The sequence below is a fragment of the Erythrobacter sp. NE805 genome (genome assembly GCF_046452355.1).
Lineage (GTDB): Bacteria > Pseudomonadota > Alphaproteobacteria > Sphingomonadales > Sphingomonadaceae > Erythrobacter.
Window position 1 is genome coordinate 559,329 of sequence record NZ_JBKFDI010000001.1, and the last position, 114,174, is coordinate 673,502.

Annotated in this window: 97 protein-coding genes, 1 tRNA gene, 2 pseudogenes and 2 riboswitches (1 of these 102 cut by a window edge); of the genes and pseudogenes, 38 read left to right on the top strand and 62 right to left on the bottom strand. The window is 68.5% G+C overall.

The window, feature by feature from the left end:
* Positions 1–44: 44 nt before the first annotated feature.
* Together ACLBKU_RS02540 and thiC are read right to left on the bottom strand one after the other, a co-directional pair.
* Positions 45–533, bottom strand: coding sequence for a Rid family hydrolase (locus tag ACLBKU_RS02540; RefSeq protein ID WP_410177964.1), 489 nt, complete (start codon positions 531–533; stop codon positions 45–47).
* A gap of 139 nt (positions 534–672) precedes the next feature.
* Positions 673–2,544 (bottom strand): phosphomethylpyrimidine synthase ThiC, encoded by a 1,872-nt coding sequence (thiC, locus tag ACLBKU_RS02545; protein WP_410177965.1) that lies wholly within the window; start codon positions 2,542–2,544, stop codon positions 673–675.
* Positions 2,545–2,583: 39 nt separating this feature from the next.
* A riboswitch (TPP riboswitch) is annotated at positions 2,584–2,691 on the bottom strand.
* A gap of 94 nt (positions 2,692–2,785) precedes the next feature.
* Between thiC and ACLBKU_RS02550 the strand changes: the two genes are divergently transcribed.
* A complete protein-coding gene (locus ACLBKU_RS02550) occupies positions 2,786–4,621 on the top strand; it encodes a patatin-like phospholipase family protein (RefSeq protein WP_410177966.1) in 1,836 nt (611 codons plus the stop codon).
* Here ACLBKU_RS02550 and ACLBKU_RS02555 read toward each other — a convergent pair.
* Entirely contained in the window at positions 4,604–5,701 is a 1,098-nt protein-coding gene (locus ACLBKU_RS02555) for an acyltransferase family protein (RefSeq protein WP_410177967.1), read from the bottom strand. The genes ACLBKU_RS02550 and ACLBKU_RS02555 overlap by 18 nt on opposite strands.
* 32 nt (positions 5,702–5,733) lie before the next feature.
* A complete protein-coding gene (locus tag ACLBKU_RS02560) occupies positions 5,734–7,011 on the bottom strand; it encodes an amidohydrolase family protein (protein WP_410177968.1) in 1,278 nt (425 codons plus the stop codon).
* 163 nt (positions 7,012–7,174) lie between these two features.
* On the opposite strand from ACLBKU_RS02560, the gene ACLBKU_RS02565 reads away from it, so the two are divergent.
* The gene (locus ACLBKU_RS02565; RefSeq protein ID WP_410177969.1) at positions 7,175–7,951 is read left to right on the top strand and encodes a DUF2059 domain-containing protein; all 777 of its coding nucleotides are present in this window, start codon (positions 7,175–7,177) and stop codon (positions 7,949–7,951) included.
* Between the two features lie 25 nt (positions 7,952–7,976).
* Here ACLBKU_RS02565 and ACLBKU_RS02570 read toward each other — a convergent pair whose 3' ends face one another.
* Entirely contained in the window at positions 7,977–8,921 is a 945-nt protein-coding gene (locus ACLBKU_RS02570) for a MipA/OmpV family protein (RefSeq protein WP_410177970.1), read from the bottom strand.
* A 138-nt stretch (positions 8,922–9,059) separates the two neighbouring features.
* Between ACLBKU_RS02570 and crtY the strand changes: the two genes are divergently transcribed.
* The 9 genes from crtY (at position 9,060) to ACLBKU_RS02615 (ending at position 19,170) form a co-directional block, all read left to right on the top strand.
* Positions 9,060–10,307, top strand: coding sequence for a lycopene beta-cyclase CrtY (gene crtY, locus ACLBKU_RS02575; RefSeq protein ID WP_410177971.1), 1,248 nt, complete (start codon positions 9,060–9,062; stop codon positions 10,305–10,307).
* Entirely contained in the window at positions 10,304–11,878 is a 1,575-nt protein-coding gene (locus ACLBKU_RS02580) for a phytoene desaturase (RefSeq protein WP_410177972.1), read from the top strand. Before crtY ends, ACLBKU_RS02580 begins: the two co-directional genes overlap by 4 nt.
* Entirely contained in the window at positions 11,878–12,291 is a 414-nt protein-coding gene (locus ACLBKU_RS02585; RefSeq protein ID WP_410177973.1) for a hypothetical protein, read from the top strand. The genes ACLBKU_RS02580 and ACLBKU_RS02585 overlap by 1 nt, the downstream gene beginning before the upstream one ends.
* Positions 12,288–12,869 carry a TIGR00730 family Rossman fold protein gene (locus ACLBKU_RS02590; RefSeq protein ID WP_410177974.1) on the top strand — a complete coding sequence of 194 codons (582 nt, stop codon included), beginning with the start codon at positions 12,288–12,290 and terminating at the stop codon, positions 12,867–12,869. Before ACLBKU_RS02585 ends, ACLBKU_RS02590 begins: the two co-directional genes overlap by 4 nt.
* Before the next feature lie 9 nt (positions 12,870–12,878).
* Entirely contained in the window at positions 12,879–13,853 is a 975-nt protein-coding gene (locus ACLBKU_RS02595) for a phytoene/squalene synthase family protein (protein WP_410177975.1), read from the top strand.
* A gap of 116 nt (positions 13,854–13,969) precedes the next feature.
* Positions 13,970–14,473, top strand: coding sequence for a hypothetical protein (locus tag ACLBKU_RS02600; RefSeq protein WP_410177976.1), 504 nt, complete (start codon positions 13,970–13,972; stop codon positions 14,471–14,473).
* Entirely contained in the window at positions 14,470–16,401 is a 1,932-nt protein-coding gene (locus tag ACLBKU_RS02605; RefSeq protein WP_410177977.1) for an acetyl/propionyl/methylcrotonyl-CoA carboxylase subunit alpha, read from the top strand. Before ACLBKU_RS02600 ends, ACLBKU_RS02605 begins: the two co-directional genes overlap by 4 nt.
* Before the next feature lie 253 nt (positions 16,402–16,654).
* The gene (locus ACLBKU_RS02610; RefSeq protein WP_410177978.1) at positions 16,655–17,617 is read left to right on the top strand and encodes an NAD-dependent epimerase/dehydratase family protein; all 963 of its coding nucleotides are present in this window, start codon (positions 16,655–16,657) and stop codon (positions 17,615–17,617) included.
* A complete protein-coding gene (locus tag ACLBKU_RS02615; protein WP_410177979.1) occupies positions 17,617–19,170 on the top strand; it encodes an acyl-CoA carboxylase subunit beta in 1,554 nt (517 codons plus the stop codon). The genes ACLBKU_RS02610 and ACLBKU_RS02615 overlap by 1 nt, the downstream gene beginning before the upstream one ends.
* A 96-nt stretch (positions 19,171–19,266) precedes the next feature.
* Here the strand turns inward: ACLBKU_RS02615 and ACLBKU_RS02620 are convergent, their stop codons facing one another.
* On the bottom strand, positions 19,267–20,523 hold the full coding sequence (locus ACLBKU_RS02620; RefSeq protein WP_410177980.1) for an MFS transporter: 1,257 nt from the start codon (positions 20,521–20,523) through the stop codon (positions 19,267–19,269).
* Positions 20,524–20,650: 127 nt separating this feature from the next.
* Here ACLBKU_RS02620 and dinB point away from each other — a divergent pair, with 127 nt between their 5' ends.
* Entirely contained in the window at positions 20,651–21,793 is a 1,143-nt protein-coding gene (dinB, locus tag ACLBKU_RS02625) for a DNA polymerase IV (protein ID WP_410177981.1), read from the top strand.
* A gap of 39 nt (positions 21,794–21,832) precedes the next feature.
* Here dinB and ACLBKU_RS02630 read toward each other — a convergent pair whose 3' ends face one another.
* The 6 genes from ACLBKU_RS02630 to ACLBKU_RS02655 all read right to left on the bottom strand — a co-directional run bounded on the left by ACLBKU_RS02630 (position 21,833) and on the right by ACLBKU_RS02655 (position 26,575).
* Positions 21,833–22,306, bottom strand: coding sequence for an NUDIX hydrolase (locus ACLBKU_RS02630; RefSeq protein WP_410177982.1), 474 nt, complete (start codon positions 22,304–22,306; stop codon positions 21,833–21,835).
* A gap of 4 nt (positions 22,307–22,310) precedes the next feature.
* Entirely contained in the window at positions 22,311–22,931 is a 621-nt protein-coding gene (locus ACLBKU_RS02635; protein WP_410177983.1) for a 6-phosphogluconolactonase, read from the bottom strand.
* A gap of 57 nt (positions 22,932–22,988) precedes the next feature.
* Positions 22,989–23,468 (bottom strand): Dps family protein, encoded by a 480-nt coding sequence (locus tag ACLBKU_RS02640; protein ID WP_410177984.1) that lies wholly within the window; start codon positions 23,466–23,468, stop codon positions 22,989–22,991.
* Positions 23,469–23,594: 126 nt separating this feature from the next.
* Complete coding sequence (locus ACLBKU_RS02645) at positions 23,595–24,158, bottom strand: hypothetical protein (protein WP_410177985.1); 564 nt, start codon at positions 24,156–24,158, stop codon at positions 23,595–23,597.
* Between the two features lie 13 nt (positions 24,159–24,171).
* Positions 24,172–25,527: an alkaline phosphatase PhoX gene (locus ACLBKU_RS02650; protein WP_410177986.1), complete on the bottom strand. Its 1,356-nt coding sequence runs from the start codon at positions 25,525–25,527 to the stop codon at positions 24,172–24,174.
* Positions 25,528–25,537: 10 nt separating this feature from the next.
* The gene (locus ACLBKU_RS02655) at positions 25,538–26,575 is read right to left on the bottom strand and encodes a phytase (protein WP_410177987.1); all 1,038 of its coding nucleotides are present in this window, start codon (positions 26,573–26,575) and stop codon (positions 25,538–25,540) included.
* Positions 26,576–26,732: 157 nt separating this feature from the next.
* On the opposite strand from ACLBKU_RS02655, the gene ACLBKU_RS02660 reads away from it, so the two are divergent.
* The 5 genes from ACLBKU_RS02660 (at position 26,733) to ACLBKU_RS02680 (ending at position 32,913) form a co-directional block, all read left to right on the top strand.
* A complete protein-coding gene (locus tag ACLBKU_RS02660) occupies positions 26,733–27,527 on the top strand; it encodes an SDR family oxidoreductase (protein WP_410177988.1) in 795 nt (264 codons plus the stop codon).
* Between the two features lie 11 nt (positions 27,528–27,538).
* Positions 27,539–28,609, top strand: coding sequence for an NAD(P)-dependent alcohol dehydrogenase (locus tag ACLBKU_RS02665; RefSeq protein ID WP_410178985.1), 1,071 nt, complete (start codon positions 27,539–27,541; stop codon positions 28,607–28,609).
* Between the two features lie 209 nt (positions 28,610–28,818).
* Positions 28,819–29,802, top strand: coding sequence for a TorF family putative porin (locus ACLBKU_RS02670; RefSeq protein WP_410177989.1), 984 nt, complete (start codon positions 28,819–28,821; stop codon positions 29,800–29,802).
* A 124-nt stretch (positions 29,803–29,926) separates the two neighbouring features.
* Complete coding sequence (locus ACLBKU_RS02675; RefSeq protein ID WP_410177990.1) at positions 29,927–32,200, top strand: penicillin acylase family protein; 2,274 nt, start codon at positions 29,927–29,929, stop codon at positions 32,198–32,200.
* A complete protein-coding gene (locus ACLBKU_RS02680; protein WP_410177991.1) occupies positions 32,197–32,913 on the top strand; it encodes a haloacid dehalogenase type II in 717 nt (238 codons plus the stop codon). Before ACLBKU_RS02675 ends, ACLBKU_RS02680 begins: the two co-directional genes overlap by 4 nt.
* Before the next feature lie 107 nt (positions 32,914–33,020).
* On the opposite strand, the gene ACLBKU_RS02685 is transcribed toward ACLBKU_RS02680, so the two are convergent.
* The 3 genes from ACLBKU_RS02685 to ACLBKU_RS02695 all read right to left on the bottom strand — a co-directional run bounded on the left by ACLBKU_RS02685 (position 33,021) and on the right by ACLBKU_RS02695 (position 34,513).
* Positions 33,021–33,094, bottom strand: a tRNA-Gly gene (locus ACLBKU_RS02685).
* Between the two features lie 19 nt (positions 33,095–33,113).
* Positions 33,114–34,241, bottom strand: a complete 1,128-nt coding sequence (locus ACLBKU_RS02690; RefSeq protein ID WP_410177992.1) for a tyrosine-type recombinase/integrase — start codon at positions 34,239–34,241, stop codon at positions 33,114–33,116.
* Positions 34,238–34,513 carry a hypothetical protein gene (locus tag ACLBKU_RS02695; RefSeq protein ID WP_410177993.1) on the bottom strand — a complete coding sequence of 92 codons (276 nt, stop codon included), beginning with the start codon at positions 34,511–34,513 and terminating at the stop codon, positions 34,238–34,240. Before ACLBKU_RS02695 ends, ACLBKU_RS02690 begins: the two co-directional genes overlap by 4 nt.
* A 5-nt stretch (positions 34,514–34,518) precedes the next feature.
* On the opposite strand from ACLBKU_RS02695, the gene ACLBKU_RS02700 reads away from it, so the two are divergent.
* Together ACLBKU_RS02700 and ACLBKU_RS02705 are read left to right on the top strand one after the other, a co-directional pair.
* Entirely contained in the window at positions 34,519–35,073 is a 555-nt protein-coding gene (locus ACLBKU_RS02700) for a hypothetical protein (protein WP_410177994.1), read from the top strand.
* A gap of 792 nt (positions 35,074–35,865) precedes the next feature.
* Complete coding sequence (locus tag ACLBKU_RS02705) at positions 35,866–36,276, top strand: hypothetical protein (protein WP_410177995.1); 411 nt, start codon at positions 35,866–35,868, stop codon at positions 36,274–36,276.
* A gap of 335 nt (positions 36,277–36,611) precedes the next feature.
* Here the strand turns inward: ACLBKU_RS02705 and ACLBKU_RS02710 are convergent, their stop codons facing one another.
* Entirely contained in the window at positions 36,612–37,361 is a 750-nt protein-coding gene (locus tag ACLBKU_RS02710) for a MauE/DoxX family redox-associated membrane protein (RefSeq protein WP_410177996.1), read from the bottom strand.
* A 72-nt stretch (positions 37,362–37,433) separates the two neighbouring features.
* Between ACLBKU_RS02710 and ACLBKU_RS02715 the strand changes: the two genes are divergently transcribed.
* The 5 genes from ACLBKU_RS02715 to ACLBKU_RS02735 all read left to right on the top strand — a co-directional run bounded on the left by ACLBKU_RS02715 (position 37,434) and on the right by ACLBKU_RS02735 (position 41,501).
* Entirely contained in the window at positions 37,434–37,862 is a 429-nt protein-coding gene (locus ACLBKU_RS02715; RefSeq protein ID WP_410177997.1) for a MerR family transcriptional regulator, read from the top strand.
* A gap of 5 nt (positions 37,863–37,867) precedes the next feature.
* Entirely contained in the window at positions 37,868–39,574 is a 1,707-nt protein-coding gene (locus tag ACLBKU_RS02720; RefSeq protein ID WP_410177998.1) for a copper resistance system multicopper oxidase, read from the top strand.
* Between the two features lie 74 nt (positions 39,575–39,648).
* A complete protein-coding gene (locus tag ACLBKU_RS02725; protein WP_410177999.1) occupies positions 39,649–40,470 on the top strand; it encodes a copper resistance protein B in 822 nt (273 codons plus the stop codon).
* A 22-nt stretch (positions 40,471–40,492) separates the two neighbouring features.
* Complete coding sequence (locus ACLBKU_RS02730) at positions 40,493–40,873, top strand: copper resistance protein CopC (protein WP_410178000.1); 381 nt, start codon at positions 40,493–40,495, stop codon at positions 40,871–40,873.
* 94 nt (positions 40,874–40,967) lie between these two features.
* Positions 40,968–41,501, top strand: a complete 534-nt coding sequence (locus ACLBKU_RS02735) for a hypothetical protein (protein WP_410178001.1) — start codon at positions 40,968–40,970, stop codon at positions 41,499–41,501.
* Between the two features lie 346 nt (positions 41,502–41,847).
* Here ACLBKU_RS02735 and ACLBKU_RS02740 read toward each other — a convergent pair whose 3' ends face one another.
* Genes ACLBKU_RS02740 through ACLBKU_RS02750 form a run of 3 tightly spaced genes read right to left on the bottom strand, consistent with a single transcriptional unit; the run spans position 41,848 to position 43,614 of the window.
* Positions 41,848–42,339: a tautomerase family protein gene (locus ACLBKU_RS02740; RefSeq protein ID WP_410178002.1), complete on the bottom strand. Its 492-nt coding sequence runs from the start codon at positions 42,337–42,339 to the stop codon at positions 41,848–41,850.
* Positions 42,340–42,388: 49 nt separating this feature from the next.
* A complete protein-coding gene (locus tag ACLBKU_RS02745; RefSeq protein ID WP_410178003.1) occupies positions 42,389–43,162 on the bottom strand; it encodes a crotonase/enoyl-CoA hydratase family protein in 774 nt (257 codons plus the stop codon).
* The gene (locus tag ACLBKU_RS02750) at positions 43,159–43,614 is read right to left on the bottom strand and encodes a PaaI family thioesterase (RefSeq protein WP_410178004.1); all 456 of its coding nucleotides are present in this window, start codon (positions 43,612–43,614) and stop codon (positions 43,159–43,161) included. Before ACLBKU_RS02750 ends, ACLBKU_RS02745 begins: the two co-directional genes overlap by 4 nt.
* 93 nt (positions 43,615–43,707) lie before the next feature.
* Between ACLBKU_RS02750 and ACLBKU_RS02755 the strand changes: the two genes are divergently transcribed.
* The gene (locus tag ACLBKU_RS02755; RefSeq protein ID WP_410178005.1) at positions 43,708–44,670 is read left to right on the top strand and encodes a LysR substrate-binding domain-containing protein; all 963 of its coding nucleotides are present in this window, start codon (positions 43,708–43,710) and stop codon (positions 44,668–44,670) included.
* Here ACLBKU_RS02755 and ACLBKU_RS02760 read toward each other — a convergent pair.
* From ACLBKU_RS02760 to ACLBKU_RS02770, 3 genes are all read right to left on the bottom strand, one after another.
* Complete coding sequence (locus tag ACLBKU_RS02760) at positions 44,613–45,203, bottom strand: hypothetical protein (RefSeq protein WP_410178006.1); 591 nt, start codon at positions 45,201–45,203, stop codon at positions 44,613–44,615. The genes ACLBKU_RS02755 and ACLBKU_RS02760 overlap by 58 nt on opposite strands.
* Positions 45,204–45,291: 88 nt before the next feature.
* Entirely contained in the window at positions 45,292–49,410 is a 4,119-nt protein-coding gene (locus ACLBKU_RS02765) for an Eco57I restriction-modification methylase domain-containing protein (RefSeq protein WP_410178007.1), read from the bottom strand.
* Between the two features lie 121 nt (positions 49,411–49,531).
* Positions 49,532–49,924, bottom strand: a complete 393-nt coding sequence (locus ACLBKU_RS02770) for a YidH family protein (protein ID WP_410178008.1) — start codon at positions 49,922–49,924, stop codon at positions 49,532–49,534.
* 343 nt (positions 49,925–50,267) lie between these two features.
* On the opposite strand from ACLBKU_RS02770, the pseudogene ACLBKU_RS02775 reads away from it, so the two are divergent.
* Together ACLBKU_RS02775 and ACLBKU_RS02780 are read left to right on the top strand one after the other, a co-directional pair.
* A pseudogene (locus ACLBKU_RS02775) lies at positions 50,268–52,061 on the top strand (cation:proton antiporter); the annotation flags it as partial.
* 213 nt (positions 52,062–52,274) lie between these two features.
* A pseudogene (locus ACLBKU_RS02780) lies at positions 52,275–52,652 on the top strand (OmpA family protein); the annotation flags it as partial.
* A 10-nt stretch (positions 52,653–52,662) separates the two neighbouring features.
* On the opposite strand, the gene ACLBKU_RS02785 reads toward ACLBKU_RS02780, so the two are convergent.
* The 14 genes from ACLBKU_RS02785 to ACLBKU_RS02850 all read right to left on the bottom strand — a co-directional run bounded on the left by ACLBKU_RS02785 (position 52,663) and on the right by ACLBKU_RS02850 (position 69,390).
* Positions 52,663–53,172, bottom strand: coding sequence for a DUF421 domain-containing protein (locus tag ACLBKU_RS02785; protein ID WP_410178009.1), 510 nt, complete (start codon positions 53,170–53,172; stop codon positions 52,663–52,665).
* Positions 53,169–54,365 (bottom strand): cation:proton antiporter, encoded by a 1,197-nt coding sequence (locus ACLBKU_RS02790; RefSeq protein WP_410178010.1) that lies wholly within the window; start codon positions 54,363–54,365, stop codon positions 53,169–53,171. The genes ACLBKU_RS02785 and ACLBKU_RS02790 overlap by 4 nt, the downstream gene beginning before the upstream one ends.
* A complete protein-coding gene (cyoD, locus tag ACLBKU_RS02795) occupies positions 54,362–54,757 on the bottom strand; it encodes a cytochrome o ubiquinol oxidase subunit IV (protein ID WP_410178011.1) in 396 nt (131 codons plus the stop codon). The genes ACLBKU_RS02790 and cyoD overlap by 4 nt, the downstream gene beginning before the upstream one ends.
* A complete protein-coding gene (gene cyoC / locus ACLBKU_RS02800; RefSeq protein WP_410178012.1) occupies positions 54,754–55,422 on the bottom strand; it encodes a cytochrome o ubiquinol oxidase subunit III in 669 nt (222 codons plus the stop codon). Before cyoC ends, cyoD begins: the two co-directional genes overlap by 4 nt.
* On the bottom strand, positions 55,419–57,401 hold the full coding sequence (locus ACLBKU_RS02805) for a cbb3-type cytochrome c oxidase subunit I (RefSeq protein ID WP_410178013.1): 1,983 nt from the start codon (positions 57,399–57,401) through the stop codon (positions 55,419–55,421). Before ACLBKU_RS02805 ends, cyoC begins: the two co-directional genes overlap by 4 nt.
* Positions 57,398–58,273, bottom strand: a complete 876-nt coding sequence (cyoA, locus tag ACLBKU_RS02810; protein WP_410178014.1) for a ubiquinol oxidase subunit II — start codon at positions 58,271–58,273, stop codon at positions 57,398–57,400. Before cyoA ends, ACLBKU_RS02805 begins: the two co-directional genes overlap by 4 nt.
* On the bottom strand, positions 58,270–59,220 hold the full coding sequence (locus ACLBKU_RS02815) for a cation diffusion facilitator family transporter (RefSeq protein ID WP_410178015.1): 951 nt from the start codon (positions 59,218–59,220) through the stop codon (positions 58,270–58,272). The genes cyoA and ACLBKU_RS02815 overlap by 4 nt, the downstream gene beginning before the upstream one ends.
* 22 nt (positions 59,221–59,242) lie before the next feature.
* Complete coding sequence (locus tag ACLBKU_RS02820; protein WP_410178016.1) at positions 59,243–61,627, bottom strand: membrane-bound PQQ-dependent dehydrogenase, glucose/quinate/shikimate family; 2,385 nt, start codon at positions 61,625–61,627, stop codon at positions 59,243–59,245.
* Between the two features lie 204 nt (positions 61,628–61,831).
* Positions 61,832–62,491, bottom strand: a complete 660-nt coding sequence (locus ACLBKU_RS02825; protein ID WP_410178017.1) for a potassium channel family protein — start codon at positions 62,489–62,491, stop codon at positions 61,832–61,834.
* Positions 62,481–63,809: a TrkH family potassium uptake protein gene (locus tag ACLBKU_RS02830; protein ID WP_410178018.1), complete on the bottom strand. Its 1,329-nt coding sequence runs from the start codon at positions 63,807–63,809 to the stop codon at positions 62,481–62,483. The genes ACLBKU_RS02825 and ACLBKU_RS02830 overlap by 11 nt, the downstream gene beginning before the upstream one ends.
* Before the next feature lie 33 nt (positions 63,810–63,842).
* Positions 63,843–65,243 carry a trehalose-6-phosphate synthase gene (locus tag ACLBKU_RS02835; RefSeq protein ID WP_410178019.1) on the bottom strand — a complete coding sequence of 467 codons (1,401 nt, stop codon included), beginning with the start codon at positions 65,241–65,243 and terminating at the stop codon, positions 63,843–63,845.
* A complete protein-coding gene (locus tag ACLBKU_RS02840) occupies positions 65,240–67,036 on the bottom strand; it encodes a glycoside hydrolase family 15 protein (protein WP_410178020.1) in 1,797 nt (598 codons plus the stop codon). Before ACLBKU_RS02840 ends, ACLBKU_RS02835 begins: the two co-directional genes overlap by 4 nt.
* On the bottom strand, positions 67,021–67,764 hold the full coding sequence (otsB, locus tag ACLBKU_RS02845) for a trehalose-phosphatase (protein WP_410178021.1): 744 nt from the start codon (positions 67,762–67,764) through the stop codon (positions 67,021–67,023). The genes ACLBKU_RS02840 and otsB overlap by 16 nt, the downstream gene beginning before the upstream one ends.
* Positions 67,765–69,390 carry a mechanosensitive ion channel family protein gene (locus ACLBKU_RS02850; RefSeq protein WP_410178022.1) on the bottom strand — a complete coding sequence of 542 codons (1,626 nt, stop codon included), beginning with the start codon at positions 69,388–69,390 and terminating at the stop codon, positions 67,765–67,767.
* A 483-nt stretch (positions 69,391–69,873) separates the two neighbouring features.
* Between ACLBKU_RS02850 and ACLBKU_RS02855 the strand changes: the two genes are divergently transcribed.
* Positions 69,874–70,911: a phosphoribosylglycinamide synthetase gene (locus ACLBKU_RS02855; RefSeq protein WP_410178023.1), complete on the top strand. Its 1,038-nt coding sequence runs from the start codon at positions 69,874–69,876 to the stop codon at positions 70,909–70,911.
* A gap of 10 nt (positions 70,912–70,921) precedes the next feature.
* On the opposite strand, the gene ACLBKU_RS02860 is transcribed toward ACLBKU_RS02855, so the two are convergent.
* The 11 genes from ACLBKU_RS02860 to ACLBKU_RS02910 form a co-directional block, all read right to left on the bottom strand.
* Positions 70,922–72,007 carry a hypothetical protein gene (locus ACLBKU_RS02860; RefSeq protein WP_410178024.1) on the bottom strand — a complete coding sequence of 362 codons (1,086 nt, stop codon included), beginning with the start codon at positions 72,005–72,007 and terminating at the stop codon, positions 70,922–70,924.
* 4 nt (positions 72,008–72,011) lie between these two features.
* The gene (locus tag ACLBKU_RS02865; protein ID WP_410178025.1) at positions 72,012–73,055 is read right to left on the bottom strand and encodes a phosphotransferase; all 1,044 of its coding nucleotides are present in this window, start codon (positions 73,053–73,055) and stop codon (positions 72,012–72,014) included.
* Positions 73,056–73,129: 74 nt separating this feature from the next.
* On the bottom strand, positions 73,130–74,107 hold the full coding sequence (locus tag ACLBKU_RS02870) for a zinc transporter ZntB (RefSeq protein ID WP_410178026.1): 978 nt from the start codon (positions 74,105–74,107) through the stop codon (positions 73,130–73,132).
* Between the two features lie 49 nt (positions 74,108–74,156).
* Positions 74,157–75,278, bottom strand: coding sequence for a cobalamin-independent methionine synthase II family protein (locus ACLBKU_RS02875; RefSeq protein WP_410178027.1), 1,122 nt, complete (start codon positions 75,276–75,278; stop codon positions 74,157–74,159).
* Positions 75,275–76,297 carry a 5-methyltetrahydropteroyltriglutamate--homocysteine methyltransferase gene (locus ACLBKU_RS02880; RefSeq protein WP_410178028.1) on the bottom strand — a complete coding sequence of 341 codons (1,023 nt, stop codon included), beginning with the start codon at positions 76,295–76,297 and terminating at the stop codon, positions 75,275–75,277. The genes ACLBKU_RS02875 and ACLBKU_RS02880 overlap by 4 nt, the downstream gene beginning before the upstream one ends.
* A gap of 24 nt (positions 76,298–76,321) precedes the next feature.
* Positions 76,322–77,089, bottom strand: a complete 768-nt coding sequence (locus ACLBKU_RS02885; protein ID WP_410178029.1) for an alpha/beta fold hydrolase — start codon at positions 77,087–77,089, stop codon at positions 76,322–76,324.
* Between the two features lie 83 nt (positions 77,090–77,172).
* On the bottom strand, positions 77,173–77,718 hold the full coding sequence (locus ACLBKU_RS02890) for a VOC family protein (RefSeq protein WP_410178030.1): 546 nt from the start codon (positions 77,716–77,718) through the stop codon (positions 77,173–77,175).
* A 20-nt stretch (positions 77,719–77,738) separates the two neighbouring features.
* Complete coding sequence (gene wrbA / locus ACLBKU_RS02895; protein ID WP_410178031.1) at positions 77,739–78,341, bottom strand: NAD(P)H:quinone oxidoreductase; 603 nt, start codon at positions 78,339–78,341, stop codon at positions 77,739–77,741.
* Positions 78,342–78,353: 12 nt separating this feature from the next.
* A complete protein-coding gene (locus ACLBKU_RS02900) occupies positions 78,354–80,519 on the bottom strand; it encodes a TonB-dependent receptor (protein WP_410178032.1) in 2,166 nt (721 codons plus the stop codon).
* 373 nt (positions 80,520–80,892) lie between these two features.
* A complete protein-coding gene (locus tag ACLBKU_RS02905) occupies positions 80,893–81,723 on the bottom strand; it encodes an IclR family transcriptional regulator C-terminal domain-containing protein (RefSeq protein WP_410178033.1) in 831 nt (276 codons plus the stop codon).
* Positions 81,704–82,864: a CaiB/BaiF CoA transferase family protein gene (locus ACLBKU_RS02910; RefSeq protein ID WP_410178034.1), complete on the bottom strand. Its 1,161-nt coding sequence runs from the start codon at positions 82,862–82,864 to the stop codon at positions 81,704–81,706. The genes ACLBKU_RS02905 and ACLBKU_RS02910 overlap by 20 nt, the downstream gene beginning before the upstream one ends.
* A gap of 94 nt (positions 82,865–82,958) precedes the next feature.
* Here ACLBKU_RS02910 and ACLBKU_RS02915 point away from each other — a divergent pair, with 94 nt between their 5' ends.
* The 6 genes from ACLBKU_RS02915 (at position 82,959) to ACLBKU_RS02940 (ending at position 89,218) form a co-directional block, all read left to right on the top strand.
* Positions 82,959–83,741, top strand: coding sequence for a citryl-CoA lyase (locus ACLBKU_RS02915; protein WP_410178035.1), 783 nt, complete (start codon positions 82,959–82,961; stop codon positions 83,739–83,741).
* Between the two features lie 187 nt (positions 83,742–83,928).
* On the top strand, positions 83,929–85,281 hold the full coding sequence (locus ACLBKU_RS02920) for a M24 family metallopeptidase (RefSeq protein WP_410178036.1): 1,353 nt from the start codon (positions 83,929–83,931) through the stop codon (positions 85,279–85,281).
* 65 nt (positions 85,282–85,346) lie between these two features.
* Positions 85,347–85,658: a zf-TFIIB domain-containing protein gene (locus ACLBKU_RS02925; protein WP_410178037.1), complete on the top strand. Its 312-nt coding sequence runs from the start codon at positions 85,347–85,349 to the stop codon at positions 85,656–85,658.
* A gap of 109 nt (positions 85,659–85,767) precedes the next feature.
* On the top strand, positions 85,768–87,273 hold the full coding sequence (locus ACLBKU_RS02930) for a CoA-acylating methylmalonate-semialdehyde dehydrogenase (protein ID WP_410178038.1): 1,506 nt from the start codon (positions 85,768–85,770) through the stop codon (positions 87,271–87,273).
* 6 nt (positions 87,274–87,279) lie between these two features.
* Positions 87,280–87,765: a hypothetical protein gene (locus ACLBKU_RS02935; RefSeq protein WP_410178039.1), complete on the top strand. Its 486-nt coding sequence runs from the start codon at positions 87,280–87,282 to the stop codon at positions 87,763–87,765.
* Between the two features lie 145 nt (positions 87,766–87,910).
* Complete coding sequence (locus ACLBKU_RS02940) at positions 87,911–89,218, top strand: lipopolysaccharide biosynthesis protein (protein WP_410178040.1); 1,308 nt, start codon at positions 87,911–87,913, stop codon at positions 89,216–89,218.
* Positions 89,219–89,221: 3 nt separating this feature from the next.
* On the opposite strand, the gene gcvPB is transcribed toward ACLBKU_RS02940, so the two are convergent.
* Genes gcvPB through gcvT form a run of 4 tightly spaced genes read right to left on the bottom strand, consistent with a single transcriptional unit; the run spans position 89,222 to position 93,702 of the window.
* The gene (gcvPB, locus tag ACLBKU_RS02945) at positions 89,222–90,778 is read right to left on the bottom strand and encodes an aminomethyl-transferring glycine dehydrogenase subunit GcvPB (protein WP_410178041.1); all 1,557 of its coding nucleotides are present in this window, start codon (positions 90,776–90,778) and stop codon (positions 89,222–89,224) included.
* A complete protein-coding gene (gene gcvPA / locus ACLBKU_RS02950; RefSeq protein WP_410178042.1) occupies positions 90,775–92,151 on the bottom strand; it encodes an aminomethyl-transferring glycine dehydrogenase subunit GcvPA in 1,377 nt (458 codons plus the stop codon). The genes gcvPB and gcvPA overlap by 4 nt, the downstream gene beginning before the upstream one ends.
* 39 nt (positions 92,152–92,190) lie before the next feature.
* On the bottom strand, positions 92,191–92,559 hold the full coding sequence (gcvH, locus tag ACLBKU_RS02955; RefSeq protein ID WP_410178043.1) for a glycine cleavage system protein GcvH: 369 nt from the start codon (positions 92,557–92,559) through the stop codon (positions 92,191–92,193).
* A 3-nt stretch (positions 92,560–92,562) separates the two neighbouring features.
* Positions 92,563–93,702 carry a glycine cleavage system aminomethyltransferase GcvT gene (gcvT, locus tag ACLBKU_RS02960; protein ID WP_410178044.1) on the bottom strand — a complete coding sequence of 380 codons (1,140 nt, stop codon included), beginning with the start codon at positions 93,700–93,702 and terminating at the stop codon, positions 92,563–92,565.
* Between the two features lie 59 nt (positions 93,703–93,761).
* Positions 93,762–93,874, bottom strand: a riboswitch (glycine riboswitch).
* Between the two features lie 239 nt (positions 93,875–94,113).
* Here gcvT and ACLBKU_RS02965 point away from each other — a divergent pair.
* Positions 94,114–95,313 (top strand): cation:proton antiporter, encoded by a 1,200-nt coding sequence (locus ACLBKU_RS02965; protein ID WP_410178045.1) that lies wholly within the window; start codon positions 94,114–94,116, stop codon positions 95,311–95,313.
* A gap of 112 nt (positions 95,314–95,425) precedes the next feature.
* On the opposite strand, the gene ACLBKU_RS02970 is transcribed toward ACLBKU_RS02965, so the two are convergent.
* The 9 genes from ACLBKU_RS02970 to ACLBKU_RS03010 all read right to left on the bottom strand — a co-directional run bounded on the left by ACLBKU_RS02970 (position 95,426) and on the right by ACLBKU_RS03010 (position 107,005).
* Positions 95,426–96,607, bottom strand: a complete 1,182-nt coding sequence (locus tag ACLBKU_RS02970) for a serine hydrolase domain-containing protein (protein ID WP_410178046.1) — start codon at positions 96,605–96,607, stop codon at positions 95,426–95,428.
* Positions 96,608–96,648: 41 nt separating this feature from the next.
* Positions 96,649–97,413, bottom strand: a complete 765-nt coding sequence (locus tag ACLBKU_RS02975) for an FkbM family methyltransferase (protein ID WP_410178047.1) — start codon at positions 97,411–97,413, stop codon at positions 96,649–96,651.
* A 10-nt stretch (positions 97,414–97,423) separates the two neighbouring features.
* Entirely contained in the window at positions 97,424–100,120 is a 2,697-nt protein-coding gene (gene metH, locus ACLBKU_RS02980; protein ID WP_410178048.1) for a methionine synthase, read from the bottom strand.
* A gap of 117 nt (positions 100,121–100,237) precedes the next feature.
* On the bottom strand, positions 100,238–101,281 hold the full coding sequence (locus ACLBKU_RS02985) for a homocysteine S-methyltransferase family protein (protein ID WP_410178049.1): 1,044 nt from the start codon (positions 101,279–101,281) through the stop codon (positions 100,238–100,240).
* A complete protein-coding gene (gene metF / locus ACLBKU_RS02990; RefSeq protein ID WP_410178050.1) occupies positions 101,278–102,210 on the bottom strand; it encodes a methylenetetrahydrofolate reductase [NAD(P)H] in 933 nt (310 codons plus the stop codon). The genes ACLBKU_RS02985 and metF overlap by 4 nt, the downstream gene beginning before the upstream one ends.
* Positions 102,207–103,190: an ArsR/SmtB family transcription factor gene (locus ACLBKU_RS02995; RefSeq protein ID WP_410178986.1), complete on the bottom strand. Its 984-nt coding sequence runs from the start codon at positions 103,188–103,190 to the stop codon at positions 102,207–102,209. Before ACLBKU_RS02995 ends, metF begins: the two co-directional genes overlap by 4 nt.
* 100 nt (positions 103,191–103,290) lie before the next feature.
* Complete coding sequence (gene galK, locus ACLBKU_RS03000; RefSeq protein WP_410178051.1) at positions 103,291–104,478, bottom strand: galactokinase; 1,188 nt, start codon at positions 104,476–104,478, stop codon at positions 103,291–103,293.
* A gap of 20 nt (positions 104,479–104,498) precedes the next feature.
* Positions 104,499–105,524, bottom strand: a complete 1,026-nt coding sequence (locus ACLBKU_RS03005; protein WP_410178052.1) for a UDP-glucose--hexose-1-phosphate uridylyltransferase — start codon at positions 105,522–105,524, stop codon at positions 104,499–104,501.
* A complete protein-coding gene (locus tag ACLBKU_RS03010) occupies positions 105,521–107,005 on the bottom strand; it encodes a sodium:solute symporter family transporter (RefSeq protein WP_410178053.1) in 1,485 nt (494 codons plus the stop codon). The genes ACLBKU_RS03005 and ACLBKU_RS03010 overlap by 4 nt, the downstream gene beginning before the upstream one ends.
* A 103-nt stretch (positions 107,006–107,108) precedes the next feature.
* Here ACLBKU_RS03010 and ACLBKU_RS03015 point away from each other — a divergent pair, with 103 nt between their 5' ends.
* Both ACLBKU_RS03015 and ACLBKU_RS03020 read left to right on the top strand, forming a co-directional pair.
* Entirely contained in the window at positions 107,109–109,196 is a 2,088-nt protein-coding gene (locus tag ACLBKU_RS03015) for an alpha-galactosidase (protein WP_410178054.1), read from the top strand.
* Complete coding sequence (locus ACLBKU_RS03020; protein WP_410178055.1) at positions 109,193–111,097, top strand: beta-galactosidase; 1,905 nt, start codon at positions 109,193–109,195, stop codon at positions 111,095–111,097. The genes ACLBKU_RS03015 and ACLBKU_RS03020 overlap by 4 nt, the downstream gene beginning before the upstream one ends.
* 28 nt (positions 111,098–111,125) lie before the next feature.
* Here ACLBKU_RS03020 and ACLBKU_RS03025 read toward each other — a convergent pair whose 3' ends face one another.
* On the bottom strand, positions 111,126–112,022 hold the full coding sequence (locus tag ACLBKU_RS03025) for an NAD(P)H-binding protein (RefSeq protein ID WP_410178056.1): 897 nt from the start codon (positions 112,020–112,022) through the stop codon (positions 111,126–111,128).
* Positions 112,023–112,132: 110 nt separating this feature from the next.
* On the opposite strand from ACLBKU_RS03025, the gene ACLBKU_RS03030 reads away from it, so the two are divergent.
* Complete coding sequence (locus ACLBKU_RS03030) at positions 112,133–113,857, top strand: N-acyl-D-amino-acid deacylase family protein (protein ID WP_410178057.1); 1,725 nt, start codon at positions 112,133–112,135, stop codon at positions 113,855–113,857.
* Here the strand turns inward: ACLBKU_RS03030 and ACLBKU_RS03035 are convergent.
* A protein-coding gene (locus ACLBKU_RS03035) for an SDR family oxidoreductase (RefSeq protein ID WP_410178058.1) crosses the window boundary here: on the bottom strand, positions 113,854–114,174 show its 3' end. The gene runs 468 nt beyond the window's last position; the window shows 321 of its 789 coding nt (coding positions 469–789); its start codon lies beyond the right edge, outside the window — the gene reads right to left on this strand; it ends in the stop codon at positions 113,854–113,856. The genes ACLBKU_RS03030 and ACLBKU_RS03035 overlap by 4 nt on opposite strands.

Here is a 114,174-nt window from a genome sequence, read left to right on the forward strand (position 1 = left end):
GCGGGAAAGCCGCCGCGGATCAATAGGCCTCTTCGGCGCTGGCGTCAGCGCCGGCCACCGGCAGGGGAGACCCTGCGCACCGTCAGCTTGATCTCGGTCACGGCAGTTGGCTCGTAGAGCTCGGTGACGCCCACCGCCGTCCACGCCGGGAAGGGGGCCTTGATGTAGCGGTTCTTGACCGGGACCAGTGCGTCCAGCTGTTTCGCCATGTTGGTGCCGGCGTGGAAAGTGTCGAACACCAGCACGTCGTCCCACGTGGCGCCGAGGCGCTTCAGGATCGCGTCGAGCCGCGCGAAGGCGCGTTCGTAGGCGGGGCCGAGGTCGGTCTCGCCCTCGCGCGGGGCGGCGACCACGCCCGAGAGGTAGATGGTGTCGCCATGCACCACCGCATCCGAGAACCCCACCGCCTCCTGGAAGGCGCGGGCCTCGGGGTTCTCGGGCATGATGGTGGTCTTGGGCTCGCCGGCCTGCGCGGCGGTGGCGACGGTGAGCGCGAGTGCGAGCGCGGCGGCGCGGATGATGGTGCGGTGCATGGTGGTTCCCTCCCCCTTCGGATGGAGAAGGAGTACCCACCCCCGACCCCTCCCGCAAGCGGGAGGGGAGAGGAACGGAAAAGCCCCTCCCGCTTGCCCCCGGCTTGCGCCGGGGCGGTTATCGGGGTTGGGGTGGGCCTCAATCGTGCTCGCGGTCCCCCGCGCCCACGTAGAGCTGGCGCCCCACCTCGTGGTACCTGGCGCTCATTTCCGCCATGCCCCTCTCGGCCTCCTCCTCGCCCGCGACGAAGGTCTCGATCCCGGCGTTCTGCTTCGCGGCGAAGTCGCGCACTTCCTGCGTGATCTTCATCGAGCAGAACTTCGGCCCGCACATCGAGCAGAAATGCGCCGACTTGGCGCCTTCCGCAGGGAGCGTCTGGTCGTGGTATTGCTCGGCGGTTTCGGGGTCGAGGCTGAGGTTGAACTGGTCGCGCCAGCGGAACTCGAAGCGGGCCTTGGAGAGCGCATCGTCGCGCACCTGCGCCGCGGGATGCCCCTTGGCGAGGTCGGCGGCGTGGGCGGCGAGCTTGTAGGTCACCACGCCCACCTTCACATCGTCCCGGTCGGGCAGGCCCAAGTGCTCCTTGGGGGTGACGTAGCAGAGCATCGCGGTGCCGTACCACCCGATCTGTGCAGCCCCGATGCCGCTGGTGATGTGGTCGTAGCCCGGCGCGATGTCGGTGACGAGCGGGCCCAAGGTGTAGAACGGCGCCTCGCCGCAGGCCTCGAGTTGCTTTTCCATGTTCTGCTTGATCTTGTGCATGGGCACGTGGCCGGGGCCTTCGATCATCACCTGCACGTCCTGCTCCCAGGCGCGCTTGGTGAGTTCGCCCAGCGTGTAGAGCTCGGCGAATTGCGCCTCGTCGTTGGCGTCGCGGATCGAGCCGGGGCGCAACCCGTCGCCGAGCGAATAGGCGATGTCATAGGCCTTCATGATTGCGGTGATCTCGTCGAAGTGCTCGTAGAGGAAGCTCTCCTTGTGGTGCGCGAGGCACCACTTGGCCATGATCGAGCCGCCACGGCTGACGATCCCGGTGACGCGCTTGGCGGTGAGCGGGATGTAGGGGAGGCGCACCCCGGCGTGGATCGTGAAGTAGTCGACGCCCTGCTCGGCCTGCTCGATCAGCGTGTCGCGGAAGATTTCCCAGGTCAGCTCCTCGGCGATGCCGCCGACCTTTTCGAGCGCCTGGTAGATGGGGACGGTGCCGACGGGCACGGCGGAATTGCGGATGATCCATTCGCGGGTGTCGTGGATGTTGCGGCCCGTCGAGAGGTCCATGATCGTGTCCGCGCCCCAGCGGGTCGCCCAGACCATCTTGTCGACCTCCTGCGCGACGTCGCTCGCCACGGCGGAGTTGCCGATATTGGCGTTGATCTTGACGAGGAAGTTGCGCCCGATCGCCATCGGCTCGGATTCAGGGTGGTTGATGTTGGAGGGGATGATCGCCCGGCCCCTTGCCACCTCCGACCTGACGAATTCGGGGGTGATGACGTCCGGGATTTCCGCGCCCCAGCTCTCGCCGTCGCGGATCAGATCCCTGGCGATTTCGCGCCCCAAATTCTCGCGCTCGGCGACATATTCCATCTCGGGGGTGATGATGCCGCGGCGGGCGTAGTGCATTTGCGTCACGTTCATCCCCGCCTTGGCCCGGAGGGGCCGCTTCACGGTGTTCGGGAACTGCGCGACACCGCCCGAGCGGTCGGGGCCGAGGCGGCCGTTGTCCTCCGGCTTCACCTCTCGTCCGTCATAGGCCTCGACATCGCCGCGGGCGAGGATCCAATCGCGGCGCAGCGGGGCGAGGCCAGCGCTGATGTCGATGACCGCTTGCGGATCGGTGTAGGGGCCCGAGGTGTCGTAGACACGCACCGGGGGCTCGCCGCCCTCGAGGTCGATCTCGCGCATCGCGACGCGGATGCCGCTGCCGGTGCGCGCGCCGACGTAGACCTTGCGGCTGCCGCGGATCGGCCCGGTGGTGACGCCGATTTCGACGGGGGAATTGATGTCGGCCATGTGCGTGTCTCTCTCCAACGGGCGGAAAGGGGGCGCACGTGGCGACGCCAGCCCGCTCCCTCCGCCGATGCTAATCGGTTCAGGTTCAACGGGTCGGGCGATGCTAACCGCCCCTCTCAGCCTGAGCAGGCTCCCCGGGGATGGGGAGGCAATAGCCGCCCGCCACCGCGAAATCCATTTGTTTTGCGACGCCCCGGCGTTGGGCTAGGCTCGCGCGTTCAGGGGAGTCGCGGGAGCGAGGGTGAGCGCAGGGGTGAACGAGGCGGGGGACAGCACGGGCGCGGGCACCGATCCGCTCGCCAAGGTCGAGGCCTTCGCCGGGCTCTCGCCCGAGGTGCGCGCGGCGCTCGCCGCCCGCGCGCGGCTCGTGGCGGTGCGCGGAGGCGAGTGCCTCGTGCGCCACGGCGAGGCGGCCGACACGCTCTACATCGTCGCCACCGGGCGCTTCCACGTGATCCTGCCCGGTGGGCGCGTCGTCGCCGAGATCGAGGCGGGCGAGCCGGTCGGCGAGCTCGCCTTCTTCGCCGGGGGCACCCGCACCGCCGACGTGCGCGCGGCGCGCGACAGCTCGGTCTATGCCCTGACCCGCGAGGCATGGCGCGCGGTCACCGACGATCACCGCGAGATTGCCGACCGGGTGCTCGCCGCAATCGCCCGGCGGCTGGCGCGCACCACCGCGCACTCGGCGGCGATCCCCGCGCGGCCGGGGCGCGTCGTCGCGCTGCTCGCCGCGGGCGCGAGCCGCATCCCCGAGGGCCTGCCGCAGCGCCTTGCCGCGGCGCTCGCGGCCCACGAGGACGCGCGGCTGATCGGCCCCGCCGACCGCCCGCGCGGCCTCGCCCCCGACGGCGAGGCCTTCGGGCGTTGGATCGCGGGGCTCGAAGCGAGCGGGGCGCGCATCCTGCTCGCAGGGGACGGGGACGAGGACTGGAACCGCGCGATCGCCCGCAACGCCGACGACCTGCTGCTGATCGCCCCGCTCGCCGGGGCCGAGGCGGGGCTCTCGCCCCTCGAGACCGACGCCCTCGCCCGTTTCCGCCCCGAGGACCGCACGCTGGTGCTGTGGCGCGAGCGCGAGGCGGTGCCGATCGCCGGATCGGGCCGCTGGCTCGCGGGGCGCGGGGTCAAGCTCCACCACCATGTCGCGCTCGACGCAGGGCCAAGCATCGCCCGCCTCGCGCGCTTCCTCGCGGGCCGCGCCAATGGCGTGGTGCTGGCGGGGGGCGGCGCCTTGGGCTGCGCGCATCTGGGGGTGATGCAGGCGCTGATCGAGGCGGGGGTGCCGATCGACTTCTACGGCGGCACCAGCGCCGGGGCGGCGATGGCGGGCGCGCTGGCGATGGGGCTCAGTGCCGAGGAAACCCTCGCGCAGATGCAGGAGATGTTCATCGCTCAGAAGGCGATGCGGCGGGTGACCATCCCGGTGCACTCCTTCCTCGATGCGCGGGTGTTCGATGCGCAGCTGCGGCTTCGCTACGGGGAGCGCGACATCGCCGACCTGCCGTTCAACTACTTCGCGGTCTCGACCAATCTTTCGGTCAACCGCGTCCACGTCCACCGCCGCGGCCCTCTGTGGGAGGCGGTGCGCGCCTCGGGGAGCCTGCCGACGATCCTCCCGCCCTATGTCACCGCCGAGGGCGACATCCTGATCGACGGCGGGGTGCTCGACAACGTGCCGGTCGAGATCATGCGAAGCGCCAAGGCGGGGCCCAACGTGGTGGTCGCGCTCCACGCCAATGCGGGCGAGGCGTGGCGGATCGAGGCGGGCTACGGCGACGTGCGCACGCCCTTCGAGCTGCTGCGCGACATCGTCCTGCGGCGCCGGCCCGCACGGCGTTTCCCGAGCCTTGTCGAGGTGATGACCCGGGCGATGGTGGTCGCCTCCGAGGCCGCCGCCGAGGGCGCGCTCGCCAAGGCCGACGTGCTGCTGATCCCGCCGATCCCCGAAGGGATGCAGATCCTCGACTGGCACAAGGGCACCGCCGCCGCCGAGGCCGCACGGGCCTTCACCGCCGCCGCGATTGCTGAACGGCCCGAACTGGCGGCGATGCGCGCCGTGTCAGACGGAGAGGGTTGACGGGGCGCTGCGGCGCGCGCTCCACCAGCGCAGGATCGCGCGGTTGGCGGGGCGCTCGAAGGCGACGTAGGAGAGCCACCCCGCCCCGAAGCAGACTGCAAGGTAGGCGAAGAACATGGCCGGAGCTTGCCACACCTCGGGCGCGATCCCGAGCCTGTGCGCGAGCAGCAGCGCGGCAATCTGCAAGGGCACGTTCCACAGGTAGGTGCCGTAGGTGCTGTCGCCGATGAAGCGCAGGCGGCGGATCGGCGCTCCCCAGCGGCCGAGGTCGATGAGCGCCGCCCCGCCCACCAGCGCGATGGCGAGCGGCAGGACGAGGTTGCCGAGGCGCAGGCCGGGCACGAGGAGCGGCAGCGCGAGGCACGCCGCCGCCGCCGCCCCGGCAATCAGCGCGAGGTCGCGCACCGGCCGCAGGTGATGCCCGGCCACGTGGTAGAGCGCGCAGCCGATGAAGAAATACTGGACGCACTGCCAGATGCGCGGCGCGCCCGCGCCCAGCATCAGCATCGCCCCGGCAGCGGCGATGATCGCGAGCGGCCCGGCGATGCCGCCCCGCAGCAGCGGCTTCGCGACCAGCCAGAACAGCAGGTAGACGAGGATCTCGACCGACACCGACCAGATCGGTGCGTTGAACGACATCCCCCGCTCCAGCCCCCAGCCCGACGCGAGGAACAGGTTGAGGACGAAGTGCCAGGCGTCGTTGTTCCCGAAGATCAGCGGCGCGCCGAAGTCGGCGACCGCGATCGGCTGCAGGGCGGCGACGATCAGCAGCGTCACGAAATGCAGCGGATAGAGCCGCGCGAAGCGGCGCAGCACGAAGGTGCCGCCCGGCGTGTCCTTCCCGGCATAGACCTTCGCGAAGACGAAGCCGGAGATCATCCAGAACACCTGCACGGCCCAGTTGCCGTAGAGGTAGAAGGGGAACAGCCAGTCGTAGAGCGGCAGCTCCCCCGCCATGTCGCCGCCGTAGATGTCGAACACCCCGGGCGGGAACAGCATATGGCGGTAGTGATAGACGAGGATCGCGAAAGCGGCGAGCCCGCGCAGCACGTCGACCGCATGGTAGTGGTCCGGCCGCATCGGCCCGGCCGAAGGCTGCGCGGCCTCCATCGCTATTCGATCACCCGCCCGCGGACCATCACGAAGCCGACCTTCTCGAGCACGGTCACGTCCTTCAGCGGATTGCCCTCGACCGCGATGATGTCCGCCGAATAGCCCGGGGCAAGGCGGCCGATCTGGTTCTCCATGCCCAGCACCTTCGCCGCGCCGGTCGTCGCCGCGGCGAGCGCCTCGCGGTCGCTCATGCCCTGGGCGCGCATCAGCGCGAACTCCTGCGCATTGCGGCCGTGCTGGAACACGCCCGCGTCGGTGCCGAAGGCGATGGTGACGCCGTACTGCCGGGCGCGGGCGACGAGCGAGCCGATCACCGGCTGGGTCATGCGGATCTTCTCCTCGACCGTCGGGGTATAGACCCCCTTGCCGAGCCCCTCGGAGACGCCCTGAAAGGCCATCAGCGTCGGCACCAGCACCGTGCCGCGCTCGCGCATGGCCTTGGCGGCGGCCTCGTCGATGAAGGTGCCGTGCTCGATCGTGTCGATCCCGGCGCGCGCCGCCTGCTCGATCCCGCGCGCGCCGTGGGCGTGGGCCATGACCTTGAGCCCCAGCGAATGCGCGGTGTCGGCGATCGCCTTCATTTCCTCGAAAGTGAAGTGCGCTTCCAGGCCCCGGCCCTGCTGGCTGAGCACGCCGCCGGTCGCCGTGATCTTGATCACGTCCGCCCCGTTCTGGCTGGCGAGCCGCACCTTGGCGGCACATTCGACCGCGCCGGTGCAGTTGAAGCCGGTGTCGAGCAGCTCGTTGACCTCGGGGCGGAAGCCGTTGACGTCGGCATGGCCGCCGATGATCGAGAGCGCGGGGCCGGCGGCGACGATGCGTGGCCCCGGGATCAGCCCCTCGGCGGTGCCGCGGCGCAGCGAGAAGGCGGTCTCGCGCCCGCTCCCTGCCTCGCGTACCGTGGTGAAGCCGGCGAGCGCGGTGATCCGCGCGTTCTTGGCGCCGACGACCACGCCCCATTCCTCGGGCTCGGTGGTCGCTTTCCAGAAATCGCCGCCCGGATCGCCGGTGAGGTGGGTGTGGAGGTCGACGAGGCCGGGGAGCACGGTCTTGCCGCTGAGGTCGATCTCGCGATCGGCGGGAACCTCGTGGCCGGGGGTGATCGACACGATCCGGCCGCCCTCGACAAAGATCGTCGCCGGCCCGCTCGGCTCGCCCGCGGCGTCGGCGATGACGCTCCCGGCGCGGATCGCGACCGTCTCGGCCGCGAGCGGCGCGGCGATGAAGGCCCCCGCGAGCGCGGCGCCCGCGCCCAGGAGCTTGGCGAAGTGGTGCATCGGATTGTCCTCCCCTTGTCTGGATGCGGTGATGGCGCGGCTCGCTCGCCAAGGCAAGCGCTCAGCCGGGAAGGCTTTTTACGCCGCCCGCGCCGGGATTGGCTTGGCGCGGGCAGGGTTGACGCTATGGTCCTGTGCGCAGCAACAACAGGGGTTTGGCAGCTTGGCTTCTTCCTTCCCGCGTCCCGCGCTCGCGGCCGCGCTCGCATTCGCGCTGATGCCCGCCGCGGGCGAGGCCGCGCCCAACCGGCCGCCGGTCGAGGCCGCCTCCCCGGCGGCGGCGGAGGACCCCGCCTATGGCGAGCTCTTCGCGGCGATGCTCGATTCCGCGGACCAGCAGGCCGCCTATGACGGCATCGCCGCCTCGATCGCGCGCGAATATGCCAAGGTGCCCGAGATCGCCGCGCTCGAGGCCGCCAAGCCCGGGCTGATCGCCGCGATCGTCACTGGCCTGCGCCCGGCGCTGGTCTCCTACGGCGACCGGGTGCGCGCCCAATACCGCCCGCGGATGCTCGCCGCCTTCGCCCGCCACCTCAGCCCCGCCGAGGCGCGCGACATCGCCGAGCTCTACCGCTCGCCGATCGGGCGCAAGCTGATGGCCGCCATGTCGCGCAACGTGACCGCGGATTCGGTCGTCTCGGGCATCGGCACGGCGATGGCCGAGGGCAAGGACCCCAACGCGGTCGAGGTGAGCCGCAGCCAGGTCGAGGCCGACATGCGGCGCGCCACCGCCTCGGCGATGGGCGAGCTGACCCCGGCCGATTTCGAGGCGCTCGGCCAGATGGCGCGCAACAAGCCGGCGCTGTTCAAGCTCAACCTCGTGCGCGGCGACATCATGCAGCTGCGCACGGCGATGGAGAACGAGCCGCCCACGCCCGACGAGGAGAAGCGCATCGAGGCGGCGGTGATCGCCGCGATGACCGCGCACATGGGCGGCTAGGGGGGGGCGGCTAAGGCGCTTCCCCTCAGAAGGTGAAGGCGACCCCCGCGCCGAGGATGAACTGGTTCGGATCGCCGCGCAGCCGGGTGTAGGGGGTGCGCGCGCTGTCGCCGATCATCCGGCCCGCGCCCGCCACGCCGGTGAGGCTCCACCCGCCGTTGAGCGGATTGCGGTCGAGGTCGTAGGCGAGCGTCGCGGTGGTGCCGATGCGGTTCAATCCCCCGTCGGCGCGGAACTGCGGCAGGCCGGTCGCGGTCGCCTGCGCGGGGGTGACGGTGAAGTAGTAATCCGCAAAGCTCTCGTCGACGAACTCGGCGCTGACCTGCGCCTGCAAGGTGAAGGCCTTGCCGAGCAGCGCGCGGTAGCCGACCTGCGGCTCGACCACCCAGCCGCCATGCGCGCCGAGCACGTCGCGGCGCGCCTGCGCGCCGAGGGTCAGCTGGTCGAACTTGCGGAACACGCCGGGAAAGATCACCGCGACATTGCCGCCGAGCTCGAGCGCCGCGTCGAGCTTGCCGGCGCGGGCGACGACCGTGTCGGTGATGCGGTTCGCGCGGTCGTTGCGGAAGCGCAGCACCGGCCCGGCGGCAAGGCGCGGCTTCGTGCGCGGCGCGAGGGTCGGCCTGGGCGAGAACAGGTCGAGCGAGAAGCCCGGCCCGTTGGGGCTGATCCCCACCCCGCCGACGCGCCCGGCGATCAGCGGCAGCGGGAAGGCGATGTAGTCGTTCGAGCCCGCATAGCTCGGCACCAGTCCTGCGCCGAGGCCGAGCGTCGCCCAGGTCTCGTCGAACACCGGCTTGGCGAAGGCGAAGGGCGGCGCCGCCGGGGGCGCGGGCGGCGGAGCGGGTTGCTCCGCGGCGGTGCTGTCCTCGGCGGCTGCATCCTCCCCGGCGGCGAGCGCGGGGGCGGCAGCGAAGGCGGCAAGGCAGGCGGCGAGCGCGAGGGGCGCAATAACGGGGCGGGTGCTCACGGGGGTGCGATCCTTGGGAGAGGGTGGGACGATGGCGCGAACGCGCCCGGCTCTCTAATGTTTCCACGTGATGTTGCAACATCGCAAAAGCCCCTCGCGATTGCCCAATGCGAGGGTCTGCCCTAGGGCACTTCGCGCATGGTCGATTCCCCGCACAGCCCCGCCGCGTCCGAGACGGCCCCGCATGACGTCGTCATCGTCGGCGGGGGGCTCGCGGGCGGGCTGATCGCGCTCGCGCTGCACCGCCAGGTGCCGGAGTGCCGCTTCGTGCTGATCGAGGCCGGGCGGACGCTCGGCGGCCACCACCGCTGGAGCTGGTTCGAGACCGACATCCGTCCCTCGGCGCGCGAGCTGACGCGCGGCTTTCGCCTCAACGGCTGGGACGAGGGCTACGACATCGCCTTCCCGGCGCTCCAGCGCACCCTGCCGACCGCCTACCGGTCGCTCGCCAGCGCCGAGTTCCACCGCGCGCTCGCCGCGCAGCTGCCCGCGGACCGCGTGATGCTCGAGACGAAAGCCGCACACCTCGACGCCGCCGGCGTGACCCTCGCGGACGGCACGCGGATCGCCGCCAAGCGCGTGATCGACGCCCGCGCCTTCAAGCCCTCGACGGCGCTCGCCGGGGGCTGGCAGGTGTTCCTCGGCCAGCATTTCCGGTGCGACAGGCCCCACGGCCTCACCCGCCCCGTCATCATGGACGCGATGGTCGACCAGGTCGCCCCGCACGGCAACGGCGCCGCCTACCGCTTCGTCTATGTCCTGCCGCTGTCCGAGGACGAGGTGTTCATCGAGGACACCTACTATGCCGACCAGCCGAAGATGGACGCCGCGGTGCTCAAGGGCCGGGTCGCCGCCTATGCCAAGGCGCATGGCTGGGCGGGCGAGGTGATCGACCAGGAGGCGGGGATCCTTCCCGTCATCTCGGGCGGGGACTTCGACGCGGCGCTCTCGGAGGTCGCGATCCCGGGGGTCGCGCTGGCGGGCGCGCGCGGGGGCTTCTCGCATCCGCTGACGAGCTACACCCTGCCATTCGCGGTCGACAACGCGCTCGCCATCGCCGGGCTCATCGCGCGGCGGCCGCAAGTCTCGGGCGCGGAGCTCGCCGCCTTCTGCAAGCGCCGCGCGAAGCGCCACTGGCGCGCCACCGCCTATTACCGGATGCTCAGCCGGATGCTCTTCGAGGCGGCGGAACCGGGCCGGCGGGTGGTGGTGTTCGAGCATTTCTATGCATTGAAGGGCGGGCTGGTGGAGCGCTTCTACGCGGGCCGCTCGACCTGGCCCGACCGGTTGCGCATCCTCACGGGCAAGCCGCCCGTAGCTATCCCGCGCGCCATCCGCGCGCTGTTCTCTTCAGGCAAGCCCCTCAACACGGAGACCCCGGCATGAACGCCGATGCGAAGCTCAACCTCACGCCCGGCAAAGGCGTGAACCCGGCGCTGGCCGCACGCTACGAAGGCCGCACCGCCTGCGTGATCGGATCGGGCTTCGGCGGCCTCGCGCTTGCCATCCGCCTGCAATCCGCCGGCATCGCCACCACGGTGATCGAGAGCCGCGACAAGCCCGGCGGGCGCGCCTATTTCTGGGAGAAGCCCACCGAAGACGGCGTCTTCACCTTCGACGCCGGCCCGACCGTGATCACCGACCCGCCGTGCCTCGAGGAGCTCTGGCAACTCACCGGCCACGACATCGCCGAGGATGTCGAGCTGATGAAGGTCATGCCCTTCTACCGTCTCAACTGGCCCGACGGCACCAACTTCGACTATTCGAACGACGAAGCGAGCCTCAACGCCGAGATCGCCAAGCTCAACCCCGCCGATGTCGCGGGCTATGCGCGCTTCCTCGAATATTCCGAGCGGGTCTATCGCGAGGGCTACCTGAAGCTCGGCACCAAGCCGTTCCTCGACTTCAAGTCGATGCTGAAGGCCGCGCCTGCGCTCATCAAGGAGCAGGCGTGGCGGAGCGTCTACGGGATGGTCGCGAGCTACGTCGAGAACGAGAAACTGCGCGAGGCCTTGAGCTTCCACACGCTGCTGGTCGGCGGCAACCCGATGAACACCTCGTCGATCTACGCGCTGATCCACAAGCTCGAGAAGGACGGCGGCGTGTGGTGGGCGCGCGGCGGCACCAACCGGCTGATCGCGGGGATGGTGCGGCATTTCGAGCGGCTGGGCGGGACGATCCGCATCGGCGACCCGGTGGTGCAGGTGCACACCCTGGGCACCCGCGCGACCGAGGTCGAGACCAAGAGCGGCTTGCGCCAGCGTTTCGACGCGGTCGCCTCGAACGCCGACATCATGCACTCCTACAAGGACCTGCTGTCGGGCTCCGAGCGCGGGCGGCAGATGGCGAAGAGCCTCAATCGCAAGAGCTTCTCGCCGTCGCTCTTCGTGGTGCATTTCGGGCTGGAAGGCACCTGGCCCGGTATCCCGCACCACATGATCCTGTTCGCCAAGCGCTACAAAGGGCTGCTCGACGACATCTACAAGAACGGCGTCGTCCCCGAGGACTTCGCGATCTACCTCCACCACCCGACCGTCACCGACCCCTCGATGGCGCCCGCGGGAAAGAGCACCTTCTATGCGCTCGTGCCGGTCAGCCACATGGGCAAGATGCCGCTCGACTGGGACGAGGTCGCCCCGCGGCTCGAGAAAATGATCCTCGACGAGCTGGAGCGCCGCCTGATCCCCGATATCCATTCGCGGATCGTCACCAAGTTCAGCTACGCCCCCAAGGACTTCAAGGCCGACCTCAACGCCCACATGGGCAGCGCCTTCAGCCTCGAGCCGGTGCTGTGGCAGAGCGCCTGGCTGCGCGGCCACAACCGCGACGACGTGATCGAGAACTACTACCTCGTCGGCGCCGGCACCCACCCGGGCGCGGGCATCCCGGGCGTGGTGGGGAGCGCGAAGGCGACCGCGGGCCTGATGCTGGAGGATCTGGCGAGGGTGGGTGTGTGATGATGGGATGGCTGTTTCTGCTCGCTGCTGCCGCAACCGACTTCGGCGCATCGCCGCTTGTTCAGGCCGGTCATGCGCACCGCTGGGCGATCGCCCAGGAAGATGACGGGCTCACCGGCTGGATCGACGAGGCGTGGCGCGCGGAAACCGTGATCGACGGGGTCCGCTACGTCCAGGTGCTCATCCGCACCGAGGTCAATCAGGGCGACCAGATCGTCGCCGACACGATAGCCGCGGTCGACTGCAAAACCCGGCAGATCGGGATGCAGAAGGTCCGCATTATCCAATCGGTCAACGGCAGCTTCGATGTGCCGGTCGCAAAGCTCGAAATGGAAGATGCCAACCCCGAGCAGGACCCGGGCGATGGCAAGATCCTCGATCTGGCCTGCGGAACGGGATCCTGGCGCAAATGAAACGCCTCGCAGTCTATTGCGGTTCTGCCTCGCCGGAGGACCCGCGTTATGTGCAGCTCGCCTATGAGGTCGGCGCCGAGCTTGCGGCGCGCGGGATCGGGCTCGTCTATGGCGGAGGCAGGCTCGGCCTGATGGGTGCGGTCGCGCGCGGAGCGAAGGAAGCGGGCGGCCACGTCATCGGGATCATCCCCGAGGCGCTCGTCAAGGCCGAGGTCGCCAACCACGATTGCGACGAGCTCGTCACCGTCAGCGGGATGCACGAGCGCAAGCAGCGCTTCACCGACCTTTCCGACGGCTTCGTCACCATCCCGGGCGGCGTGGGCACGCAGGACGAGCTGTGGGAGGCGATCAGCTGGTCGCAATTGGGCTACCACTGCAAGCCCGTCGGCCTGCTCAATGCCTTTGGCTTCTACGACCACCTTATCGCCTTCAACGCCAAGATGGCCGAGGTCGGCTTCGTGCGGCCCCAGCACCAGAACATCCTGATCGCGGCGGAGACCATCGGCGACCTCCTCGCGAAGATGGCCGCCTACGAGCCCCACACCCCGATTTTCCGCATGAAGGCCGAGGAGCTCTAGGCGCTCGCGATGGCGGTCGATGCAGCCACCCGCGCCGCGCTGGTCGAGCACGCGCGCCTGTCGATCAAGCGCGGCTCGCAGAGCTTCTCGGCGGCCGCGCGGCTGTTCGACAAGGAAACCCGCGAGCGGGCCTGGCTGCTCTATGCCTGGTGCCGCCGCGCCGACGACATCGCCGACAATCAGGACATGGGCGGCGAGCTCGGCGACCAGTCGGACCTTGCCGAGCGGCTCGCCCACATCCGTCGCCTCACCGCCCTCGCCTTCGAAGGCCAGCCGACCGGAGACCCGGCCTTCGACGCGCTGGGCGTGGTCGCCGCCGAAGTTGGCCTCACCCCGCAGATGGCCGAGGACGTGATCGCCGGATTCCAGCTCGACGCCGAGGACTGGCGCCCGCGCACCGAGGCCGACATGCTGCGCTACTGCTACCATGTGGCGGGCGCGGTGGGCGTGATGATGGCGGTGGTGATGGGCGTCTCTTCCGACGACCGGGAGACGCTCGACCGGGCGAACGATCTCGGGCTCGCCTTCCAGCTCTCGAACATCGCGCGCGATATCGTCGAGGACGATGCGGCGGGGCGCTGCTACCTCCCCATCGAATGGCTGGTCGAACAGGACATCGAGCCCGGCCAGCACACCAAGCCGCACCACCGCAAGGAACTCGCCGAGATGGCCGCGCGGCTGGTCGCGCTCGTGGAGAAGCACGAGGCGGCGGCCCGCGTGGGCGCGGCGAAGCTCCCCTTCCGCAGCCGCTGGGCGGTGCTCTCGGCGGCGCGCATCTACGGCGCGATCGGCCGCAAGGTCCGCGCGCGCGGGGCGGAGGCTTGGAACTCGCGCACCTACGTCCCGAGAAGCGAAAAGGCGCTCTACGGCGTGCGCGCGCTCCTCTCGGCCGTGCTCAACCGCGAGAAGATGCCGGCGGGCGGGATTCATTGGGGCATCGCCGACTACCGGCCCACCTCACCCGCAACGCCTCCCCGAGCTTGACCCGGTGCCCCGCTGCTTCGGCGGTCGAAGGCGAAGCGGGGTCCCGGCGCGGTGACCGGGAAGGCGCGGTGGCGAAGCGGTTTCCTTTGCAACCAAGCCGGGCTAACCAGCCTCGCATGAAAGCCCTCATCGCCACAGCTGCCGCGCTCTTCGCCGCCGCGCCGCTCGCCGCCGCCGAACCCTCGCCCTCGCCCTCGCCGGAACAGAGCGAGGTCATCGCCGCGGTCGAGGCCTTCTTCGATGCGCTGGAGAGCCCGGACAAGACCGCGCTCGCCACCACGATGGACCCCGCCGGCACGATCTACATCCACGACCGGATGGATCCGTCAGCGCCGGAGATCACCGTCGTGCCGGTGGCGAAGCACCTCGAGAACTGGGCCAAGTCGCCCCCCGGCCTGTGGGAGCGGATGGTCTATCGAACCGTGCTGGTCGACGGCGACATGGCGCAGGTCTGGGGCCCCTACCGGTTCGTGGCGGGCGGCCGGACCACGCATTGCGGGATCGATTCGCTGAGCCTCGTCCGGCGCGCCGAGGGCTGGAAGGTCGCCAACACCAGCTTCTCGATGGTCCCGCCCGCCGACTGCGCCAAGCTCGGCGCGCCGGAGGAGCCCGCGCGATGATCGCCAAGCTCCTGATCGCCAACCGCGGCGAGATCGCCTGCCGGATCATGCGCACCGCCCGCGCGATGGGGATCGCGACCGTCGCGGTCTATTCCGACGCCGATGCCAAGGCGCTGCATGTGCGGCAGTCCGACGAGGCGGTGCATATCGGCCCCTCGCCCGCGGCCGAGAGCTATCTCGTGGGTGCGAAGATCATCGCGGCGGCGCAAGCGACCGGCGCGGATGCGATCCATCCGGGCTACGGCTTCCTCAGCGAGAACGCCGACTTCGCACAGGCCGTGATCGACGCGGGGCTCACCTGGGTCGGACCCAAGCCTTCGAGCATCCGGGCGATGGGCCTCAAGGACGCGGCCAAGCAGTTGATGCGGTCTGCGGGCGTGCCGGTGACGCCGGGCTACGACGGGTTGGACCAGTCGGTCGAGCGGCTCACCGCGGAGGCCGAAGCGATCGGCTACCCCGTCCTCATCAAGGCGGTCGCGGGCGGCGGCGGCAAGGGGATGCGCAAGGTCGATGCCTCCGCCGATTTCGCCGCCGCGCTGGAGAGCTGCCGCCGCGAGGCCAAGGCGTCCTTCGGCAACACGCAAGTGCTGCTCGAGAAGTGGATCACCTCGCCCCGCCATATCGAGGTGCAGGTGTTCGGCGATGCCCACGGCAACGTCGTCCACCTGTTCGAGCGCGACTGCTCCTTGCAGCGCCGCCACCAGAAGGTGATCGAGGAGGCCCCCGCCCCCGGCATGGACGCGGAGACCCGCGAGGCGATCTGCGCCGCCGCCGTGCGCGCCGCCAAGGCGGTCGATTACGAGGGCGCAGGCACGATCGAATTCATCGCCGATGCCTCAGAGGGCCTGCGCGCGGATCGCATCTTCTTCATGGAGATGAACACCCGGCTTCAGGTCGAACACCCCGTCACCGAGGAGATCACCGGGGTCGATCTGGTCGAATGGCAGCTGCGCGTGGCGAGCGGTGAGCCCATCCCGCTCAAGCAGGAAGACCTCGCGATCAACGGCCACGCCATCGAGGCGCGGCTCTATGCGGAAGACCCGGCGAAGGGGTTTTTGCCGAGCACGGGCAAGATTGAACTGATGCTCTTGGGCGACGGCTATTACGATGAGTCCGATCATCGGATAGATCGCGGTGTCGAACCAAAAGACACGGTTCAACCATTCTACGACCCCATGATCGCAAAAGTGATTGCGTGGGGCGAAGACCGTGAAGAAGCCATCTCCAGACTCTCCGGGACTGTCTCAAGAATTCTCGTCTGGCCGGTCAAGACCAACGCGCCGTTCATCGTGCGTGCGCTCGATCACGAGGCGTTTCGAAAGGCCGACGTGACCACAGGCTTCATCGAGCATCATACCGATGCGTTGGTGCCGGCCGATCAGCCGAGCCAAGACTTCATGCGCCAGGCCACACGCAAACTGCTGCTGGAACCTGCAATCGATGCAACCGAAGGCGCGACAAAGCCGATTCAGCTTTGGAGCATTCCTTACGGATTTCGTCTGAATGCCGACGAGAAGATTGCGGTTGCTGTTCGGGCCAATGGGGCGCGGCAGGAACTGGAACTGGAAATTCAGCCCCGCGCCGATGAAAACTGGTTCGAGCTCCTGCATGTGCAGGATCGAGTCATCGGCGTGGATGCCGGACAAACATGGTGCATCACACGCGATCGCCACGACGGCACCGGCCAAGCCTCCGCCGCCGATGGTGCCATCATTGCGCCGATGCCGGGCAAGGTCATCGCGGTCGATGTCGCCGAGGGGCAGGCGGTCACCGCCGGGCAGCGGCTCATGGTGCTCGAGGCGATGAAGATGGAACACGCCCTCACCGCGCCCTTCGATGGGGTGGTAGAGGGGCTGGCCGTCAGCGCGGGCGGGCAGGTGCAGGTTGAGGCAATGCTCTGCCGGGTGGTGCCTGCCACCTCCGAATAATCCGTCACCCCAGCGGTTGCGAAGCACAACCGAAGGTTGAACGCTGGGGCCTAGGGCGACAAGCGCTGCCCTACGAGGCCCGAGGTCCCAGCTTTCGCTGGGATGACGAATGGGGTGGATACTCCCACTTCGTTCGCCCTTAGCTTGTCGAAGGCCCCCACTTTCCTCTGGCGTGCGCGCCGCAAAGAAGTGCAGGACTGTGGCAAGCCCGGCCCGAGCGGATTCGGGACCGGGCATCGGGGAGAGCGAACGCATGATCATTTTCGTGACCGGCGCATCGGGCTTCGTCGGCGGGGCGGCCGCGCGCCATCTCGTTGCCAGGGGCCACACGGTGCGCGCCATGTCGCGCTCGGAGAAGTCCGACGCCGCGATCCGCGCCGCGGGGGCCGAGCCGGTGCGCTGCGATCTCGAGACCGTCACCGCCGCCGACCTCGCGGGATGCGACGCGGTGATTCACGCGGCCGCCCATGTCGAGGCATGGGGACCGCCCGATGCGTGGTACCGCTTCAACGTGCTCGGCACCGAGCGGATGCTCGCCGCGGCACGGGCGGCGGGGGCGTCGCGCTTCATCCACATCGGCACCGAGGCGGCGATCGTCTACGGCCAGCACATCCGCGGTGCGGACGAGACCTACCCGCTCGCGCCCAATTCGCCCTACCCCTATTGCGCGACCAAGGCGCAGGCCGAGATGGCGGTGCGCGCCGCCGACGCGCCGGGGTTCGCGACCATCGTCCTGCGCCCGCGCTTCATCTGGGGGCCCGGCGACACGACGCTGCTGCCGACCGTCGAGGCGATGGCGAAGGCCGGGAACTGGACCTGGATCGACGGCGGCAAGGCGGTGACATCGACCACCCACATCGCCAACCTGGTCCACGCCATCGAACTCGCGCTGACCGGCGGCACCCCGGGCGAGGCCTATTTCATCCTCGATGACGGCGAAGTGACGATGAAGGACATCGTCACCGGCATGGCGGCCTCGAAAGGGCTGAGCCTGCCCAACAAGTCGCTCCCGGGCTGGCTCGCTGCGCTGGCGGGCGCGGCGTGCGAATCGATCTGGCGCAACTTTCGGCTCAAGGGCGATCCCCCGCTCACCCGCCATGCGGCGATGGTGATGCGCTGCGACTGCACCCTCGTCGGCGACAAGGCGCGCAGCGGGCTGGGCTACGCGCCGGTGATAACGCGCGAGGAGGGGCTCGCCGCACTGGGTGCCGGCTGATGACCTGGACCAAGGAACTCGAGGAACTGCGCCGCCGCGAAGCCCTCGCCGAACAGATGGGCGGCGCGGACAAGGTGGCGCGGCAGCATGGCCGGGGCAAGATGGACGCCCGCGCGCGGCTTGCGGCGCTGGTGGACGAAGGCTCCTTCCGCGAGATCGGCAAGATCGCGGGCAGCGCGAAGTATGACGCCGATGGCGACCTCGCCAGCGTCACCCCCGCCCCATTCCTGTTCGGCAAGGCGCTGATCAACGGCCGGCCTGTTGTGGCCACCGCCGACGACTTCACCATCCGCGGCGGCGCGGCGGACGCTGGCATCAGCCGCAAGATGGTGCAGGCCGAGATGATGGCGCATCAGCTCAAGATGCCGATCATCCGCATGATCGACGGGACGGGCGGCGGCGGGTCGGTCAAGACATTGGAGCAGATCGGGGCGACCTACATTCCCGCCGTGCCCGGCTGGGGCGATGTGGTGACGAACCTCGACACCGTGCCGGTGGTGGCGCTGGCGCTCGGGCCGACGGCGGGGCTCGGCGCGGCGCGGACCGTCGCCAGCCACTATTCGATCATGGTCAAGGGCCTCTCGCAGATCTTCGCGGCGGGGCCTGCCGTGGTCGACGGGCTGGGCGAGGCCTACAAGGGCGGCGCGGCCAGTCACGAGGAGGCCAAGGAGGCGCTCGGCGGGAGCGCGATCCACACCCGCAACGGGGTGGTCGACGACGAGGTGGCGAGCGAGGCCGAGGCCTTCGCCCGCGCGCGGCACTTCCTCTCCTTCATGCCGGAATACGTGGGCCAGCACGCGGGCCGCATCGCAACCGGCGACCCCGCCGACCGGCGCGAGGAGGCGTTGCTTGCTCTCGTCCCGCGCGAGGAGAAGCAGGTCTATTCGATGCGCCGCTGCCTCGACATGGTCTTCGATCACGGCACCGTCTTCGAGATCGGCAAGCATTGGGGCCGCGCCGCGATCACCGCATTGGCGCGATTGGATGGCTGGCCGGTGTTCGTCATCGCCAGCGATCCCAGCTATCTCGGCGGCTCGTGGGAGGCCAAGACCAGCGAGAAGGTCGAGCGCTTCGTGCGTCTCGCCGACCAGTTCCGTCTCCCCATAGTCCACCTCGTCGACAACCCCGGCTTCATGATCGGGCGCGAGGCGGAAGTTGCGGGGACGATCCGCTACGGGGTCAATGCGATGAACGCGATCTACCGCGCGACGGTGCCGCTGGCGAGCGTGGTCCTGCGGCGCGCCTACGGGATCGCCGGGAGCGCGATGAGCAATGCGGAAGCGTTCCAATACCGCTATTGCTGGCCGAGCGGCGACTGGGGCTCGCTCCCGATCGCCGGGGGGCTGGAGGTCGCCTACAAGTCGGAGCTCGAAGCCGCGGAGGACCCCGAGGCGCTGCTCGAGGAAATCCGCGCGCGCCTCGCCAAGGTCACCTCGCCGTTCCGCTCGGCCGAGCGCTTCAACGTCGAGGACATCATCGACCCGCGCGACACGCGGCCGCTGCTGTGCGAGTTCGCCGAGCTGGCGTGGAGAAGGCTGGGGGCCGACGCCTAGAAGGGCCCACCCCTGGCCCCTCCCGCAAGCGGGAGGGGAACTCGTCGGCGCTGATCCTGCCCTCCCGCCTGCGGGAGGGGCCGGGGGTGGGCCTGCTTACCCCTCCATCTCCGCATCTGACGGCCCGAACAGCTTGCCCTGCTCGCTCCACAGCACCAGCACGAGGCAGGCCAGCCCGCTCGCCAGCAGCGCCAGCGCGAGGGGCCGGGCGGTGCCGTCATAGGCATAGCCGATCACGCTGCCGAGCAGCGCCCCGGTGGTCATGCGCGCGAAGCCGTGGGCCGAGCTCGCCGCGCCGGCGATCGCGAAGAAGGGGTTCATCGCGATCGCGCCGAAATTGCTGCCGATGAAGCCCAGGAGCGCCATGTTGATCGCCATCAGCGGGACGAAGTGCCACAGCCGCTCCTCCGGGCTGAAGGCGAACATCACCTGCGCCGCGCTGACCGCGATGAAGGCGAACAGCGCCGCGTGGCTCACCCGGCGCGCGCCGAAGCGCTCGACGATCCGCGCGTTCGACCAGCTGGCGAGCGCCATTGATCCGGCGCAGATGCCGAACACCAGCGGGAAGATGTCGCCCGCGCCGAAGGTCTCGGCGATGAGCTGCTGCGAGGAGTTGATGAAGCCGAACAGCGCGCCGAACACCAGCGCCGAGCCGATCACGTAGCCCGCGACGCTCGGCAGGGTCAGCGCGCGGCCCATGTTGGCAGCGATGGTGCGCGGGACGATCGGCTGGCGGTTCGCCTCGGTCAGGCTCTCGGGCAGGCGCAGCCACACCCAGCTGCCCATCACCACCCCGAGCACCGCCATCACGCCGAAGATCGCGCGCCAGCTGCCGAGCTGGAGGATGCCCTCGCCGATGCTCGGGGCGACTGCGGGGACCATCAGGAAGATCACGAAGATCAGGCTCATCATGCGCGCCATCTTGTCGCCGCCCACCCGGTCGCGGATGATCGCCGGGGGAAGCGCGACGATGCCCGCGGCGAAGAAGCCCTGCGCGGCGCGCACCGCGATCAGCGCATCGTAGCTCGGCGCCAGCGCGGAGAGGACCGAGAGCACGATGTAGACCGCGACCGCGCCGAGCAGGATCGGGCGCCGCCCGAAGCGGTCGGCGAGCGCGCCGGGGACCAGCGAGCCGATGCCGCCGGTCAGCAGGTAGACGCCGATCACGAACTGCCGGTCGTTCCCAGCCACCGCGAGGTCGGCCGCCAGCGCGTCGAGCGCAGGCAGAATCGCGTCGATCCCGAAGGCGTTCAGCGCCATCAGCATCGCCATCATCCACATCAGCTCGCGCTCGCCCAGCGCCTTGCGGGCGGGCGGTGCGGAGGCAGGAGCAGGGACGAGCGAAGTGGCCATCGCCGGGCCCTTGCCCATCGCTTCGCCGGATGACCAGTGTTCTTTTCGCATCTGCACAAAATGGCAGGTGTGGTGATTGGTTCCAGCAACAGTTCCTTCGGGCGATGCAAGCTTCTATTTGCAAGGCATGACCGCAGCGGCTCCGTCAGGCGAAGGGGACAGCGCGCGCCCGGACGAGCCCGTTAGCGAGCTCGGCCTGCGCAAGATCATCCATGTCGACATGGACGCCTTCTTCGCGAGCGTCGAGCAGCGCGACAACCCGGAGCTGCGCGGCAAGCCGGTCGCGGTCGGCGGCGCGGGCGGGCGCGGGGTGGTGGCGGCGGCGAGCTACGAGGCGCGGAAGTTCGGCGTCAGGAGCGCCATGCCCTCGGTCACCGCCAGGCGCCTGTGCCCCGAGCTCGTCTTCGTGCGCGCGCGCTTCGATGCCTACAAGGAGGCGAGCCGCCAGATCCGCCGGGTGTTCGAGCACTACACGCCCGTCATCGAGCCCCTGAGCCTCGACGAGGCCTATCTCGACGTCACCGAGGACCGTCTCGGGATCGGCAGCGCGACCCGCATCGCCGAGCTGATCCGCCAGGAGATCCGCGCCAAGACCCGGCTGACCGCGAGCGCCGGGGTCAGCTACAACAAGTTCCTCGCCAAGCTCGCGAGCGACCAGAACAAGCCCGACGGGTTGTGCGTCATCCGCCCCGGCGAGGGCGCGGGCTTCGTCGCCGGGCTGCCGGTGCGACGCTTCCACGGCGTCGGCCCGCGCGCGGAGGCGAAGATGCAGGCGCTCGGCATCGCCACCGGCGCCGACCTCGCGGCCAGGGACATCGCCTTCCTGCGGCAGCATTTCGGCAGCATGGGCGACTACCTGTTCCGCGCCGCGCGGGGCATCGACCTGAGGCCCGTGCGCGCGCACCGCATCCGGAAATCGGTCGGCGGCGAGCGCACCTTCTCCGAGGACATCGGCAGCGGCGCGGCCCTTCGCGAGACGCTGGAGAACATCGTCGACATCGTCTGGGAGCGGATCGAGGCCGCCGAGGCGCGGGGGCGGACGGTGACCTTGAAGCTCAAGTTCACCGACTTCCGGATCATCACCCGCGCGACCTCGCTCGACCGCCATGTCAGCGGCAAGGCCGAGTTCGCGAGCCTCGCCCGCGGGTTGCTCGAGGCGGAGCTGCCGCTGCCGAAGCCGATCCGGCTGATGGGGCTGACCCTCTCGGCGCTCGAGGGTGCGGAGGAGGACAAGCCGGCGGAGGATGCGGCGCAGCTCAGGCTGCTTTAGGTCCCTCCCCGTTCCGAAGGAATGGGGAGGGACTGGGGGCTACTCGACCCCCCGCCCCTTCCATGCCGCGATCCGCGTTCGCGTGGTGCGGCCGAGCGGCTCGGGGAGCGAGTGCGAGGGGAAGAAGCGCGCCTCGACGACCTCGCGGCCGTCGGGGCGGGGCTGGCGGTCGCAGACGCCGGCGAAGACGTGGGCGGTGTGCGGCGAGCCGGAGATCTCCTCCTCGAGCACCGCCACGGTCTCGAGCCGGGCGAGCTCGATCCCCAGTTCCTCGCGCACCTCGCGGCGGGCGGCCTCGGCGGGGTCCTCGCCCGCCTTGAGCGCGCCGCCGGGCAGGGCCCAGACCGCGGGGCCGTAGGAGTGCTTGAGCAGCAGCACGTCGCCGCCGATGTTGGTGACGACGACGCTCACCCCGGCCAGCGGCACCTTGCGCCAGCTGCGCCAGCGGTGCCGGATCCGGTGCGCGAGCGGCATCAGCGCGCGGTGGAGCGGGGCGGGGAGCAGGTTCGCCATTGGCTCAGGCGAAGACGGTGACCGGGATGCCGCGCACCCGCGCCGCGTCGAGCAGGCGGGCGACGGGGAGGTCACTCTCCCCGCGCGCGGCAGCCTCGAAGACGGCGCGCTTCTCCGCGCCGCGGATCACGAACATCAGCTCGCGGGTGGCGAGCAGGCTCGGGATCGTCAGCGTGATGCGGTCGAAGGGGGCGTGCGGCGGCAGGGGATCGGGGGTGAGGCGGCGTATCGGCTGGGAATCGTCCACCTGCGGGTCGGTGTTGGGGAACAGCGAGGCGATGTGCCCGTCCTCGCCCATGCCGAGCCAGACGAGGTCGAAATGCGGCACCGCCAGCCCCTCCGCGAGCGCCACCACCTCAGCGCCGAGCGGCTCGAGCAGCGCGCGGATCTTGCCGGTGTTCGAGGCCTCGTGATCCTCGGGCACGATCCGGTCGTCGTTGGGCCACACCGCGAGGCGCGAGGCATCGAGGCCGCGCTCTGCCAGTTCCTGGAGAATGGGAAAGGGGGTCGATCCGCCCGGCACCGAGATGGCCGCGGCCCGGCCCTCGGCGCCGCGCAGCCGTTCCTCGAGCCAGTCGGCGATGTCCGCCGCGTCGGCGTCTTCAATGATCGTGATCCCGCTCATGCGGGCTTCAATAGCAAACGGGCCGCCCCCGGCAACAGGGAGCGGCCCGCTTCAAGATCAGGCGTCGACGTGGCGCTCGTTGAGGAACGAGCTCAGCATCCACACCCGCTCCTCGGCCTCGTCGGTCCAGTCGTCGATCAGGCTGTCGGTGGCGTTGTCGCCCGCTTCGTCGGCCAGCTCCTTGAGCTTCCTGAGGCGCGCGATCACCTTCACGTTGTCGTCGCGCAGTTCCTCGATCATCGCCTCGGCCTTCAATGCGGTGCTGTCCTGGTCCGCGATCTGCGTGTACCTGCTGACCGAGCCCGCCGAGGTCAGCGTGTCGCCGCCCTGTTTGCGCACGCGCTCGCCGATGATGTCGATCTGCGCCTGGATCTGGTCGGCCTGCTCGTCGAACAGCAGGTGCAGGTCGCGGAAATGGCGGCCGATGACGTGCCAGTGGAAGTTCTTGGTCTTGATGTAGAGCGCGAAGTGATCGGCGAGGAGGCCGTTCAGTTCCTCGATCAGGGCGGTCTTCGAATTGTCGTTGGCGGTGGCCATCGGGATCTCCTTGGGTGAGGGTGTCGCCCGCGACCATGTCGCGGTGGCATCGATGCTCACTCAAATGGGAGGGTAACCGGGGTTATTCCCGCGGGAATTGTCGGCCAGTGTGAACGCCCGATGCGATCAGACCGGAGCGAAGCGCGCGTCGAGGCCGATGAACAGCGCCGCGACGAGCATTAGCGCGGCGAGGCACAGCCGGACGCCCCGCAGCGGCCAGCGGGCGAGCGTATCCGCACCCATCGACCAGCCGAGCGTCACCGCCCCCGCCCCGCCGAGCGCGCCGCCGAGGCCGGTCGCCACCGGGGCGAGGCTCCAGCAGGCGAGCGCGACGACCGCGAAGCGCGCGCCGTCGCCGATCTGGCGCGAGAGGAGGACGAGGAACAGGGCGGGCAGCGAGCGGGTCGGCTCCCTGAGCGGCGCCGTCCGCACCGGCCAGGCCAGCTCGACCGCAGCCATGCCGAGCGCAAAGGCGACCAGCATCTGGCGCGCCCGTCCGGGGAGGAGCGCGGCGAACTCGGCGCCGACGATCGCCATCGCCGCGGCGCTCACGACGGCGGCGCACAGTGCAGCGGCGAGCGGAGCGATGCTGCGGCCCGAGGCGTCCGCAAGCTGGGCGACGAGCCGCTGGTCGCGCCCGCCGCTCGCCAGCGCGAGGACGAGCAGGAAGGCGAGCAGGAAGCCGTCCACCTGCCGCCAGGCGTCAGGCCGTCCAGGGACCGGTGATCGCCAGCGTCGCGGTCGGCCCGTAGACGTTGACGAACAGCCACTTGCCGTCGGGCGAGAAGCACCCGCCGGCAAGCTCGGTCTGGGCCTTGAGGAGCGCGAGCGTGTAAGCCCGCCCGTCCGGCGTGATGCCGCGGATGTGGTTCTCCTGGACCGCGGTGTACTGGTCCTCGCAGACGATCAGGTGGCCGTTCGGCGCGACGGTGAGGTTGTCGCCGTAGTTGAACTGCGCGGTGCTCTCGCTCTCGAAGAACAGCTCGACCATGTCGGGCTTGCCCGCGAGGCCGGGGGTGAGCTTGAGGATCTGGCCGAGCTGCTTCGCCCCGCCGCTGGTCGAGCAGACGAACACCGCGTTCTCGCCCATGTGGATCCCCTCGCCGCGCGCGACCAGCGCCGCGCCCTTGGCGGCGGCGCGCTGGCGCAGGTCGTCCTTCGGGGCCTCGACCTCATCGCAATCGACCCAGCTGACCCGGTAGGGCCTGCCGACGGGCATTGCGGCTGTGTCCCAGTTGCGGGTGTCGGCGAGGCCCTCGATCACCATCGCCTGCAGGCGCCCGCCCTCGGCAAGGCGGCCCGGCACCCTGGGGACGAAGCGGTAGAGCACCGAATCGTCGCGGTCCTCGGTCTGGTAGACGATGCCGGTGGCGGGATCGACGCAGGCGGCCTCGTGGTTGAAGCGGCCGAGCGCCTTGAGGGGCACCGCATCGACCAGCCCCGGCGCGCTCGCGGGGACCTCGAAGACCCAGCCGTGGTCCTGCTCCAGCCCCTCGCCGCGCGGCTGGCCGGGGCCGGTCGGCGCCTCCTCGCAGGTCAGCCAGCTGCCCCAGGGCGTGATCCCGCCCGAGCAGTTGCGGATCGTGCCGCCGAGGCTGCGGAACTGGCGCTTCACTGCGAGGCTCTCGGCATCGAGCACGAGCGTGGTGGTGCCGCCGGGGACGAATACGCCGTCCTTCCTCCCGTAGCCCTTGGCGATGCTCCCGCCTGCGTCGTGCTGCGGCTGAAGCTCGTGGTTGCGCACCAGCGCGATCTCGCCATTGCCGAGGTCGAAGCAGCCCATCCCGTCGGCCCGGTCGGGCACGGTGCCGCCGTCGTCCATCCGGTCCCCGAGCCGCGAGAGGACGCGGTAGGAGAAGCCCTCAGGCAGGTCGAGGAAGCCCGCCGGGTCGGGGACCAGCGCGCCGTAGCCCGAAAAGCCGCTCGCCTTGACCGGCGCGCGGGCGAGGCTCTCGCTCCCTGCGCCGCTCATGCACCCGCTCGCGGCGAGCCCGGCGAAGGCGGTGGCGGTGGCGCCGAGGAAGCGGCGGCGGTCGGGGGCGATGCGGGGCAGGGTCATGGCCGCGCCGTTACTTCCGCTCGCCGAGCGCGGCAAGGACGTCCTGCCAGCGCACGAACTTGAAATTCTGCGCCTTGGGCGCGTTCATCCCGTCCTGCGCCGCGAACAGCCCGCCCGCGAAATCGGGACCGAAATCGCGGTTGTCGAGCTCGATCCCGTCGGTCTCCTCGACGCTGCCGAAGGTGCCGGCGGCGATGCGGAAGCGGCCCACCGGGGTCATGTCGGGCAGGCGGAACACGGCATAGGCATTGTCGCCTTGCGAGGAGGCGACGAGATAGCCCCCGTCCGTCCCCTCAGGCGCGATCGCGAGGCCCTCGACGTCGGCGACGAGCACCTTGTTGTCGACGCTCGCCACCTTGCGCTTGGCGCCGGAGGTCATGTCGATCGCCCAGATGCCGAAGTCCTCCTCGCCGATGTAGAGCGTGCCGGTGCGCGGGTCGGCGATGCAGCCCTCGACCTGGGTCGGGACCTGCGCGAGCACCGTTGTGGTGCCGGTGAAGCGCCCGCCCGCCTCGGTGATGATCGTCTTGTAGATCGTCCCCGCCTTGGGCGCGCTGAAGGCGACGATGCCGCCGGCGCCGGCGGGGTTGACCATGCAGATGCCGTAGCCCTCGCCCGGGCCGACGAGGATCTTGCCCGCGGGCGCGAGCCTTCCGGTCGCGGTGTCGAGCGTCGCCAGGAACAGCTGCACGTTGGCAAGGTCGCTGCGGTCGCTGGCCACCACCAGCACGCGGCCGTCCGGCAGCTCGATGAGGTCGACATTGTTCAGACCGGGCGCGGCAAGGAAGCTCTTCTGCGCGCCCGTCAGGTCATAGACATAGAGCCCGCCCTTCTTGTCGGTGCCGACGACGAGGCTCGCCGCCGGGTTCGCGGGATTGCGCCAGAAGGCCGGGTCGTCGGCGGCATCCTCGCGCGCGGTTCCGACCGGCGGGGTCTCGGCGATAGCGGTGACGGTCACGGCCGGATCGCCGGTGATCGGCGGCGTGGTAGCGCAGGCGGCGGTCAGCGCGAGCGCGGCGAGCACGAGGCCGCGGGAGGGTCGAATCATGAGCAAGGAGCCCCCTTGTTTGAGTTGCGGCCGGTTAGGCACGGCGCATGACAGAAAGGCGACAGCCAGCCTGCGGTTTTCCGCCAATTCGACAGCTAGCAAGCCGCGCGCGATGCGCCTAGCCTGCCGCCAAAAGCGAACAGGGAGAGCAATTCGCATGAAACTCGAAAGCGGCATGGCGGCGGTGGTCACCGGCGGGGCGAGCGGGCTCGGCAAGGCGAGCGCGGCGGCCTTCGCGGCCGCGGGCATGAAGGTCGCGATCTTCGACATCAACGGCGAGGCGGGCGAGGCCCACGCGCGCGACATCGGCGGGACCTTCCACCACGTCGACATCATGGACGAGGCCTCCGTCGAGGCAGGCTTCGCCGCCGCCCGCGCCGCGCACGGGCAGGAGCGCGTGACGCTCCACTGCGCGATGGCCTCCCGCCGCGGCAAGACGCTGGGATGGGACAAGGAGGCGGGGGCCTACAAGCGCCTCTCCACCGAGGACTACGCCTTCGGCGCCGAGGGCATCCTCGTCGCGAGTTACCGCGTCGCGTCGATCTCGGCGCTGGGGATGGCCAACGCCGAGCCGGTGAACGAGGACGGCGAACGCGGCTGCATCATCCTCACCGCCAGCGTCGCCGCGCAGGACGGGCAGATCGGGCAGGTGATCTACGGCAGCTGCAAGGCCGGGGTGAACGGTCTCGTCCTGCCGATGGCGCGCGACCTCATGGACCTCGGCATCCGGGTGAATTCGGTGATGCCGGGGATCTTCGCCACCCCGCTGATGCTCGGGATGAAGGACCGCAATCCGCCGATGTGGGCGCAGCTCAATGCCAGCGTCCCCTTCCCCAAGCGCCTCGGCGAGCCCGAGGAATTCGCCAGCCTCGTGCTCGAGATCGCGCGCAACAGCTACATCAACGGCCACCAGTTCCGGCTCGACGGCGCGATCCGGATGCCGCCGAAGTAAGGAGCAGAATGATGGCCACCGCAACCAACGAATACCCCACCAAGGCCTATGGTGCGACCGCGCCCGACTCCGGCGTCGGCCCGATGCAGATCACCCGGCGCGGCCTTCGCGACGACGACGTGCTGATCGAGATCACACACTGCGGCATCTGCCACTCCGACCTCCACTCGGCGCGCAACGACTGGGGGTTCACCACCTACCCGATCGTCCCCGGCCACGAGATCGTCGGCATCGTCAGCGCCGTCGGGACAAGCGTCACGCGCCACAAGGTCGGCGACCGGGTGGCGATCGGCTGCATGGTCGATTCCTGCATGGAGTGCCGCCATTGCGAGGCCGATCTCGAGCAATATTGCCTCAATGGCGGCAACACCGGGACCTACAACGGCAAGGACCGCCGCGACGGCTCGCTCACCTTCGGCGGCTATTCGGAGCGGATCGTGGCGCGCGAGGAATTCGTGCTCAAGGTGCCCGAAGGCATGCCTAGCCCCGAGGCCGCGCCGCTGCTGTGCGCAGGCATCACCTCCTACTCGCCGCTGCGTACCTGGAAGGTGGGACCGGGAAGCAAGGTCGCGGTCGCGGGACTCGGCGGCCTCGGGCACATGGGCGTCAAGCTCGCCGCGGCGATGGGCGCCGAGGTGACCGTGCTCAGCCGCTCGGAAAGCAAGCGCGCCGATGCCGAGGCGCTGGGGGCTCACGCCTTCCTGAACACCACAGACAAGGAGGCGATGCGAGGCAAGCGCGGCTACTTCGACCTCGTGCTCAACACGATTCCCGTGCGTCACGACGTCACCCCCTATCTCCACCTCCTGCGCATCGACGGAGTGCAGGTGCTGGTCGGGATGATCGACATGCTGCCCGAACTCCACACCGGGGTGCTGCTGGGGCGCAAGGTGCTCACCGGCAGCGGGATCGGCGGGCTCGCCGAGACGCAGGAGATGCTCGATTTCTGCGCCGAGAAGGGCATCCTCCCCGATATCGAGGTGATCGCGATGCAGGACATCGAGGCCGCCTACGCGCGGATGGAGGCGAGCGACGTCAAGTACCGCTTCGTGATCGACATGGAGAGCCTGCGCCGCTCCTGACCGCGTCAAGATGACACAAATGCGTGTGGTGCAATTTGGCAACGCAATAAATGGAACGAGCACCTCCCTTCGCGCAAAAGATTTGTGCGGCGCGGCAAAGTGTGTCAGGGCCATGACGGACGTGACGGGAACCCGATTCTTCGGATAGAACATCCCGCGCGCCGCAGACGCAGGTGGAACGATCCAAACCTCTTCATGGAGCGTTCCTTATGACTATCCGTTTCGCCCCGGCCATCTCGGCTGCCGCACTCGCCTGCTGCCTCGCCTCGCCCGCCTTCGCCGCCGAGACCGACGCCGCCACCGCCGCCGGCCCGGTCGACGATACGGCGATCGCCGCACCCGCCACCGCTGACGAAACCGCCGCGGCTCCCGCGAACGTGACGCGCGCCGCGCTGACGCCGGCGATCGCGCCGGTCGACCTCAAGACCGCCACCGGGCAGGAAGAAGAAACCCCTGCGATCACCGTCTCGGGCTCGGCCAGCCTTGTCTCCGACTACCGTTTCCGCGGTGTCTCGCAGAGCGACGAGGGCATGGCGGTGCAGGGCGGCTTCACCATCTCGCACTCGAGCGGCTTCTACGTCGGCACCTGGGGTTCGAACCTCGCCGGCTGGGGCACCTTCGGCGGCGCCAACATGGAGCTCGACCTCATCGCCGGCTTCAAGCTACCGGTCGGCGAGGGCACGCTCGACACCGGCCTCACCTGGTACATGTACCCGAACGGCGCCTCGGAGACCGACTTTGCCGAGCTTTACGCCAAGCTCTCGGGCACCGTCGGCCCGATCGGCCTGACCGCCACGGTCGCCTACGCGCCCAAGCAGGAAGCGCTCGGCAACTGGGACCCCGTCGGCCCCACGGTCGATCCGGGCGACAAGGAGGACAACCTCTATCTCGCCGGCGACGCGACCTATGCGATCGAAGGCGCGCCGGTCACGCTCAAGGCCCACATCGGTTACTCGGACGGCAACCCCGGCCTCGGCCCGAACGGCACCAGCGTCGCGCCGACCGGCACCTACTTCGACTGGTCGCTGGGCGTCGACGTCGTGCCGATCGAGCACCTGACGCTGTCGGCCGCCTATGTCGATACCGACATCTCGGAAGCCGAGGCGAACCTCCTTCGCCCGAACTTCGCCACGCTTGCCGGGGATTCGATCTCGGATGCGACCGTGGTGTTCTCGGTGACCGCCTCGTTCTGAGGCCCTGACCGGCACAAGCGAAAGGGCGCTCCGCCACGCGGCGGAGCGCCCTTTTCATTTGTCCCGCGCGCTCCTAGACCTGAGCCCAAGCGCCCGCGAAGGGGCGCATCGGAGAGGGAAGACCATGCGCATTCCGGCACGCGCCGCGGCCATCGCCGCGCTCGCGCTCGCATCCACGACGGGGACCCTGGCCGCCCCGCGCTTCGCGGCGAGCATCACCCGCACCACTTTCGGCATCCCGCACATCGCCGCGAAGGACTGGCGCGGCGTCGGCTACGGGGTCGCCTATGCCTATGCCGAGGACAACCTGTGCATGCTCGCCGAGGAATTCGCCACGGTGGCGGGCGAGCGCTCGCGGTTCTGGGGGCCAGAGGGCACCGCGACGCTCGGCTTCGACACGGTCGACAACCTCTCCTCCGACGTCTTCTTCCGCGCGATGATCGACGTCGCCGCGCTGCGCGCGGGCGCCGCGCAGCAGACCCCGCGGATGCAGCAGCTCGTCGAGGGCTATGTCGCGGGCTACAACCGCTTCCTCAAGGACGCAGGGCCTGAGGGCATCCCCGCCGCGTGCCGCGGCAAGCCCTGGGTGCGCGCGATCACCGCCGACGACCTGCTGCGCCTCAACGAGAAGCAGATGCTGCTCGCAAGCTCGCTCAATCTCGCGGCCCCCATCGCCAACGCCGCGCCCCCGGGCAGCCCGGCGCCCAAGGTGGCAATGGACCTCCCCGACACGCAGGAGCTCGGCGTCGGCAGCAACGGCTGGGCCTTCGGCGGCGAGACCACCGCCAACGGGCGGGGCATGGTGATCGGCAACCCGCACTTCCCGTGGAAGGGTCCGGCCCGCTTCTGGCAGCTCCACGTCACCGGCCCCGAGGGCTACGACGTCATGGGCGTCGGCATCGCCGGCACGCCGATCCCGACGCTCGGCTTCAACAAGGACGTCGCCTGGACCCACACCGTCACCGAGGCGCGGCACTTCACCCTGTTCCAGCTCGCGCTCGATCCCGCCGACCCGACCCGCTACATGGTCGACGGCGAGAGCGAGGCGATGACCCCGGTCACCGTCACCGTCCCGATGCCCGAGGGCGAGGCGCCGGTGACCCGCACGCTCTACACCACCCGCTTCGGCCCGGTCTTCGTGGTGCCGGCGCGCGGCATCACCTGGAGCGCGCAGAGCGCCTTCACCCTCAAGGATGCCAACCGCGGCAACCAGCGCGGGATCGAGGCCTGGATCCGCATCGGCGCGGCGAAGAACGTCGGCGAGATCAAGGCCGCCGTCAGCGAGACGCTCGGCATACCCTGGGTCAACACCATCGCCGCCGACCGCTTCGGCGACGCGCTCCATGCCGACGTCACCGCGGTGCCCAATGTCTCGGCCGAGAAGGCGAAGACCTGCGCCACCCCGATTGCGGGGCTGTTCGCCGAGTTCGCCGTGCTGCTCGACGGTTCGAGGTCCGCCTGCGACTGGGACGTCGCCCCCGGCACCCCCGCCCCCGGCCTGATGCCGGCGAGCGACCAGGCCGCGACCGTGACGAAGAGCTGGCTCACCAATTCGAACGACAGCTACTGGATCAGCAACCCCGCCTTCCCCCACCCGCGCCTCTCGCCGGTGCTCGGCAAGTGGGGCCAGGCGCTGTCCCTGCGCACCCGCTCGAACTTCCTCGAGACCCCGGCGGCGCTCGCGGGCGGCAAGCTCGACCATCCGCGGGCCGAGGCGCTGGCCTTCGCCAACAGGAGCCTCGCCGCCGACATGGCGACGGGGCCGATCCTCGCGCTGTGCGCTGCCGGGGAGGCGAAGACGGACGCGGTGACGCGCGGATGCACCGCGCTCGCCGGATGGGACCGCCGCTTCGAGACCACCAGCCGCGGCGCGGCGCTGTTCCGCGCCTTCTGGCCGAGGGTCGCGCGCCTGCCTGGCCTGTGGGCGGTGCCCTTCGACGCCGCCGACCCGGTGAACACCCCGCGGACCCTCGCCGTGGACAAGCTGGGCGACAAGCTCCTCCTCGCGCTCGGCGAGGCGGTGGGCGAGCTCGACACGGCCGGCATCGCGCTCGACGCGCCGTGGGGCGAGGTGCAGCGCTTCATGGCGGGCAACGCGGCGATCCCCGTCCACGGCGGCCCGGGCGGCGCCGGGGTGCTCAACGTGATGGAATCGACCCCCGCCCCCGCCGGCCTCGCCCCGCGCCACGGGACGAGCTACATCCAGGCGGTCGGCTTCGACGCGAAGGGCCCGGTCGCCGACGCGATCCTCAGCTACTCGCAATCGACCGACCCGGCCTCGCCGCACTACGCCGACCAGACCCGCGAATATGCCGCCAAGCGCTGGAACCGTCTGCCGTTCCACCCGAAGGACGTAAAGGCCGCCGCGATCGCCAAGACGAAGCGGATCGCGGAATGACGCTGCCGCGGGCGCTCGCCTTCGACGTGTTCGGCACGGTCGTCGACTGGCGCACCAGCATCGCGCGCGAATCCGCAGGCTTCCTCGCCGAGGTGGGGCTGGCGAACCGCGACCCCGCCGCCTTCGCCGACGCGTGGCGGGCGCAGTATATCGCGGCGATGGTGGGTTTCCGCAGATCGGGCCGGGACTTCGTGCCGCTCGACGTGCTCCACCGCGAGATGCTCGAGACCGCGCTTCGCGACTGGGGCGTCGACCCGGCGGGGTGCGACGAGGCCCTGCTCGCCGAGTGGACCCGCGCCTGGCACCGCCTCGACCCCTGGCCCGACGCGGTGGAGGGCCTCGCGCGGCTGAAGGCGCGCTTTCCCGTCGTCACCCTGTCGAACGGCAATGTCGCGCTCATCTTGAACATGGCGAGGGCCGCGGGGTTGGCGTGGGACGCGATCCTCGGCGCGGAGGTGAGCAGGGTCTACAAGCCCGACCCGCGCGCCTACCGGCGCACCGCCGAGCTGCTCCAGATCGAGGCCAGCGAGCTGTGCCTCGTCGCCGCCCACCACGGCGACCTCGCCGGCGCGCGGGCGGCGGGGCTGATGTGCGCCTATGTCGACCGCCCCGACGAATACGGCGGCGCCCCCGCCCCCGACGCGCATCACGAACAGGCCTGGGAATGGCGCGCGACGAGCTTCCTCGACCTCGCCGATCAGCTGGGCTGTTGAAGGAGACGCGCAGGGCGTGGAGCGGGCGGAAGCGGAGCGCGCAGCGCGGAGCTGGCCGAGCGCAGCGAGGTCGACGGAACCGGAACCCGCGTAACGACCGCAGGGCGTGGAGCGGGTGAAGGGAATCGAACCCTCGTCGTAAGCTTGGGAAGCTTCTGCTCTACCATTGAGCTACACCCGCATCGCAATGAAAAGGCTCCCTAATTTCTCGTAGCCTCTTCGCGGTTTACAGGTCGGTTTACACCGCCCTGCGAGATGCGCTCGCCCATTGCCACGACGACACGCGATTGGTCAACATAGGTTCGACGGATTCCCGACACCTGCTCGACCGACCAGCCCATCACCTCAGCGACTTCTGCGTCGTTCAAGCCGGCCAGGATCAGGCGGGTTGCGAAGGTGCCCCTGACATCGTGGAGATGCTTCTTGCGTCGCTCGCCGGTATCGGGATCGACATAGACGATGTCGCCTGCATCCCTGATCCGGTTGAACGACCCGCCGAAGCCATCACCCGACCAAGACTTGCCGTGGCTGTTGACGAGGAGAGTGCGCACACCTTCTTTGCGCTTCCGGGTCGCAAGTTCGGCGAGCAGTGCATCGAGTTCAGGAATACGGGGCATCGTCGCCGTCCGACGTTTGCCCTTGCTGACCTTCAGAGCGCGCTTGACGATGGCATGGTCATAAACGTCATCTTGCGTGACGGTCACGAGATCCTCGCGGCGCAGCCCAGTGAGGGCGCACAGCCGAAGCCCGTCCACGATGTGGATCGCCTCCGTCTTCATCGCCTCCGCGGTAAAGCGCTGGATGTCTTCTTCGGTCCAGACGATCTCGGCACGCTTGCCGCCGCGGTAGAGTGTCGGGATGCCCACCGCGACGTTGGTGAGCACCCTGCCCCGCAGCAGACCGAACTTGAGCAGCTCGCGCAGGACCATCACGCCGAGATCGGCCCCGCGCGGAGCGGCCGCCTGGCTATCGCGCCAGCTAACCACCCGCGCCTTCATGCGGGGGTCATTCCACACCGTAAGGGGCGTCGTTCCCCATTTGTCGGTGATCTTCTTGATCTGCGACCCCCATGTCTTCTTGGTGCCCTCGCCCAGTGCCTTCCACTCGGGGCTCTGCTCCCAGTCACGGATCAGCGAGCTCAAGGAGGTCTGCTCGGGGGCTTTCGCCTGCTCGATCGCGGAGATCGCCAGCTTCAACTCGGCAGCGGTGAGAACCGGCTTCCTTCCACCTTCGCGGCGGGCGATTGAAGGACCACCGCGCCAAGCGTAGACGTGCCAAACATCGCCCGCCTTGGTCTTCTTCCGCACATAGTGCAGCCCCTTGATCACAGCACGCCAAGCGCATCAAGCCGGTCGAAATCATTCGCAGGGTCGGTTGTAATCGCCCCTTGCGTCACTATCCTGATGGTCCCGTCAGGACGCATCTCGACGGCCCCGATGGCGATGCCCGCCCTCGTGCAGCTGCGGATCGCACGCTGGACGGACGGTGAGGACGGGTAGGCACAAGCGCCAGGAAGAGCGGGTTTCGACATTTGTGTCGATATACACGCACTTTGCATGAAGTCAATAGGTTGCAGGCATGCATGCGTGATGATATGCATGCGGCATGACGCGCGACATCAACCCTGGGCTGGCAGACAGCGATGCCGCGCGGATGCTCGCCGGTGGGATTGAGCGGGCTTCACGCGAACGCAGGCTGAGCGCCCGCAAGATCGCCGAGATGCTCAATTACAAGCAGTCGGTGGTCCTAAGCCACATGGCCTCGGGCCGGGTGCCGATCCCGATCGACCGAGCCGAGGAAATCGCGATGGTGCTGGAGCTCGACCGCGAGGAGTTTCTGAAGGCCGTTCTGAAGCAGCGACACCCGGACGTAGATTGGCGCTTTATCGAACAAGATCAGGGGGAGACGGTTAGTGAGGGGCTTGTCCATGAGCTGGCCGTCAGCATGGGCAGGCCGCTTCGCGAGCTGAGCGCGGAACAGCGCGCCGTGATGCGTGAAGTCGCTGCCGACCCCCACCCGCGGCGGCGATGGCTCTCTGTGCATGAGTTGATTGCCGTCGAAGCGATCCGCGACGCGCGACCTGCCGTGACATCCGAGGGCCTAAACCCCGCCGATTTGGCGGCGGTTCGCCAAGCGCTTTGTGCTCGCGGCGAAAGCTAGTCCATCTCGACGCGATGAATGCGTGTTGCTGGACACAAATAAGCCTAGCATCGGCAGCACCGACTGTGTTACACTCCTGCCAAGCCGTCATCGGCCCGCGACAGACTGGCTTTGCGTCCACGAGTTGTCATAGCACAAGGGACCGCGTCCGACAGTGACGCACCATCTCCAGCCGATCGCGAGGTCGGCAAGATCCGCCAGCCCTGCGGAACAACGGTAGCCGGGACGAAGACCGGAGCCGGGCGAGTGCACGCGATGGGAAGATCAGCCGCTACGACCGGCTGGTGAAAGCCCCGCTCTCCTCAGCGAGAGCAAAAGGAAACCACAAAGATGGGGGTTCGCGCCCCCTGCCCCGTGAGAGTTGAAGGCAAGCTCAGCGGGGTGCTTCCAGCATGTGCTGGATAACCGGACTGGCCGAGAGGCCGGGGTCTCGGAGCATATAGGTCGGTAAAGAGTCCCACCGCCCTCAGCTGACGCTCAGCTCATCGCTCTTCACCACTTCGACGGGAAAACCCAAACGAATGACCCCCTTGCGCTCGCGATCTATCTCTTTTCGCAGCGCAGGGGGATTTCGTCGTCTCTGGGAAGGGGACCATTCACGGACATTCCTTCCAACACCAACCAATCAAGACCGATGCTGCTGTCAAGCAGCGTCGGTCTGCTACCGGGCGAAGCCCGGTAGCAACTCACTATCGAAATCATGGAAACCACGAAGATTGGCTCCGCATGGAGAACGAACGAAACACGGGACCCATGGTCACCATGGAGCCCCACTGAGGTTGATATTGACTCATGACGAAGAAAAACACGGTTCCCGATGCTGAATGGGAACGCCAAGGACAGCTACTAGAGCTAGGGGTGAAGCATGCTTCCCAGATCGCCAGGGAGCTCGGTGTCTCCCCCGATACCGTATCTCGGGAAATGAAGCGCCGAGGCTATCGGAAGAATGCCTTGCTCCATGTGAGCGCGGCGAAGATCGAATCCTTGCTTACCTCGAAAGCCCGGATGCGGGCCATCATGGACCTACCCGAAGCCCGTCGCCGTCAGCACATAGCGCAAGCGAACCTCCAAGCTGCGGCGCTCGTCATAAAGGCGCTCGTTCAAGCTGAAAGGGATGGCGACATCACCAAGGCCAACGCGGTGATAGAGCCTCTTGCTGCTGCGGTTGGGGTCAAGCTTCCTGGAAAGCGACGACGAACTTGATGGGCAACATGGGCACCGAGACATCGAACCTTGCGCTATTGAACAATTCCGCCCACCATCGGCAAGCAGCAGTATCGGCGGTATTCTGCGGTTCCTCGGTCGCCCGATGTTTTCTGCCTCGTTGACTCCAGCAACTTCGTCCCGCTGCACGCATTTCCCAGCGCGAATGCGGTCGAGCGCTCGCCGGAGATCAAGCGGCTGCTGGAGGGCGAGCAGATCGGCATCGTCGATTACGATGAGGAGCTGGACAAGTGGATCGTCTGGTAGTCCTCGCGACCCAGCGTGAGCAGGGTGCCTGAACCCTGCGACGGCGCAGCTCGCAGGTTGCTAGGCCGCTACATCGCAGGCTTCAGGATCATCCACAGAGCCATCGCGATCATCATCAGGTTCTCGGTCAGTGAGACGAAGCCGAGCGGCACGGTGCTGTCGCCGCCCACGCAGGCGCACTTCAAGGTGCGGCGGTCGATGTAGACGGCCTTGAACACGCTCGCCGCGCCGACGGTGCCGATGAACAGCGCCACGGGCACCGAGATCCAGTGCAGCACCCCCGCAACCATCAGCACCCCGGCGAGCCCTTCGGCGAAAGGATAGATCCTGCCATAGGGCACCCAGCGCCGGGCCAGCAGGTCGTAGTTCAGAAACATCGTGGCGAACTTCTCGACGTTCTGGAGCTTCAGCAGCGCCAGCACGCACATCGAGAAGGCGATGAACCACTCGGCGGCGCGGATACTGAGTGCCGTTCCGTCGGCTGCAAAAGCGGCAGCCATCGCCATCAGCGCGGTCATCGTGAACAGCGCAATCACCGGGCGGTAGCTGGTCTCGCCGGGGTCGGAGACCTTCAGGCCGAAATGGCGGCGCAGGTCGTCATAGCCGCCGATCCGCTCGCCGCCGATGAAGGTCTGCGGCGTGGTCGCCACGCCATGTTCGGCCTTGAAGCGGTCGGTCTCCTCGCGCGTGGTGAGGTGATGGTCCTCGACGGCGTAGCCGCGCGAACGCAAGAGATGGCGCGCCTTTAGACCATAGGGACAGACGTGTTCGGGCATCACCATGCGGTGGAGGATGGCTGTGCGGGGTGTGTCGTTCATCACGATGGCTCCTTGAAAGTGATCGGATGACCCGTATATAAGTCCCGTAGTATGATACGGTTTCAAGGGGCCATGATGAAAATAGGCGATCTGGCAAAGGCAGGCGGTGTGTCGGTCGAGACGATCCGTTTCTATCAGCGGCGCGGCCTGCTTGCAGAACCACCGCGCGGCGCCGGCGCGCGGCGTTACTCGCAGGAAGACCTGGAGCGGCTGCGCTCGATCCGCGCGGCACAGACGGCGGGCTTCACGCTGGAGGAAATCGGCGTGCTACTGGCACTCGATCCCAACGATCGCCCTGCCGCCCGCGCACTCGCCGAAACCCGGATCGCCGCGATCGACGAACGCATCGCCACCTTGCAGGCGATGCGGGCCGCACTCCATAACCTCGCGCAGGACTGCGCGCGCGACGAGCCCGGCCCCTGCCCGATCATCGCGGCCGTCAGCCCTGCGCCCCAAGAGATGACGGCACCTGCAACCAGAGCCCTGGCACGCGGCGAATAGGCCCCATGATCACGTCCCGTCTCACACGCCGCCGGCTCCTCGCGGGCGCTGGCGCGGCCACCGGATTGGCCGCCATGCCCGCCTGGGCGCAAGGCCATTCGCTTCACTCCATGAAAGGCGGCACGCCGATCCGCGTCGGCTTCGACGAGGTCGGCGGCACGGTGATCGACCTCGCGGTCGGCCATGGCCCGCGCATGGTGCAAGGGCGCAAGGGTCACGGCATTGCCGTCAACGGCTCCGTGCCGGGGCCGCTGATCCGCCTGAAAGAGGGGCAGACCGTTCGACTCAACGTCACCAATCACCTGGACGAAGACACCTCGATCCACTGGCATGGGCTGCTCCTTCCCTTCCACATGGACGGGGTGCCGGGGATCAGCTTCCCCGGCATCAAGCCGGGGCAGACCTTCAGCTACGAGTTCCCGATCCGTCAGTCGGGGACATACTGGTATCACAGCCATTCGGGGCTTCAGGAACAGCAGGGGCATTACGGCCCGCTGATCATCGATCCGGCGGGTGCCGAGCCGCACGCTTACGATCGCGAATACGTCCTGCTCCTGAGCGAGTTCACCCCGCTCCATCCGCACACGATCATGGAGAAGCTGCGCAAGGGAGAGGGATACTTCAACTACCAGCAGACCAGCTGGACCGACGAATACCCCCTGTCCGCCGAGGATCGCCGGATGTGGGCCGAGATGCGCATGCCCGCGACCGACATCGCCGACGTGACGGGTTCGACCTACACCTATCTCGCCAACGGGCGCGGGCCTAAGGAGGGGCTGGAATATCTGTTTACCCCCGGCGAGCGGGTGCGCCTGAGGATCATCAACGGCGCGGCGCAGACCTTCTTCAACCTGCGCATCCCCGGCCTCGCCATGACGTTGATTGCGGCGGACGGCCAGAACGTGAAGCCGGTAGAGGTGGACGAGTTCCAGATCGGCACGGCCGAGACCTACGACGTGATCGTCACGCCCACCGCCGAGGCCTACACCATCGTCGCCGAGAGCATGGACCGCTCCGGCATGGCGCTCGCCACGCTGGCGAGCCGTCACGGCGCCCGTGCGCCCATACCGCCGCCAAGGAAGCCGCCCCTGCTCGACATGGGCGACATGGGCATGAACCACGGCGAAACGGGAGCCGGGCACAGCATGGACGGCATGGCAATGCGCGACACCCTGCTGCTGCCGCCCGATGTGAAGGTCGGCCCCGGAATCGACATGGTCTCCATGGCCCCGGTCGACAAGCTGGGCGATCCGGGTCTCGGGTTGCGCGATGTGGAGCACCGCGTGCTCAATTACCGGATGCTCTCCGCGCTCGAGCCCAATGCCGACACCCGCACGCCCTCGCGCCTGCTGGAGCTGCACCTCACCGGCAACATGGAACGCTACATGTGGTCGTTCGACGGCGAGATGTATTCCGCCGTCTCCGACAAGCCGATCCGCTTCGCCTGGAACGAGAGGGTGAGGGTGAAGCTCGTCAACAACACCATGATGGCGCATCCCATCCACCTGCACGGCATGTTCTTCACGCTGGTCAACGGCGAGGATCCGGCCCACCAGCCGCGCAAGAACATCGTCATCGTCCAGCCCGGTGCGAGCGCGCAATTCGATCTTACCGCAAACCAGCCGGGCGACTGGGCGTTTCACTGCCATCTGCTCTATCACATGCACGGCGGGATGATGCAGACCGTGACGGTGATGGGGCCGGACGCATGAAGCTCGCTCTACCTCTCCTGGCGCTGGTCGCGGCCACGCCGCTGGCGGCGCGGGACCCACACGCGGAGCATGACATGCCTGCGCCTTCCGCCGATCCGCACGACGGGCACACGATGGACAAGGCCATGCCGGACCCGTCACCCGGCCCGCTGATGGAAACCCCGCCGCCTGCTGCCGCGGGCAGCGGCCCTCCGCGTGCCGCCGATGCGATCTGGGGTGCCGAGGCGATGGCAGCCTCGCGCGAGGCACTTCGGCGCGAGCATGGCGACTTCCCGGTCTTCTGGCTCCAGGGCGACCGGGTCGAGGCGCAGGTCCGCGATGGCGGAAACACATATCTCTGGGACATCCAGGGCTACTACGGCGGCCCCACACAGCGCCTGTGGTTCAAGAGCGAAGGCGAAGGCACGTTCGGCGCCAAGCCCGAGGAGGCCGAGGTGCAGGCGCTCTACGCCAAGGCGATCGCGCCCTTCTGGGACGTGCAGGCTGGCGTGCGCCAGGACTTTGCCGGGCCGGACACCACCCACGCCCTCATCGGCATCCAGGGCCTCGCGCCCTACCGCTTCGAGGTCGATGCTGCGCTGTTCCTCTCCCATCGCGGCGATCTCACCGCACGGATCGAGGCCGAGCTCGACCAGCGCATCACCCAGCGCCTGATCCTCCAACCGCGGATCGAAGCGAACCTCGCCGCGCAGGGCGTGCCCGAACTGGGGATCGGCGCGGGGATTGACCGGATCGAGATCGGCGCGCGGCTGCGCTACGAGATCGCCCGCGAGTTCGCGCCCTATGTCGGCATAGAGCAGGCATGGCGAACGGGCACGAGCGCGGACTTCGCGCGTTTGCGGGGCGAGGACCCGTCCACCACCAGCCTCATCGCCGGCATCCGTTTCTGGTTCTGATCGACACGAAGGACACACACCCATGCGCATCTCCGCCCTCTTCGCTGCCCTCGCCCTCTCGGTGCTCGCGCCGAGCGCGGCTTGGGCCCACGTCCAGCTTACCGCCTCGACCCCAGCCTCCGGGACCGAAGCCAAGGCGCCCAAAGCTGTCGCCTTGACCTTCAGCATGCCGGTCAATCAGGGCACGGCGAGCGCGGCGATCATCATGACGGCGATGCCGGGCATGAAGGACCACGGCGAAATGGCCATCCGCAACTTCACCCCGAGCTGGTCGGCGGACGGCAAGACGCTGACCCTCACGCTGGCCAAGCCCCTGCCCAAGGGCACCTACGACATCCGCTGGCAAGCCGCAGCCGCCGATGGGCACGCGATGAGCGGGTCGGTGACGTTCGAGGTGAAGTGAAAGATCCCACCGCGCCCACCGCATTGCCCACCCGACACCCAACCTCGGTGCTCGTAGAACTTGTGCATCACCAACACACACAAGGAAAAACGCAATGCGCTTCAAACTCTACCACTGCGAGATCCGACAGGCATCCCGCACCAGCACCCGCCACGTCGTCGCGGCAACCGACGAGCACGCCGCGATGGTTATCGATGATCACATCCAGGCGCTCGACCTCAAGGGCGTGCTCTACCGGCTCGAAAGGGTCGATCACACGCTGACTCCCGAGTGGGGTGGCGGCGAGGAGCTCGACGAGTTCCTTGAGAATGCGCCGGCGGGCCTCGTCAGCTTCACTGACATCGGCTGGGTGATGCACAGCGCTCCCGTCCACAAGCTGCGGCTGTTCGCCTCTCAGGACTACCGCGGCGTGCCGATCTACGCGATCGCTCCCAATGTCGGCGCCGCACTCACGCTGATGGTGAACACGCAGCTGCCGAACAGCAATCACGTCCACACCTTCAAGATCACCGACGTCACCGACACGCTGCCGGAGCCGGAGCGCAAGAACCTCGACGAGGTGCTCGCAGCCGGTCAGGCTGGCATCGCGGAGTGCGACGAGGAGCACGATGGCTGGTGGGTCTGGTAATCGACGAAGGAGCTTGCCGCGAAACGGAACACCATTTCGTGGCAAGCACTGGCTCGCGGGGCAGCGTCGCGCCGAGAGCGGCTGGGCCTCCAGCACCCAAGCGATCTCCACCGCTGACCAATGTCGGCAGTAGTGAGTTCGCCGGCCAACAAGATCAACATACGGCTGCGTTTGCATATGCGCGGGAGGATGGAAGTCCTACATTTTGCCGACCCATCGCACCCGGATGGTGCCGATCAGGCGGGGTCCGGGTGCTTGTGCCATCCACCAAGGACACACGCTCTCGGACGGGAGCGTCCAGTTGCGTCGGCCGCCAATCCAGGGTTTGGGGACATCCTGGAAGGCATCACTGCTCTTCCGCGGTCGCTGCAATATGAGCGCGGATACGCGCCGCCTTTTCGGGTGTGAACGCACCCGTATCAAGAAGGTCGAGGACCGAGAGCACTCCGCCGCGCGATCCCCAGCTGCCCTCCTCGACCACACGAAATGCCACCCACCAGGTCGGCGAGGGAGCCGCCACTCCGCAGGCATCTGTCAGAGCGCCCAGAACCCGTTCAATCACCTCGGCGCGAACCCGGCGCGGCCAGTCGCCGTCCATGACGAGCACATCGATGGTCATGACATCAGGCTGCGGTTCGACGTCCGCGATGAGCCTGCCGGCAATTGCCATGTGGCTCGGGGCGATCTCGCGAAAATGGACCTGAAAGCCGATGCGCGCAGCGGGCAGTTCCTGCCCGATTTCGGGAACGAGAACGGCATCGGTCAGGGTCTCAGCCAAGCGTGCGCGTTGGCTCTGATCAAGACGGCCTTCGGGTGTGGTGACGGTTATGATCGTCATGTGCGAACCTCCTGGAGAATGAATGGCGCCGACCTGGCGGACTCGTCGATCAAGTGAATTGTCCGTGGCGACCTGCGCCCTCGGCAAAGCGCGTAGAGCCAGAGAGCGTCTCGCCCGAAGCGATCGTTGCCCTTCCGTATGCGATCTCCTTGGCGATGGCGGCGGGCTCGTCCAAATCCCAAGCCTCGATGGCCGAGAGGCGGTCATTGCGCATCGCAGCCTGAGGAAAGCCGGTGAGGCTGAGCGCGAGATCGGTCGCGCGGGCGAGAGCCTGGCCGTCATCGACCTCCTCGTTCACCAGCCCAATCGCCAAAGCCTCATCTATCGCGACCGAACGACCCGTTAGGATCAGCTCCATCGCCCGGCCATGGCCAACAATGCGAGGGAGCCGGATCGTTCCGAGATCGACGAGCGGGACGCCGAAGCGCCGGTTGAGAATGCCCATCGTCGCCGATCGGCCCGCTATGCGCAGGTCGCACCACAGCGCGAGCTCCATCCCGCCCGCGACCGCAGGTCCCTCGATCGCCGCGATCACGGGTTTGGATAGTCTCAGCCGCGTCGGCCCCATTGGCGCGAACTTGCCGACAGGCTCGACCGGCTTGCTCTCGCCAGCCGAGAGCGCGTGCAGATCCGCGCCGGCACAAAAGGCGCCGCCCGCGCCGGTAAACACCGCAACGTCGGCATCCGTATCCGCATCGAACCGCTCGAACGCGGCGATCAGCGCCTCGGCGGTGGGCAGATCGACGGCATTGCGGCGATGAGGCCGGTTGATCGTGATCACCGTCACCCGGCCGCTGGTTTGCGAGACGACCAGATCGCTCATGCAGCCGCCCCGGCATCAGATTGGGTTCGGATCTCGACCGGGATGCTCCCGGCTTTGGCGACCGTGCCCTGCGCAGCCACGCACAGCTTCTCGACACCCTCGTTCACAGCGAACACCTCGCAGCGGACGACACCCTGCGTGCGGCCCGCAGCCAGGGCGGCCGCACGGGCAATCAGGAGCTCGCCCACCGCAGGGCGGATGTAGTTCAGCTTGATGTCCGACGTGAGGACCCCTCCACCCATCGCTGCACCGCCGGCGAAGGTCAGTGCGTTGTCGGCGAGGTAAGCAAGCACTCCACCATGGACGAAGCCGTGCTGCTGACGGACCTTGTCGCTGATCGCGAGCCTCAGCTCGACGGCGCGCTCGGAATACTCCGTCATCTCGGTTCCCAGCAGCTGGCTGAATGGCTGGGCGGCGAGAATCCCGCGGCCCAGGGCGAGCAGGTCGGTCATCGGCATTGTGCTCCTCTGTCGGGACGCGGAGGTCCCGAAGCCAACTGGACACCACTCGACAGCCTCCGGCAAACGACTAATCTCGCGACTCAGATGAACCACACTCACCTCAGCGAGGGGCTACCGCCCGGTAGGGTCCCACTTTCGGCGTTGCGGGCATTTGAAGCCGCTGCGCGCCGTGGGAGCTTTCGCGAGGCTGCCAAGGAGATCGGCCTCACGCCGTCGGCGATCAGTCACCATGTCCGCGATCTGGAGGCCGAGCTCGGAACAGCTCTGTTCCACCGCCAACATCGCGAGGTGACCTTGACCGAGGCCGCTGCGCGCCTCGCCGCCAGCCTGACGCCGGCCTTCACGGCCATTGCCGGTGCCTACCGCGAGGCCCGACGTAGCCGCTCGTTGCGCCTTTCAGCGGCACCGCTATTTGCGGCGCGCTTCCTTCTGCCGCGGCTCGGAGAGCTGCGCGATCTCCTGCCCGACGTGACCATAGAGGTCGAAAGCGCCATCGCACCTGTCGATCTCGCGAGCGGACGGCATGATCTGGCGCTGCGGTTCGGCCCCGAACCCATGGCGCCTCTGGTGGCTGCCCGGCTGGGTGGAGGCGGCTTCGCCATCGTCGCCGCGCCGCGACTTGCCGCGCAGTTTCAGAGCACGGCCACTTTCTTCGCGGAGTGCCCGCTCCTCGCGCTGACACGGCAGCCCGATGCCTGGTCGGACGTGTTCGCTCACCTCGGCATTCAGGGCCAACGGCGCGAGCTGCTGTTCGATTCCTACGAGGGCGTCCTGCGCGCCGCCGAAGACGGACTTGGGGCGGCGGTGGTGCCGATGCTGGTGTGCGAGGATCAGCTCGCCCGCGGCACGCTCGTGAAGGTGATCGACCGCATCATCGACAATGGCTGGTGCTACTGGCTTATCGGGCGACCGAACGTCCTGCCGGCGAGCCAGCTCAAGCGCCTCGCCGACTGGCTCACGGACTGCATCACTTCCCGGGACGCTGTTCCTCAGAGCAGCCCGAGCAGCGGCGCATCGAACGCCTCGGCATCGGCGAGCGTCGGATAGAACCGCGGCGCGGGGTCACGTTCGAGGCGGTTCGGCACCGACTGGTCGTCGCGGATGCGCGGGTCGAGCGGGAGCTGCGTCGGCCCCTTCCTGCGGCGTTGCAGCACCGCCTCCTTCCAGCACGGCATCAGCAACTCGCGCCAGAAATGACCCGCGAGGCGCTCGTAGCAGAACAGGAACTCGTCGTGCCGGGTGAGCCGCTTCCACTTCAGGTCCACCTTCGCCATGCCGAGCATGATCCCGAACGCCTGCCGCCGCATGCGCTGGCCTTTCTCGCCGTAGTGGTTGGCGGCCCTGAGCATCCCCGCTTCGCGGTAGGCTGCGGCGCGCTCGGCAGCCTCGGCCTCGGACTGCTGGAAGGGTAGCGGCGGGTTCAGCGGCTCGTGCAGGTCACCGATCGCGTGCGGCCACGGCGGCAGGTGGGACAGGGAATGGGCGATGAAGCGGCGGGTGGCATGATCGAAGCCGGAATACAGCTCGATCTCGCGGACGACATCGACGGCGAGCTCATCGAGTGTCGGTCGGTCGAACATCTATGCTTCCCCCCGGATGCCAGCCAAGGGAGGGTCTCACATATGTCGGCGTCGTCAAGGGGTTGATGGTGGCATGTGCTGCCGAGGGCTACCCCGCCACCTCGGCGTCCGGCTGCCCGGCCATCAGCGCGTTGATCCAGGCGAGGGCGAGGTCGCGGCTGCGGCAGGTGCCCCAGCGGGCGATCTCCTGCCGCTCGACGATCGGGAAAGTGCCGTAGATGTAGCGGATGTCCTCGCGGCTCTGGGCGGCGTTCTCGGGGTCGAAGATGCCATAGAGGATGAAGTAGAGCGCATCGAGCTTGGCGCGCAGCCGCAGGCGGCGGTCCTCGTCCCAGACGAAGGGTGCGCGCACCTCGCCGGCGGCATCGACATGGCCCATGTCGCGCGCGAAGGCGGCCATGTCGTGTGCGGTGTAGGTCAGCTCCAGCACCGACTCGCGGACAATCTCGGCGGCGGTCTTCGGGCCGAAGCGGCGGGTGTAGGTGGCCGGTGGCAGCACCGGGAGCTGCTCCAACAGATACCAGGCCAGGTGCGTGCCGTGGACCTTCTGACGAGCCATGTAATCGAACGGCGTCGAGTTCATGTTCGCAAGCAGCATCGGGGCCTGCTCAACGTAGCGGCTTTCGTGCCCCTCGGCCGGAATTGCGACCGGGAGCGTGTGACCGGCCCCAGCGAAGGGGATCATCGCGGCGATGGTCGTCCGCATATTGGTCGCCGCGGTGATGTCCTTGAACGCGAGGCACCACTCCGTCTTAGTCCGCCACGGGACCAAATCCTGCTTGATCCAGTATCGAGGCTCGGCCGAGCGGTTAGGATCGCGGTGCTCCTCGGCAGTGAGGTCCTCACCCTGACCGGGCCGGAACACATTGCCTGCCGACACCACGACATCGGATGCGCGATGATCGAACGCCTGGACCATCTTGCCTTCAAACACGGGCAGCAAAGTGCCCTCCGCATGCTCGAAGATGTTGCCCACGCGGCGCCATGCCCCTGCCTCCTCAAGCTGAGCATGATCCAAGAAGCTGCCCGAGTCCGACGACATATTCAGCATCTGCTGGAAGACGATGTCGAACTGCGGCTGGTCTACCTGGCCACTTCGATCGAGCAGCACAGGCTGACGCTCGTAGACAGACGTAGTGATCCGCATGTCGGTGCGTGAGCGAAACACAGGGGCAGTGCCGGTGTTGGGGTTCACGCGGGCGAAGTCCTCGGCGGTAATCGAGAAAACGCATTCTGGGTCTGCGATCTCGCTGACTGCTTGCAGAAAGAACCCGCACCTAGTCGCTACGAAAGCGCGTTGCGGACTTGCGATCATAGCTGTGAATTTGAACCGGCTGTCCACGTCAGGGAAGAAGGGTTCAAGGCGGTGGCGAGTGCGCCGATTCTCGAAGTCGAAGAGAGCGCTGATGTTCGCGCCGATCGCGAGGCGACGGAAGAAAGGGGCGGTAGACTGGTCGGCGGCGATACCGCTCGGTGTGAGCAAGCCCACCATGCCATCGGGGCGCACAAGGGCGTGCGCACGCTCGATGAACAGCTTGTAGAGGTTGATCCTGCCGCGGTTCAACTCCCGGTAGATCCCGCTGCTGCGGGCCATCGACAGTGCCGCGCCAGCGCGTTGCCGAGCAATGCTGTAATCCTGCCAGAGCGGAGCGTCCGCATCCCGAAGGGCCGCAATCCGCCTCGATCTTGCTGCGCGATTGGTCGTGAGTGCGATCTCTCGATCACGAGCCTCGAACCACGGCACCTCCTCGAACTCAAGCATGTCCCACGGAGGGTTCCCAACCACGGCGTCGAAGCCCCCCTCACGCCCTGCGCTCGCCCAGTTGCGCCATACGCCGGGGAAGGCGATCTGCCAGTTCAGGAAGCGCTCCTCCTCGATCAGCTCGCGCGCCTTGCGCCAGATGGCGGTGAAGCGCTCCGCCTCCTCGGGCTTGGCGCGCAGCGGTTCGGGCTGCCGCTTGCCGCGTGCGATCGGCAGGGGGTCGCCGAAGCCTCCGTCGAGCCACTGGACGACGAGCGGCTTCTCCTCGCGCGGCAAGTCAAGCCAGTCGAGCGCGTGCATGAAGCTGACGAAGCTGTCGAAAGGGCCGATCTGCGCCTCGACGTCGCGCCACATATCAGCGCTCGACTGCGCCTCGGCGATCTCGGCGTCGGTCAGCGCCTCGATGCGCTGCATCACCGCAGCCTGCCGCTCGGCGTTGCGCAGATCCTCGATGTAGAGCAGCTCGCCCGCCGCCCCGGCCTTGTCGATGGCGTTCCTGACCCACAGGCCGAACAGGCTGTCACCGCAGTGCAGGTGGTGGTCGATGAAAGACAGCGGCGCGCCGACGGTGAAGGTGTGGAGCCAGAGCGCGACCTTGGCGAGCTCGACCGCCATGGGGTTCTTGTCCACACCGTGGATGCAGCGCTTCAGGACCATGCGCTTGACCAGCTGGGGATCGTCGAGCTGCTCCTCGGCGATGGCCCAGTTCTTGGCCTGAGCGTTGGTCCAGATGGTGGCGCGGATCTTCTCGATCTCGGTGGCGATGGGGCTCTGGTAGTCCTCGATACCCGCTTCGGCTGCGAGTTCCTGAGCGCGGACGACAGCTTCCAGCGCCTGGTTGGTCAGGCGGTCCACGAGGCTGACAAGGAAGTGGCCGGAACCCATGGCCGGGTCGCACACCCGGAGGCGGGTGATGGCGACGGCAGGGTCGGCCGCTTCTAGCGTGCGCAGCTTCGAGGCTTCGCTGTCGTTCTTGCCGAGCGAGGCGATCGCCTGTGCGAACGCGGCGTAGGCGTCATCGATGAGCGGCTGGAGCGTCTCGTCGATGATGAGCAGCACCAGCTCGTCCGGGGTGTAATAACTGCCCGAATCCTTGCGGGCGAAGATGTTCGGCTGGATGACGAACTCGCCATCGACGCGGTCCATCTTGAACTCCAGCAGCCGCTCGTAGATCGAGCCGAGCTGCTGCACTGACAGGTCGCGGTAGTTGATATAACGCCGCACGCCGCCCTGCTGCTCGAAGGAGAGGATGTCGATCGCCTCGGCCATGACGGTGTCGGGGAGGCGAATAGCGCCGAGGAGTGGGGTCTGGCCCGCGTTGAAGAGGCCGCCGTTGTATGGCGGAAGGCCGACCGACGGGTCGCCCTTGTCGATCATGATCGCAAGGCTGGAGAAGCGATCCCAGATGGTGCTGGCGACACTGGAGAAGGTGTCGCTGGCATCCATGCGGCGCTTCACGTCCTCGCGCGTCACGCGCAGCGCATAGTCGTCGTAGCGGCTGTCCTTGACCGGCAGCAGGCCGCGGTCCTCGGCGTAGAGGATGAACAGCAGGCGGTAGAGCAGGATGAGGGTGGCGTTCCTGATCGCCTCCAGCGAGGTGTCGGCTGGCGCGTGCTCGGCGATGGCCTTGCCAAGGGCGGGGTAGAGCCGGTCGAACACGAGGTCCGAGAGGCTCTGCGCCACACGCTTCTCGTAGAAAGCGGCCTCGTCGCGGGCGAGATCATGGAAGCTGGGTGCATCGGCAGCCTCGCGCTCGAAGGCCGAGCGGGAGAACATGGCGACGAAGACGCGCAGCCAGTGGTCACGTTCGTCTTGCGTCACGCCGGCGTCGAGCAAGTCGCTCTCCAGCCCGGCAACCCGGGCAAGATCGATTTCGAGGTAGTCGTCGATCGTCGAGCGGGCACCGGAGAAGTAGAGCCGCCAGCGCGCACCGTTGGTCAGTATGCCCCACCGGAGCGCACCCTGGGTCAGCACATCGTCGATGCGCTTGAGATAGCGCAACATCTGAGTCGAGGGGGTTTCGCGCGCCTCCTTGCTGCGTCCCTCGGCCCGGTCGAGCGCACGGCCCCAGCGTTTGCTTTCGACGATTGCCGACCCGAACTGGTAGCGCTTCCACTCCTCGGGGGTCTGGCTCGCGAGAGCCTTCGCGTCCTCGTCGATGAACAACAGACCGTCGGGCACGTTATCCCGACCGCTGGCTGAGAGGTTCTGCTGCGTGAGCCAAGACGACCAGCCCAGAGCCCCGAGAATGGGCCATACGACCTCGCTCTCGGTCATCGCTTCGTTCGGGTGCGACGCATGCGGGAACGCGCTCAGAAGCGCTCCCAGCTGCTCTCTGAAGCCTGTCACATCCACGGCCAGGTAGGCCGAGGTGCGGCGAATGCCATCCTTCAGATAGTCCTGCGAGAACAAGGAACCAGCGGTGAAAAGCGCGGCGTCGGTCACGGGCCAGCACTAACTCGTGCTGGTGTCGAGTTAAAGCCGAGCTTCCTGTGCTTGCCGCTCCTATGCACATAGTTGTGCCTCTGAGGCTCCGAGCGACGCTCTGCTGGTGCTTCTTCTGCGCTTACACCATGGTCCAGATCGTGGCCCCTAAGGCTAAGGTCGCTAATGTGAGCACCCACGCCATGAGACGCAAGCGAACCGGCGCAAGCGCCGCTACGCGGTGCGCCTCCAGCCGATCGATCGCTCTGCGGGCGCGTCGCTCGGCGGAGATAAAGATGAAAACCGCAATCAGCAGGAAGATGCTTGCGATTCCCTTCGGGACCCACGAAGGCTCCAGGGTTCGGAAGAGTGCCTTGAAGCCGAGTCCAACCCCGACAGCCGCCACGCCGGTGCGCATCCAGCCGGCGAAGCTGCGCTCATGCGCGAGAAGAGTTCGATCTTCAGCGAGGTCGGTTCGATCATCCGCCTCGCCCTTGTCCGGGCACCGTTCACTCATCGCCGACGATTGATCCATGCTCTTTACGCGGTGCGCTCAATTTCCGGTCGGTGGCACTAACCCCTCCAGCGTCTGAACGACCACGACCGCCGCCAGTCAGCCCTACCAACCCGACCATTGCGCCGCATCGCACAAGGCAACAAGAACTTGGATCAGCGATACTAAGTCAGGATTGGGGAGCCTCATGCTGATGTCACGACCCGCATGCTCCATGGCGATGCTTTGGCTGTTGAGGGAGTTGCCCCGCCTCCGCACCCATTCATCGCGGCAGCAAGGGGGCATGATTGACACGGGAGAGGCTCGCGCCGGAATGCTTGACTGAACTCCGAGTTCAGGAGCGAAGAAAGGCAGGCTCTGGCCGATGCAGGAACAGGCAATCGTCATTGCCGCGGTCGGGGCGCTCGGCATAGGCGCTCAATGGCTCGCCTGGCGGACCAACCGTCCGGCGATCGTGCTGATGCTTGCCGCAGGTATTCTTGCCGGCCCCGTGCTCGGCATCTTCGATCCAGAGCATGCCTTCGGGGAACTTCTCGAGCCGATAGTGGCGATCGGCGTTGCGCTGGTCCTCTTCGAGGGCGGCCTCAGCCTCAACTTCCGCGAGCTGCGCGAGACGAGCGGCGCGGTATGGCGGATGGCGACCATCGGCGTGCTATTGGGATGGCTCCTCGGCGCCCTTGCGGCGCACTCGATCGCCGGGCTGGTGTGGCCGGTGGCGATCCTGTTCGGCGGTATCCTCGTCGTTACGGGTCCAACCGTCGTGATGCCCCTCCTGCGCCAAGCTTCGGTGCAGCGCCGCCCGGCCTCGCTCCTGAAGTGGGAGGCGATCGTCAACGATCCAACCGGCGCGCTGTGCGCGGTGATCGCCTACGAGTATTTTCGGCTCACCGCCGATGGTGCGACGTGGATCGCGATCTTCCCGCCGATGCTGCTGGCGGCGGTGCTGGCAGCGGTGCTCGGCTATGGCGCGGCGCGGTTGATCGCCTGGGCCTATCCACGCGGGGCTGTGCCCGAATACCTCAAGGTGCCAGTGCTGTTCGTCACGGTGATCACGCTGTTCGTGCTGACCAACCTCGTCGAGCACGAGGCAGGGCTGATCGCCGTCACCGTCATGGGCATCGCGCTCGCCAACATGAACGTGCAGTCGATGCGCTCGATCCACCCCTTCAAGGAGACGGTCGCGATCCTCACCGTCTCGGGCATTTTCGTGCTGCTCTCGGCCTCGCTCAAGTGGTCGGACCTTGCCTATCTCAATTGGCGCTTCGGCCTGTTCCTCGTGGCGCTTCTGTTCGTGGTCCGGCCGCTCACCGTGCTGCTCACGCTACTCGGGAGTGCGGTGCCATGGAAGGAGCGCCTGTTCGTCGCCTGGATCGCGCCGCGCGGGATCGTGCTGGTGGCGATCAGCGGCTTGTTTGCGCTGCGCCTCTCCGAGCTCGGCTACGCCGACGGCAACGTGTTGATCGGATTGAGCTTCGCGGTGGTCATCACCACGGTGCTGGCACACGGGTTCACCATCGACCTCGTCGCACGGTGGCTGGGCCTGAAGGGCGAGACGCGCCCCGGGTTGCTCCTGGTCGGCAGTTCACGCTGGAGTGTGGCGCTTGCCGAAATCATGAATGAACTCGGCACGCCGGTGATGGTGGTGGACTCAAGCTGGCAGCGCCTGGCCCTCGCTCGGAACAAGCAACTGCCATCCTATCACGGCGAAATACTCAACGAGGCGACAGAGCACAATCTCGACCTGTCGCCGTTCCAGGCGCTGGTCGCGGCGACCGAGAACGAAGCTTACAACACGCTCGTATGCAACGAGTTCGCGCACGAGGTCGGCCGGGATTCGGTCTATCAGCTTGGCGCGCCGGGTGACCATGACGACCGGCAGGCGTTGCCGGAGACGCTGCGCGGGCGCTCGCTGTTCCAGTCGGGATACGGGGTCAACGAAGTCAACGAGCGGCTCGATAAGGGCTGGCGACTGCGCAAGACCAGATTGTCCGACAGCTTCCTGTTCGAGGATGCCAAGGACGCTTTACCGGCGGCGTCGGACATGCTGCTGCTGCTCAAGTCGGATGGACGCATGCAATTCTTCACCCACGCACGGCGGCCCGAACCTGCGGCCGGCGACACCGTCATCAGTTTCGCACCTCCCAAAAAGTCGGCTCCGCTGAAGGCGGTCGGTGCCGAGGGAAGCATCAAGGTGATGGCCATGTTGATGGCGCTGACCGCTTTGGCGGGCTGTGACCGCCCGCAGCGCGAGGCGAGCGCGCCGCCGCCCCCGCAACCCAAGGCGACCTCCATCATGCGACCCGATCTCGCCAAGCCCGAGCCGAGCCCCGCCCCGCTTGCGCCAACCGAAGTGACTCTTCGCTTCGAGGAAAACGGCAGCAACCTGCCGGAGGCTGCCGAGAACGAATTGCGCAGCCTGTTGGCAAGTCCGCAGTTCGCCGCCGGAGCGCGGATCGCTATTGCCGGGCACACCGACTCGGTCGGCACCGACGTGGCCAACCTTGCCGTGGCCAAGAGGCGTGCGGAGGTCGTGAGCAAGTGGCTGACTGCGAACGGTGTCGCACCCGAGCGGATCGAGGTGATCGCGTTCGGTGAGCAGAACCCGGTTGCGCCAAACGCCCTGCCCGACGGTTCGCCCAATGAGGCGGGTCGGCGCGCCAACCGCCGCGTCGAGGTCCGGCTCGCGGTGCCCGACAGGCCCGAACCTTCCGACCGTCAGCCGACCCTTGCGGAGGAACTCGGCGAATGACCGCGCGCGGTCATCGCCTTACGCCCGTCAGGGTCGTCAGCGGCTCGGCGAAGCCACGGATGACGCTCAGGCTGCCATCGGTTTCCAGGACGACGGCTGCAACCTCCTCGCGCCGGCCGATACCGGCCGCTCTGATGGCGGCGTCGACCTCGTCCTCGGTGAGCCGCTCGTCCGCCATTGCCTGAAACAGGTATGCGCCGTCCTCCAGCAACAGGCGAGGCTGACTGCGCACGAGCTTTCTGAAACCCGGCCAGGCAACTGAAAGCCGCGCCACGATCCATTGCAACACGGCGAGCATCGCGAAGGCGGCAAGACCCTCGACAAAAGCGATGTCTGACTTCAGCAGGACGGTCGCGAGCGTTGATCCGAGCGCGACGGTGACCACCAGGTCGAAAGCATTCAGTTTGGCCAGAGCGCGTTTGCCTGCAAACCGCAGAACCGCAACGAGCGATCCATAGGCGAGCACCGAAATCACGAGGACCCGGATCAGTCCCTGCCAGTCATCGAAGAGCATCGTCATACCGCCGCCTCCCCTGCCGCAAGGCGCCAGCGCCTCAGGATGGTCGGGATCGTGAGGCCCTGGACGAGGATCGAGAATGCAACCACGCCGAACGCGAGGACGACAATCTGGCGATGCTCGGCAACCGATGCAGGCACCGACAGGGCGAGCGCAAGGGCAATGGCGCCGCGCAAACCGCCCCAGACGAGCACGTGCTGGTAGGTCGCTTGCAACCTCATCCGAGTGCCCCGAAACGGGAGAGAAAGAGGATACACCGCAAGCGCACGTCCCAGCAAGGTCAACGGGATGACCACCGCCAGCGCGCCCGAGAACAGTGCGATCGGCTGGTGCGCCTCATGGCTGCCGATCAGCAGGAACAGGAGCGAGTTGGCAAGAAAAGCCGCGAACTCCCAGAAATTGAGGACGTGCGGTCGGCCGTTTTCCGAAATCGCTCGCCTCCAGCCCTTGTTGCCGACGATGATCCCCGCCGTCAGCGCAGCGAACACGCCCGAGGCGCCGAGGTGCTCGGCCAGTAGGAAGCTGCCCCAGGCGACGACCGTGGTAAGGGTGACTTCGACGAGGTGATCCTCGGTCCGCCCGGCAATAGCCAGCACTGCGAAGGCGGCCACCGCGCCGCTCCCGATCCCGATGGCGACGGTCCAGCCGAGCGAAACCAGCGCCGCCTCGAAGGAGAGCCCCGCTCCACCCGCCAGCCCGAGGAGGATTGCGAAGCCCACCGCTGCGACGCCGTCATTGAGCAGGCTCTCGGATTCGACCACCATTGCGAGGCGCGGCTCGGCCTTCATCTCCTTGAAGGCCGCGATCACCGAAACCGGGTCGGTCGCGGCGATCAGCACCCCGAAGAAGGCCGCGCCGAGCCAGCTCCAGCCGAACACCCCAAAGAGGCCGGCGGCAACCACGGCAGCGGAGATGGCAACACCGCCGAAGGCGAGCGTCAGCGTCAGCGGCAGCTCGTCGCGGAAGCGCTGCCATGGCATTTGGAGCGCGGCCTCGAAGATCAGCGGCGGGAGGAAGAGGTTGAAGATGATCTCTCGCGAAAGCGGCAGGTCGCTGCCAAGCGGTGAGAGCGCGAGCGCAGCGCCCGCCACCACCAGCCCGGCGGTATAGGGCAGGCCGATGCGGCGGGACAGGATCGCCACCAGCGACGCCAACAGCAGCAACGCGCCGAAGGTGGTGATACCCGCCTCGTTCACGCAGCGCTCGCCATATCGGCCGCCATTGCTCCATGCGCAAGATGAGCCATGATCCAGATCGATCCGAAAAGGACAAGGGCGCAAACCATCACCCCGAATGCGAGCGCCAGCACGTTGTTGGTATTGTCCGGCCCCGTGGTGACGTGGAGAAAGAACACGAGGTGCACACCCATCTGGGCCACTGCCAGCACGATCAGGGCCATCGGCACTGCGGGTCCCCACACAAAATCGACGTCGAGCACAAGGAACGACATGCCCGTGAGTAGCGCCGCCAGCAGCAGCCCGCCGAGGTAGCTGGCGAGACCTCCGCCGAACTCGCGAGCGTTGAGTTGCTCGTCGCCCGGAGGCGCATCGGCGGTATCGCGCTCGCGGGACTCCGGCTCGGCGCTCATACGACCATTCCCAGCAGATAAACGACCGTGAAGATACCCACCCACACGATGTCGAGTGCGTGCCAGAACAGGCTGAAGCACATCAGCCGCCGCTCCGTCGCGGGGGAGAAGCCCTTGATTGCAAGCTGGGCCATCATCGTCCCCGCCCACAGCAGACCGACGGCGATATGGGCGCCGTGAAGACCGACCAAGGCGAAGAAGGCTGACAGAAATGCGCTGCGCTGCGGCCCGGCGCCTTGCGAGACGAGCGCGGCGAACTCCTGCACCTCCAGGGCGAGGAACACGGCGCCGAGCGCGCCGGTGACGATCAGCCAGCCCTGCGTTCGCACCATCGACCGGCGCTCCGCCGCGATGCTGGCAAGGCCGCAGGTGAAGCTCGACAGCAGCAGCGCAGCAGTCTGGAGGGCAAGCCGCGGCTGCTCGAACAGGTCGTGCGGACCCGGCCCGCCGGCCCGCTCGCCTGAGAGGACGGCGTAGGCGGCGAAGAAGGCGGCGAAGAGGATGATGTCGCTGAGCAAATAGATCCAGAAGCCGTAGCCGACGACGGTGCGCTTCGGCGCAGGGCCGCCCTCGCCCCGACCGCTCGCGTTCGCGGCGTCAGCGCGCTGCTGCCGGCGTCCGACGGCATAGGGATCGTCCTGGGCGGGCGCGGCCAGCGTGGTCATGCGATCTGCCTTCGATGCTGCCCCGCGATACGTGCGACCTCCGTGGCGGAGAACTCGTCATGGTTGTCCCCGCGCCAGGCGAAGGCGACGAATGCGGCGTAGGCGCCGACGCAGCCGAGTGCGGCGAGCCACCAGATCTGCCAGATCATCGCGAAGCCGATGGCGGTCGCGAAGAAGGCGGTGACGAACCCGGTGGCGCTGCCGCGGGGCATGGCGATAGTCTCGTAATCCTCGGACACCTGTTCCTGCTGGCTGGCGATCGCGCGCTTCTTGATCGTCCAGTAGGGCTCCTCGCCCCCTACGTCGGGCAGCACCGCGAAGTTGAACACGGGCGGTGGCGAGGGGGTCGCCCATTCGAGTGAGCGGCCATTCCAGGGATCGCCAGTGGTGTCTCGCAAGGCGTCACGGCGGCGGATGCTGACGACGAGCTGGACGATCTGCGCGGCGACGCCCGCGATCATCACGCCGACGCCGGCCACAGAGACGTAGAGCAGCGGCACCCATTCGGCGACCTCGACATGCTGGAGCCGCCGCGTCATGCCCTCCAGCCCCACGACGTAGAGCGCGCCGAACACGATGATGAACCCGGCGAGCGATAGCCAGAAGGCGCGTTTGCCCCACCGCTCGTCCAACGTGAAGCCGAAAGCCTTGGGGAACCAGAAGGTGTAGCCCGCGATCGCGCCGAACACCGTTCCCGAGACGATCACATTGTGGAAATGGGCGACCAGGAACATGCTGTTGTGCAGGATGAAGTCTGCGGCCGGCACGGCGAGCAGCACGCCAGTCATGCCGCCAATGATGAAGGTGAGGAGGAACCCCAGCGACCACAGCATCGGCGTCGGGAAGCGCAGCCGCCCGCCATACATGGTGAACAGCCAGTTGTAGATTTTCACCCCCGTCCCCACGGCGATGATGCTGGTCGCGATGCCGAAGGCGGCGTTGACGTTCGCGCCGGCGCCCATCGTGAAGAAGTGGTGCAGCCACACCATGAAGCTGACGAGAGTGATGAACAGCGTCGCCGCCACCATCGAACGATAGCCGAACAGCGGCTTCCCCGAGAAGGTGGAGATGACCTCCGAAAACACCCCGAAGGCGGGCAGGATCAGGATATAGACCTCGGGATGCCCCCACGCCCAGATGAGGTTCACGAACATCATCGGGTTGCCGCCCGCTTCGTTGGTGAAGAAGTGGAAGCCGAGATAGCGGTCGAGCGTCAGCATGGTCAGCGTCGCGGTCAGGATCGGAAAGGCGGCCACGATCAGCATGTTTGCACACAGGGCCGTCCAGCAGAACATTGGCATCCGCAGATAGCTCATTCCGGGTGCGCGGGTCTTGATGATCGTGGTGACGAGGTTGATCCCCGACATCAGTGTGCCGACGCCGGCGATCTGGATCGCCCAGAGGTAGTAATCGACACCCACTCCGGGCGAGTATGTCCGCTCGCTGAGCGGGGCATAGGGGAGCCAGCCGGTCTGCGCGAACTCGCCGATCACGAGACTGAGATTGACCAGCAGCGCGCCGCTCGCGGTCAGCCAGAAGCTCGTCGAGTTGAGGGTCGGGAAAGCGACGTCACGCACCCCCAGTTGCAGCGGGACGACGAAGTTCATCAGCCCGACCATGAAAGGCATCGCGCCGAAGAAAATCATGATCGTTCCATGCGCGGAGAATATCTGGTCAAAGTGTGCCGGTGGCAGATAGCCGCTCCCACCACCCACGGTCATCGCCTGATGGGTGCGCATCATGATTGCGTCGATGAAGCCGCGGATCAGCATCGCGAGAGCGAGCACGACATACATGACGCCGATGCGCTTGTGGTCAACCGAGGTGATCCATTCGCGCCACAGGTAGGGCCAGTGCCCCTTTACCGTCACCCAGCCGAGCACCCCGAGCATCGCCAGCATGACGCCGCCCGCCGCCACCAGCGGGATCGGCTGGTCGATGGGGATCGCCGACCAGTCCAGTTTGCCGAAGAGGTTCATCCGGGCACCTGCCGTCCGCCTTCGGCTTGCCGCGGGCCGTCTGCGGGCGGTATCCGCTGCGTGACGATGTCGGCGAAAAGGCCCGGCGCAACCGATCCGAAGGCGAGGACTTGCGGCGCGGTGCCCTGCCGCGCGAGATCGCGGTAGGTGGCAGCGTCGAGCCGGCCGCCGGTGCCGCGCGCCTGAGCCGCCCAGCTGGCGAAGGCGACGGGCGGCACGGCATCGACGGTGAAGTGCATGTCGGCAAATCCGTCCCCGCTGTAATGCGAGGACTGGCCGTAATATCGCCCGGCCCGGTCGGCGCGCAGATGGAGATCGGTCTCCATCCCGTTCATGGCGTAGATCATGCTGCCGAGACGGGGCACGAAGAAAGCGTTCATCACGCTTGCCGAAGTGAGCCGGAAGCGCACCGCACGCCCCGCTGGGATGACGACGTGATTGACCGTGGCAATCCCTTGGTCGGGGTAGATGAAGAGCCACTTCCAATCGAGGGCAACGACTTGCACCTCCACCGTCTCCGCCTGCGGTGCCAAGGGTGCGGCCGGGTCGAGCCGGTGACTGCCGATCCAGATAACGCCCGCAAGGAAGAGGATCACGAGCAAGGGGATCGACCAGACGACGAGCTCGATCCGGCCCGAAAACACGAACTCGGGACGATAGGTCGCCCGCGCGTTTCCGGCACGGAACCACCAAGCGAAAGCTACGATGGCAATCATTGTCGGCACGACGATCGCGAGCATGATGACGAGCGCGCTCATCAGGCTTGCCCGATTGCCATGCGCAACGGGACCTGCGGGATCGAGCACGCTGACTGTGCTGCACCCGCTCGCCAGCCACACGGCGAAACAGACGAGGAGAGAGCGCGCAATCATCCTCCCGCCTTGCGCTGCGCCGCCATCTCTCCGAGTGGCACCGCGTCCGCCCGCTTCTCCGGGCGCAGATAGATTGACGACAGCTCGGTAAACTCGGCTTTGAGTGCGGCTTCGATCCGCTCGATTAGCGCCTCGCCCTCGCCCATCGTCAGTCGGTCGTCTAAGTCGGCGCTGATCGCCACGAACACCGCGTCGGGCGCCGTATGAATCGTTCGCACGTGATTGACCGCATCGATGCCGGGGGTGAGGGCGACCAGCTCGCGCACCCGCGCGACCACCCGGTGGTCGGCACCCTCCCCGATCAGAAGCCCCTTCGCCTCGCGCGCGAGCAGGACGGCGACAGCCGCGAGCACCGCTCCGATCGCCAGCGAAGCAATGCCGTCTATCCGCGGATCGCCGAAGGCATGGCTTGCCCACACGCCCACTGCGGCGATGACAAGGCCCGCGATCGCGGCCGAGTCCTCGAACAGGACGATGAAGGTCGCCGGGTCCTTCGACGAGCGGATCGCCTCCCACCAGCTCTCGTCGCCTTTCGCGCTTGCGAACTCGCGCAGCGCGATGCTCCAGGAAGTGCCTTCGAGCAGGAAGGCGACGCCGAGCACGGCATAGTTCCAGGTCGGGTCCTTCAGCGGCTCGGGCGCGCGGATGTGCAGCCAGCCTTCGTAGGCGGAAATGCCAGCGCCCAGCGCGAAGATCAGGATCGCGACGACGAAGGCCCAGAAGTAGAGCTCGCGCCCGTAGCCGAAGGGGTGCCTCACGTCGGGCGGTCGCTTGGCGCGGTGCTGGCCGAACAGCAGCAGCACCTGGTTGCCGGTATCCACCAGCGAGTGGAATCCTTCCGAGATCATCGAGGAGGACCCGGTAAAGCTCGCCGCCACGAACTTCGCCACCGCGATCCCGAGGTTCGCGAACAGCGCCCCGAACAGCACGATGTTCTCGCGGATCATCGCCGTGCCTCTTCGCGAGGGGTCACGGCAGCGCGTAGGCGATCACTTCGTCGCCGACCGGCGTTTCCATGAAGTGATGCCCGCCCGCATAGATCACGAGATATTGCTTGCCGCCGACCGAATAGGTCATCGGCGTCGCCTGCCCGCCTGCCGGGAGCACGTCGCTCCACAGCTCCTTGCCGGTGGCAAGATCGATCGCGCGGATCAGGTTGTCGGTCGAGGCGGCGATGAAGATCAGTCCGCTCGCCGTGACAACCGCGCCGCCGTTGTTGGGCGTGCCGATGGTGACGGGCAGCATCGAGGGAATGCCGAAAGGCCCGTTGGTGCGCGCTTCGCCAAATGGGCGGTCCCAGATCGTCTTGCCTGTGGCCATGTCGATCGCGCGGATGCCGCCATAGGGCGGCTGCTTGCACAGCAGGCCCGTGAAAGGCAGCCGCCAGCCGGCATTGACGTCGATCGCGTAGGGCGTGTTCGCCTGCGGGTCGCCCGCACCCTCAACCCCGCCAATCTTGCCGCGGGCCTGATTGCGCGGAGCAAGGCCCATCTCGCGCGCCTTCTCGCGCGGGATCAGCCGGACGTAGTTGGGCATGTCGTTGTAATTGGCGACAATGACCCCGCGGCGCGGATCGATTGCAATCCCGCCCCAGTCGGTCCCGCCGTTGTAGCCCGGGTATTCGACCGAGCGCCGGTCGGCGGTCGGCGGGGTGAAAAAGCCCTTGTAGGAGGCCTGGCGGAACTGGATGCGGCAGATCATCTGGTCGATCGGGCTCATCCCCCACATGTCGCGCTCGGTCAGCGGCGGCTGGCGGAGGGTGTGCCACAGCGAGACCGGCTGGGTGGGGCTGCGCTCGGCCGGCTCGACCCCGCCCTGCGGCGCCTTGATTGCGCCCACCGGGGTAAGCGGCTCCCCGGTCGCGCGGTCGAGCACGTAGATGTCGCCCTGCTTGGACGGCAGCACCAGCGCGGGCGTGCCCTTGTAGTCGACGAGTGTCGCCTGCGCGCCGAAGTCGTAGTCCCACACGTCCTTGTGCACCGCCTGGAACCGCCAGCGCGGTTTGCCGGTGGTGACATCAAGCGCGACCAGCGAGGTGGCGTAGAAGTTCTCGGGGGGGCGGCGCTTGCCCGACCAGTAGTCGGCCGCCGCATTGCCCATTGGAAGGTAGACGAGGCCGAGTGCCTCGTCGCCGCTGGCGATAGTCCACATATTGGGCGTCCCGCGCGCCCACGTCTGTCCATCGGGCGGGTATCCGTCCCAGTCCGGGTGCATCATGTCCCAGGCCCAGCGCAGCTTGCCAGTTACCGCATCGAAGCCGCGGATCACGCCCGATGGCTCCCAGCGATCCTGCCCGTCGAGCACCTGGTGCCCGGTGACAACCACGCCGCGCACGATCGTCGGGGGCGAGTTGATCGAGACATAGCCCGGCGGCGTATCGCCCATGCCGATCTTGGTATCGACCTCGCCATTGGTGCCGAACCCGCCGCAGCGCGCGCCGGACCTCGCATCGATCGCGAACAGGCGCGCGTCGAGCGTCCCGAAGATGATCCGCGTCGCGCAAGGGCTGTCGGCGGGCGCGTCGGGCACGGCGTAGTAGCCCACCCCCCGGCAGGCCGCCGTGTAGGGGATCGCCTCGTCGGGCACCCGTGGGTCGAAGCGCCAGCGCTCGCGCCCCGTCGCAGGATCGAGCGCGATGACGATGTTCTTGGGGGTGCAGACGTAGAGCGTGTCGCCGACCTTCAGCGGCGTGTTCTCCGCACCGTAGGTGCCCTCGGCGCGGGGCGACGGCAGATCGCCGGTGTGGGTGAGCCAGGCGCGGTGGAGCTGGCCGACGTTGGCCGGCGTGATCTGTCCCAGCGGCGAGAAGCGGCGCGCGCTGTAGCTGCCGCCATAGGCCGGCCAATCGGCACCGGCCGTCATCAGCGCGAGATCGGTCGCAGCGCGGGCGAGCGGTGGCAATCCGCCGGCGGCCTCCGTCCTGCGATCCTTGGCAACGAACCCGGCAAATAGCGCGGCCACGACCAGCACGCCGAGGCCCGCGCCGATCGACCAGCGCCAGCGATGCGCGGCATCGGTCAAGGTCGGGATCACCAGCAGCACCGCAATCAGCAGGACCAGCGGCGCGACAACCCGCGGCACAAGCGCCCATCCGTCCACGCCCACTTCGGCGAAGGCCCAGATCACCGTGGCGACGAAAATGCCCATGTAGAGCCATGCCCCCCATGCGCTGCCCCGCCAAAGCAACACGCCCGAAGCCACCATCGCGATGCCGGTGACGACATAGTAGGGTGATCCGCCAAGTGCCGCGAGCCACACCCCCCCGACGCCCAGCACGGCTCCGATCAGGGTTATGATCGCGCCAAGTATGCGGGCGGCAAGGCGGGCGGATTGGGGATGTTGGTGCGGTGTCATTGATCTTCCCGGCGCTGCTGAGCCACTGGCCGTGCGGCCGAATGGCGGCATCGCCTGAAGGCACCCGGTGCGGGCAGGCAGGCGAAACCAAGGGGAGTCGCGGCTGGCCGCGACGCACGATGGGCGCAAGCCTAGGCGTCCGGCGGTCCGCCCGAAGTCACCTCGATCAGCCTCCTAAGGTAACCCACCGCGATCGAGCAGCATTCATATCGCCGAGAACCGTTCGATGTCCCTGATCCGACCAGATACCACCAGCTCGTCACCAGGAAAGATCAGGGTGTCGGGCACCGCATGGATGAAATTCTCGCCGGTGCGTTTCACACCCACCACCGTGACGTTGTATTTGGCGCGGCACGCGCTGGTGATGAGCGGCAAGCCGACGATCGGCTCAGGGGCGCACAACCGCGCGATCGCGAACTCGTCGTCGAAGGCGATGAAGTCGAGCAGCCGTTCGTTAAGAAGATGGGCCACGCGCTCACCCATTCGCTGCTCGGGGAAGACAACGTGGGTCGCACCGATGCGTTCGAGAATGCGCGCATGCCTCTGGTTGGTGGCTTTGGCCCAGATGTTGGTAAGGCCGAGTTCGGCAAGCGCGAGGACGGTCAGCACGCTCGCCTCGATGTCGCTACCGATCGCCACGACCGCCGCCTCGAAGTCTGCAACGCCGAGCTGGTGCAGCACGGCGCCATCGGTGCTGTCGGCCTCGACCACCTTGGTAAGCTCGTTCGCATGAGCCTGGACGCGCTGCGCGTCCATATCGATCCCGAGCACCTCGGTGCCCATGTTGCGCAAGGTCAGCGCGACCGCGCCACCGAAGCGGCCCAGGCCAACGACAACCACGGGCCTGCGTTTGTTACCCGACAATGACTGTCTCCTTGGGAAAGCGGTAGGGACGTGGAGGCCGTCCCACCGCCAGCGCGGTGGCGACGGTGATGGTTCCCACCCGGCCGACGAACATGAGCATTATGATCGCCACCTGCGCGCCCGGCGGCAGTTCGGCGGTAATGCCGGTCGAGAGCCCGACGGTCGCGAATGCGGAGATGCACTCGAACAGGATGTCGGGGAGCGGCAGATCGCTCACCGCGGCAATAAAGGTCGTCGCGGCAAACACCATAGTGGCCGCGAGGACCGTGACCGTGAGCGCCTGGCGTTCGACATCGCTGCCAAAGCGGCGGTTGAACAGCCCTGAGTCGCGGCGGCCAAGGATTTCGGACAAGACGATGGCGAAGAGCACGATGAAGGTCGTTACCTTGATGCCCCCCGCTGTCCCGGCACTGCCGCCACCGACGAACATCAGCAAGTAGTTGACCATCAGCGTCTCGTGCCGGAAGGTGCCGACATCGAGGCTGTTGAAGCCAGCCGTGCGCGGCATCGCGGAATGGAACGCGGCATTGAGCAGCTTGGCACCCCATCCCATCGGTCCGAGCGTTGCCGGGTTGTCCCATTCCATGGCAAGGATCGCCGCGCAGCCGAGCGCCAGCAACGCGGCCGACCCGGCCACCGTCATCTTGCTGTGCAATGACCAGCGCCGCCAATCCGCGCCCTTGTCGTGGAGGTCCTGCATCACCGGAAAACCGAGTGCGCCGATGACCACCGCCAGCATCACCGGGCCGAGCACGAACGGATCGAACTGATAGCCGACAAGGCCATCCGCGTTGATCGAGAAGCCAGCGTTGTTGAACGCGCTAACGGCGTGGAAGACGGCATGCCACAGCGCCTCGGCTGGCGTCATGCCGTAGGCGAGAATGAAACGCAGCGCGAGAACCGCAGCCGCGACGGTTTCAACGACGACCGTGATGACAAAAACGAGCTTGAGGACCGAAAGCGCATCGTCTGTATCCAGCCGGCCGCGTTCGACCTGAGTCGCCATGCGGTCGTTGAGGCCAAAACCGCGACCGGCGATGAGGCCGAGCAGCGTTGCAGCGGTCATGATGCCGAGCCCGCCGATCTGAAACATCAGCAGGATAAACACTTGGCCGACAGGGGACCAGTAGCTCCCGGTATCGACCACCACGAGCCCAGTGACAGCGACGGCAGAGGTCGCGGTGAAGAGCGCGGTCAGCAGCGGGGCTCCGGTGCCATTGGCGGTGGAGATGGGCAGGCAGAGAACAAACGTGCCGAGGGCGATAGCCAGCAGAAACAGGCTAGGCACCAGCCGCATCGGATTGCGAAGGGGTTTCACCGGACGCCGTTATCCCTTGTTCCGGCAGTGGTTCTATCTGCTCGCTGCAAGATCCTCGCAGAAGCGGCGGGTCCACTCCTGCACCGTGTCCTCGCGGATCGTGCCGACCATGGCCTCATAGCGAGACTTGCGCTCGCTCAAGGGCATGTCGAGTGCGAGACGGATCGCCTGCGAAATGTCGTCCGGGCTGTAGGAGTTGACCAGCAATGCACCCTGCTCTTCGGCGCCCAGCTGCTGCGAAGCGCCGGCGAAGCGGGACAGGATGAGCACGCCCGGGTCCTCGGGGTCCTGCGCTGCGACATATTCCTTGGCCACCAGATTCATCCCGTCCCTGAGCGGGGTTACCAGCCCTATCTTGGCCGCGCGGAAGAAGCCGAACAGCTCGGCGTGCGAGTAGCCGCGGTTGACGTAGCGGATCGGCACCAGATCGACCTCGCTGCGCGCGCCGTTGATCTGCCCGGCCTTCTGTTCGAGCAGCGCGCGGATGTCCTGGTAGCTTTTCACGTCCTCGCGGCTGGGTGGCGCGATCTGGATGAAGACGAGGTCGCGCACCCGGTCCGGGTGCTGGTCGAAAAAGCGGGCGATGCCGTCGATCCTCTCGGGCAAGCCCTTGGAATAATCAAGGCGATCGACGCCGATCATGGCGGTGCGGTCTCGGGTCGAGGAGCGCAGGCGCTGCTCGGCAATGCGCGCCTCCTCGGTGCGGCCCTGCGTCTGAAAGTGCTCCCAGTCTATGCCGATGGGATAGGTGCGGGCGATGACGGTCTTGCCCTCGAAGCGAATCGTGCCGGTCGCGTCATCCGCCTCCGCGCCCAGTTCCTCGCGGCAGTAGTGAAGGAAGCTCTCGCGCCACTCACCGGTCTGGAAGCCAATCAGGTCGTAGGCGAGCAGCGAGCGGACCAGTTCCTCGTGGTCGGGGAGCGAGACGAACAGGCGTGTCGGCGGCCACGGGATGTGGAGGAAGAAGCCGACGCGATTGGCGATGCCGAGGGCGCGCAGCCGTTCGCCGAGCGGGAGCAGGTGATAGTCATGCACCCACACGAGATCCTCGGGCTCGATCAGCGGCGTGACGCTTTCGGCGAAGTGCTGGTTGACCCGCTCGTAGCCCTTGGCGGTCTCCACCTCGTAGCGGGTGAGGTCGAGGCGGTAGTGGAACAGCGGCCACAGCGTCGCGTTGGCGTAGCCGTTATAGTATTCCTCAACGTCGCGGGGCGAGAGGTCGATCGTCGCAGTGGTCACCCCGTCCGCACGCCGCAGCTGCATGGTGCCCACAGACTCCTCCTCCTCGCTCTCCTGCCCCGACCAGCCGAACCAGATCCCGCCGTGGTCCTTGAGCGCAGCGGTCAGCGCACCGGCGAGCCCACCCTGCGCCCCGGTGACGCCGCGCGCATCCGGGGTGGCGACGCGGTTCGAGATGACGATGAGGCGGCTCACCGCACGTCTCTCCACGGCTTGGACAGAAGTCCCGCGCAGTTGATGACACCGACCAGCGAATAGGTCTGCGGGAAGTTGCCCCACAGCTCGCCCGTGACATAGTCGAGGTCTTCGCTAAGCAGGCCCGAGGCGGTGCGGTGGCTGAGCATCGTGGCGAACAGCCCGCGCGCCTCGTCGCTGCGGCCGACGAGGTGGAGCGCCTCGATCAGCCAGAAGGTGCAGACGTTGAAAGCGGTCTCGGGCATGCCGAAATCGTCCTCTGCGGCATAGCGCAGCATGAAATCGCCCCGCCTGAGTTGCTTCTCGATGGCGGCGAAGGTCGCAAGGAAACGCGGATTGTCGGGGGCGAGGAACCTGAGTTCGATCATCTGGAGCAGGCTCGCGTCGAGATAACCGCTCTCGAAGCTTGCGCCGTAATGCTCACCGTTCTCGACCCAGGCAGCGCTCTCGATCCGCGCGCGGATCGCCTCGGCGCGGGCCCGCCACATATCCGCACGCTCGGGCTTGCCGAGCCAGTCGGCGGCCATCGCCAAGCGATCACACGCCGCCCAGCCCATCACCGCAGAATAGGTGTGCACCTCCTTGCGGGTGCGGAACTCCCACAGCCCGGCGTCGGGCTGGTCGTGCATGGCGAAGGCCATCTCGCCCACTTCTTCGAGGCTCGCGAAATCGCGCTCGTCGGCCATGCGCAAGAGGCGCTGGTCGATGAACCCCTGCACCGTCGGCAGCACGATCTGGCCGTAGCAATCGTGCTGGACCTGGAGATAGGCGGCGTTGCCGATCCGCACTGGCCCCATGCCGCGATAGCCGGCGAGTGCGGGGGCAGCGGTCTCATGCAATTCGGCATCGCCCATGACGGAGTAGAGCGGCTGGATCTGCCCGCCCTTCGCCGCGTCGACGATGTTCCTGAGATAGGCGAGATACTTCTCGAGCACGTCCAATGCGCCCAGCCGGTTCAGCGCCTGCACGGTGTAGTAGGAATCGCGAATCCAGCAGTAGCGGTAGTCCCAGTTCCGCTGCGAGTGCGGCGCTTCGGGGATCGAGGTGGTGAGCGCGGCGACGATTGCGCCGGTCTCCTCGTGCTGGCACAGCTTCAGGGTGATGGCGCAGCGGATCACCTCGGCCTGCCACTCGAAGGGGGTGGCAAGGCCCCGCACCCAGCGCTGCCAGTAGCCGCTCGTTGCCTGCTCCATGCGGCGCACCTCGCCCCGCAGCGGGCCGTCGAAAGGCTCATCGGGGCCGAGGAAGAAGTGCAGGTCCTGCTCGATCCTGAAGGGACGCCCTTCCAGGATGTATCCGACCGGCGCATCGGTGGTCAGCCGCAGGGTTTCGGGGCCGAGAAGGTAGCGGATGTGGTTGGTGCCGCGGGTGGTTTCGGCCGGCGCCGCGCCGTAGTCGCGCATCGGCGTAAGCACCATGCGGATGCGCGGAGAGCCGGCAACGGGCCGCACGATGCGCCCGATCGCGACGGGGCGATACATCCGGCCCTTGCCCTCGTGACGCGGGCAGAAGTCAAGCACCTCGACCGCGCTCCCGTCCTCCGCCTCAAGCCGGGTGAGCAGGATGGGTGTGTTGCGAATATACTCCTGCGTCGCGCTCACCTGCCCGACAAGATCGATCCGCCATGTGCCGCGGTCGCGCTCCTCGCCGTTCATCAGCGCGCAGAACACCGGGTCGCCGTCCACGCGTGGGATGCACGACCACACGATTCCCCCCTGCCGGTCGATCAGCGCGCTGATCTGGCAATTGCCGATCGGCCAGAGTTCGAGGTCGGGGATCACAGGCCGAGCCATGCGTGCACCTCTTCCACCGTGCCCAAGGCGTAGCTGGCACCCGTCGCGGCACGCTCGCCGACGGCGATTCCGAAGCCGCCCAGCGCCTCGCTGGCAGCAAAGCCATCCTCATCGGTGATGTCGTCGCCGATGAAGATCGGCATCGACCCTGCGAAGGGCGGTCTGGTGGCGAGAAGGCGCACCGCACCGCCCTTATTTGCGCCCGGCCAGGCCAGTTCGATCACGCACTTGCCGGGTTTGGCGACAAGACCATGCTCCGCTGCAAGCGCCTCGGCGAAAGCGCGGGCTTTCGCCCCGTCTTCAGGTTGCGAGCGATAATGCAGTGCGGCGCCGTGCGCCTTTGGCTCGTGGAGCAGGCCGTGCTCCCCCGCGAAGTGGGCGAGCGCACGGGTCACCGGCATTGGCAGGACGCGAGCAATGGAAAGCGGTTCTCCTTCAGGCGAGCGCACGTCGGCTCCGTGCGATCCGGCCCAGTGAATCGCTATCGGGCCAATGAACCGCTGCAAGTCCGAGACACTCCTGCCCGACACGATAGCGAACGCGCCATCCAGCCGCTCGGCCAAGGCTTCGAGCCGCTGCGGCAAGGCCGGCGGCACGACTATGGCGTCGGGCCTATTGGCAATCGGCACGATTGTTCCGTCGAAGTCGCAGAGCAGCGCGACGCGCCCGCGGGTCTGCAACTGCGCAAGCGGCGGCGGGGGCAGGATCGGGCCTCGGCGCTGAAGCATCTACGCCTCCACTTCCTCGGCGGGCTGCGGAGAAGCGGCGGCGTTTTCCGGCCGCAGGTAAATCGTCCGCGACGGGAAGGCGATCGGCAGGCCCGCCTCGTCCAGCCGTTCAAGGATCGCTAGCAGCAGCTCCTGCCGGATGCCGAGGCTCTCGGCGAAGTCGGGAACGGTGATGTAGGTGAAGACCTCGATGTCGAGCGAGCTCGCCCCGAAGTTCGCCAGCTTCACGCGGCGCGGGTCCTCGGACACATGGGGGTGCTCGGCGAGGACCGCCTCGATAATCCCGATACCGTCGCGCAGCCGCGCGGCGGAGATGCCGTATTCGAGGCCGATCACCGGGTTGAAGAGATACCGGTCGCGCTGTGAGTAGTTCTCGATCTGCCGCGCGGCGAAGTCGCCGTTGGGGATGGTGACGACGGTGCGCTCGTTGGTGCGGATGCGGGTCGAGCGCATGCCGATGTCCTCGACAGTGCCGAGCACGTCACCGACCCGGCAGAAATCGCCGACCTGAATCGGCCGGTCGGCGACCACGGTGACGCTGCCGACGAGGTTCTCGACCGTCTTCTGCGCGCCCAACGCCAGCGCAATCCCGCCGATGCCGAGCGCCGCGATCCCGGTGGTGATGTCCACGCCGATGGTGTTGAGGATGGCGATGAACGCCATCGCCGCGAGGATCAGCTTGATCGCGCGGCGCGCGAGGGTCACCGCCGATGCGGCCTGCCGCCGCTCGTGTGAACCGAGCCTGCGCGTAAGCCGCGCAGCAACCGCATCGACCATGCGGATCGCGAACCAAGCCAGCGCCACCCAGGCGAATACCCCGACATAGCGCAGCATCGTCTGCCGGGCGACGATCGCGACCGGCAAGTCGTTGCCCCAGATGCGGAAGGCGATCACGGCGAGGAACAGACTGAGCGGCGGCAGCGCGGCGTGGAGGAACTGGAAGGGGCCGCTTGCATCGGGGTCACTCTGGAGCCGCCTCAGCCCGGCGAGGACCAGCCACGATAGCAGCCAGAATGCGCCGAAGGTGACCACTAGTAGCCCGGCGAGCAGTCCCCAATCCCTGAGCGGCGCCCCGAGGACGAGAAACTCTTCTTCAGGCGACACGGTGGCATCGAGATCCCTCGGCTGCGCCTTCAAGGCGGCCAGCGTTTCGCCGGAAACTCGCCAGATCGAAGGCTGCGACCCGGCGCTATCACCTTCAACGCTTTCCGGGCTGGAGCGGACCAGCAGGATCGGGGTCTGGCCCTCGCCGCCCAGCGTCCCCACCCGCTCCACATCGAGCGGTAGACCGTCGTTCAGCCTTCCCGCCGGATCGTTCGACAGTTCGGCGAAGGGCGTGAGGGTGCCCCCTGCGTCAAGCGAGGTCTGGAGCGCCCGCGCCTGCTCGGCGATGCGGGCGGAATCATCATCCTCCGATGCGAAATAGTGGCTGGCAAGCAGGTAGTTCCGCTCCGCCAGTGCCTTGATCAATCCCGCCACAGTGGAGCGGGGCGTTTCCCGATCGAACGGGTCTTTCGCTGCCTGTGTGGTTCCTTGTGGTTCGCCAAGCGGGAGTTGCGCCGATGAGGTTCCGGGGAAGGCAGCGAACAAGACAAGCAGGGCAATCAGTGAGGCAGGCACGCGCATGCGCAGGAATACCGCTTTCGCGTGTCAAATGTTCCATCGCCCCCTGGCAAAAGGTCCGCCCTGCGCGACAACGATGATACCCGTGGAGCCCTCTGGGGGCTCTTGTGCGGTTTACACCCGGGCGGTATCTGTTTGATTCTATTGGCGTCCAAAAAAGCTGGTTTACAGCCAATATCGCAGATTTGCGCGATTGTCGTAAGCTTGGGAAGCTTCTGCTCTACCATTGAGCTACACCCGCATCGCTTTGCGCAACGCGAGGGCGCCCCTTGCCATGGAGAGGCGCGCGCGGTCAACACCCCTTCGCCCGGTCCGCGGGACCTTTCACGCCGACGGAGCCGCTGGGGCGAGTGGCGTGCCCTCTCGCCAGGACCGCTCCGCGGCCCGGCTCGCAGCAAAGCCTATTGTCAACCGATCCTGTTGAGATTAGGATGACACCATCGATGCATACCCGGCCTCGGATTGCGGCAAGCCTAGAGGCCACACGTGTATCACCATTCCCCCGAGGCGCTGCGCGCCCGCAACGCGCGCCGAACCCTGCGGATCCTGCTGCTCGCCAAACACGCCCGGAGCGACGGCGCGCTCGATCCGGTCGACGGCAACCACGCCGTCTACCACCACGAGCTGCGCACCACGCTCGAGAACCTCGGCTATCTCGTCACGGCGGCGAACAACTATGACGCGCTCTACGAGCGGCCCGACGTCGATTTCGTCATCCCGCTGCTCAACCGCGCGGGCTTCACGCATAGCGAGATGCTCGCCCCGCTGCTGCTGACGCGCGCCGGCATTCCCTTCCTCGGCGCCGCGCCGATCATCCGCGGGCTGACCGACAACAAGCACCTCACCAAGATCGTCGCGCGCTCGCACGGGGTGCCGACGGCGGACTGGAAGTTCTTTCCGCGCACCAGCACGGACACCGCGCCCCCGCCCTTCGCCCGCGAGGGCAAGCTGGTCGTCAAGCCCAACGCCTCCTCCGCCTCGTGGGGCGTGAAGGTCTGCGACGACTGGCGCGAGGCGATCGACCATGTCCGCTGGCTGCACGAGCGGGCGCACGACGCGCTGGTGGAGCGCTGGCATCCCCTGATCGACATCGCGGTGCCGGTGATCGGCGGGGAGACGGGCAAGCCGTGGATCCTGCCGCCGATGGCCTACCAGCCCGAAGATCCGACCCGCGTGCGGTCCTACGAGGAGAAGCGCGGGCTGGTGCCGACCGACGCGCTCGACCCGCTCTTCCCGGTGGAGGACCCGGGGCTCGTCCAGCGCCTCAAGGACGCGGTCGCGCCGCTCCTCAGGGAGTTCTGGCCCTTCGACTACGGCCGCTTCGAGTTCCGCTTCGATCCCGCGACCGGCGCCATCGCCTTCATCGAGGTCAACCTGTCGTGCAACCTCTGGTCGAAGAAGACGATCTCGCGCTCGGCGCGGCTGGTCGGGCTGTCGCACGAGCAACTGGTCGACACCATCGTCCGCCACAGCCTCGGCCGCCAGCGCGTGATCGCCGCGCCCCAGCCGCTCGCAGTCTACTGAACCGGCGGAGTCAGTCGCGTCCCGCGAGACCCCTGAGGCCGAGCGGGGCGTAGTCGCCGATTGCGAGCTGCTCGAAGACGCCGAGCCCCGCCTCGCCGCCTGCGCCTTCGACGCGGCAAAGCATCTGGACATGGAGGTTGTCGGGCCGCGCGGGGTCGATGGCGGCGAGGTCGATGTCCTCGCGCTCGACCTTCAGCGGGCCGTGGTCGAGGCCGTGGCCCCACTTGGGCGAGGTGTAGCCGAGGCCGCGCATCTGGAAGCGGCTGAGCGGCACGAGGCGGAAGCGCTCCTTGCCGACCTGGAGCTCGCTCGCGGCCGGCCAGCGGGTGCCCGGGCCAAGCGCCGTCGTCATCTGCGGGGCGTGGAACTCGGTCGCGCCCTCGGCCCCTGCGCCGTCGGGAACGATTACCGCGCGGGTGTTCCAGGGGGTGCCCTCGGCATCGGCGTTGAGGTGGAAGAAGAGGCTGCGGTCCGGCAGGTTGACCGGGGTCCATTGCCAGAAGAACTGCGGCACCGCGCGCCCCGCGAACTGCGGGTCCGCCGCGCCGATCGGCCGCACGCCCCAGCTGCGGTCGCGGGTGCCGGGGCTTGCCGCAGGGAGCGTCTCTCGCGCGCCGTCGACCTCCACCCAGCCCGCGTAATGCCCGTTCTGGGTGAGGCGGGTGTAGTCCATCACCGTGCGCGGGCCGACGCGCCAGGTGAAGCGCGGCTCTTCGATCGGGAAGGCGCGCCCGGTGAAGGTGAGGTCGGCGGCGACGCCCTCGCCATCCACCACCACCCGCAGCCGCCGGAGCGGCTCGACCACCTCGATGCGGATCGGCCCGCAGGCGAGGTCCATGCGCTCCATGCCGAGCTTGCGGCTCGCGTGGAGGCAGTGCTGGACGCTTGCCCCGTCTTTGGCCCTCACCACGCAGAAATGCGCGTCGGCGACGTCGAGGTGGGGGTAGATCCCGAAGGCGGCCGCGAAGAAGGTGCCGCCGTCGGGCGCATAGCCGTTGAAGAAGTAGCGGTCGTAGAAATTGCGGTCCGTGCCCGCATAGGCGACCGGATCGGGGGTCTGGTGGATGGGGAAGTCGTCCCCGCGGCTCAGCACCATTGCGTCATCCTTCCCTGAGCAAGTCGAGCGCGCCGTGCTCGAGGGCGAGGGCGCAGGCGCCGCGCGCCATCGACAGGAAATTCGCGTCGCCCCGCTCGGTGCGGACGACAAAGGCGGCGCTGAACACCGCGGTCGAGACCCCGTGGAGCGCCCCCGTCACGTAGTCGCGCCACACGCCCTTGCGGGTGAGCGGCACGCCGCGGGCGGTCATCTCGGCGCAGTAGAGGTCGAGGAGCTCGCCCTCGTGCGCGCGGCGCAGCTCGTTGCCGATCCCGCAGCCGAGGAGATAGCCGATGTCGGTGAGCCCATTGCCGAGCGTCAGCGTCTGCCAGTCGAGCACCGCGATCTCTTCCGCCCCGCCCCTGATGTCGAACAGCAGGTTGTCGAGGCGGAAGTCGCCGTGGACGAGGCTGACCGGCGCGCTGCGGCGCTCCGTCGCGGCGTTGAGCGCGGCGAATTCCTCGCACAGCGCCATGTATTCGGGCTCGAGAACCCCGGCATAGCGCTCGCGGAAGATCGCCTGCGCCTGGGGGTAAAGCGCCCTGACCTGCGCGGCGGCGGCGGGGTCGGGCTGGAGCCAGTCGCGGCCGAGCATCGCCGCATTCCCCCAGCTCGGGGCATGGAGCGCGGCGGCCTGGCTGACCGCCGCCCGCGCGTCGGCGAGCGAGCAGCCGGCGATCTGGTCGCCCCCGCGCGCCGGGCCCAGATCCTCGAAGATCAGGCAGAAACTCGCCCCGTCCTCGGCCATCGCGGCGTAGTGGACCTGCGGCGTGCGCACCGGCAAGTGCGGGGCAATCTCGCGGTAGAAGCGCACTTCCTTCGCATAGAGCCCGAGCATCGCCGCCGTGCCGCGGCTGGTCGGATCGGCGGCGGCGAACTTGCCGGCGAGGGTCATGGTCTCCCCCGGGAAGCGAAGCGTGAAGCGCACCGAATCCCCCACCTGCCCGGTGCCGATCTTCTCGTGAGACCAGCGCTCGGGCACGCGGCCCAGCACCTCGCCCCACCACGCCGCCCCGATCGCTTCGGGCCGCGCCGGAAATGCGCTCATCCTGTCCTCTCCCGCGCCAAGGGATAGGGGCCAAGCGGCCCGCGGGGCAATGGCCTTATTGAGAGGGGGGCGGCTCAGTCCTCGAGCCAGTGGCGCCACGCGAACCAGCCCGCCACCGCCGCGCCGACCAGCACGCAGAACCCCACCACCCCCCAGAAGGCCCAGGGCTCCTTCGCCGCCGGAATGCCCTCGACATTCATCCCGAGCAGCCCGGTGATGAAGGTCAGCGGCAGGAAGATGAAGGCCACCACCGCGATCGCGAGGCTGCGCTGGTCGATCATCTCGGCGCGCAGGTCGGTGAGCTGTTCGTGGAGCAGCGCCGCCCGCTCGCGCACCGCCTCCAGTTCCTCGGCCATGCGCGCGAAGCGGTCCGCCGCCTCGCGCAGGTGCATCCGGTCCTCCTTGGCGATCCACTCGAACTCGAGCTGCGCCATCGCCGCGAGCGCATCGCGGTCGGGCGCGACGAAGCGGCGCAGCACGATCGACTGCGAGCGGATCCACGCGATCTTGCGCCTGAGCTCGTAGACGTTCCCGCCGTCGAGCATCCCCTCGCAATCGTCGAGGCTGTCGCCGAGGTCGGCGACCTCGGGGTCGAGCGCGGTGCTGATCGCCTGCGCGAGAAAGGCCACGAAATCGCCGCCGTCGGTCAGCTTGCCGGCGCGCATCGCCCTCTCGACTTTGGGGAGCGCCGCCATGCGGTGACGGCTCGCCGAGGTGACGCGGTGGCCTTCCACCCACAGGCGGATCGAGACGAGGCCGTCCGAATCCTCCATCGCCTCGGCCGCCGGCCCGCGCAGGTTGATGAGCGCGGCATCGTCGACCTCGTCGCAGCGCGGCCGGGTCTCGCTCGCGAGGAGGGCGTTCTTCGCCATCGGCGGGACGTATTCGGGGATCTCCGTCCCCTCGCGCTGGCCGTGGCCGACGCCCTCGGCGTGGAGCCACACGAAGCCCGGCCCGGCATAACCCGCGACAGCCTCGGGCGGAATCTCGCTGACCGTGCCGTTCTCGACGAGCAGCGCCTTGTGGCTGACCGGGCGTGTCTTCGCGTCCATCGCCGCCGAGGTTAGCCGCGCTTGGGCGGGCGCGGCAAGCGCGGGCTTGTCAGAAATAGCGCTCCGAGGCGATCGCCGCCCCTTCGGCGAGCGCGGCGAGCTTGGCCCAGACGATCTCGGGATCGAGGCTGTTCGACCCCGCATGGACCGAGAAGCCGCAATCGACCCCCGCCATCACCCGCTCGCGGCCCAGGAGGTCGGCATAGCGGCCGATGCGCTGGGCGATGAGCTCGGGGTGCTCGATATAGGGCGACTGCGGCTCGACCATGCCGGGGCACAGGATCTTGTCCTCGGGCAGCGGGTGGTCGGCGAAGAAGGCGAATTCGTGCGCGTGGCGGGGGTTGGCGCCCTCGAGCAGAACGGTGCGCGGCTTGGCGGTCCAGACGATGTCGGCGATCTCGCCCAGCGCCACGTCGCAGTGGTGCGGCCCCGGATAGTTGCCCCAGCACAGGTGCATCCTGAGCTGCTCGGGGGGAATGTTCTGCACCGCATGATTGAGCGCGGCGATGTTCATGCCGATGCGCTTGCGGAATTCCTCCGTCGAGAGGTGCGTGAACTGCACGTGGCGGCCCATCGCGAGGTCGGGGCAGTCGACTTGCAGCGTGATCCCGGCCGCCGCGATGGTCTCGTATTCGTGGCGCAGCCCCTCGGCGAGGGCGAAGACATATTCCTCGTCGCTCGCATAGAACTGGTTGGGGAAGAACAGCGCGGTGACGCCGGGGCTGGCGGCGGACATGAAGGTCGCGTGGCCATTCGCCAGCCTGACGAGGCGCTCCGCGTCGATCCGGGGCGCTTCCATGTCGATGACGGTAATGGGCGCGGTGCAGGCGGGGGCGGAGCGCTTGGCGCGGCCCTTGTTGCCGAAGACCTGCGCCTTGGCCCCGGGGAAGGCCTCGAGGTCGGCGAATTCATATTGCCCCGCCTCGCCCCCGAAGCCCGAGAGCCGGTGCTTGATATAGGTCGCGTAGGAGGGTTTCGACTGCTCGCCGTCGTTGACGATGCTCACCCCCGCCTCGATCTGGCGGCGGATGACATAAGCGGTCGCCTCCTCGACTGCGGCGTCGAAGGCCTCCTCCGAGACGGCCTCCCCGCCTTCGCGCGCAAAGACGAGGTCGAGCAGCGCCTCTGGTCGCGGCAGGCTGCCGACATGGGTGGTGAGGAAGCCGCTCACGACAATTCCCCGCGCACGATCGCCGCGCCGTCGGCCATCGCCTTCATCTTCCCGAACGCGACCTCGCGCGGCAGGTATTTCAGGCCGCAATCGGGCGCGATCACCAGCCGTTCGGGCGCGATGTGCGGCAGCGCCCGGCGGATGCGCGCGGCGACCTCCTCGGGAGTTTCGACCTCGTGGGTCGACAGGTCGAGCACGCCGAGGATCACCGTCTTGCCGGTCAGGCTTTCGAGCACGCTGCAATCGAGCCTGGACTGCGCGGTCTCGATCGAGATCTGCTGCACCGGCGATCCGGCCAGCTCGGGCAGGAAATTGTAGCCCTGCGGCCGCTCGTGGATCAGCGCGGCATAGCCGAAGCAGATGTGCAGCGCGGTGCGCCCCTCGACCCCGTCGAACGCGGTCTCGAGCGCGGCGAGCCCGTATTCGCGCGCCTTTTCGGGCCGCGCCTGCATATAGGGCTCGTCGATCTGGACGATATCGGCCCCGGCGGCGAACAGGTCCTTGATCTCGGCATTGACCGCGACCGCGTAATCCTGCGCCATCTCGGCCTCGTGCTTGTAGAAGTCGTTCTGCGCCTGCTGGGCCATGGTGAAGGGGCCGGGCACGGTGATCTTGATCATCCGGTCGGTGTTCGCGCGCAGGAATGCGACGTCGCGGGTTTCGACCGCGTGCTTGCGCCGGATCTTTCCGACGACGCGCGGGACCGGATTGGGCTCGCCGCTCCGGTCGAGGGCAATGCCGGGATTGTCGAGATCGACACCCTCGAGCGCGGTGGCGAAGCGGTTCGAGTAGCTCTCGCGCCGCATCTCGCCATCGGTGATGATGTCGAGCCCGGCGCGTTCCTGATCGCGGATCGCCAGCAGGGTGGCATCGTCGAAGGCTTCCTCGCGGTAGGCCAGATCGACCCGCCACAGCTCGGTTGCGCGCACGCGCGGCGGGAAGCGGCCCTTCAGCTTCTCCTTGTCGATCAGCCAGTCGGGTTGGGCGTAGGAACCCACGAGCGAGGTCGGTAGCAGCATCGGTCTCTCTCCTTCTCGAAAAGTTCAGCGTGGGCTCGGCGCGGATCCGGGCAGGACGTCGCGAATGATGCGGTTGAATGCTTGCGGATTGTCGAGATTGGCGAGGTGGCCGGCACCGGGCACCTCGGCGTGCGCCCCGCGCGGCGCGAGCGCGCCGAGCGCCCGCGCGCATTCGCGCCGCCACGGCGTGTCGTGCTCGCCTGCGAGCGCCAGAACCGGCATCGCGAGGCCCGCGAGCGCCTCGCGCGGCAGGCCGGGGGCCTCGGAGGGCGCAAGCAGGTCGCGCCCGTCATAATGGCCAAGCATTTCGGCGGCGAGCGCGGCGGCCTCTGGCGAGCGCGTCTGCATCAGCGGGTGGCGGCCCCACGCGGCCCGCAGCCCCGCGACGTCGCCGCAGGCGGCGAGCGCCCGCAGAGCCTCGAGGTCGATCACCTCGTCGCGCGGCACCAGCGCCGGGAGCGGCGCGCCCGCGACGATGAGCGCCGTCACCCGCTCCCCGAGCCGCCGCGCCGCATCGAGCGCGACCAGCGCGCCCTGCGACAGGCCGACGAGAGCGAAACGCTCGAGCCCGAGCGCGTCGGCGATGGCGATGACGTCCTCGGCCTCGCGCGCAAGGTCGGGCGGGGCGGTGGCGCGCCCGTGGCCGCGCCGGTCGGGCATGACGAGCAGGTGGCGGTCCGCGAGGCCCTCCACCTGCGGCGCCCACATTCGGTGGTCGAGCGTCCAGCCGTGGAGCAGGATGACCGGCGGCCCCTCCCCGGCACAGGTGATGGGAAGGCGGCCGCCTGCCACGGCCACCTCCCCATGCCGCATGCCGGCCGGCTCAAGGGGGCGCACGGCCAGCATGGTGTCCTTGGCGATGCGGCCCGCGCGGATCAGGCCGCTTCGGCAGCGCGGAAGGGGTTGTTGTTGCGGTGATCGCCCGCCAGCCAGCGCTTCAATTCGGCGTGCGCGGAGGCGCGGCGTTCGGCATCGAGCGGCGCGGCGCGCGCGTCGTCATGGGTGAATTCGAGGATCATCCCGTTGGGATCGGTGACGTAGAGCGAGCGGCAATAGCCGTGCTCGAGCACATAAGTCTGCGGCTCGACGATCCCCGCCGCGGCGATGCGGCGCTGCAATTCCGCCTGCCCCTCGGCATCGACGTGGAGCGCGATGTGGATGAAGGGGCTCGCGGGGATGTCCGGCCCGAATTCGGCCTGGTCCTCGGGATCGGCGAACTGGAAGAAGGCGAGCGCGGAGCCGTCGGCGAGCTCGAAGAACACGTGGCAATAGGTGCGCTCCTTGCCGAACAGCTCGTCCTTCTCGCAATAGGTCGCCATCAGCGGGAAGCCGAGCACGTCCTCGTAGAAGGCGCGCGTCGCCTCGAGGTCCTTGGTGACATAGGCGGTGTGGTGGAGGCGGTTCGCCAGGATCTTCGTCATCGTGCTCTCTCCCTCGTCAATCAGGCGGCGAGCTTCGCCGCGATTCCCGCAACGTGCGCGCCCTGGAAGCGCGCGCCGGCAAGCTCGTTGTCGGACGGCATCCGGCTGCCGTCGTTGCCCGCGAGCGTGCTCGCGCCATAAGGCGTCCCGCCGCTCACCTCGCCCATCTCGCTGTTCCCCGCAAAGGAGTAGGGCAGGCCGACGATCACCATGCCGTGATGGAGCAGCGTGGTGTGGAACGAGGTGATGGTGGTCTCCTGCCCGCCGTGCTGGCTGGCGGTGGAGACGAACACGCTGCCGACCTTCCCCACCAGCTTGCGCTGGAACCACAGGCCCCCGGTCTGGTCGAGGAAATTGCGCATCTGCGCGGCCATGTTGCCGAAGCGCGTGGGGGTGCCGAAGATGATCGCGTCGTAATCGGCGAGTTCATCCGGGGTCGCAATCGGAGCCTGCTGATCGAGCTTCATCCCGGCACCCCTGGCAACCGCGTCGGTCACCAATTCGGGGACGCGCTTGACGGTGACCTCGGTGCCGGGGACGCCCGCGGCGCCCTGCGCGATGGCTTGGGCCATCGCCTCGATATGGCCATAGCTCGAATAGTAGAGCACCAGCACCTTGGTCATGTCGGTCGTCCTTCAGAACTTGTAGCTGACTTCCACCCCGTAGCGCCGCGGCCGGGCGCGGAACACGAAGCCGCCGGGGGAGAATTCGGCGTTGTAGGTCTCGTCGAACAGGTTCTCGGCAAAGGCCGTGAGCGAGACGCCGTTCTCGAGCGTCACCCCGGCGCGCGCATCGACGAGGTCGACGGGGTTGCGCACGGTGGTGTTGAACGGCTCCCACCAGGTCTTGCCGATCCGGCGATAATCGATGCGCAGCAGCGCGTCGAGGCTGTCGCTGATCGGGCCGGCATACTGCGCGCCGAGGTTGATCGTGTAGCGCGAAATCTGCGGCGCTTCGTTGCCGATCACGGTGCGGTCGGGGAAGGCCTTGATCTCGCTGTCGGTCACCCCGATCGCGGCGTTGACGTCGAAGCTCGGCGCGAGCCGCGCGGTCGCCTCCAATTCGAAGCCGTTGATGCGGGTCTCGGGAATGTTGCCGAGGTTCTGGGTCGAGCTGTCGGCGAGGAAGACGAAGAAATAGCCGTTCTTCGACTTGGTGGTGTAGGCCGCCCCGGCGAGCCGCACCGCGCCGATCTGCGCCTTGGCGCCGATCTCGAAGGTGTCGGCGGTCTCGGCCTGGAAGATGTCGCCGACGCCGACGATGTTGTTGCGCCGCGCCTCGGCGCCCACGCCGGTCTGGTTGAACCCGCCCGAACGGAAGCCGCGCGAATAGCCGCCGTAGACGGTGAGGTCCGCGCTCGGCTCCCAGGTCAGCGTCACCTTGGGCTGCCAGTCGTCGAACACCGCGGTGCGCACCTCGCCGCTGCGCGCCTGCGGCACGCCGGGCACCACCGGCAGGAAATTCTGCGGGGTGAGCGTCGTCTGCCGCCGCCGGTCGCGGTCATAGCGCAGCGAGGCATCGACGCGCAGGCTGTCCGAGAACGCGTAGCCCGCATTGGCGAACAGCGCCCAGGCGAAGTTCTCCTGCCCGTCGGCAAGGAAGGTGAGCTGCGGGTTGTTGGGGTTGGTCGAGGGCGTGCGGAACACCGGGGTGACCCCGAAGCCGCGGTCGATGAGGTTGCCGGTCGAGATGTAGCGGGTGGTGTCGATCAGGTAGCCGCCGACCATCCAGTTGAATGTGCGACCGTCCTCGGGCGAGGCGAGGCGCACTTCCTGGCTGAACGCCTCGACGTCGAGATACTGGCTCTGGTTGATGTCGAAGCCGAAGAACTGGAACAGCAGCGATTCGCGGATCGGCAGGAAGTTGAACGCGTCGCCGGTGACGATCTCGCTGAGCGTGTCGTAGGACGAGATCGACGTGAGGACCGCGTTGTCGCCCTTGTATTCGACCTTCAATGCAACGTTGTAGATGTCGCGGTTGTCGATCCCGGCATTGTTCACGCGCACCGGGGCGATCGTGTTCACGTCGTTCACGATGTTGTAGTAGAAGCCCTGCGTACGCAGCTGGTTGAGCGAGGCGCGCAGGTCGAAGGTGAGCTTGTCGCTCGCCTCGATGAGGAGGTTGCCGCGCAGGGAGAAGTCCTGCACCGGGTCGGCGTCCTCACCGAGGAAGGTGTTGGGGATGAAGCCGTTCGTGTCGTACCACGATCCGGCGATGCGGAACTTCACCCCTTCCGCAAGCGGCCCGCTGATCCCGCCGCGCAGGAAGTAGCCGAAGCCGTTGTCGACCCCCGCGGTGACGTTGCCCGCGAATTCGTCGGTCGGCTGCTTGGTGGTGATGATGATCGCCCCGCCGATCGCGTTGCGCCCGTAAAGACCGCCCTGGGGTCCTTTGAGCACCTCGATCTGCGCGATGTCGAACAGGTCCTGGTTGAACTGCGCGGGGTTCACCTGCTGCACCCCGTCGACGATCACCGCGACCGAGGGTTCGGAGTTGCGGTTCTGGGTGATGCCGCGGATGACCACGAAGGCGTTGCCCGCGTTCTGGGTCTCGACGAGGTTCACGTTGGGGGTGAGCGCGATGAAGTCCGCGGGGCGCTGGATGCCGGCGTTCTCGATCGCCTTGGTGTCGAAGGCGGTGACCGCGGCGGGGGTGTCCTGGAGCGTCTCGGAGCGGCGCAGCGCGGTGACGACGATGCCGGGGTCCTCGGCCGTTTCGGAAGCGGCGGCATCCTGCGCGGCGAGCGGCGCGGCGGCCGTGACCGCGGCAGCGATGGCGGTGGTGGTGGCGGTGGTGCTCACAAGCGCCCGGCCCCAATTCCGATGCGCGCGAGGCTGGCCCGAAATTCTCATGTCTCTCTCCCCTGTGTGCGCGCAAGCGCGCCGCTCTGATGGCGACCCCTCCCGATGCTGCCGGATTAGAAAGTTCGCAATGCGAAGTCAACTTCGATATGCGAAACCGGCTGGGCGTGGCGCGGATGCCACAGGGGCCTGCGCGCAGGGGTGCCCCAGCCGCGCCGAAGCGGGCGCCAGGCCCCTCCCAGCCTCGCCAAAGGGGGGTTCACACCCCCTCCACACCCCCCGATTTTCGTGAATCTGCGCGCTTTGCCGCCTCTTTCGCCACCCCGGCGAAAGCCAGGACGACGATGCATTCAGCAGCCGGCCCGCCCGCCCCTCAGGGCCGCAGCGCCGCCTCGAGCGTCGGCCAGCGCCTGAGCGCACCCTCGATCTCGCCCGCCGCGGCCCGCAGCAGCGGCAGGCGGGTGCGGACCAGCTCGTCCTGCGAGATGCGGGTCGTGGAGGTCGAACAATTGATCGACGCGATCACCCTCCGCCCCTGCCCGAAGATCGGCACCGCGACCGAGACGATCCCGTAATCGAGCTCGTCCAGCGCGGAATCGTAACCCCGCTCGGCGATGAGGTGCAGCCGCTCGGCCAGCGCCGCGCGCTCGGTCACGGTGCGCTCGGTAAAGCGTTGAAAAGGCGCACGCGACAGCAGCGCCAGCCGCTCGTCCTCGGGCAGGTGCGCGGCGAGCGCCTTGCCCAGCGAGGTCGCATGGAATGGAAAGCGTGTGCCCACCCCCGCCGCGACGCGGAAACGCCGGTCGGTCGAGACGTGGGCGACGTAGAGGATCTCGGTCCCCGAGAGCACCGCCAACGAGGCGCTGTCGCCGGTCTGGTCGCGCAATGCCTGCAAGGGCGGCAGCACCACCTGCTCGATCTGCATCGAGGCGAGGAAGGCCGAGCCGATCGTCAGCACCGCCGGGCGCAGCAGGAACTTGCGCTCGTGCTGGCCGACATAGCCGAGTTCCACCAGCGTTATCAGGCACCTGCGCGCGACCGCCGGGGGCAGCCCGGTCTTGGCCGCGACCTCGGAGAGGGTCATCTCCGGATGGTCCTCGTCGAAGGCCTTGAGCACGCGCAGGCCGCGCTCGAGCGTCGAGAGGAACTCGGGGTCCTTCCCCGCCCCGCCCCGCGCGTCGATGTCAGCCCCTGCGGATCCCATGCACCGGCCTTTCGATGGAGCGGCGGATCGCCGCGTCGTCGGCCCCCAATAGGGGCGGCGCGGTGACGCTGTCCATCCGCTGCCCGTCGAAGCTCAGGGGAGAACGGATGGTGCGGAAGGGGCCCTTCGGCCCGTGCGGGTCGGTGACCTCGAGCCCGAGCACCTTCGCCTGCTCGGTCGCGAGCACCTCGGCGCTGTCGTAGACGGGCGAGTTCGGCACCTCGAGCCGGGTCAGTTCGGCGGTCCAGTGGTCGCGGGGCTGCGCGGCGAAGATCGGCGCGAGGAAGGCGACGACCTCCTCGTAATGCGCGATGCGCGCCTCGCGGCTGGCGAATTCGGGCCGCGCGAGCATGTCGGGCTGGCCGACCGCGGTCGCGAGGTTCTCCCAGAATTTCGGCGGCGAGGACATGTGCAATGCCAGCCACTTGCCGTCCGCGCACTGGAAGACGTAGCTCTGCGAGACGTGCGGGCGCGAATAGGGCCCCATCACCTCGCCCGCCGAGAGCAGGTGGGTGAAATCGTCGAGGTTGAAGTGGCACATCGCCTCGAACATCGAGGTCTCGACAACTCGCCCCCGTCCCGTCGCGTGGCGCTCGTTCAATGCGGCGAGGATGCCCAGGGCGGTATAGAACCCGGTCATCGCATCGGCGATCGCGGGGCCGACGACGCGCGGGTGCTCGGGGTTGACGAGGAGCCGCAGGAAGCCGCTCGCGGCCTGCGCGACGGTGTCGAAGGCGGGGCGGTCGCGCTCCGGCCCCTCGGCGCCGAAGCCCGAGATCGACGCATAGACGAGGCGCGGGTTGATGCCCTGGAGCCTTGCCGCATCAACCTTGAGGCGGTCGGCGACGCCGGGGCGGAAGTTCTGGATGAAGACGTCCGCCGTCTCGACCAGCCGGTCGAGCACTGAAAGATCGCTTTCCTTCTTGGGGTCGATCGTGATCGAACGCTTGTTGCGGTTGTACGTCTGGAAGTGCGGGGAGTAGAGCTCGCCCTTGAAGCTGCGGAAAGGGTCGCCGGTGCCGGGCTGCTCGACCTTGATGACGTCCGCGCCGAGATCGGCAAGCAGCATCCCGGCGGCGGGGCCGGTGATGAAGGTGCCCATCTCGAGCACGGTCACGCCCGCCAAAGGTCTCACCGTCATCAGCCTAACGTCCCACTGCTTGCCATGTTGGATTTGCAGGGCTACATTCTTCGCATAACGAAATCAACTTCGAATAACGAAAAGGCGGATCACGATGCGCATCGGCAAGCAGGATAACGCGGTCACCTCGATCTGCACCTCCGATGCGACGAGCATCACGGTGCGCGGGCTCGACCTGTGCTCCGAGGTGATCGGACACGTGGATTTCACGAGCTATTTCTGGCTGCTGGTCACCGGCACCCTGCCCTCGGCCCCGCAGAAGGCGCTCGCCGACGCGGTGCTCTGCGCGATCGCCGAGCATGGGCTGGTGCCGAGCGTCGTCGCCACCCGCATGACCTACGCCGCGGCTCCGGAAGCCTTCCATGGCGCGGTCGCGGCCGGGCTGCTCGGCTGCGGCTCGGTGGTGCTGGGGAGCGCCGAGGTCGCGGGCCGGTTCTATGCGCAGGTCGTCGCCGGGGCCGAGGGCGGCGACACCGCCGCCGCCGCGACCGCCGCGGTCAAGGCCCTGCGCGCCGAGAAGAAGGCGATCCCCGGCTTCGGCCACCCCCAGCACTCGGGCGGCGACCCGCGCGCCCACCGCCTCCTCGCGCTGGCGAAGGAGCACGGCACGGAAGGCAAGCATATCGCGATGCTGCGCACCATCGAGGCGGTGCTCCCCGAGGCGATCGGGCGCTCGCTTCCCATCAACGTCAACGGCGCGATCCCCGCGGTGATGCTCGACGCCGGCTTCCCGCTCGCGGCCTTGAAGGGCATCTCGCTGCTCGCCCGCACCGCGAGCCTCATCGCCCACCTCCAGGAGGAGACCGAGCGCCCGATCGGCTTCATCATGAGCGGCGCGGCGGCCGAGCGGATCGGGTTCGACGACGGCTCGGCCTGAGCCTCTCCCTCCCCTCCCCGCCGGGGAGGGGCCTCGGGTGGTGGCGCTCCGATGACGAAGCCGAGGAGCCCCCGCGAGCGGCCACGCGCGAGGCCCTCCGGGCCGAGTCCCCGCCGCCTCCGAGGCCCCGCCGCTTGATCCCGCGCCCCGCCCGCGCCACTACTGCGCGGCAAGGAGGGGCAAGCGCATGACCGGACGGCATTTCATCACCCTGGCGGCGCTGCTCGCGGCGGCTCCCGCGCGCGCCGACGCGCCCCTGCCGCTGAGCGAAACCGAAGCCACCGCCCCCGCCCTCCCCGCCATCCTCGCCCCCCAAGAGCGCGCCGAGATCGAGAACCGCATCCTCCGGGAGCGGCTGGATACGGTCATCCCCCAGATCATGCGCGCCGAGGGCGTCGACCTGTGGCTGCTCGTCGCGCGCGAGTATTTCGAGGAGCCGGTGGTCGCCACCATGCTCGACGCGGAAAACATGCACGCCCGGCGGCGCACGATCCTGATCTTCCACGACCCCGGCGAGGGGCGTGCCGTCGAGCGCCTCACCGTCAGCCGCTACGGTCTCGGCGGTCTCTTCGCGCCGGCCTGGAACCCCGACCGGCAGCCCGACCAGTGGGCCGCGGTCGCCGAGCTGATCGCCGCGCGGAACCCGCGCAAGATCGCGATCAACACCTCGGACCTCACCCAGTTCGCCGACGGCATGACGCTGAGCCAGTACGACCGCTTCATGTCCGCCCTGCCGCCTGCGCTGCACGAGCGCGTCGTCCCCGCCGAGGGCCTCGCGATCCGCTGGCTCGAGACCCGCACCCCCGCCGAGATGGCGCTCTACCCCACCATCTTGCGCATCGCCCACGCGGTGATCGGCGAGGCCTTTTCGCGCAAGGTCATCGCCCCCGGCGTCACCACCGCCGAACAGGTGCAATGGTGGTATCGCGAGCGGCTCATGCAGCTCGGCCTTACCCCTTGGTTCCACCCCTCGGTCGCGATCCAGCGGCAGGGGGTGAGGGGGATGCTCGAGGGGCCGGAGGTGATCCGCCCGGGCGATCTGCTGTGGACCGATTTCGGGATCACCTACCTGAGGCTCAACACCGACACCCAGCACCTCGCCTATGTGCTGAAGCCCGGCGAGAGCGAGGCGCCGGCGGGCCTCAGGCAGGGGCTGGCGAACTCGAACCGCGTCCAGGACTTCCTGCGCGCCGCCTTCAAGGTCGGGCGCAGCGGCAACGAGGCTCTGGCCGAGGCGCGCGCGAAGGCCATCGCCGCCGGGCTCGAACCCTCGATCTACTCGCACCCGATCGGCTATCACGGCCATGGCGCCGGACCTTCCATCGGCTTCTGGGACAACCAGCAGGCCGACCCGCGCGGGGAAGGCCCGATCCGCGCCAGCACCGCCTGGTCGATCGAGCTCACCACCTATGCGAGCGTGCCCGAGTGGGGCGGGCAGAAGGTCGACTTCCGCACCGAGGAGGACGCCTTCTTCGACGGCGAGACGGTGCGCTTCATCGACGGCCGGCAGACCGCGATCACGCTCATCCCCTCGCCCTGAGGAGGGTCGCAGAATTGCCCGATTGTCGGGCTATGCCCCGGAAACGTCTCGCGAAAGGACCGCCCATGCCGCTGCTTCTGTGCCCCAACGACAATGCCGCGATGCAGACCGTCGACCGCGACGGCGTGCAGTTCGACATGTGCCCGACCTGCCGGGGCGTGTGGCTCGACCGGGGCGAGCTCGAGAAGCTGATGGCCGCCGCCTCGGCGGGCGCAGCCCCGGCCGCCGCGCCGCGCCCCTCGACCCCGCTCCCCCCGCAGGCGCGCTTCGCCGATTATGGCGAGCGCGGCGAGTACGGGGAGCGCGGCGAATGGGGCGAGCGGGGGGAATACGGCCACCGCAGGAAGCGCAGCTCGATCTTCGACATCTTCGACTGAGACCGCCCTGCCGCAAGCACCGGCGCCAGCACTTTTGAGGGGAGCCGCGAGGGTTGCGCCAAGGCCGCGCGGGGGGCATGGGGAGCGCCAGACAGGAGACCCCGCAACCATGCGTCAGATCGACCATTTCATCGTCGGCGATACGCCTACTCCCACCCGCAAGCACAAGGTCTGGAACCCCTCGACCGGCGAGATCCAGGCCGAAGTCGCCTTGGGCGATGCGGCGCTGCTCGCCCGCGCGGTGGAGACCGCCAAGCGCGTCCAGCCCGGCTGGGCCGCGACCAACCCGCAGCGCCGCGCGCGCATCATGTTCGCCTTCAAGGAGCTGGTCGAGGCGAACATGCAGAGCCTCGCCGAAATGCTCGCGAGCGAGCACGGCAAAACCGTCCCCGACGCGAAAGGCGACGTGCAGCGCGGCCTTGAAGTGGTCGAATACGCCTGCGGCATCCCGCAGATCATGAAGGGCGAATACACCCACGGCGCGGGGCCGGGTATCGACGTCTATTCGATGCGGCAGCCACTCGGGATTGGCGCGGGCATCACCCCGTTCAACTTCCCGGCGATGATCCCGATGTGGATGTTCGGCATGGCCTGCGCGGCGGGCAATGCTTTCATCCTCAAGCCTAGCGAGCGCGACCCCTCGGTGCCGGTGCGCCTTGCCGAGCTGTTCCTCGAAGCGGGCGCTCCGGAAGGGCTGCTCCAGGTCGTCCACGGCGACAAGGAAATGGTCGACGCGATCCTCGACCACCCCGACATTGCCGCGATCAGCTTCGTCGGCTCGTCCGACATCGCGCAATACATCTACGCGCGCGGCACCGCGGTGAACAAGCGCGTCCAGGCCTTCGGGGGCGCGAAGAACCACGGCATCGTCATGCCCGATGCGGACCTCGACCAGGTGGTCAACGACCTCGCAGGCGCGGCCTTCGGCTCGGCGGGCGAGCGCTGCATGGCGCTGCCCGTGGTGGTGCCGGTCGGCGAGGAGACCGCCGAGCGGTTGAAGGAAAAGCTCATCCCGGCGATCCATGCCCTGCGCATCGGTGTCTCGACCGACCTCGACGCGCATTATGGCCCGGTCGTCACCCCCGAGCACAAGGCGCGCATCGAGCAGTGGATCACCACGGCGGAGGAAGAGGGCGCCGAGATCGTCATCGACGGGCGCGGCTTCACCCTGCAAGGCCACGAGAAGGGCTTCTTCGTCGGCCCGACGCTGATCGACCGCGTGACGCCGCAGATGAAGTCCTACCAGGAAGAGATCTTCGGTCCCGTCCTCCAGATCGTGCGCGCCAAGGACTTCGAGGAGGCGGTGCGCCTCCCCTCCGAGCACCAGTACGGCAACGGCGTCGCGCTGTTTACCCGCAACGGCCACGTCGCGCGCGAGTTCACCGCGCGCGTCAACGTCGGAATGGTGGGCATCAACGTGCCGATCCCGGTGCCGGTCGCCTACCACTCCTTCGGCGGGTGGAAGCGCTCGGGCTTCGGCGACATCGACCAGTACGGCACGGAAGGGCTGCGGTTCTGGACCAAGAACAAGAAGGTCACCCAGCGCTGGCCCGATGCCAACGACCTTGGGGGCGGCGACGGCTCGAACGCCTTCATCATCCCGACGATGGGCTGACCCGCGATGCGGCGCGCTGCCCTCGCCCTCGTGCTGATGCTCGCCGCCTGCGGGGGCGAGCCGCAGGACAAGGCCGAGACCGCGCCCGCGGCGTCGGCGACGCCTGCGGGTCCGGCCGCGCGCCCCGCCCCTCCGGCCGCGGACGGGCTCTCCGCCGAGGATGCCGCAGCCATCGCCAAGGGCGAAATCCCGGCGCGCTATCACGGGGTGTGGGACGCGGTGACCGGCTCGTGCAGCCCCAATTCGGACCTGCGCATCGCGGTTTCGGCGCGGCGCGTGCAGTTCTACGAGAGCGTCGGCAATGTCAGCGCCATGGGTCACACCGGACCCGACGCGATCGCCGACCTCGTCATGACGGGCGAGGGCGAGGAGTGGTTCCAGTCGACCCGCTTCAGCCTCGTGGAGACCCCCGAAGGCGAGCGGCTGACGCTCACCGACGCGATCGAGCCGGGGCCGCAAGCCCCGATCCCGCTCAGGCGCTGCCCGGCCTGAACCGTTATTGCTGCGCCTTGCGGGGATCATCGCGGGACGAAGGCCATCGGCGCTTGGCTAAGCGGGCGCTTTGCGGCTAAGGCCGCGCGCATGACGACCCCCCTGCCCGCCCCGGGCACCCTCTAGGCCCGCACCGGACGCAAGCATGAAGCGGGTTTTCGCCAACATGGGCTGGCTGCTGGGCGGCCGCGGGGTCAACGCGGTGCTGAGCCTCGTCTACCTCGCGATCGCCGCGCGCACGCTCGGGACGACCGGCTTCGGCCACTTCGCGCTGATCGTCGCGCTGGGGCAGGCGATCACCGGGCTCGCCAATTTCCAGACCTGGCAGTTCATCGTCCGCTGGGGCGCCAACGGCGACGGCGGCAGCGTCGATCCCGAGAAGGCGCGCGAGGCGACCGGCTTCGCGGTCGCACTCGACGCGATCTCGGTGCTGCTCGGCCTCGCCATCACCGGCGCGGTGATCCTCACCGCGCCGTGGTGGCTCGAAGTTCCGCGCGAGCTGCTCGGCCTCGCCTTCGTCTACATCGCGATCTCGCTCGCCGCCATCCGCACCACGCCGACCGGCATCCTCAGGCTCCACTTCAGATATGCGAGCGCGACCGCGGCCGAGGCGGTGCAGCCGGTGGTGCGCGCGACCGGGGCGGTGCTGGCGCTCGCCTTCATGCCGAGCGTGACCGGCTTCGTGCTCGCCTTCGCGGCTTCCGAGGTGGCGGTGGCGGCGGCGCTGTGGTTCGTCGCGATGCGGGTGCAGCCGGTGAGCCTCGCCGCGATCAGCCTGAAGGCCCTGCCCCGCCGCCACAAGGACGCGTGGCGCTTCGTCGTCTCGACCAACCTTTCGGGCAGCCTTTCGGTTGCGGGCAAGCAGGTGATGATCCTGCTGGTCGGCACCTTCGGCGGCGCGGCGCTCGCGGGGGGCTTCCGGGTCGCGAGCCAGTTGGGGCAGGCGCTGGTGAGCCTCGCCCAGACCGTCTCCAAGGCGATCCTCCCCGAGCTCGTCCACAGCCGCGAGAACGCGCTCGACATCGCGCGGCGCATGGCGAACATCGCCGCGGTCGGCGGGGTGATCGCGGTGCTGACGGCGCTGCTGTTCGGGCGCCTCGGCCTCGAGCTGATCGCGGGCCGGGAGTTCGGCGTGTTCTACTGGGCGATGGTGATCCTCGCCATCGCCGGCGCGGTCGAACTGGTGGGGGCGAGCCTCGAGAGCCTGCTCGTCTCGACCGGCAAGGCGCACATCGCCTTCCTCGTGCGCGCGGTGCCGACCGCGCTCGCGCTGGTGCTGCTCGATGCGGCGATCGCCTGGAACGGCGCCAAGGGCGCGGCCTTCGCGCTCTTGGGATCGAGCAGCCTCGCGGTGATCGGCTTCTACGTCGCGATCCTCAACCTCGGCCAGATCCGGCTGGTGGTCGAGGAGCCGGAGGAGCGGGAAGGCGATCCCGTTCCTCCGGCACGCTGAAGCCTACCCCTCGTAGGCGAGCTTGGGCTTCCTTGCCGCACCGGTTTCGTCGAGGCGGCGGCGGGGGGCGTAGTAGGGCGCGGCCTTGAGACCCTCGTCGCCGTCCAGCGCGCGGGTGACGACGGCGCGGAAGGCGGTGATGAACTGGTCGATCGCGGCCTTGCTCTCGGTCTCGGTCGGCTCGACCAGCATTGCGCCGTGGACCACCAGCGGGAAATAGACCGTCATCGGGTGGTAGCCCTCGTCGATCAGGCCTTTCGCCACATCGAGGGTGGAAAGCCCATTGGTGAAGTCCTTGTCGCCGAACAGCGCCTCGTGCATGCACGGCCCGCTCGCCCCGAAGGGGGCGTGGAGGATGTCCTCCATCGAGCGCAGGATGTAGTTCGCGTTGAGCACCGCGTCCTCGGCGACCTGCTTCAGCCCGTCCGCGCCGTGGCTGAGGATATAGGTCAGCGCGCGGGTGAACATCCCCATCTGGCCGTGGAAGGCGGTCATGCGGCCGAAGCTTGGGCCCCGTTCCTCGCGGTTCTCCTCCTCGACGAGGTAGAACTCTCCGCCCTCGCCCTGGCGGATGAAGGGCAGCGGGGCGAAGGGCGCGAGGGCTTCGGACAGCACCACCGGACCCGAGCCCGGCCCGCCGCCGCCATGCGGGGTCGAGAAGGTCTTGTGGAGGTTGATGTGCATCGCATCGACCCCGAGGTCGCCCGGGCGCACCTTGCCGACGATCGCGTTGAAGTTCGCCCCGTCGCAATAGACGTAGCCGCCGACCGCGTGGACCGCATCGGCGATTGCGCGGAAGTCCTTCTCGAAGAGGCCGCAGGTGTTGGGGTTGGTGATCATCACCGCGGCGACGTCCGGCCCGAGGCGGGCTTTCAGCGCGGCGACGTCGACGCGGCCCTCGGGGGTCGCGGGGATGTCCTCGACGCGGTAGCCGGCGAAGGCGGCGGTGGCGGGGTTGGTGCCGTGCGCGCTCTCGGGCACCAGCACCACCTCGCGCGCGTCGCCGCGGGCTTCGTGCGCGGCGCGGATCGCGAGGATGCCGCACAGCTCGCCGTGGGCGCCGGCCTTGGGGCTCATCGCGACGGCGGGCATTCCGGTCAGCTTGCAGAGCCATTCGCCGAGCTGGTGGATCACCTCGAGCGCGCCCTGCACCGTCGACTGGGGCGCGAGCGGGTGAATGTCGGCGAAGCCGGGGAGCCGCGCCATCTTCTCGTTGAGGCGCGGGTTGTGCTTCATCGTGCAGCTTCCCAGCGGGAAGAAGCCGAGGTCGATGCCGTAGTTCTGGCGGCTGAGCCGGGTGTAGTGGCGCACCGTCTCGGGCTCGGTCAGGCCAACGAGGCCGATGGGCTCCGAGCGGGCGAGACCGCCGAGGCGGGTCGGCGCGGAGGTATCCACCGCGGGCAGGTCCACCCCGGTCACGTCGGCGCGGCCGATCTCGAACAGCAGCGGCTCTTCCAGCATCAGCGCGCGGTTGCCGGTGGTGGTGGCGGGGCCGCCGTGGAACCCGTCATCGGCAAGCGTCATCTCGGGCTTCCAGCCGGACTTGTTGGGGGCGTTCATGCGGCGCTCTCCTTGATGCTGGCTTCGAGTTCGAAGGCGAGGCGTTCGATGTCCTCTTCGGTGGTGGTCTCGGTGACGGCGACGAGCAGCGCGTGCTCCAGCGCCTCGACCCCCGGATAGAGCCGCCCGAGCGACACGCCCGCGAGCACGCCCCTGTCGGCGAGGTCGCGGACGATTGCCCGCGCGGGCTTGCCGCCGAGCATCACGGTGAACTCGTTGAAGAAGGCATTGTTGAGCACCTCGACCCCCGGCACCTTCGCAAGGCGATCGGCGGCGCGGCAGGCGAGGCGGTGGTTCTCCGCCGCCAGCTCGCGCAGGCCGCGTTCGCCGAGCAGCGTCATGTGCACGCTGAAGGCGAGCGCACACAGCCCCGAGTTGGTGCAGATGTTGCTCGTCGCCTTCTCGCGGCGGATGTGCTGCTCGCGGGTCGAGAGGGTGAGCACGAAGGCGCGCTTGCCCTCGGCATCGGTGGTCTCGCCGCACAGCCGACCCGGCATCTGGCGCACGTGCTTGGGATCGCGCACGGCGAAGAGCCCGAGGTAGGGCCCGCCGAATTGCAGGCCGACGCCGAGCGCCTGCCCCTCGCCCACGACGATGTCCGCGCCCATCTCGCCCGGGCTCTTGATCGCACCCAGCGCGACCGGCTCGGTGTTGACCACGACCAGCAGCGCGCCCTTGGCGTGGGCGGCCTCGGCGACCGCGGCGAGGTCGCTGATCCGGCCGAGGATGTCGGGGTATTGCACCACGACGCAGGCCGTCTCCTCGTCGATCCGGGCGATGAGGCCATCGAGATCGGGATCGGCGGTGATCGCCGGGAGCGCGTCGGCGATGGTGTCGCCGGTGAAGTGCGCCATGGTCTTCACCACCTGCGCGTAATGCGGGTGGAGCGCGCCCGAGAGCACCGCGCGCTTCCTCCTGGTGACGCGGGTCGCCATCGCAACGGCCTCCCAGCACGCGGTCGAACCGTCATAGAGCGAGGCGTTCGCCACCGCGCAGCCATAGAGCCGCGCGACCTGCGTCTGGAACTCGAACAGCATCTGCAGCGTGCCCTGCGCGATTTCCGGCTGGTACGGCGTGTAGGCAGTCAGGAACTCGCCGCGCTGGATGATCGCATCGACGCTCGCGGGCACGTGATGGCGATAGGCCCCCGCCCCGAGGAAGAAGGGCACCTCCCCGGCGACGAGGTTCTTCGCGGCCAATGCCTTCATGTGGCGTTCGACCGCCATCTCGCTCGCGTGCATCGGCAGGTCGTGGATCGGACCGTCCAAGCGGGCGACCTCGGGCACGTCGACGAACAGGTCGTCGATGCTCGCGGCGCCGATTGTTGCCAGCATCGCCTGCCGGTCGGTGTCGGTGAGGGGGAGATAGCGCATCGGTGTTCAGCCTCGTGCGGGAGAGGTCGGAAAGAGGGGTCAGAGGCCGTCGACGAAGGCCTTGTAGCCGTCCTCGTCCATCAGCTTGTCGAGCTCGCCGGGGTCGGCGATGGTCATCTTGAAGAACCAGCCGCCGTCCTCGGGCGCGGAGTTGACCAGCGCCGGGTCTTCCTCGAGCGCCGGGTTCACCTCGAGGATCTCGCCGGTGATCGGCGCATAGACATCGCTCGCGGCCTTGACGGACTCGACCACGGCGGCGTCCTTGCCCTGCTCGATCATCGCGCCGACTTCGGGGAGTTCGACGAAGACGATGTCGCCGAGCTGGCCCTGCGCGTAGTCGGTGATCCCGACGGTCGCGACGTCGCCCTCGACGTCGATCCATTCGTGTTCGTCAGTGTAGTAACGCATGGGTCAGCTCCCTCGGTGATAGCGGTGGGGGACGAAAGGCGTGGGGGTGACGGTGGCGGCGAGGCGCTTGCCGCGCACCTCCACCTCGAGTGTCGTGCCAGTGGCGGCCTGCGGCGTGGCGACATAGGCCATCGCGATCGGCACCCCGAGCGTGGGCGAGAAGCCGCCGCTGGTGACGACCCCGACCTTGCTGGAGCCGACGAAAACCTCGGCGCCCTCGCGCGCGGGGAGGCGGCCTTCGAGCTTCAGGCCGACCCACTTGCGCGCCGTGCCCTCGGCGATCTCGCGGATGATCCGCTCGGCACCGGGGAAGCCGCCTTCGGTGCGGCGGCGCTTGTTGATGCCGAACAGTAGCCCCGCCTCGATCGGCGAGGTCTCGGGCGTCATGTCGTGGCCGTAGAGCGGCAAGCCCGCCTCGAGCCTGAGCGAATCCCGCGCGCCGAGGCCGATCGGCTTCACCTCGGGCTCGGCGCAGATCAGGTCGGCGACGGCAGCGACGCTCTCGGCCGGGAGCGAGATCTCGAACCCGTCCTCGCCGGTATAGCCCGAGCGGCTGATCCACGCATCGACGCTGCCGAGCTTGAAGGCCGCGCCCTTCATGAAGGTCAGCGAGGCGAGCGGGCTGTCGCCGGTGACGAGCCGCTCCAGCGCGGCGGAGGCCTTGGGGCCCTGAAGCGCGAGCAGCGCGGTGTCGTCCATGTGGCTGATGGTGATCTCGTCGGGCAGGTGCTCACGCAGGTGCGCAATGTCGTCCCACTTGGTCGCGCCGTTGACGACGAGGTAGAAGCCCTCCGACCAGCGCGTGACCATCAGGTCGTCGAGCACGCCGCCGTTCGCGTCGAGCAGCAGCGAGTAGCGCGGGTTGCCGTGCTTCAGCGTCGACAGGTCGATCGGCAGCACCGCCTCGACCGCCGCCTCGACGCCCTCGCCCGAGATATAGAGCTGGCCCATGTGGCTGACGTCGAACAGCCCGGCGCTCTCGCGGGTCCAGAGGTGTTCGGCGACGATGCCCTCATACTGGATCGGCATCTCGTAGCCCGCGAAGGGCACCATCCGGGCGCCGCGCGCGCGGTGCCAGGCATCGAGCGGCAGCGCCTCGAGCGGCAGGTCTTCGATCAGATCGTCGGTGTCGTGGTCGCTCACTCGAATGGTCCCCGGCAGAATACGGCAGTCCGGCAGCGCCCTTGCGGCACTCCCCCATAACTGCCCCCTCTGTCGGGTGACCTGAGAGCTTCGGCGGGCCGCGCGAGCGCAACCAGCCTCCCCTTCGGTGGCCCCTGACGCTGTGCCAGAGACGCTTTCCAGAGTGTCATGCAGCCGAGCGGTCCGGTGGCCTGAGAGTTTCCGGGGCGGTTGCTCCTTCGGCGCCTCTGCCCCGGCTGGCCGGTGCATCGGGCTCTCCCGCTCGCCTGCCCGCGCCAGAATCGCTTCTGCCGCGGAAGACGGCCCTGCCCTGTCCGAATTGCTGCATCGCGTCAATCGGGCGAACGCCGGTTTGCCGTGTGGAAAACGCATTTGCTCCGCGCGGCGCGGCTGAATAGACACGCGGGCGGGATGAACCTCACAGAAATCTACCTGATCGCCCTGACGATCATCTTCGCCGTGCCCTGGCTCGTGTGGCGCGTGTTCAAGACCGACTACTGGGCGCCGCTCGTCGTCGTCCAGATCGTCGGCGGGATCCTGCTCGGCCCCGGCGTGCTCGGCGCGGTGTTCCCCGATTACTACGCCTTCGTCTTCAAGCCCGACGTGATCGTCGCGCTGAACGGCGTCGCGTGGTGGGCGGTGATGCTGTTCGTCTTCGTCGCGGGGATCGAGCTCGACCTCTCCGCCGCGTGGAAGCACCGCGGCGAGACCGGGCTGACCGCCGGGCTCGCGCTCGGGATGCCGCTGCTCGCGGGCACGGCGGCGGCGGTTCTCATCCTGCAATTCCCCGGCTGGCGCGGGCCCAACGGCGCCTATTGGCAGGCCCTGCTCGGCATCGGCATGGCCTGCGCGGTGACGGCGCTCCCGATCCTCGTGCTGCTGATGGAGAAGCTCGGCATCCTGCGCGAGCAGCTCGGCCAGCGCATCCTGCGCTATGCCAGCCTCGACGACATCGCGATCTGGGGCGTGCTCGCGCTGATCCTGCTCGACTGGGAGCGGATCGGGCGGCAGGCGGTGTTCCTGGTCGGCTTCATCCTCGCCGCCGCGGCGATCCGCTGGGTGATGGCGCGCCTGTCGGAGAGCGACCGCTGGCCGGTCGGGCTGATCTGGCTCGCGGTCTGCGGCTTCGCGGGCGACTGGTCTGGGCTGCACTACATGGTCGGCGCCTTCCTCGCGGGCGTGGTGCTCGACGCCAAGTGGTTCGGCCATGAGGCGATGGACCGCTTCCGCAATATCGTGCTCTTGACGATCATGCCGGTGTTCTTCCTCTCGACGGGCCTGCGCACGCAGTGGGAGGGCGGCGGCCTCGCCGTGTTCGGCGTCGCCGCGCTGCTGCTCGCGGCGGCGGTGGGGGGCAAATTGCTAGGCGTCCACATCGCCGGGCGCCTGCTCGGCTGGAGCCGCACCGAGGCCTGGCTGATCGGCTGGCTGCTCCAGACCAAGGCGCTGATCATGATCATCTTTTCGAACATCCTGCTCGACAAGGCGATCATCACGCCGACCACCTTCACCGCCCTCCTGCTGATGGCGGTGGGGAGCACGATGCTGACCAAGCCCTTCGCAAGCCCCTTGATCGCGAAGCTGGGCGAGCGGGTGAAGGCGGAGGCCTAGGGCTTCACGCCAACTCCGTTCGCCCTGAGCCTGTCGAAGGGCTGCCTTCCTTGAGGGTCCGCGCGGGGTTCGGAGAAAATGCAGTGCTTCGACAAGCTCAGCACGAACGGCTCTACTTGCTCCCCGCGATCTCCAGCGCCCGCTTCATCAGCGCCTTCTCGGCCGGGGTGAAGTTCCCGGTGTCCTCCCCGCCCACCGGGGGCGGGGCCTGGGTCGTGAAATAGGCGAAGCCGCGCTTGCCCGCGCCGTCGATCCACAGGCCCGAGAGCAGGCCGTAGGCCTCGCCGGGGTGGCCGAACCACGGCCCCCCGGTGCCGAACAGCGTGTCGTCGCAGGGCACGCCGCCCATCTCGATCACCTGCAGGCCCATCCCGTAGCGGCAGAACAGCTCGGCCTGGCCGGTCGTCCCGCCGATCGCGGTCGCCACCAGCGCAGCCATGGTCTCGGGCTTGAGGAAGCCCGTCTTGTCAGCGGTCATCAGCGCCTGCCCGATCTTCGCCAGATCGACCATCCCGATCCGCACCCCGCCCTGTGGGCCGAAGATCGAGGCATTGGTGCCGGGGACGTAGTTTTCGAGACGGCACGCCTGCCCCTCCGCCACGGGTATCGTGCAGGCGGGCGGAAGCCGCTCGGGCGCGTCCACCGCGACCTCGCCGGTGTGGCGGTAGAGCGTCACCGCGCGCGCCTCGAGCTCCGGCCCGCAGCCCACCCAGTTGAGGCAGGCCTTAACCCCCAGCGGGGCGAACACAAGCCGCTCGACCAGCCGGTCGTAGCGTTCGCCCGACGCCGCCTCGAGCACCGTCGCCACCACCGGCGCGCCGAGATTGGCATATTCGAACGCCGCCGCACCCGGGGGGCCGACATCGCGCCACGCGGCCGCGTCGGCAAGCTTCGCCTGAAGGCGCGCGCCGAGCGGGATCGAATAGCCGCCCGCATCCGACAGTCCGGCGCGGTGCATCAGCAGGTGGGTGAGCGTGACGGGCGCCTCGGGATGATAGGGCGAGCGCAGCTTCCACCCGAGGTAATCCGAGACATCGCGGTTCAGCCGGAGCTTGCCCTCGTCGACCAGCCTGAGCGCAGTGAGCGCCATGATGAGCTTCGAGATCGAGGCGATCCGCACCGGATCCTTCGCCTCGACCGGGCGGCCCGTATCCTTGTTCGCCAGCCCCTCGACGATCAGCGGGCGCACCCCCTCGCGGTCGAAGGCGACGACGACGGTGGCGGGCGGAGCCTCCCCGGCGAGCGCGGGGAGCGGGGCAAGGAGAAGGGCGGCGGCAAGCAGGCGGCGGATCATGCTCCCCTGCTAGCGCGAAACCGCGCGCGCCGACATACGCTCTACAGCCCCAGCCGCGCCTTCATCGCCGCGCCCAGGAACACGGTGTTGGTCCGCCCCCGCCACTCGCCCGTCAGCCGCCCGGCGGAATAGCCGTAGGGCTCCATCCCGATCGAGCGGAACAGCGCGACGAGTTCGTCGGTCGGGTCCTCGACGATGGTCAGCGGCTGGCACGCGCGGAAGGTCTCGATCCCGCCCTCGACCACGGCGAGCTCCATCCCCTGCACGTCGATCTTCACCGCGTCGGGCGCGAGGCCGAAGCTGTCGAGCGTGCGCACGGGCACGCGGTTCTCGATGAAGGCGAGTTTCTCGGGCCGGAAGTTCCAGAACAGCGCGGGGTTTTCGAGCCAGGCGGTGATCGAGGCCCGGTCGGTCGAGGCGAGCCCGTCGAGCACCGCGCCGCCGTAGCGCGGCACGTGGAGGGTGAGCTCGCCCGGCGCATCGCCGAGCGCGCAGTTCTCGATCCTTACGCTGCCGTCCGCGCCGAAATCGCGCACCAGCCCCTCGGCGAGCACCGAGAGCGGCTCGAAGCTGACGATCCGCGCGGGGCGGCAGCAGCGCCGGATCGCCTCGATGCTCTGGCCGTAGTTCGCGCCGATATCGAGGACGAGGCCGACCGGGCCGATGCGCGAAAGCAGCGCGAATTCGGGCTCCATCATCAGCCCGAAATGGCGGATCAGCCGCTTGTAGACGCGGTGCTTGTTGTTCCACAGGCCCGGCACCTCGGCCTGGAGCGAGCGGACGACGGCGCGCAGCGAGGAGGGCATGAGGGCAGCCTCAGTCAAGGTTGGGCCGGAGCCAGCGCTCGGCCTGTTCGACGCTGACGCCGCGGCGGGCGGCGTAGTCCTCGAGCTGATCGCGGCCGATGCGGGCGACGCCGAAGTACTGGCTTTCGGGGTGGCCGAAGTAGAAGCCGCTGACCGCTGCGGTCGGCCACATCGCGAAGCTTTCGGTGAGGGTCAGCCCGGCGTTGGCGGGCGCATCGAGAAGGTCGAAGAGGATCGGCTTGAGGCTGTGATCCGGGCAGGCCGGATAGCCGGGCGCCGGGCGGATGCCGCGATATTCCTCCTTGATCAGCGCCTCGTTGGTGAGCTGCTCATTGGGCGCATAGCCCCACAGCGTGGTGCGCACGTGGCTGTGGAGGGCTTCCGCAAAGGCTTCCGCGAAACGGTCGGCGAGCGCCTTCAGGAGGATGTCCGAATAGTCGTCCTTGTCCGCCTGGAAGCGGGCCGAGTGGCTGTCGATCCCGTGGATGCCGACCGCAAAGCCGCCGATCCAGTCGCCGGCGGGGTCGATGAAGTCGGCAAGGCACATATTGGCCCTCTCGCGGCTCTTCTTGACCTGCTGGCGCAGGAAGGGAAGGCGGACGTGCTCGAAGTCCCCCTCCCGCTTGCGGGAGGGGTTAGGGGTGGGCAATTGCGCGGCGGCGGGTTCGGGCCCACCCCCGGCCCCTCCCGCAAGCGGGAGGGGAGCATGGATCACAACATCGTCCCCGTCACGCGCGCAGGGCCACAGGCCCGCGACGCCGCGCGCGGTGAGCCACTTCTCGGCGATCAGCTGGTCGAGCATCGCATTGGCATCGGCGAAGAGCTGGGTCGCGGTCTCGCCCACCACCTCGTCCTTGAGGATCGCCGGGTAGTTGCCGTGGAGCTCCCAGGCGCGGAAGAACGGGGTCCAGTCGATGAAGTCGCGCAGGTGCGCGAGATCCCAGTCGGGGAAGACGTGGAGGCCCGGCTGCTCGGGCGGCGCGGGCTTGTCGGAGAGGAAGGCGTCGTAGAAGTTGGCGCGCGCCTCCTCGAGGCTGAGCAGCACCGAGGCGCTCTTGCCCGCGCGCGCATCGCGCACATGGGTGTATTCGTCGGCGACCTCGGCGACGTAATCGTCGCGCTGGGTGTCGGAGAGGAGCTTGGAGGCCACACCCACCGCGCGGCTCGCGTCGAGGACGTGGATCACCGGGCCTTCATAGGCCGGGTCGATCTTCAGCGCGGTGTGGACCTTGGAGGTGGTCGCCCCGCCGATCAGCAGCGGCATGGTCATGCCGGCGCGGCTCATCTCCTCGGCAACCGTCACCATCTCGTCCAGTGAGGGCGTGATGAGGCCCGAAAGCCCGATCATGTCGGCCTTGTTGTCGTTCGCGCTCTGGAGGATCGTCGGCCAGGGCACCATGACGCCGAGGTCGATCACCTCGTAGCCGTTGCACTGGAGCACGACGCCGACGATGTTCTTGCCGATGTCATGCACATCGCCCTTGACCGTCGCCATGACGATCTTTCCCTTGGCCTTGCGCTCTTCCTCGGGGAGGAGGTCCTTCTCGGCCTCGATGAAGGGGATGAGGTGCGCGACCGCCTTCTTCATGACGCGCGCGGACTTCACCACCTGGGGGAGGAACATCTTGCCCGAGCCGAACAGGTCGCCGACCACGTTCATGCCGTCCATCAGCGGGCCCTCGATCACCTCGATGGGGCGGGCGGCGGACTGGCGCGCTTCCTCGGTGTCCTCGACGATGTGGGCGTCGATGCCCTTGACCAGCGCGTGCTCGAGCCGCTTGGTGACCGGCCAGCCGCGCCATTCCTCGGCGGCCTTCTCCTCCGACGCGCTCTTGCCCTTGAAGCTTTCGGCGAGCGTGATGAGGCGTTCCGTGGCGTCGGGGTCGCGGTTGAGGATCACGTCCTCGCAGGCCTCGCGCAGGGCGGGGTCGATCTGGTCGTAGACGTCGAGCTGCCCCGCGTTGACGATCGCCATGTCGAGCCCGGCGGGGATGGCGTGGTAGAGGAACACCGAGTGCATCGCGCGGCGCACCGGCTCGTTGCCGCGGAAGGAGAAGGAGAGGTTGGAGAGGCCCCCGGAGTAATGCGCGTGGGGGCACAGCTCGCGCAGCTCGCGCACCGCCTCGATGAAGTCGACGCCGTAGTTGTTGTGCTCCTCGATCCCCGTCGCCACCGCGAAGATGTTGGGGTCGAAGATGATGTCCTCAGGGGGGAAGCCCTCGGCGACCAGCAGGTCGTAGGCGCGCTTGCAGATCTCGACCTTGCGCTGCTTGGTGTCGGCCTGCCCCGTCTCGTCGAAGGCCATGACGACTACCGCCGCGCCGTAATCCATGCAGATGCGGGCGTGGTGGAGGAAGGCGTCCTCGCCCTCCTTCATGCTGATGGAGTTGACGATCGGCTTGCCGCTGACGCATTTCAGCCCCGCCTCGATCACCTCGAACTTGGACGAGTCGATCATCACCGGCACGCGCGCGATGTCGGGCTCGGCGGCGATAAGCTTCAGGAACGTCGTCATCGCGTGGACGGCGTCGAGCAGGCCCTCGTCCATGTTGACGTCGATCACCTGCGCGCCGTTCTCGACTTGGCTGCGCGCGACCTCGACCGCGGCGGCATAGTCCCCCGCCATGATGAGCTTCTTGAACGCCGCCGACCCGGTGACGTTGGTGCGCTCGCCGATATTGATGAAGCGGGAGGAGGACTGGGTCACAGGTTGGGTTCTCTACTTCCGTTCGCCCTGAGCTTGTCGAAGGGCTGCACTTTCTGTCTGGCCGAGAGCCCGAAGAAGGACGGTCCTTCGACAAGCTCAGGACGAGCGGGTGCGGTGCTAGGCCGCCACGAAGGCCTCGAGCCCCGCAAGCTTCATCGCCGGTTCGGGCTGCGGGATGGCGCGCGGCTTCGACTGCGCCACCGCCGCGGCGATCGCCGCAATATGCGCAGGCGAAGACCCGCAGCAGCCGCCGAGGATGTTGACCTGGCCGTGGTCCGCCCAGTCCTTGACCAGCCCCGCGGTGGTCTCGGGCGCCTCGTCATAGGCGCCGAGCTCGTTGGGCAGGCCCGCATTGGGGTAGATCAGCAGCAGCGTGTCGGCGATCTGCGAGAGCACCTTCACGTGCGGGCGCAATTGCTCCGCGCCGAAGCTGCAATTGAGGCCGATGGTGACGGGCTTGGCGTGGCGCACCGCGTACCAGAAGGCCTCGACCGTGTGGCCCGAGAGGTTGCGCCCCGACAGGTCGGTGAGCGTCATCGAGATCATCACCGGCACCTCGCGGCCCAGCGCGCGCTCGAGCTGCTTCACCGCCATGATCCCCGCCTTGGCGTTGAGCGTGTCGAACACGGTCTCGATGAGGATGAAGTCCACCCCGCCCTCGACCAGCGCCTCGGCCTGTTCCTTGTAGACCGCGACGAGTTCGTCGAAGTCGATCTCGCGGAAGCCCGGGTCCTCGACGTCGGGACTGAGCGACAGGGTCTTGTTGGTCGGCCCGATGGCGCCCGCAACGAAGCGGGGCTTGCCGTCCTTCGCCTCATATTCGTCGGCCAGCGCGCGGGCGATGCGGCCCGACGCCACGTTGATCTCCCGCACCAGCCCTTCAGCCTTGTAATCGGCCTGGCTGATGCGGTTCGCCGAGAAGGTGTTGGTCGAGACCACGTCCGAGCCCGCCTCGAGATAGGCGCGGGTGATGTCGGCGATGACGTCGGGGCGGGTGAGCGCGAGGATGTCGTTGTTGCCCTTCTGGTCGGCGCTGAGGCCGAGGTCGCCGGCGTAGTCCGCCTCGGTGAGCTTCCTCTCCTGGATCTGCGTCCCGAAGGCGCCGTCGAAGATCAGCACGCGTTCCCGCGCGGCGGCGAGGAGGGCGGCGCGGGCGCTCATGCGGCGGCCTCCGCAACCGGGCGCTTCCCGAGCAGGTGGCAGATCGCATAGGCGAGCTCGGGGCGATTGAGGGTGTAGAAGTGGAAGTCGCGCACCCCGCCCGCGTAGAGGCGGCGGCACAGCTCGGCGGCGACCGTCGCGGCGACCAACTGGCGGGCGGCGGGGCGCGCGTCGAGGCCCTCGAACAGCCCGTCCATCCACGCCGGGATCGCCGCCCCGCAGGCGCCCGCGAACTTCCGCGCCTGGGCAACATTGGTCACGGGGAGGATGCCGGGAAGGATCGGCGCCGCGATCCCCGCCGCGGCGCAGGCGTCGCGGAAGCGGAAGAAGGTTTCGGCCGAGAAGAAGAACTGGCTGATCGCGCGGGTCGCGCCGGCGTCGAGCTTGCGCTTCAGGTTGTCGATGTCGTCCTGCGGCGAGAGCGCGTCGGGGTGGCACTCGGGATAGGCCGCGACCGAGATCTCGAAGGGGGCGATCGCCTTGAGCCCCGCGACCAGCTCGGCGGCGCTCGCATAGCCTTCGGGATGCGGGGTGAAGGGCGCGCCGGGCTCGCCCGCATCGCCGCGCAGCGCGACGATGTGGCGCACGCCCGCTTCCCAATACTGCTCGGCGACCTCGCGGATTTCCGCCTTGCTCGCCGCGACGCAGGTGAGGTGCGCCGCTGCCGGGAGCTTCGCCTCGGCGATGATCCGCGCGACCGTCGCATGGGTGCGCTCGCGGGTCGAGCCGCCCGCGCCGTAGGTGACCGAGACGAAGCTCGGGGCCAGCGGCTTCAGCTGCGTGACCGCGTCCCACAGCTGCTCCTCCATCTTCTCGCTCTTGGGCGGGAAGAACTCGAAGCTCACCGCGACATCGCCCGGGAGCCCCGAGAACAGCGGGGTGTCGGTCGCGGTGCGGTATTCCTGCAATTGGTCGAGGGTCGGGGTCATTTGGCGGATTCCAGGGCGGGGGTCTTCAGCATGGCGGCGTGGGCGCGGCGCCGGGCGGTCCAGATCTTGACCACCAGCTCGCCGCCCTCCAGCGCGAGGGGGGGCCCGGCGGTGAAGCCCGCACCGCGCAGCAGCTCGGCCATCTGGCGGTCCGAGAAACCGAGGCGCGCGTGCTGGTGCCGGGTGCGCAGCTCCTCGTGGTCGTGGCTCGCGAAGTCGACGATCGCGATCCGCCCGCCGCCACGCAGCACCCGCGCCGCCTCGGCGAGCGCGGGGGCGGGGTCGGGCGCGAAGTGCAGGACCTGGTGGAGGATCACCGTGTCGAAGCTGCCGTCGGCAAAGGGCAGCGCGGCGAAATCGCCCTGCACCAGCTCGATCAGGTGGGCGGGCAGGTGCTGGAGCTTGGCACGGGCGACGCGCAGCATCTCGAGGTTCTTGTCGAGCGCGACGACGCGGTCGGCGGCTTGCGCGAAGAGCTCGGCCATGCGGCCGGTGCCGGTGCCGATGTCGAGCAGGCTGCCGAGCGGCGCGTCGGCGAGCGCCTCGGCGAGGCGGCGCTCGACCTCCGAATCCGCGCTGTGGAGCGCGCGCAGCTCGTCCCACTCGCTCGCGTGGCGGGCGAAATAGGTCTCCGCCGCCGCCTCGCGCGCGTCGCGGATCGCGGCGAGCTTGCGGCGGTCGGCCTCGCACAGCGCGGCAAAGCCGGGCTCCTCGGCCTCGGCGAGCGCGAGGAGCTGCTGGATCGCGGGAATCAGGCTCCCGCGCGATTCGCTCTGGCGCAGGAACACCCACGAGCCCTCGCGGCGGCGCTCGGCAAGGCCCGCATCGCACAGGATGCCGACATGGCGCGAGACCCGCGGCTGGCTCTGCCCGAGCACCTGCGCAAGCTCGCCCACGGCGAGTTCCATCGCGCCGAGCAGGCGGGCGATGCGCAGCCGGGTCGGATCGCCCAGCGCCTTGAAGATGTCCTCGATCACCATCTGTGCGAGGACCATATAAAGGTATTTTTATATCTGTAAATCGTCCGCAGCGCTCCGCAAGTTGACGGATGCCGGCAGAGCGGCGCTCAGATGGACTTCATCAACTTGCGCCGATCGGCGCGGCCCCCGAAATCGGCTTGAAGGTCTCGGCCGAGGCGGGGAGCCCCGAACCGGCCGCGTTGTAGCGCGCGATCGCGGCATCGATCGCCGGACGGGCATCGCGCCGCGCCACCGCGACGAGGCACCCGCCGAACCCCGCGCCGGTCAGCCGCACCCCCCCGGCCTCGCCAAGCCCCTCGCGGACCAGCGCGGCGAGCCGATCGATCGCGGGGAGTGAGACCTCGAAGTCCTCCGAGAGCGAAACGTGCGCCTCGTGCAGCACCGCTGCCAGCGTCGCGGCATCGCCCGTCGCGAGCGCGGTCGCGATCGGCTCCACACGCTCCATCTCGCCCACCACGTGCCGCGCGCGGCGGAAGAGCACCGGGTCGAGCCGGCCCTCGGCCGCCGCGAGTGCGCCGGCATCGAGATCGCGCAGCGCCTTCAGCCCGAAGTGCTGCGCCGCCGCCTCGCATTCGGCGCGGCGCTGGTTGAAGGCGCTTTCGGTGAGGCTGCGGCGGATCCCGGTGTCGATCACCGTCACCGCGAGGCTCGGGTGGATCGGGATCGGCAGGGTCTGGAGCGTGCGGCAATCGAGCAGCAGCGCGTGCCCCTCGACCGAGGCGGCCGAGGCCATCTGGTCCATGATCCCGCAGGCGCAACCGACGAAGTCGTTCTCGGCGATCTGGGCGATCTTGGCGAGCATCTCGGGGGCGAGGCCGAGCCCCGAATATTCCGAGATCGCAAGGCCCACCGCCACGCCGAACGCGGCGGAGGACGAGAGCCCCGCGCCGATCGGCACGTCGCCCGCGATGGCGATCCGCGCCGGCTTGACGCGGTGCCCGTAGCGCCCGATCGCCTGCACCACCCCGCGCACGTGGTTCTGCCAGTTGTTCTCGCCCGGGGGGATCTTGCCCGCGAGGTCGAAGGCGTCGCGCGCGCTTGCCATATCGCCCATGTCGAGCGCGACCGCCTCGAAGCGCGGCACCGCGGCGTCCTTGGCGGGCGGGCCCAATGCGACGATCGTCTCGCGGTCGATCGCGCAGGGGAGCACGTAGCCGTCGTTGTAGTCGACGTGCTCGCCGATCAGGTTGACCCGGCCCGGCGCGGCGAAGAAGCGCGTCGGCTCGACCCCGTAGGCGAGGCGGTAGCCCTGGCGGGCGCGGGCGATCAGGCGGTCACGGCGATCCATCGGGTCTCACTCTGGCAGGGTCAGTCGGCGTAATGCACGAGGGCGTCGGCGGAGCGCAACATCTGCGCGGCGCGCTCCGGGGTGAGGTCGCGCTGCGGCTCGGCGAGCATCTCGTAGCCGACCATGAACTTGCGCACCGAGGCCGAGCGCAGCAGCGGCGGGTAGAAGTGGGCGTGGAGCTGCCAGTGGTCGCTCGGCCCCTCCACGAAGGGCGCGCCGTGCCAGCCCATCGAATAGGGAAAGCTGGTCCGGAACAGATTGTCGTAGCGGGTGGCGAGCGCCTTGAGGATGGCCGCAAGGCTGTCGCGCTGGCCGGGCGCGAGGTCGGGCATCCGCGCGACGGGAAAGCGCGGCAGGAGCAGCGTCTCGAAGGGCCAGGCCGCCCAGAAGGGCACGACGGCGAGCCAGTCGTCGTTGATTGCGACCACGCGCTCGCCTTCGGCTTCGCGCTCCGCGACCTCGAGCAGCAGCGGGCGGCCGTGCTCGGCGAGCCAGGCGCGCTGCATCGCGTCCTCCTGCGCGGGCTCCTGCGGGACGTGGGCGGTGGCCCAGACCTGTCCGTGGGGGTGCGGGTTGGAGCAGCCCATCATCGCGCCCTTGTTCTCGAACACCTGCACATGGGCGAAGCGCGCGCCGAGTTCGGCGGTCTGGTCGGCCCAGGTGTCGATCACCGCGCGGATCTGCGGCGGCGCAAGGCGCGGGAGCGAGCGGCCATGGTCGGGCGAGAAGCAGATCACCCGGCACACGCCGCCCGAGGCTTCGGCGCGCAGCAGCGGGTCGTCGCTCGCCGCTCCGCCCGGCGCGTCCGCGAGCGCGGCAAAGTCGTTGGCGAAGACGTAGACGCCCTCATACGGCGGGTTCGCCTCGCCGCCGACCCGGGCGTTGCCGGGGCACAGGTAACAGGCCGGGTCATAGGCGGGCGGGAGCGGGTCGGGCGCGCTCACCTCGCCCTGCCACGGCCGCCCCATGCGCTGCGGCGAGACCTGCACCCAGCCGCCGGTCAGCGGGTTGTAGCGGCGGTGAGGACGGGCGGGGTCGAGGGTCATGCCGCGGCCTTCTCCGCAAGCTGCGCGAAGACCTTGCGCGGGGCGAACTGCGCCCGGCCGCCCAGCGCCAGCCGGTTGAAGGCGAGCGCGACGATGACACTCGAGGCCAGCGTCACCACCATGAAGTCGATGTAGTGGAGCGCGATCCCGCCCGAGGGCTGCCACGCGAAGGTGTAGAGCGCGTAGAGCGCAAAGCCCCACAGCACGCCGACGATGGCCGCGCGGCTCGCGACCCCGGTGAACAGCAGCCCGACGACGAAGGCCGACAGGATCGGCATCGAGGAGAGGCCGTTCAATTGCTGGAGGAGGTTGATGATGCTGTTGGCATTCTCGAAAACCGGGACCAGCGCGATCGAGGTGACGGTGAGGATACCGGTAACGGAACTCGAAAGCCGGCGGTGGTCCGCGACGGGGCGCACGAACTTCTCGTGGAAATCGACCGCGTAGAGGCCCACGGCCGCGTTCATCACCGCCGCCGTGTGGGCGATTACGGCGGCGGCGATGGCGGCGGCGAACACGCCGGAGAGCCACGGGGGGAGCACCTCGCCGACCAGCCTGCCATAGGCCGCATCGTCGATGTCGCCGAACAGCTGGAAGGCGACCACGCCGGGGATCACCACGATCGCCGGGATGATGCAGATGCGCACCACGGCCGCCGCCAGCACCCCCTTCTGCGCCTCCCTGACCGAAGGGGCGGCCATCGCCTTCTGGGTGATCGGCTGGTTCGTCGACCAGTAGTAGATTTGGATGAAGATCATGCCGGTGAACAGGGTGTGGAAGGGGATCGGGCTGTCGGCGGCGCCGATCATCGTCAGGCGCTCCGGCGGGACGCCGCGCGCGATGTCCCAGTCGACGGCGTTGAGCGCAAGGATCACGATCAGCACCGCGATGGCGAGCACGCCGACGCCGGAATAGGTCTCCATCACCGCCACCGCCCTGAGGCCCCCGCTCATCGTATAGGCGGCCGCCACCGCACCGAGGAAGCCCGCCAGCACCAGCATCGGCAGGTCGATCCCCGCGGTCTTGAGGAACAGCGCCCCCGAATAGAGCCCCGCGGGGAGGTAGATCAGCACCATCCCGAACAGGAAGATCGCCGACACCAGCGTGCGGATGCCGCCGCCGCCATAGCGCTGCTCGAGAAGCTCCGTCACGGTGGTGACCCTGGCGCGGTAATAGATCGGCACAAACACATAGGCGAGGATCAGCAGGCCGAAAAAGCCGCTGATCTCCCACCAGGCGAGCAGCAGCATCTGGTTGCCGTTCATGCCCACGAGCTGATCGGTCGAGAGGTTGGTGAGCGTGATCGCGCCCGCGACGAACAGCCAGTTCAGCTTGCCCCCGGCGAGATAGACGTCCTTTCTCGACCCGTCGTGCCCGCTCCGGCGTACGGTCGCCCAAGTGGCGAGCGCGATGGCGAGCGTGACGCCGAGGCACACCGCGATCTGGACCACACTTCCCCCCGCCGCGGCCCCAGTCATCATGCGCTTCACCTCTCTCTTGTGTTGCGCGCTTACAGCGCATCGGGCATCGCCGGACAAGCCTTGTTGGACACTTCGTCACCGGCTGAGGAGGAGGGAAGCCCCAGTGGAGTTCGTGCGGCTCGACGGCGAGAGCTTGACGCTGGTGTTCGCGCTCGCGGTGGGCGGGACGGCGGACCTCGCCTATGCGGGGCCGCGCCTGCCCGAGGACGAGGACCTCGCGATGCTCGCCGCCGCCGCTGCGCGCGGTCGGCACGAGAGCCAGCCCGATGTGCCCCCGGTGCCGGGGCTCCTGCCCGAGCGCAAGGCCGGGTGGAGCGGGACGCCTGCGGTGGCGCTGCGCCGCGCGGGCGCGCGGGTCGATACGGACTTCGGCGTGAGCGGCTGGGAGGCCGGTGAGGGGGCGCTCGCGATCCGCTTCGCGGACCGCCTCGCGGGGGTGGAGGTGCTCGTGCGCTGGCGGATCGGCGCGGGCGGCGTGCTGCGCTGCTCGGCGAGCCTCGTGAACACCGGCGAGGCCCCGCTCGAGGTCGAGCGCCTCGCCGCCCTCGCCCTGCCGGTGCCGGCGCGCTTCACCGAGGCGACGCGTTTCGCCGGGCGCTGGGCCGCGGAGATGCAGGAGCACCGCCGCCCCTTGCGCCCCGACGGACTGGCGCGCGAGAGCGCGATCGGCAAGCCGGGGTTCCTCGGGGGCAGCTGGCTGCTGCTCCACGCCGGGGAGGAGACCCTCGGCGTCCACCTCGCGGGGAGCGGCGACCACTGGCTCGCGCTCGATCCCGACACGCCCGGCGCCGCAGATGGCCGCGCGCAGCTCGCGGTGGGAGCGGTCCTCGGCGCGGGCGAGGTGGTGCTCGCGCCGGGCGATGCTTTCGCCACTCCCGAGGCGATCCTCGCCCTCGCCCCCGACCGCTCGGCGCTGGCGCAGGCCTTCCACGATCACGCGCGGGCCGTGCTGCCGGACCGCAAGGACTGGGGCCCGCGCAAGGTCCACCTCAATTCGTGGGAGGCGCTCGGGTTCAACCTCTCCGAGGAGGGGCTGATACGCCTCGCCGAGGATGCCGCCGCGCTCGGCATCGAGCGCTTCGTCCTCGACGACGGGTGGTTCGGCGGGCGCAGGAACGACCGGACGAGCCTCGGCGACTGGACCGTCTCGCCCGACGTCTTCCCCGACGGCCTCGCCCCGCTGATCGCGCGGGTCCGCGAACTCGGGATGGACTTCGGCCTGTGGGTCGAGCCCGAGATGGTCTCGCCCGACAGCGACCTCTACCGCGCGCATCCCGACTGGTGCCTCCACACCGAGGGCCGCGAGCGCCCCACCATGCGCGGGCAACTGGCGCTCGACATGGCGCGCGCGGAAGTGCGCGATTACCTGTTCGAGCGGCTCGATACGCTGCTGCGCGAGAACGCCATCGCCTACCTCAAGTGGGACCACAACCGCGACCTCTTCCCCTCCGCCTCCGGGCAGGCCGAGGGTTTCTACGCCCTCCTCGACCGCCTGCGCGCCGCGCACCCGCGGGTCGAGATCGAGAGCTGTTCGAGCGGCGGGGGGCGGATCGACTTCGGCGTCCTCACCCGCGTCCACCGCGTCTGGCCGAGCGACAACAATGACGCGATAGAGCGCCTGCGCATCATCCCGGCGTGGAGCCAGTTCGTGCCCCTCGAGGTGCTCGGCAGCCATGTCGGCCCCTCGCCCAATCCGATCACCGGACGCCGCCTGTCGATGGACTTCCGCGCCAAGGTCGCGGTCTTCGGCCACATGGGGGTGGAGGCGGACCCGGCGCGGATGAGCGAGAGCGAGCGCGCGACCCTCAACGCGCACATCGCGCTCTACAAGCAATGGCGCGACGTGCTGCACGCCGGCCGGCTCCGCCGCCTCGCGCACCCGGACCCGAACGTCACCGGCCTGCTGGTCACGCGCGCTGACAAGGCCCTCGCGCTCGTCGCCCAGACGGCTTTCTCGCCGGCCTTCGACGCCGCCCCGGTCCGCCTCGCCGGGCTCGACCCCGAGGCGCGCTACCGCGTGACCCTGCCCGAGCCGTGGCCGCCCAGGGCCAAGCATTACCTCGCCGCGCCGGAGCGGTGGCGCGAAGGGCTTGTCCTGTCGGGCAAGGCACTGATGACGCAGGGCCTCGCGCTCCCCCTCACCCATCCCGAAACCGCGTGGCTCGTCGCGCTGGAGAGGCTCCCGGAATGAAACTCGGCTGCTGCTACTACCCCGAACACTGGCCCGAGGAATGGTGGGCCGAGGACGCGCGGCGGATGGCCGCCATGGGCCTCTCCCTCGTGCGCATCGGCGAATTCGCGTGGAGCCGCATCGAGCCGGAAGGGGGCGCCCGCTACGACTGGGGCTGGCTCGACCGCGCGATCGACACGCTCCACGCCGCGGGCCTCAAGGTGATCCTCGGCACGCCCACCGCGACCCCGCCCAAGTGGCTCGTCGACCGGATGCCCGAGATGGTCGCCCTCGACGAACAGGGCCGCCCCCGCGGCTTCGGCTCGCGGCGGCACTATTGCTTCAGCCACGAAGAATATCGCGCCGAGTGCCGCCGGATCGTCACCGCCATGGCCGAGCGCTACGGCCGGCACCCGGCGCTCGCGATGTGGCAGACCGACAACGAATATGGCTGCCACGACACGGTGCTCTCCTTCTCCGACGCCGCCGCCAGCGCCTTCCGCGGCTGGCTCGCGGCGCGCTACGGCACCCCCGAGGCGCTCAACGCGGCCTGGGGCAACGTCTTCTGGAGCATGGAATATCGCTCCTTCGCCGAGGTCGATCCCCCGCACCTCACCGTCACCGAGGCGAACCCCGCGCACTGGCTCGACTACCGCCGCTTCGCTTCCGATCAGGTCGCGAGCTTCAACCGCGAGCAGGTCGCGATCCTGCGCACCCATTCGCCCGGCGTGCCGATCACCCACAACTTCATGGGCTTCTTCACCGAGTTCGATCACCACGCGGTCGGGCGCGATATCGACGTGGCGACGTGGGATTCCTACCCGCTCGGCTTCCTCGAGCAGTTCTGGTTCTCGCCGGAAGAGAAGCGCGCCTACCTCAGGCAGGGCCACCCCGACATCGCCGCCTTCCACCATGACCTCTACCGGGGGTGCTCGGGCGGTCGCTGGGGGGTGATGGAGCAGCAGCCGGGGCCGGTGAACTGGGCGCGCTTCAACCCCGCGCCGCTGCCGGGGATGGTGGCGCTGTGGACGCTCGAGGCCTGCGCGCACGGCGCCGAGCTGACGAGCTATTTCCGCTGGCGGCAGGCGCCTTTCGCGCAGGAGCAGATGCACGCGGGGCTGCTGCGCCCCGACTCCGCGGAGGCCGAGGCCGCCGACGAGGTGCGCGCGGCGGCGGCGGTCTTGCAGGACATCGGCCCGCAGCTTGCGGTGAAGGCTCCCGTCGCGCTGGTGTTCTCCTACGAGGCGGCGTGGGTGATCGGCATCCAGCCGCAGGGGCGGAGCTTCCGCTATCTCGAGCTGGTGTTCGAGGCCTATTCGGCGCTCCGCGCGCGGGGGCTCGACGTCGACATCGTGTCGCCCGAGGCGGACCTTTCGGGCTATCGCATGGTGGTGGTGCCGAGCCTGCCGATCGTTCCGCAAGGCTTTGCGGAGAAGCTCGCCGCGCTCGACGTGCCGGTGCTGCTCGGCCCGCGCTCGGGGAGCAAGACGGAGAGCTTGCGCATCCCCGAGGGCCTCGCGCCGGGGGCGCTCCGGTCGCTGGTGCCGCTCACCGTCACCCGCGTCGAGAGCCTGCGCGACGGGTTCGCCGAGGCGGCAGCAGGCTTCGCCGTCACCCGCTGGCGCGAGGACGTGGCGAGCGATCTTGCACCCGAGATCACCGACGGCACGGGGCGCGGGGTCGTTTTCCTACACGGGCGGATGCGCTATTGTGCGATCTGGCCCGACCGCGCGCTGCTCGCGCTGCTGGTGGGGCGCATGAGCGAGGAGGCGAGCCTCGAATTGCTCGATCTGCCCCCCGGAATCCGGGTCCGGCGCAGCCAGGCCCATGTTTTCACGTTCAATTACGCGGCCGAAGCGGTTTTCGTGCCCCATCTTGGGGCCACCTTGCCCCCTGCCGGCTGGCATCTAGACCCCCGCTAGCCCGCTCCACACCCCTCTTACACCCCTCCTAGCCCCCCTCCAGCAGGCGCCGATAATGGGATTCGAGCGTCTCCGAACCGAATTCGGGGGTGAGCTCGGCGGAGTATTCGCCAGTGGCGGAATCGCGCACCAGCATCGATTCGGTGGCGTAGTAGCGGGCGATCCGGGCATATTCGGCCTTCTCGGCGAACCACCCCGAAAAGGGCGCGCCGAGGGCCAGCAGGCGCTCGGCAAGGGTGAAGATGCGCGGCGAGACCGACTTGAAGCGCGCCGGCTTGCCGGCCACGCGGAACAGCAATTCCCCTTGTTCTTTCAGCGTGATGGCAGGGCCGGGCCCGCCGATGGGCAGCACCTTCCCGCGCGCCTCGGGGGCGTCGATGCACCCCACGATGAAGCGCGCGAGGTCGTCGTCCGAGATCGGCTTGCAGCGGGTCAGCGCCCCGTCGCCGAAGATCAGGAAGGGCTTGCCCGCCGCGACCCTTTTTGCCTGGCCCGACAAGGACTTGAAGAAGGCGGTGGGGCGGATGATGGTGTAGCCCATCGCGCTCGCGGTCAGCTCCGCCTCGAAGGCGAGCTTGGCGCGCTGGAAGGCGAGCAGCGGCTTCTGCACGCAGATCGCCGAGAGCAGGATGAAGTGACCGGCGCCGGCCGCGACGGCCGCGGCGAGCAGGTCGACATTCGCTTCGTAATCAACCGCTTGTGCATCGCGCGGCGCGCCCGAGCGCGAGGCGATGCACGATATGACCACCTCCGGCTGCGCCCCGTCCATGACCTCGGCCAGGGCATCCGGATCGGCCAGCGCGGCGCGCGGCACGGCGGTCACCGTGTGCCCCTCCGCCTCCAGCCGCCGCAGCACCGCCGCACCGATCGTGCCGCTCGCCCCGGCAAGCGCGACACGGCGCGGCGTTGGATTGGCCTTGGTCATTCCCCACCCTAACCCGCCCGCCGCCGGAGCGCAAAAGTGCGAGTGGCGCCCGCCCCTTGCACCGCCCAGCATCCTTGCGCATCATCCCGGCGGGAGAGAGGAGACACGCGATGGCGGCCCAATACGACCTGGTGATCCGCGGCGGAACCATCGCCGACGGGACGGGGGGCGACCTCCGCGAGGGCGACGTCGCCATCTCCGCCGGGCGCATCGCCGCCATCGGCAAGGGGCTCGGCAGGGGCGCGCAAGAGATTGACGCGAAAGGCAAAGTCGTCACGCCCGGGTTCATCGACGTCCACACCCACTATGACGGCCAGTGCATCTGGGCCGAGGAGCTCTCCCCCTCCTCCTCGCACGGGGTCACGACCGCGGTGATGGGCAATTGCGGGGTCGGCTTTGCCCCCTGCCGCCGCGAGGATCACGAGATGCTGATCAACGTCATGGAAGGCGTCGAGGACATTCCCGGGGTGGTGATGACCGAAGGGCTGCCGTGGGATTGGGAGACTTTTCCCGAATATCTCGAGACAGTTGCGGCAGGCAAGCGCGACATCGATATCGCTGCCTATCTCCCTCACTCCCCCTTGCGGGTCTACGCGATGGGCGAACGCGGGGCGGCGCGCGAGGTCGCGACCGAGGACGACCTCGCGCTGATGCGCCGCCTCACCGCCGAGGCAATGCGCGCCGGGGCGCTGGGGTTCGCGACCTCGCGGCTCTCGATCCACAAGACCGCGGACGGGCAGGCGATCCCGACCTTCGACACCGACATTGCCGAACTGGAGGCGATCACCCGCGGCATGGCCGACGTCGGCGCGGGGACCTTCCAGGTGGTGCTCGACGCCTTCGTCGGGTGGGACAAGGAATACAGGGTGATCGAGCGCGTGATCGCCGCGAGCGGGCGCCCGGCGACCTTCACCCTCGCCTCGGGCAACGACGCGCCGCCGCGCTGGCGGCGGGTGCTCGAGATGCTCGAGCGCACCAATGCCGAAGGCGGCGTTGCCCACGCGCAGGTGATGCCGCGCCCGATCGGCCTCATTGCGGGGCTGGAACTGACGGTGCACCCCTTCGTGCTGTGCCCCTCGTGGAGCAAGATCGCGCATCTCCCGATCCCCGAGCAGGTCGCCGCGATGCGCGATCCCGGCTTGCGGGCGGCGCTCCTCTCTGAGGATTTCACCCCGGGCCATCCCTTCAACGAGCTCGCCCGCAACTGGCGCTGGCTGTTCCCGCTCGACAACCCGCCCGACTATGCTCCCCCTGCGCACATGAGCATGGCCGGGCAGGCCGCCGCGCGCGGGTGCACGCCGCAGGAGGTCGCATACGACCGGCTGCTGGAGACCGAGGGGCGCGGGCTGTTCCTCGCGGCGCTCGGCAATTACGAGAACGCGTCGCTGGCCAGCGCGCACGAGATGCTGCGCCACCCGCACTGCGTCCCCGGCCTCGGCGACGGCGGCGCGCATTACGGGGCGATCTGCGATGCGAGCTATTCGACCTATCTCCTCACCGAGTTCGTCCAGAAGGACGGGCCGCTCAAGCTCGGCCTTGCCGAGGCGGTGCACATGCTCGGGGCCAAGGCAGCGCGGGCGGTGGGCTTCACCGACCGCGGGAGGCTCCAGGTGGGCGGGCGCGCGGACCTCAACGTCATCGACCTCGACGGCCTGCGGCTCCACCTCCCCGAGGTGGTGCGCGACCTGCCCGCGGGCGGCCGCCGCCTCCACCAGCGCGCGACCGGCTACGAGGCGACGATCGTCGCGGGCGAGGTGATCCGGCGCTTCGACGAGAGCACCGGCGCGCGGCCCGGCACGCTGGTGCGCGGGAGCGGCTACCGCGCGGCGGCCTAAAAGGTTGAGGTTCCGATCCCGCCGTCGACCACCAGCGATTGTCCGGTGACGTAGCCCGCCTGCGCCGAGCAGAACATCGCGACCAGCGCGCCGAGGTCCTCGGCATCGCCAAAGCGTCCGGCGGGGATGCGCACCGCCTTGACGAAGCTGGCGACCTCTTCCTCGTAGGTCCGCCCGTTCGCTGCGGCGCGCGGGGCGAGCGCCTCCTCGGCCCCGGGGGTGTGATGCATCCCCGGCAGCACCGCGTTGATCGTGACGTTGTGCGGGGCGAGCTCCTTCGAGATCGCGTGGCAGTAATTGGCGAGCGCCGCCCTCGG

Coding starts and splice junctions, on each gene's coding strand:
- ACLBKU_RS02540 (WP_410177964.1), bottom strand. CDS start 533: ATGCACCGCACCATCATCCGCGCCGCCGCGCTCGCACTCGCGCTCACC.
- thiC (WP_410177965.1), bottom strand. CDS start 2,544: ATGGCCGACATCAATTCCCCCGTCGAAATCGGCGTCACCACCGGGCCG.
- ACLBKU_RS02555 (WP_410177967.1), bottom strand. CDS start 5,701: ATGCGGCCGGACCACTACCATGCGGTCGACGTGCTGCGCGGGCTCGCC.
- ACLBKU_RS02560 (WP_410177968.1), bottom strand. CDS start 7,011: ATGCACCACTTCGCCAAGCTCCTGGGCGCGGGCGCCGCGCTCGCGGGG.
- crtY (WP_410177971.1), top strand. CDS start 9,060: ATGGTCGATTCCCCGCACAGCCCCGCCGCGTCCGAGACGGCCCCGCAT.
- ACLBKU_RS02580 (WP_410177972.1), top strand. CDS start 10,304: ATGAACGCCGATGCGAAGCTCAACCTCACGCCCGGCAAAGGCGTGAAC.
- ACLBKU_RS02585 (WP_410177973.1), top strand. CDS start 11,878: ATGATGGGATGGCTGTTTCTGCTCGCTGCTGCCGCAACCGACTTCGGC.
- ACLBKU_RS02590 (WP_410177974.1), top strand. CDS start 12,288: ATGAAACGCCTCGCAGTCTATTGCGGTTCTGCCTCGCCGGAGGACCCG.
- ACLBKU_RS02595 (WP_410177975.1), top strand. CDS start 12,879: ATGGCGGTCGATGCAGCCACCCGCGCCGCGCTGGTCGAGCACGCGCGC.
- ACLBKU_RS02600 (WP_410177976.1), top strand. CDS start 13,970: ATGAAAGCCCTCATCGCCACAGCTGCCGCGCTCTTCGCCGCCGCGCCG.
- ACLBKU_RS02605 (WP_410177977.1), top strand. CDS start 14,470: ATGATCGCCAAGCTCCTGATCGCCAACCGCGGCGAGATCGCCTGCCGG.
- ACLBKU_RS02610 (WP_410177978.1), top strand. CDS start 16,655: ATGATCATTTTCGTGACCGGCGCATCGGGCTTCGTCGGCGGGGCGGCC.
- ACLBKU_RS02615 (WP_410177979.1), top strand. CDS start 17,617: ATGACCTGGACCAAGGAACTCGAGGAACTGCGCCGCCGCGAAGCCCTC.
- ACLBKU_RS02620 (WP_410177980.1), bottom strand. CDS start 20,523: ATGGCCACTTCGCTCGTCCCTGCTCCTGCCTCCGCACCGCCCGCCCGC.
- dinB (WP_410177981.1), top strand. CDS start 20,651: ATGACCGCAGCGGCTCCGTCAGGCGAAGGGGACAGCGCGCGCCCGGAC.
- ACLBKU_RS02630 (WP_410177982.1), bottom strand. CDS start 22,306: ATGGCGAACCTGCTCCCCGCCCCGCTCCACCGCGCGCTGATGCCGCTC.
- ACLBKU_RS02635 (WP_410177983.1), bottom strand. CDS start 22,931: ATGAGCGGGATCACGATCATTGAAGACGCCGACGCGGCGGACATCGCC.
- ACLBKU_RS02640 (WP_410177984.1), bottom strand. CDS start 23,468: ATGGCCACCGCCAACGACAATTCGAAGACCGCCCTGATCGAGGAACTG.
- ACLBKU_RS02650 (WP_410177986.1), bottom strand. CDS start 25,527: ATGACCCTGCCCCGCATCGCCCCCGACCGCCGCCGCTTCCTCGGCGCC.
- ACLBKU_RS02655 (WP_410177987.1), bottom strand. CDS start 26,575: ATGATTCGACCCTCCCGCGGCCTCGTGCTCGCCGCGCTCGCGCTGACC.
- ACLBKU_RS02660 (WP_410177988.1), top strand. CDS start 26,733: ATGAAACTCGAAAGCGGCATGGCGGCGGTGGTCACCGGCGGGGCGAGC.
- ACLBKU_RS02665 (WP_410178985.1), top strand. CDS start 27,539: ATGGCCACCGCAACCAACGAATACCCCACCAAGGCCTATGGTGCGACC.
- ACLBKU_RS02670 (WP_410177989.1), top strand. CDS start 28,819: ATGACTATCCGTTTCGCCCCGGCCATCTCGGCTGCCGCACTCGCCTGC.
- ACLBKU_RS02675 (WP_410177990.1), top strand. CDS start 29,927: ATGCGCATTCCGGCACGCGCCGCGGCCATCGCCGCGCTCGCGCTCGCA.
- ACLBKU_RS02680 (WP_410177991.1), top strand. CDS start 32,197: ATGACGCTGCCGCGGGCGCTCGCCTTCGACGTGTTCGGCACGGTCGTC.
- ACLBKU_RS02695 (WP_410177993.1), bottom strand. CDS start 34,513: ATGCATATCATCACGCATGCATGCCTGCAACCTATTGACTTCATGCAA.
- ACLBKU_RS02700 (WP_410177994.1), top strand. CDS start 34,519: ATGACGCGCGACATCAACCCTGGGCTGGCAGACAGCGATGCCGCGCGG.
- ACLBKU_RS02705 (WP_410177995.1), top strand. CDS start 35,866: ATGACGAAGAAAAACACGGTTCCCGATGCTGAATGGGAACGCCAAGGA.
- ACLBKU_RS02710 (WP_410177996.1), bottom strand. CDS start 37,361: ATGAACGACACACCCCGCACAGCCATCCTCCACCGCATGGTGATGCCC.
- ACLBKU_RS02715 (WP_410177997.1), top strand. CDS start 37,434: ATGATGAAAATAGGCGATCTGGCAAAGGCAGGCGGTGTGTCGGTCGAG.
- ACLBKU_RS02720 (WP_410177998.1), top strand. CDS start 37,868: ATGATCACGTCCCGTCTCACACGCCGCCGGCTCCTCGCGGGCGCTGGC.
- ACLBKU_RS02725 (WP_410177999.1), top strand. CDS start 39,649: ATGCCTGCGCCTTCCGCCGATCCGCACGACGGGCACACGATGGACAAG.
- ACLBKU_RS02730 (WP_410178000.1), top strand. CDS start 40,493: ATGCGCATCTCCGCCCTCTTCGCTGCCCTCGCCCTCTCGGTGCTCGCG.
- ACLBKU_RS02735 (WP_410178001.1), top strand. CDS start 40,968: ATGCGCTTCAAACTCTACCACTGCGAGATCCGACAGGCATCCCGCACC.
- ACLBKU_RS02740 (WP_410178002.1), bottom strand. CDS start 42,339: ATGACGATCATAACCGTCACCACACCCGAAGGCCGTCTTGATCAGAGC.
- ACLBKU_RS02745 (WP_410178003.1), bottom strand. CDS start 43,162: ATGAGCGATCTGGTCGTCTCGCAAACCAGCGGCCGGGTGACGGTGATC.
- ACLBKU_RS02750 (WP_410178004.1), bottom strand. CDS start 43,614: ATGACCGACCTGCTCGCCCTGGGCCGCGGGATTCTCGCCGCCCAGCCA.
- ACLBKU_RS02755 (WP_410178005.1), top strand. CDS start 43,708: ATGAACCACACTCACCTCAGCGAGGGGCTACCGCCCGGTAGGGTCCCA.
- ACLBKU_RS02760 (WP_410178006.1), bottom strand. CDS start 45,203: ATGTTCGACCGACCGACACTCGATGAGCTCGCCGTCGATGTCGTCCGC.
- ACLBKU_RS02770 (WP_410178008.1), bottom strand. CDS start 49,924: ATGGATCAATCGTCGGCGATGAGTGAACGGTGCCCGGACAAGGGCGAG.
- ACLBKU_RS02785 (WP_410178009.1), bottom strand. CDS start 53,172: ATGACGATGCTCTTCGATGACTGGCAGGGACTGATCCGGGTCCTCGTG.
- cyoD (WP_410178011.1), bottom strand. CDS start 54,757: ATGAGCGCCGAGCCGGAGTCCCGCGAGCGCGATACCGCCGATGCGCCT.
- cyoC (WP_410178012.1), bottom strand. CDS start 55,422: ATGACCACGCTGGCCGCGCCCGCCCAGGACGATCCCTATGCCGTCGGA.
- ACLBKU_RS02805 (WP_410178013.1), bottom strand. CDS start 57,401: ATGAACCTCTTCGGCAAACTGGACTGGTCGGCGATCCCCATCGACCAG.
- cyoA (WP_410178014.1), bottom strand. CDS start 58,273: ATGATTGCGCGCTCTCTCCTCGTCTGTTTCGCCGTGTGGCTGGCGAGC.
- ACLBKU_RS02815 (WP_410178015.1), bottom strand. CDS start 59,220: ATGATCCGCGAGAACATCGTGCTGTTCGGGGCGCTGTTCGCGAACCTC.
- ACLBKU_RS02820 (WP_410178016.1), bottom strand. CDS start 61,627: ATGACACCGCACCAACATCCCCAATCCGCCCGCCTTGCCGCCCGCATA.
- ACLBKU_RS02840 (WP_410178020.1), bottom strand. CDS start 67,036: ATGGCTCGGCCTGTGATCCCCGACCTCGAACTCTGGCCGATCGGCAAT.
- otsB (WP_410178021.1), bottom strand. CDS start 67,764: ATGCTTCAGCGCCGAGGCCCGATCCTGCCCCCGCCGCCGCTTGCGCAG.
- ACLBKU_RS02850 (WP_410178022.1), bottom strand. CDS start 69,390: ATGCGCGTGCCTGCCTCACTGATTGCCCTGCTTGTCTTGTTCGCTGCC.
- ACLBKU_RS02860 (WP_410178024.1), bottom strand. CDS start 72,007: ATGGTGCTGAGCCGCGGGGACGACTTCCCCATCCACCAGACCCCCGAT.
- ACLBKU_RS02865 (WP_410178025.1), bottom strand. CDS start 73,055: ATGAGCGCATTTCCGGCGCGGCCCGAAGCGATCGGGGCGGCGTGGTGG.
- ACLBKU_RS02870 (WP_410178026.1), bottom strand. CDS start 74,107: ATGGACGCGAAGACACGCCCGGTCAGCCACAAGGCGCTGCTCGTCGAG.
- ACLBKU_RS02880 (WP_410178028.1), bottom strand. CDS start 76,297: ATGCTGCTACCGACCTCGCTCGTGGGTTCCTACGCCCAACCCGACTGG.
- ACLBKU_RS02890 (WP_410178030.1), bottom strand. CDS start 77,718: ATGACGAAGATCCTGGCGAACCGCCTCCACCACACCGCCTATGTCACC.
- wrbA (WP_410178031.1), bottom strand. CDS start 78,341: ATGACCAAGGTGCTGGTGCTCTACTATTCGAGCTATGGCCATATCGAG.
- ACLBKU_RS02905 (WP_410178033.1), bottom strand. CDS start 81,723: ATGGGATCCGCAGGGGCTGACATCGACGCGCGGGGCGGGGCGGGGAAG.
- ACLBKU_RS02910 (WP_410178034.1), bottom strand. CDS start 82,864: ATGACGGTGAGACCTTTGGCGGGCGTGACCGTGCTCGAGATGGGCACC.
- ACLBKU_RS02915 (WP_410178035.1), top strand. CDS start 82,959: ATGCGCATCGGCAAGCAGGATAACGCGGTCACCTCGATCTGCACCTCC.
- ACLBKU_RS02920 (WP_410178036.1), top strand. CDS start 83,929: ATGACCGGACGGCATTTCATCACCCTGGCGGCGCTGCTCGCGGCGGCT.
- ACLBKU_RS02925 (WP_410178037.1), top strand. CDS start 85,347: ATGCCGCTGCTTCTGTGCCCCAACGACAATGCCGCGATGCAGACCGTC.
- ACLBKU_RS02930 (WP_410178038.1), top strand. CDS start 85,768: ATGCGTCAGATCGACCATTTCATCGTCGGCGATACGCCTACTCCCACC.
- ACLBKU_RS02935 (WP_410178039.1), top strand. CDS start 87,280: ATGCGGCGCGCTGCCCTCGCCCTCGTGCTGATGCTCGCCGCCTGCGGG.
- ACLBKU_RS02940 (WP_410178040.1), top strand. CDS start 87,911: ATGAAGCGGGTTTTCGCCAACATGGGCTGGCTGCTGGGCGGCCGCGGG.
- gcvPB (WP_410178041.1), bottom strand. CDS start 90,778: ATGAACGCCCCCAACAAGTCCGGCTGGAAGCCCGAGATGACGCTTGCC.
- gcvPA (WP_410178042.1), bottom strand. CDS start 92,151: ATGCGCTATCTCCCCCTCACCGACACCGACCGGCAGGCGATGCTGGCA.
- gcvH (WP_410178043.1), bottom strand. CDS start 92,559: ATGCGTTACTACACTGACGAACACGAATGGATCGACGTCGAGGGCGAC.
- ACLBKU_RS02965 (WP_410178045.1), top strand. CDS start 94,114: ATGAACCTCACAGAAATCTACCTGATCGCCCTGACGATCATCTTCGCC.
- ACLBKU_RS02970 (WP_410178046.1), bottom strand. CDS start 96,607: ATGATCCGCCGCCTGCTTGCCGCCGCCCTTCTCCTTGCCCCGCTCCCC.
- ACLBKU_RS02975 (WP_410178047.1), bottom strand. CDS start 97,413: ATGCCCTCCTCGCTGCGCGCCGTCGTCCGCTCGCTCCAGGCCGAGGTG.
- ACLBKU_RS02985 (WP_410178049.1), bottom strand. CDS start 101,281: ATGAGCGCCCGCGCCGCCCTCCTCGCCGCCGCGCGGGAACGCGTGCTG.
- metF (WP_410178050.1), bottom strand. CDS start 102,210: ATGACCCCGACCCTCGACCAATTGCAGGAATACCGCACCGCGACCGAC.
- ACLBKU_RS02995 (WP_410178986.1), bottom strand. CDS start 103,190: ATGGTGATCGAGGACATCTTCAAGGCGCTGGGCGATCCGACCCGGCTG.
- galK (WP_410178051.1), bottom strand. CDS start 104,478: ATGGATCGCCGTGACCGCCTGATCGCCCGCGCCCGCCAGGGCTACCGC.
- ACLBKU_RS03005 (WP_410178052.1), bottom strand. CDS start 105,524: ATGACCCTCGACCCCGCCCGTCCTCACCGCCGCTACAACCCGCTGACC.
- ACLBKU_RS03010 (WP_410178053.1), bottom strand. CDS start 107,005: ATGATGACTGGGGCCGCGGCGGGGGGAAGTGTGGTCCAGATCGCGGTG.
- ACLBKU_RS03020 (WP_410178055.1), top strand. CDS start 109,193: ATGAAACTCGGCTGCTGCTACTACCCCGAACACTGGCCCGAGGAATGG.
- ACLBKU_RS03025 (WP_410178056.1), bottom strand. CDS start 112,022: ATGACCAAGGCCAATCCAACGCCGCGCCGTGTCGCGCTTGCCGGGGCG.
- ACLBKU_RS03030 (WP_410178057.1), top strand. CDS start 112,133: ATGGCGGCCCAATACGACCTGGTGATCCGCGGCGGAACCATCGCCGAC.